At 59.7% G+C, this 115,343-nt stretch carries 84 protein-coding genes, 16 pseudogenes and 1 riboswitch (2 of these 101 running past the window's edge); of the genes and pseudogenes, 47 read left to right on the plus strand and 53 right to left on the minus strand.

Annotated elements, in window-relative coordinates; all coding sequences use genetic code 11:
• Positions 1-278: the start of an adenosylhomocysteinase gene (gene ahcY, locus JN403_RS06090; RefSeq protein WP_108121059.1), read on the minus strand. It extends 1,132 nt beyond the left edge of the window; only the first 278 of its 1,410 coding nucleotides appear in the window; it begins with the start codon at positions 276-278; the stop codon falls past the left edge of the window.
• Between the two features lie 21 nt (positions 279-299).
• Positions 300-408, minus strand: a riboswitch (S-adenosyl-L-homocysteine riboswitch).
• A 195-nt stretch (positions 409-603) separates the two neighbouring features.
• On the opposite strand from ahcY, the gene JN403_RS06095 reads away from it, so the two are divergent.
• Positions 604-1,008, plus strand: a complete 405-nt coding sequence (locus JN403_RS06095) for a hotdog domain-containing protein (RefSeq protein WP_133775566.1) — start codon at positions 604-606, stop codon at positions 1,006-1,008.
• 143 nt (positions 1,009-1,151) lie between these two features.
• Here JN403_RS06095 and otnI read toward each other — a convergent pair whose 3' ends face one another.
• From otnI to JN403_RS06125, 6 genes are all read right to left on the minus strand, one after another.
• Positions 1,152-1,943, minus strand: a complete 792-nt coding sequence (otnI, locus tag JN403_RS06100; RefSeq protein WP_205486158.1) for a 2-oxo-tetronate isomerase — start codon at positions 1,941-1,943, stop codon at positions 1,152-1,154.
• Between the two features lie 22 nt (positions 1,944-1,965).
• Entirely contained in the window at positions 1,966-3,423 is a 1,458-nt protein-coding gene (locus JN403_RS06105) for an SLC13 family permease (protein WP_205486167.1), read from the minus strand.
• Positions 3,424-3,506: 83 nt separating this feature from the next.
• Positions 3,507-4,169, minus strand: a complete 663-nt coding sequence (locus JN403_RS06110) for an aldolase (protein ID WP_205486174.1) — start codon at positions 4,167-4,169, stop codon at positions 3,507-3,509.
• The gene (gene otnK, locus JN403_RS06115) at positions 4,166-5,458 is read right to left on the minus strand and encodes a 3-oxo-tetronate kinase (protein WP_205486176.1); all 1,293 of its coding nucleotides are present in this window, start codon (positions 5,456-5,458) and stop codon (positions 4,166-4,168) included. The genes JN403_RS06110 and otnK overlap by 4 nt, the downstream gene beginning before the upstream one ends.
• A gap of 10 nt (positions 5,459-5,468) precedes the next feature.
• Entirely contained in the window at positions 5,469-6,491 is a 1,023-nt protein-coding gene (gene ltnD, locus JN403_RS06120) for an L-threonate dehydrogenase (protein WP_275900178.1), read from the minus strand.
• A gap of 227 nt (positions 6,492-6,718) precedes the next feature.
• Positions 6,719-7,552, minus strand: a complete 834-nt coding sequence (locus JN403_RS06125) for a DeoR/GlpR family DNA-binding transcription regulator (RefSeq protein WP_205486179.1) — start codon at positions 7,550-7,552, stop codon at positions 6,719-6,721.
• Between the two features lie 316 nt (positions 7,553-7,868).
• Between JN403_RS06125 and JN403_RS06130 the strand changes: the two genes are divergently transcribed.
• A complete protein-coding gene (locus JN403_RS06130) occupies positions 7,869-8,255 on the plus strand; it encodes an MAPEG family protein (protein ID WP_074886691.1) in 387 nt (128 codons plus the stop codon).
• Positions 8,256-8,408: 153 nt separating this feature from the next.
• Here JN403_RS06130 and JN403_RS06135 read toward each other — a convergent pair whose 3' ends face one another.
• Together JN403_RS06135 and ligB are read right to left on the minus strand one after the other, a co-directional pair.
• Positions 8,409-8,828: a DUF1090 domain-containing protein gene (locus JN403_RS06135; RefSeq protein WP_205486181.1), complete on the minus strand. Its 420-nt coding sequence runs from the start codon at positions 8,826-8,828 to the stop codon at positions 8,409-8,411.
• Positions 8,829-8,887: 59 nt separating this feature from the next.
• Positions 8,888-10,573 carry an NAD-dependent DNA ligase LigB gene (gene ligB / locus JN403_RS06140; RefSeq protein WP_205486183.1) on the minus strand — a complete coding sequence of 562 codons (1,686 nt, stop codon included), beginning with the start codon at positions 10,571-10,573 and terminating at the stop codon, positions 8,888-8,890.
• Positions 10,574-10,761: 188 nt separating this feature from the next.
• On the opposite strand from ligB, the gene JN403_RS06145 reads away from it, so the two are divergent.
• The gene (locus tag JN403_RS06145) at positions 10,762-11,382 is read left to right on the plus strand and encodes a LysE family translocator (RefSeq protein WP_205487241.1); all 621 of its coding nucleotides are present in this window, start codon (positions 10,762-10,764) and stop codon (positions 11,380-11,382) included.
• A gap of 89 nt (positions 11,383-11,471) precedes the next feature.
• On the opposite strand, the gene JN403_RS06150 is transcribed toward JN403_RS06145, so the two are convergent.
• From JN403_RS06150 to JN403_RS06170, 4 genes are all read right to left on the minus strand, one after another.
• Positions 11,472-19,292 carry a Tc toxin subunit A gene (locus tag JN403_RS06150; protein ID WP_205486184.1) on the minus strand — a complete coding sequence of 2,607 codons (7,821 nt, stop codon included), beginning with the start codon at positions 19,290-19,292 and terminating at the stop codon, positions 11,472-11,474.
• Positions 19,293-19,633: 341 nt separating this feature from the next.
• Positions 19,634-20,719, minus strand: a complete 1,086-nt coding sequence (locus JN403_RS06155; RefSeq protein ID WP_240356826.1) for a hypothetical protein — start codon at positions 20,717-20,719, stop codon at positions 19,634-19,636.
• Positions 20,720-21,190: 471 nt separating this feature from the next.
• Entirely contained in the window at positions 21,191-22,381 is a 1,191-nt protein-coding gene (gene metK, locus JN403_RS06165; RefSeq protein ID WP_122536450.1) for a methionine adenosyltransferase, read from the minus strand.
• Positions 22,382-22,398: 17 nt separating this feature from the next.
• Positions 22,399-23,397 (minus strand): metalloregulator ArsR/SmtB family transcription factor, encoded by a 999-nt coding sequence (locus tag JN403_RS06170; protein WP_122536451.1) that lies wholly within the window; start codon positions 23,395-23,397, stop codon positions 22,399-22,401.
• 258 nt (positions 23,398-23,655) lie between these two features.
• On the opposite strand from JN403_RS06170, the gene tkt reads away from it, so the two are divergent.
• The 6 genes from tkt (at position 23,656) to fba (ending at position 29,863) form a co-directional block, all read left to right on the plus strand.
• A complete protein-coding gene (tkt, locus tag JN403_RS06175) occupies positions 23,656-25,653 on the plus strand; it encodes a transketolase (protein ID WP_205486190.1) in 1,998 nt (665 codons plus the stop codon).
• Between the two features lie 127 nt (positions 25,654-25,780).
• Positions 25,781-26,827, plus strand: a complete 1,047-nt coding sequence (gene epd / locus JN403_RS06180; RefSeq protein WP_205486192.1) for an erythrose-4-phosphate dehydrogenase — start codon at positions 25,781-25,783, stop codon at positions 26,825-26,827.
• A 19-nt stretch (positions 26,828-26,846) separates the two neighbouring features.
• The gene (locus JN403_RS06185) at positions 26,847-28,010 is read left to right on the plus strand and encodes a phosphoglycerate kinase (RefSeq protein WP_172609980.1); all 1,164 of its coding nucleotides are present in this window, start codon (positions 26,847-26,849) and stop codon (positions 28,008-28,010) included.
• 24 nt (positions 28,011-28,034) lie between these two features.
• On the plus strand, positions 28,035-28,262 hold the full coding sequence (locus JN403_RS06190; protein WP_122536455.1) for a hypothetical protein: 228 nt from the start codon (positions 28,035-28,037) through the stop codon (positions 28,260-28,262).
• 91 nt (positions 28,263-28,353) lie between these two features.
• The gene (locus tag JN403_RS06195) at positions 28,354-28,677 is read left to right on the plus strand and encodes an MliC family protein (protein WP_205486194.1); all 324 of its coding nucleotides are present in this window, start codon (positions 28,354-28,356) and stop codon (positions 28,675-28,677) included.
• Positions 28,678-28,798: 121 nt separating this feature from the next.
• A complete protein-coding gene (gene fba, locus JN403_RS06200) occupies positions 28,799-29,863 on the plus strand; it encodes a class II fructose-bisphosphate aldolase (protein WP_037018967.1) in 1,065 nt (354 codons plus the stop codon).
• Positions 29,864-29,937: 74 nt separating this feature from the next.
• Here the strand turns inward: fba and JN403_RS06205 are convergent, their stop codons facing one another.
• From JN403_RS06205 to JN403_RS06215, 3 genes and pseudogenes are all read right to left on the minus strand, one after another.
• On the minus strand, positions 29,938-30,426 hold the full coding sequence (locus tag JN403_RS06205) for a thioesterase family protein (RefSeq protein ID WP_205486203.1): 489 nt from the start codon (positions 30,424-30,426) through the stop codon (positions 29,938-29,940).
• Between the two features lie 51 nt (positions 30,427-30,477).
• Positions 30,478-31,443 (minus strand): L-carnitine dehydrogenase, encoded by a 966-nt coding sequence (locus tag JN403_RS06210; protein ID WP_205486205.1) that lies wholly within the window; start codon positions 31,441-31,443, stop codon positions 30,478-30,480.
• Between the two features lie 138 nt (positions 31,444-31,581).
• Positions 31,582-32,468: pseudogene (locus JN403_RS06215) on the minus strand (3-keto-5-aminohexanoate cleavage protein).
• Between the two features lie 250 nt (positions 32,469-32,718).
• Between JN403_RS06215 and JN403_RS06220 the strand changes: the two are divergent.
• Positions 32,719-33,676 (plus strand): annotated as a pseudogene (locus JN403_RS06220) (GlxA family transcriptional regulator).
• A 241-nt stretch (positions 33,677-33,917) separates the two neighbouring features.
• Here the strand turns inward: JN403_RS06220 and JN403_RS06225 are convergent.
• Entirely contained in the window at positions 33,918-34,337 is a 420-nt protein-coding gene (locus JN403_RS06225; protein WP_205486207.1) for a DUF3010 family protein, read from the minus strand.
• A gap of 47 nt (positions 34,338-34,384) precedes the next feature.
• Positions 34,385-34,789, minus strand: a complete 405-nt coding sequence (locus tag JN403_RS06230; RefSeq protein WP_065991249.1) for a lysozyme inhibitor LprI family protein — start codon at positions 34,787-34,789, stop codon at positions 34,385-34,387.
• A 227-nt stretch (positions 34,790-35,016) separates the two neighbouring features.
• On the opposite strand from JN403_RS06230, the gene JN403_RS06235 reads away from it, so the two are divergent.
• The 6 genes and pseudogenes from JN403_RS06235 (at position 35,017) to JN403_RS06260 (ending at position 42,822) form a co-directional block, all read left to right on the plus strand.
• Positions 35,017-35,994, plus strand: a complete 978-nt coding sequence (locus tag JN403_RS06235) for a dipeptidase (RefSeq protein WP_205486217.1) — start codon at positions 35,017-35,019, stop codon at positions 35,992-35,994.
• An 87-nt stretch (positions 35,995-36,081) separates the two neighbouring features.
• Positions 36,082-36,612 (plus strand): 4-vinyl reductase, encoded by a 531-nt coding sequence (locus tag JN403_RS06240; RefSeq protein WP_065991251.1) that lies wholly within the window; start codon positions 36,082-36,084, stop codon positions 36,610-36,612.
• Positions 36,613-36,627: 15 nt separating this feature from the next.
• A complete protein-coding gene (gene dgcA / locus JN403_RS06245; RefSeq protein WP_205486227.1) occupies positions 36,628-38,688 on the plus strand; it encodes a dimethylglycine demethylation protein DgcA in 2,061 nt (686 codons plus the stop codon).
• 161 nt (positions 38,689-38,849) lie between these two features.
• Positions 38,850-40,811 carry a dimethylglycine demethylation protein DgcB gene (gene dgcB / locus JN403_RS06250; RefSeq protein ID WP_205486236.1) on the plus strand — a complete coding sequence of 654 codons (1,962 nt, stop codon included), beginning with the start codon at positions 38,850-38,852 and terminating at the stop codon, positions 40,809-40,811.
• Positions 40,811-42,030: pseudogene (locus JN403_RS06255) on the plus strand (electron transfer flavoprotein subunit alpha/FixB family protein). The gene dgcB and the pseudogene JN403_RS06255 overlap by 1 nt, the downstream one beginning before the upstream one ends.
• Positions 42,020-42,822, plus strand: a pseudogene (locus JN403_RS06260) (electron transfer flavoprotein subunit beta). The pseudogenes JN403_RS06255 and JN403_RS06260 overlap by 11 nt, the downstream one beginning before the upstream one ends.
• Positions 42,823-42,849: 27 nt before the next feature.
• Here JN403_RS06260 and JN403_RS06265 read toward each other — a convergent pair.
• From JN403_RS06265 to JN403_RS06285, 5 genes are all read right to left on the minus strand, one after another.
• Positions 42,850-43,401 carry a hypothetical protein gene (locus JN403_RS06265; protein ID WP_240356827.1) on the minus strand — a complete coding sequence of 184 codons (552 nt, stop codon included), beginning with the start codon at positions 43,399-43,401 and terminating at the stop codon, positions 42,850-42,852.
• A gap of 973 nt (positions 43,402-44,374) precedes the next feature.
• The gene (locus tag JN403_RS06270) at positions 44,375-45,484 is read right to left on the minus strand and encodes an ATP-binding cassette domain-containing protein (RefSeq protein WP_205486245.1); all 1,110 of its coding nucleotides are present in this window, start codon (positions 45,482-45,484) and stop codon (positions 44,375-44,377) included.
• Between the two features lie 11 nt (positions 45,485-45,495).
• A complete protein-coding gene (locus JN403_RS06275; RefSeq protein ID WP_205486247.1) occupies positions 45,496-45,918 on the minus strand; it encodes an ABC transporter ATP-binding protein in 423 nt (140 codons plus the stop codon).
• A 376-nt stretch (positions 45,919-46,294) separates the two neighbouring features.
• Positions 46,295-47,593: a glycine-betaine demethylase subunit GbcA gene (gene gbcA, locus JN403_RS06280; protein ID WP_205486256.1), complete on the minus strand. Its 1,299-nt coding sequence runs from the start codon at positions 47,591-47,593 to the stop codon at positions 46,295-46,297.
• Positions 47,594-47,596: 3 nt separating this feature from the next.
• On the minus strand, positions 47,597-47,773 hold the full coding sequence (locus tag JN403_RS06285) for a hypothetical protein (protein WP_163022121.1): 177 nt from the start codon (positions 47,771-47,773) through the stop codon (positions 47,597-47,599).
• A 147-nt stretch (positions 47,774-47,920) separates the two neighbouring features.
• Between JN403_RS06285 and gbcB the strand changes: the two genes are divergently transcribed.
• Positions 47,921-49,021 (plus strand): glycine-betaine demethylase subunit GbcB, encoded by a 1,101-nt coding sequence (gene gbcB / locus JN403_RS06290; RefSeq protein ID WP_122536474.1) that lies wholly within the window; start codon positions 47,921-47,923, stop codon positions 49,019-49,021.
• A 72-nt stretch (positions 49,022-49,093) separates the two neighbouring features.
• On the opposite strand, the gene JN403_RS06295 is transcribed toward gbcB, so the two are convergent.
• On the minus strand, positions 49,094-50,719 hold the full coding sequence (locus tag JN403_RS06295; RefSeq protein WP_205486258.1) for a methyl-accepting chemotaxis protein: 1,626 nt from the start codon (positions 50,717-50,719) through the stop codon (positions 49,094-49,096).
• 315 nt (positions 50,720-51,034) lie between these two features.
• Between JN403_RS06295 and JN403_RS06300 the strand changes: the two genes are divergently transcribed.
• Both JN403_RS06300 and JN403_RS06305 read left to right on the plus strand, forming a co-directional pair.
• Complete coding sequence (locus JN403_RS06300) at positions 51,035-51,268, plus strand: hypothetical protein (RefSeq protein ID WP_065991261.1); 234 nt, start codon at positions 51,035-51,037, stop codon at positions 51,266-51,268.
• The gene (locus JN403_RS06305) at positions 51,265-51,567 is read left to right on the plus strand and encodes a cell division protein ZapA (RefSeq protein WP_205486260.1); all 303 of its coding nucleotides are present in this window, start codon (positions 51,265-51,267) and stop codon (positions 51,565-51,567) included. The genes JN403_RS06300 and JN403_RS06305 overlap by 4 nt, the downstream gene beginning before the upstream one ends.
• A 67-nt stretch (positions 51,568-51,634) precedes the next feature.
• Here JN403_RS06305 and JN403_RS06310 read toward each other — a convergent pair.
• A pseudogene (locus tag JN403_RS06310) lies at positions 51,635-52,674 on the minus strand (low specificity L-threonine aldolase).
• Positions 52,675-52,773: 99 nt separating this feature from the next.
• Between JN403_RS06310 and JN403_RS06315 the strand changes: the two are divergent.
• Together JN403_RS06315 and alaC are read left to right on the plus strand one after the other, a co-directional pair.
• Positions 52,774-53,516 (plus strand): annotated as a pseudogene (locus JN403_RS06315) (TraX family protein).
• Positions 53,517-53,786: 270 nt separating this feature from the next.
• Positions 53,787-55,000, plus strand: a pseudogene (alaC, locus tag JN403_RS06320) (alanine transaminase).
• Between the two features lie 10 nt (positions 55,001-55,010).
• Here the strand turns inward: alaC and JN403_RS06325 are convergent.
• On the minus strand, positions 55,011-55,784 hold the full coding sequence (locus JN403_RS06325) for a hypothetical protein (RefSeq protein WP_205486263.1): 774 nt from the start codon (positions 55,782-55,784) through the stop codon (positions 55,011-55,013).
• A gap of 304 nt (positions 55,785-56,088) precedes the next feature.
• Here JN403_RS06325 and glyA point away from each other — a divergent pair, with 304 nt between their 5' ends.
• The 9 genes and pseudogenes from glyA to JN403_RS06370 all read left to right on the plus strand — a co-directional run bounded on the left by glyA (position 56,089) and on the right by JN403_RS06370 (position 66,549).
• Complete coding sequence (gene glyA / locus JN403_RS06330; RefSeq protein ID WP_205486265.1) at positions 56,089-57,342, plus strand: serine hydroxymethyltransferase; 1,254 nt, start codon at positions 56,089-56,091, stop codon at positions 57,340-57,342.
• Positions 57,343-57,357: 15 nt separating this feature from the next.
• Positions 57,358-58,608 (plus strand): sarcosine oxidase subunit beta family protein, encoded by a 1,251-nt coding sequence (locus JN403_RS06335; RefSeq protein WP_122536482.1) that lies wholly within the window; start codon positions 57,358-57,360, stop codon positions 58,606-58,608.
• Positions 58,609-58,623: 15 nt separating this feature from the next.
• Positions 58,624-58,938, plus strand: coding sequence for a sarcosine oxidase subunit delta (locus tag JN403_RS06340; protein ID WP_065991271.1), 315 nt, complete (start codon positions 58,624-58,626; stop codon positions 58,936-58,938).
• Positions 58,935-61,956: pseudogene (locus tag JN403_RS06345) on the plus strand (sarcosine oxidase subunit alpha). The gene JN403_RS06340 and the pseudogene JN403_RS06345 overlap by 4 nt, the downstream one beginning before the upstream one ends.
• Before the next feature lie 153 nt (positions 61,957-62,109).
• Positions 62,110-62,741 (plus strand): annotated as a pseudogene (soxG, locus tag JN403_RS06350) (sarcosine oxidase subunit gamma family protein).
• A gap of 156 nt (positions 62,742-62,897) precedes the next feature.
• Positions 62,898-63,755, plus strand: coding sequence for a formyltetrahydrofolate deformylase (gene purU, locus JN403_RS06355; protein WP_122536486.1), 858 nt, complete (start codon positions 62,898-62,900; stop codon positions 63,753-63,755).
• A 166-nt stretch (positions 63,756-63,921) separates the two neighbouring features.
• On the plus strand, positions 63,922-65,121 hold the full coding sequence (fdhA, locus tag JN403_RS06360) for a formaldehyde dehydrogenase, glutathione-independent (RefSeq protein WP_122536487.1): 1,200 nt from the start codon (positions 63,922-63,924) through the stop codon (positions 65,119-65,121).
• A 186-nt stretch (positions 65,122-65,307) separates the two neighbouring features.
• Entirely contained in the window at positions 65,308-65,892 is a 585-nt protein-coding gene (locus JN403_RS06365) for a DUF1190 domain-containing protein (RefSeq protein ID WP_205486267.1), read from the plus strand.
• Positions 65,893-65,985: 93 nt separating this feature from the next.
• Entirely contained in the window at positions 65,986-66,549 is a 564-nt protein-coding gene (locus JN403_RS06370) for a DUF2780 domain-containing protein (protein WP_205486269.1), read from the plus strand.
• A gap of 50 nt (positions 66,550-66,599) precedes the next feature.
• On the opposite strand, the pseudogene JN403_RS06375 reads toward JN403_RS06370, so the two are convergent.
• Positions 66,600-67,486 (minus strand): annotated as a pseudogene (locus tag JN403_RS06375) (acyltransferase).
• A 221-nt stretch (positions 67,487-67,707) separates the two neighbouring features.
• On the opposite strand from JN403_RS06375, the gene JN403_RS06380 reads away from it, so the two are divergent.
• The gene (locus JN403_RS06380) at positions 67,708-68,208 is read left to right on the plus strand and encodes an ATP-dependent zinc protease (protein WP_205486271.1); all 501 of its coding nucleotides are present in this window, start codon (positions 67,708-67,710) and stop codon (positions 68,206-68,208) included.
• 218 nt (positions 68,209-68,426) lie between these two features.
• Here the strand turns inward: JN403_RS06380 and JN403_RS06385 are convergent, their stop codons facing one another.
• The 9 genes and pseudogenes from JN403_RS06385 to JN403_RS06425 form a co-directional block, all read right to left on the minus strand.
• The gene (locus JN403_RS06385) at positions 68,427-69,056 is read right to left on the minus strand and encodes a glutathione S-transferase family protein (RefSeq protein WP_205487242.1); all 630 of its coding nucleotides are present in this window, start codon (positions 69,054-69,056) and stop codon (positions 68,427-68,429) included.
• Positions 69,057-69,233: 177 nt separating this feature from the next.
• A pseudogene (locus JN403_RS25865) lies at positions 69,234-70,474 on the minus strand (MFS transporter); the annotation flags it as partial.
• A 313-nt stretch (positions 70,475-70,787) separates the two neighbouring features.
• Entirely contained in the window at positions 70,788-70,979 is a 192-nt protein-coding gene (locus JN403_RS06395) for a hypothetical protein (protein WP_122536496.1), read from the minus strand.
• The gene (locus JN403_RS06400) at positions 70,976-72,115 is read right to left on the minus strand and encodes a PepSY-associated TM helix domain-containing protein (protein ID WP_122624485.1); all 1,140 of its coding nucleotides are present in this window, start codon (positions 72,113-72,115) and stop codon (positions 70,976-70,978) included. The genes JN403_RS06395 and JN403_RS06400 overlap by 4 nt, the downstream gene beginning before the upstream one ends.
• A gap of 81 nt (positions 72,116-72,196) precedes the next feature.
• Positions 72,197-74,632, minus strand: coding sequence for a TonB-dependent siderophore receptor (locus JN403_RS06405; protein ID WP_205486274.1), 2,436 nt, complete (start codon positions 74,630-74,632; stop codon positions 72,197-72,199).
• 120 nt (positions 74,633-74,752) lie between these two features.
• Complete coding sequence (locus JN403_RS06410; protein WP_205486276.1) at positions 74,753-75,745, minus strand: FecR family protein; 993 nt, start codon at positions 75,743-75,745, stop codon at positions 74,753-74,755.
• Positions 75,742-76,259: pseudogene (locus JN403_RS06415) on the minus strand (RNA polymerase sigma factor). Before JN403_RS06415 ends, JN403_RS06410 begins: the two are co-directional and overlap by 4 nt.
• Before the next feature lie 171 nt (positions 76,260-76,430).
• Entirely contained in the window at positions 76,431-77,150 is a 720-nt protein-coding gene (locus JN403_RS06420; RefSeq protein ID WP_205486278.1) for a 3'-5' exonuclease, read from the minus strand.
• Positions 77,151-77,160: 10 nt separating this feature from the next.
• Entirely contained in the window at positions 77,161-79,095 is a 1,935-nt protein-coding gene (locus tag JN403_RS06425; protein ID WP_172609942.1) for a putative nucleotidyltransferase substrate binding domain-containing protein, read from the minus strand.
• A 234-nt stretch (positions 79,096-79,329) separates the two neighbouring features.
• Between JN403_RS06425 and JN403_RS06430 the strand changes: the two genes are divergently transcribed.
• Positions 79,330-79,776 (plus strand): response regulator, encoded by a 447-nt coding sequence (locus JN403_RS06430; protein ID WP_163022123.1) that lies wholly within the window; start codon positions 79,330-79,332, stop codon positions 79,774-79,776.
• 97 nt (positions 79,777-79,873) lie between these two features.
• On the opposite strand, the gene JN403_RS06435 is transcribed toward JN403_RS06430, so the two are convergent.
• A complete protein-coding gene (locus JN403_RS06435; protein ID WP_205486280.1) occupies positions 79,874-82,051 on the minus strand; it encodes a malate synthase G in 2,178 nt (725 codons plus the stop codon).
• Between the two features lie 480 nt (positions 82,052-82,531).
• Between JN403_RS06435 and JN403_RS06440 the strand changes: the two genes are divergently transcribed.
• Positions 82,532-83,050, plus strand: a complete 519-nt coding sequence (locus tag JN403_RS06440) for an ACT domain-containing protein (RefSeq protein WP_172609940.1) — start codon at positions 82,532-82,534, stop codon at positions 83,048-83,050.
• 60 nt (positions 83,051-83,110) lie between these two features.
• On the opposite strand, the gene rarD is transcribed toward JN403_RS06440, so the two are convergent.
• The 5 genes from rarD to JN403_RS06465 all read right to left on the minus strand — a co-directional run bounded on the left by rarD (position 83,111) and on the right by JN403_RS06465 (position 88,797).
• Positions 83,111-84,004, minus strand: coding sequence for an EamA family transporter RarD (rarD, locus tag JN403_RS06445; RefSeq protein ID WP_205486282.1), 894 nt, complete (start codon positions 84,002-84,004; stop codon positions 83,111-83,113).
• 55 nt (positions 84,005-84,059) lie between these two features.
• On the minus strand, positions 84,060-85,034 hold the full coding sequence (locus JN403_RS06450) for a serine/threonine protein kinase (protein WP_205486293.1): 975 nt from the start codon (positions 85,032-85,034) through the stop codon (positions 84,060-84,062).
• 154 nt (positions 85,035-85,188) lie between these two features.
• Positions 85,189-87,102 carry a PhoX family phosphatase gene (locus JN403_RS06455; RefSeq protein ID WP_205486295.1) on the minus strand — a complete coding sequence of 638 codons (1,914 nt, stop codon included), beginning with the start codon at positions 87,100-87,102 and terminating at the stop codon, positions 85,189-85,191.
• A gap of 103 nt (positions 87,103-87,205) precedes the next feature.
• The gene (locus tag JN403_RS06460) at positions 87,206-87,970 is read right to left on the minus strand and encodes a TOBE domain-containing protein (RefSeq protein ID WP_205486298.1); all 765 of its coding nucleotides are present in this window, start codon (positions 87,968-87,970) and stop codon (positions 87,206-87,208) included.
• A 92-nt stretch (positions 87,971-88,062) separates the two neighbouring features.
• Positions 88,063-88,797, minus strand: a complete 735-nt coding sequence (locus JN403_RS06465; protein WP_205486300.1) for a ComF family protein — start codon at positions 88,795-88,797, stop codon at positions 88,063-88,065.
• Between the two features lie 110 nt (positions 88,798-88,907).
• On the opposite strand from JN403_RS06465, the gene bioB reads away from it, so the two are divergent.
• The 11 genes and pseudogenes from bioB (at position 88,908) to JN403_RS06520 (ending at position 101,047) form a co-directional block, all read left to right on the plus strand.
• A complete protein-coding gene (gene bioB / locus JN403_RS06470) occupies positions 88,908-89,963 on the plus strand; it encodes a biotin synthase BioB (protein ID WP_172609934.1) in 1,056 nt (351 codons plus the stop codon).
• A gap of 31 nt (positions 89,964-89,994) precedes the next feature.
• Positions 89,995-91,185, plus strand: coding sequence for an 8-amino-7-oxononanoate synthase (gene bioF, locus JN403_RS06475; protein WP_205486303.1), 1,191 nt, complete (start codon positions 89,995-89,997; stop codon positions 91,183-91,185).
• Positions 91,178-91,908: pseudogene (locus JN403_RS06480) on the plus strand (alpha/beta fold hydrolase). The gene bioF and the pseudogene JN403_RS06480 overlap by 8 nt, the downstream one beginning before the upstream one ends.
• Positions 91,901-92,749 carry a malonyl-ACP O-methyltransferase BioC gene (gene bioC / locus JN403_RS06485; protein ID WP_205486318.1) on the plus strand — a complete coding sequence of 283 codons (849 nt, stop codon included), beginning with the start codon at positions 91,901-91,903 and terminating at the stop codon, positions 92,747-92,749. Before JN403_RS06480 ends, bioC begins: the two are co-directional and overlap by 8 nt.
• A gap of 86 nt (positions 92,750-92,835) precedes the next feature.
• A complete protein-coding gene (gene bioD, locus JN403_RS06490) occupies positions 92,836-93,516 on the plus strand; it encodes a dethiobiotin synthase (RefSeq protein ID WP_122624555.1) in 681 nt (226 codons plus the stop codon).
• 124 nt (positions 93,517-93,640) lie between these two features.
• A complete protein-coding gene (locus JN403_RS06495) occupies positions 93,641-93,937 on the plus strand; it encodes a pyrroloquinoline quinone biosynthesis protein PqqE (protein ID WP_122536514.1) in 297 nt (98 codons plus the stop codon).
• Between the two features lie 345 nt (positions 93,938-94,282).
• Positions 94,283-96,088, plus strand: a complete 1,806-nt coding sequence (locus JN403_RS06500) for a phenylacyl-CoA dehydrogenase (RefSeq protein ID WP_205486320.1) — start codon at positions 94,283-94,285, stop codon at positions 96,086-96,088.
• A 174-nt stretch (positions 96,089-96,262) separates the two neighbouring features.
• Positions 96,263-97,558, plus strand: a complete 1,296-nt coding sequence (locus JN403_RS06505; RefSeq protein ID WP_122536516.1) for a GGDEF domain-containing protein — start codon at positions 96,263-96,265, stop codon at positions 97,556-97,558.
• Positions 97,559-97,779: 221 nt separating this feature from the next.
• Positions 97,780-99,558 (plus strand): acyl-CoA dehydrogenase C-terminal domain-containing protein, encoded by a 1,779-nt coding sequence (locus JN403_RS06510; RefSeq protein ID WP_205486323.1) that lies wholly within the window; start codon positions 97,780-97,782, stop codon positions 99,556-99,558.
• A 376-nt stretch (positions 99,559-99,934) separates the two neighbouring features.
• Positions 99,935-100,096 carry a YqaE/Pmp3 family membrane protein gene (locus JN403_RS06515; RefSeq protein ID WP_037019089.1) on the plus strand — a complete coding sequence of 54 codons (162 nt, stop codon included), beginning with the start codon at positions 99,935-99,937 and terminating at the stop codon, positions 100,094-100,096.
• An 85-nt stretch (positions 100,097-100,181) separates the two neighbouring features.
• A pseudogene (locus JN403_RS06520) lies at positions 100,182-101,047 on the plus strand (DMT family transporter).
• A 207-nt stretch (positions 101,048-101,254) separates the two neighbouring features.
• Here JN403_RS06520 and JN403_RS06525 read toward each other — a convergent pair.
• The 10 genes and pseudogenes from JN403_RS06525 to JN403_RS06570 form a co-directional block, all read right to left on the minus strand.
• Positions 101,255-103,081 (minus strand): S9 family peptidase, encoded by a 1,827-nt coding sequence (locus tag JN403_RS06525; RefSeq protein WP_205486324.1) that lies wholly within the window; start codon positions 103,079-103,081, stop codon positions 101,255-101,257.
• Positions 103,047-104,233: pseudogene (pqqE, locus tag JN403_RS06530) on the minus strand (pyrroloquinoline quinone biosynthesis protein PqqE). The gene JN403_RS06525 and the pseudogene pqqE overlap by 35 nt, the downstream one beginning before the upstream one ends.
• Positions 104,205-104,480: a pyrroloquinoline quinone biosynthesis peptide chaperone PqqD gene (gene pqqD / locus JN403_RS06535; RefSeq protein WP_122536521.1), complete on the minus strand. Its 276-nt coding sequence runs from the start codon at positions 104,478-104,480 to the stop codon at positions 104,205-104,207. The pseudogene pqqE and the gene pqqD overlap by 29 nt, the downstream one beginning before the upstream one ends.
• Positions 104,477-105,232, minus strand: coding sequence for a pyrroloquinoline-quinone synthase PqqC (gene pqqC / locus JN403_RS06540; protein ID WP_065991310.1), 756 nt, complete (start codon positions 105,230-105,232; stop codon positions 104,477-104,479). The genes pqqD and pqqC overlap by 4 nt, the downstream gene beginning before the upstream one ends.
• 140 nt (positions 105,233-105,372) lie before the next feature.
• Positions 105,373-106,284, minus strand: coding sequence for a pyrroloquinoline quinone biosynthesis protein PqqB (gene pqqB, locus JN403_RS06545; protein ID WP_205486326.1), 912 nt, complete (start codon positions 106,282-106,284; stop codon positions 105,373-105,375).
• A 93-nt stretch (positions 106,285-106,377) separates the two neighbouring features.
• A complete protein-coding gene (gene pqqA, locus JN403_RS06550) occupies positions 106,378-106,449 on the minus strand; it encodes a pyrroloquinoline quinone precursor peptide PqqA (protein ID WP_008365141.1) in 72 nt (23 codons plus the stop codon).
• A 187-nt stretch (positions 106,450-106,636) separates the two neighbouring features.
• Positions 106,637-109,000, minus strand: a complete 2,364-nt coding sequence (gene pqqF / locus JN403_RS06555; RefSeq protein ID WP_205486328.1) for a pyrroloquinoline quinone biosynthesis protein PqqF — start codon at positions 108,998-109,000, stop codon at positions 106,637-106,639.
• 94 nt (positions 109,001-109,094) lie between these two features.
• Complete coding sequence (locus JN403_RS06560) at positions 109,095-109,895, minus strand: carbon-nitrogen hydrolase family protein (RefSeq protein WP_205486330.1); 801 nt, start codon at positions 109,893-109,895, stop codon at positions 109,095-109,097.
• An 11-nt stretch (positions 109,896-109,906) separates the two neighbouring features.
• Positions 109,907-111,600 (minus strand): annotated as a pseudogene (locus JN403_RS06565) (FAD-dependent oxidoreductase).
• Positions 111,601-111,743: 143 nt separating this feature from the next.
• Positions 111,744-112,181 (minus strand): Lrp/AsnC family transcriptional regulator, encoded by a 438-nt coding sequence (locus JN403_RS06570; protein WP_205487243.1) that lies wholly within the window; start codon positions 112,179-112,181, stop codon positions 111,744-111,746.
• Between the two features lie 277 nt (positions 112,182-112,458).
• Here JN403_RS06570 and ppk2 point away from each other — a divergent pair, with 277 nt between their 5' ends.
• Positions 112,459-113,364: a polyphosphate kinase 2 gene (gene ppk2, locus JN403_RS06575; RefSeq protein ID WP_240356939.1), complete on the plus strand. Its 906-nt coding sequence runs from the start codon at positions 112,459-112,461 to the stop codon at positions 113,362-113,364.
• A gap of 36 nt (positions 113,365-113,400) precedes the next feature.
• Here the strand turns inward: ppk2 and JN403_RS06580 are convergent, their stop codons facing one another.
• Positions 113,401-114,447 (minus strand): FUSC family protein, encoded by a 1,047-nt coding sequence (locus JN403_RS06580; protein WP_205486332.1) that lies wholly within the window; start codon positions 114,445-114,447, stop codon positions 113,401-113,403.
• Positions 114,448-114,614: 167 nt separating this feature from the next.
• On the opposite strand from JN403_RS06580, the gene JN403_RS06585 reads away from it, so the two are divergent.
• Both JN403_RS06585 and JN403_RS06590 read left to right on the plus strand, forming a co-directional pair.
• Positions 114,615-115,235, plus strand: coding sequence for a YjfI family protein (locus tag JN403_RS06585; protein ID WP_205486334.1), 621 nt, complete (start codon positions 114,615-114,617; stop codon positions 115,233-115,235).
• Positions 115,236-115,267: 32 nt separating this feature from the next.
• On the plus strand, positions 115,268-115,343 hold the start of the coding sequence (locus tag JN403_RS06590) for a PspA/IM30 family protein (protein ID WP_205486336.1). It continues 614 nt past the right edge of the window; the window shows 76 of its 690 coding nt (coding positions 1-76); the start codon lies at positions 115,268-115,270; its stop codon lies beyond the right edge, outside the window.

A 115,343-nucleotide genomic window follows, 5' to 3' on the forward strand; every position in this document is an offset into this window, starting at 1 on the left:
TGATCCTGAGTCGAGAAGATGTTGCAGGACGACCAGCGTACTTCGGCACCCAGGGCAACCAGGGTTTCGATCAGCACGGCAGTCTGAATGGTCATGTGGATGCAGCCGAGAATCTTCGCGCCCTTGAGCGGTTGTTCGCCAGCGTACTTGCGACGCAGGCCCATCAGGGCTGGCATTTCGGATTCGGCGATGATGGTTTCGCGACGGCCCCAGGCAGCCAGGGACATGTCGGCGACTTTGTAGTCGTTGAAATCGTTGGGCGTCAGTACAGCACTCATAAAGAGTCTCCATTCGTAGGGTGCGAATGGGCGCCGTTGTGCGTTTAAAGCTTGATCGGCGGGAAGCCTGATCAAACAACGCCCTCTCCGAGCCTGACAGGTCTAACCTGCTGCAGCGCCCCTCGGACAGGTGGCGGGAAAACGGTCACAAGGTGTGATGACCGTTTTTGAAGCGGTGGCGATTATCTTTCTTTGAGCTGCAAGTGGCAAGCTGCAAGCGGCAAGCGGTAAACAACAGCGGACCTGCTTTTAACTTGCAGCTTCAGGCTTGAAGCTTGAAGCTGGGGCACATCCACCACCGTCTCCCAAACACCCCGGAGCCCCCATGAACTTTCACACCCGCAAATGGGTAAAACCCGAAGACCTCAACCCCAACGGCACGTTATTCGGCGGCAGCCTGTTGCGCTGGATCGACGAAGAAGCGGCCATCTACGCCATTGTCCAGTTGGGCAATCAGCGCGTCGTGACCAAGTACATTTCCGAGATCAACTTTGTCAGCGCCTCGCGTCAGGGGGACATCATCGAACTGGGGATTACCGCCACCGAATTTGGCCGCACCTCCATCACCCTGACCTGCCAGGTGCGCAACAAGATCACCCGCAAGAGCATTCTCACGGTCGAGAAAATGGTCTTCGTGAACCTGGGCGAAGACGGCCTGCCGGCACCCCACGGCAAGACCGAGATCACCTACGTGAAAGATCAGTTCAAGGAAGATGTCATCAACGAGTGATCGCGCAACGGAAGAGGATTCTTGATCAAGGCATAACCCGTAGGAGTGAGCTTGCTCGCGATTGCAGTGTGTCAGGCGAAGAATCTTCGCCTGTCTGACGCATCGCGAGCAAGCTCACTCCTACAGTAAAAAGAGGGTGCCGGTTATGCCGGATCACGCGCCTGCCAGTCCCGCAGCCACTGCAGGCCTTCGCTGGTATCGCCTTTCGGGCGGTACTCGCAGCCGACCCAGCCGGTGTAGCCCAGGCGGTCGATTTCTTCGAACAGCCACGGGTAATTCACTTCCCCCACGCTCGGCTCATGGCGGTCCGGCACACCCGCGATCTGGATGTGGCCGATGCCGGCGAAGTCGCGGCGCAGTTTGCTGGTGACGTCGCCCTCGACGATCTGGCAGTGATAGCAGTCGAACTGCACCCGCAGATTGTCGGCGCCGACTTCTTTAAGCACCGCCTGACCCTGATCCTGACGATTGAGGAAGAAGCCCGGAATGTCCCGGGTGTTGATCGGCTCGATCAACACCGTCAGCCCGACCTTTGCCGCCTGTTGTGCGGCGAAGCTCAGGTTTTCCAGGTACACCGCGTGATGCTTCTGGCGCAGGTCTTCACTGGGCAGCAGGCCGGCCATGACGTGAATCCGGTCATTGCCCAGCACCGCTGCGTAGTCCAGCGCTTTCTGGAAACCGTCGCGGAATTCACTCTCCCGGCCCGGCAACGAAGCAATGCCTCGCTCGCCCTTGGTGAAGTCGCCGGGCGGGGCGTTGAACAGCGCCTGGGTCAGGCCGAAGTCGTCCAGACGCAGCTTGATTTCCTCGGCCTTGAAGTCATACGGAAACAGGTACTCCACGCCCCTGAAACCGTCACTCGCCGCAGCCGAGAAACGCGCCAGAAAGTCGTGTTGCGGATACATCATGCTGAGGTTGGCAGCGAAGCGAGGCATGGTTATCTCCTAATTGAAGCCGTTAGACGAAGGGCCAGAGCAGCAGCGTCATCAAGAAACCGAGGGTGCCCAGAATGGTCACCAGAAAGGTCCAGGTGCGCAGGCCGTCGGCAACGTTGAGGCCCGCCAGTTTGGTGAACATCCAGTAACCGGCGTCGTTGATGTGCGACATCGCCAGACCGCCACCGCCCATGGCCAGACAGAGCAGGGCCATGTGGTTGGCGCTCAGGTTCAGCGTGGCGATCAGCGGGCTGAGAATGCCGGCCGTGGTCACCAGCGCCACTGTGGTCGAGCCCTGCACGGCACGCAACAGCAGCGTCAGCAGAAAGCCCAGTGCGAGAACCGGCAGGCCGGTGTTGCGCAGCGCTTCGGACACGACCGCGCCGATACCGGTATCCACCAGCACCTTGCCAAACACGCCGCCTGCGCCCGCAATCAAAATCACCATTGCCACGCCGGGCAATGCCGAACCCACGACGTCGGATACCTGATTGCGGCTCCAACCACGGCGCGAGCCCAGCAACCAGGCGCACAGCAGCGTGTCGATCAGCAGTGCCACCAGCGGCGCGCCGAGAACGGTCAGCACGTTGCGCAGCATTGTGTCGGCCGGCAACATCGTGGTCGCCAGCGTGCCCAGCAGAATCAAAATGATCGGCAGCAGAATCAGCGCGATGATGATGCCCGCCCCCGGCGCCGGCGCTTTTGGCAGGCGTGCCGCCAGGCTGCTGGCGTTTTCTTCCAGGCCCAGCTCTTTGGTGTGGGTCGCTTCAGACACTCGCGAGTAATCGTTATTGGCCCAAGCCACCAGGTCGTCGTTGGTGACGTGGGAGCCGTACACTTCGCTGCGGATATCGTCGGTCATCGGGTAGACCCTGCGGGTCATGCGCCCAGCGATCAGGTAACCGATCAGGCACAGAATCCCCACCATCGGCAGCCCGAACATCAACACGCGACCCAAGTCCGCGCCCAGCTGGCCGGCGGCTGCAACAGCACCCGGATGCGGTGGCAGGAAGGCGTGTACCGACAACAGCGCAGCGCACATCGGCAGCGCATAAACCAGCAATGGCTTACGAGCAGCGCGGGCGACGCCGTAGGCCAGTGGCATGAGGATGATCACGCCGACTTCGAAGAACACTGGAATACCGACCATGAAACCCGCCACGGTCAGGGCCAGCGGCGTGCGCCGGTTGCCGAAGCGGTTGATCAGGGTCTTGGCCAGCGCCTCGGCGCCGCCGGACAGTTCGATGATGCGGCCGATCATGGCGCCAAGGGCGATGATGATCGCGATGTGGCCGAGGGTTTTGCCCATGCCGCCTTCGATGGTCGCTACCAGATCGCCCGGTTTAACCCCGGCCACCAGCGCCACGATAATGCTGACCAGCATCAGCGCCACGAACGGTTGAAACTTGTATTTCAGGACCAGAAGCAGCAACAGCGCAATGCCGGCTCCGGCGATGATCATGAGCAATAGAGGAGTCATGTTGTGTCCCGTTGTTATTGTTTTCCGGCCAAGCCGGTCCGCCGAAACCGGCAGGCCGGTTTTCGATCAAAACGCCGCTGGGGTTACCAATTCACGCCGAACGTCTGGCGCAGTTCTTCCAGAGCCGCTGCGTCCAGCGGTTCAGGTTTGGGGTTGCTCATCAGCCAGAGGCGTGCGGTCTCCTCCAGCTCTTCCAGCGCATAAGAAGCCTTGGCGACCGAGCTTTCCCAGATCACCGGGCCGAGTCGTTCGAGCATCACGCCGCGCACGCTGTTCGCCAGTTTCGCCACTTGTTCAGCGACGTTCGGCGAGCCGGGGCGCTCGTAGGCAATCAAGGGAATGTGCCCGACCTTCATCACCTGATACGGGGTGATCGGCGGGAGGATGTCGTCGGGTTTCCAGACGCCGGCCAGTGTCAGCGCGACCAGATGCGTCGAGTGGGTGTGCACCACGCCGCCAACGCCGGGATTGCGGTCGTAGACCTGGCGATGCAGGGCCAATGTCTTCGACGGCTTATCGCCGGACACCCATTCGCCGGCCAGATTGACCTTGGCGATGGCATCAGGATCGAGGCGCCCCAGGCATGCGTCGGTTGGCGTAATCAGCCAGCCGTCGTCAAGGCGCGCGCTGATGTTGCCTGCGGTGCCGACGGTGTAGCCGCGTCCGAACAGCAGACGGCCGATGGTGCAGATTTCTTCACGCTGCTTGTTTTCGGCGCTCACTGAAGGGCCGGTTACGTTGCTCATTGGGCACCTCCTGCCAGCTGCTTGAGGGCCTTGTCGAAAAAGTCACGACCGCCGAAATTCCCTGACTTCAGCGCCAGGGCCAGAGGCTTCGCGCCGCTGCTGATGGTCGCTGGAACACCCGGGTCGATCTGCGCGCCGATCTTCAGCAGGCTCACACCCAAGGCCTGAACCACAGCTCCGGAGGTTTCGCCGCCGGCGACCACAAAGCGTTTCACGCCAGCGTCCAGCAGGCCGCGAGCGATCTGCCCGAGGGCGTCTTCGACCAACGCGCCAGCACGTTCAACGCCAAGTTTTTGCTGCACGGCTTTGACTTCTTCCGGGCTGCTGGTGGCGTAGATCAGCACGGTTTCCCCGGCATCGCGGGCGAACGCCAATGCGTCTGCCACCACCGGTTTGCCTTCAGCGAGTGCCAATGGATCGATGCGCAGAGCCGGCCGGTTAGCCTCAAGCCAGGCGGCAACCTGGCCGTTGGTAGCCACCGATGCGCTGCCCGCCAATACGACTTCGCCGCCGTCAACGTGCTCAAGCTTCGCGGCATCAATGTCACGCAGCTTGCCCGCTTTACGGAGATTGCCCGGCAGACCCAGCGCCAGACCCGAGCCACCGGTGAGCAGCGGCAGGTCGGCGCAAGCTTCGCCGAGGGTGTACAGGTCAGCGTCAGACAGCGCGTCGGCAATCGCCATGACCACGCCGTCTGCACGTAACTCTTTGATGCGCGCACGCACGCCGTCGACGCCTTTGGCGATGCTGTCATAACGCAGCAGGCCAACTTTCTGCGTGGTTTGCGATTGCAGCACGCGCACCAGATTGGCATCGGTCATCGGCGTAAGCGGGTGGTTTTGCATGCCACATTCGCTGAGCAGTTGGTCCTGCACAAACAGATGGCCACGGAAAATCGTGCGACCGTTCTCCGGGAACGCCGGGCAAGCCAGGGTGAAGTCGCTGTTCAGCGCCTTGAGCAGCGCTTCGCTGACCTGGCCGATGTTGCCTTTGGCGGTGGAATCGAACGTCGAGCAGTATTTGAAGAAGATCTGCTCGCAGCCCTGCTCACGCAGCCACTGCAGCGCGGCGAGGGATTCCTCAACCGCTTCTGCAGCCGGCGTGGTGCGCGATTTCAGCGCGATAACGATGGCGTCGGCGTCCAGTTCGGCCAGGCTTTCGGCGCTCGGGATGCCAATGCTTTGCACGGTGCGCATGCCGCCCCGCACCAGCATGTTGGCCAAATCGGTGGCGCCGGTGAAGTCATCGGCGATGCAGCCCAACAGAGGGCGCGGAGTCGTAGTGCTCATCAGCGTCATCTCAGTTGTTTTCAGGCTTGGCGGTCGGCAGTTCGATGCCCGGGAAAATCTTGATCACGGCAGAATCATCCTCGCGACCAAAGCCAGCGGTAGAGGCTTGCATGAACATCTGGTGGGCGGTGGACGACAGCGGCAGCGGGAATTTGCTGGCGCGGGCGGTATCGAGTACCAGACCCAAGTCTTTGACGAAGATGTCCACGGCCGACAACGGCGTGTAGTCCGCCTTGAGAATGTGCGGCACGCGGTTCTCGAACATCCACGAGTTACCGGCGCTGTTGGTGATCACTTCGTACAGCGCATCGGCATCGACGCCTTCGCGCAGGCCCAGTGCCATGGCTTCGGCGCTGGCGGCGATATGTACGCCCGCCAGCAACTGATTGATGATTTTGACTTTCGAGCCCAAGCCGTGGACGTCGCCCAGGCGATAGACCTTGCCCGCCATGCCGTTGAGGATCGCGTCGGCCTTGGCGTAAGAATCAGCCGGGCCGGAGGTCATCATCGTCATCTCGCCAGCAGCTGCCTTGGCCGCGCCGCCGGAGATCGGCGCGTCGAGGTAGAGCAGGCCTTTTTCGGTGAGGCGTTGACCCAGTTCGATAGCGAAGGTCGGTGCAACCGTGGCGCAACCGATGATCAGGCTGCCCGGACGCAGGGCGGCGACTGCTCCGCTGTCGCCGAACAATACGGTTTCGGTCTGCTCGGCGTTGACCACGACGGTGAGGATCACGTCGCAGGCAGCGGCCATGCTCGCAGGAGATTCACAGGCAACGCCGCCTTCGCTGGCAAATTGCTCGGTGACGGCCGCGCGCACGTCACAGGCATGAACGTTGAAGCCGCTGCGCAGCAGGGAGCGCGCAATGCCCAGGCCCATCGCACCCAGACCAATGACGCCGACATTCTTGTTATTCATGAATCTCTCCTCGGGTGAGCGCCGAAGTTCATCAGCACTCGAACGGTGTTTGTTCTGATCTGTTAAAGATAGTGAACCTGTGATCGGATAATGTGAAGTGCTTTTTTTAGTTAACAAAAATTAACATCAATGTGGTCGCACATAAAAAAGCCCTGGCTGGCTGCCAAGGCTTGGGTGCACGGTTTATGGGGTGGGATGTATCTGTCGGTACACAACTGTGGGAGCGAGCTTGCTCGCGAAGCAGCAGGCGCATCCACCGCATCCACCGCATCCACCGCATCCGCCGCATCTTCAGCGGCTGAAATACCGCTTTCGCGAGCAAGCTCACTCCCACAGCAGGGATGTCAGCGTCGGGAGAGCTCGGCCTTACCCACCGACGCCAACATCAACTCAACCCCCAGCCCGCGAATGCTGTCCGCTGCGCCGTGGGCGAGGCGGTCGTCGCTGATGATCGTGTCGAACTGCTCCAGGCCGGCGACTTTGTACATGCCGAACGTGCCGTATTTCGTACTGGTCGTCAGCAAAACCGTGCGCGACGCTGACTGCATCGCCGCCTGCTTGACCTCAACCTTTAGCGCGGACGGCGTCGTGGTACCCCGCTGCAGATCCCACGAACTGGTCGACATGAACGCCACGTCGGTTGCCAATTGCCGCAGCGTCGCCGCTGCCAGCCCGCCGACACAGGATCGGTTCGGGTGATCCAGCAGCCCGCCGGTGTGAATCACATCCACATGGGTCGCATCGGCGAGGGCGTTGACCACGCCAAAATCGTTGGTGACCACGGTCATGCCCGCCAGTGCGACGATGTACGGGACGATTTCCAGCGTGCTGGTGCCGGCGTCGAGGTACACGGTCATCTCAGGGTGCAGCAGGCTGGCGGCCAGTTTCGCCATCGCCTGCTTGTGGGGCAGCTCGACCACCGCCTTGGACTGGTGGCTGGGCTCGCTGTGCACCTGGCTGGCGATGCGCACCCCGCCGGTCACCGAATAGGCACGGCCACTTTGCTCAAGCAGCGCAATGTCGCGGCGAACGGTCATGTGCGAGCAGTCGAACATTTCCATGAGCTGATGCACGCTCAGCACCTGATGCTTGCGCAACTGACGCAGCATCAACTCCCGACGCTGATCGGGAATCATCGGCGCTGCGCCACTGAGGGTGGCGTCTTCTTCGCTGGACATGCAGGCTCCTGGGCAACGAGATACAGCCGAGGTCGGCCGCGTGGCTGGCATCTTAGCCAATCGGGATGGCGGTGGCAGTAACGGCGAACAAACTGCGCGCAGGTTGTTCTCTGTAGGACCCGCTTTAGCCGGGAAGGGGCCGGTGTGTGCGCTATCAAATTTGTGGTGTGGCGGGCGACGCCTTCCCGGCTGAAGCCGGTCCTACGATTGCATGCGTTACCTGTAAGAACCTTTCGGCGGGCCGTGGCTCTTAGCCTGTAGACAGTGTTGGCCGGGATGCTTCTGATGAAGCTCAAATTCTAAAAAGGATGCAGGTATGACCGTAGCGTTTTGGTGTGTGTTGATCGTGATTCTGTTGCCGATAGGGTGCGCTGGCATTGCCAAGTTCAGCAGCGGCAAATTCAGTGCACGGCACAATCATGATCCCCGGGACTTTCTCGACCGCCTCGAAGGCCTCCCGCGCCGCGCCCACAACGCGCAGCTCAATAGTTTTGAAGCGATTCCCGGGTTTGCCGCTGGCGTGATCATCGCCCACGTCGCCGGTGTGGCGCAGTTGGTGACGATCGACGTACTCGCCGTGCTGTTCGTGACGAGTCGCCTGCTCTACATCATCTTCTATCTGGCGGATCTTGCGGCGTTGCGTTCGCTGGCCTGGATCGTCGGGATGGGGTTGGTGATCGCGCTGTTTGGCGTCTCTGTCTGACCGCTCATTATTTCTAAGTTGACGCGATGTGGCAGCAAACACGCGACCTGTGGGAGTGAGCTTGCTCACGAAGAGGCCAGTACAGTCGCTGAATATTTGGGACTGAACGCCACTTCCCGGGCAGCTCGCTCCTCCAGAAAGCAGTAATTGCGCTTAATCGTCATCCTCGTCCGGCTTGACGTTTTCCAGCTTCTCCTGCTCTTCCTGCAACTCCTTGCGGGACTCGGCCAGCTTGTCTTTACGCTTGTCGATTTTCTCGGGATCGCCCTTGCTCATCGCCTTGTTCAAATCCGCCTGACGACGGCTGACTTCGCGCTTGGCATCCAGCACCTTCTGCTCCTGCTGCTTGAGCAAGTCGGCGTCGGTGCAGTTCGCGTTCACTTCACTCAACGCTTTTTCCAGCCCTGCCTGCCGATTGGTATTGCCAGCAGCCTTGGCGTTTTCGAGCTGAGTGGTGATGTCCTGGCGCTTGGCGGCGCATCCGGACGGCTCCGGCGCCTGCTCGGCTGCAAACACCGGCGCGGCCAGAAATCCGCACGCAGTGAATGCAAAAAGGGATAACAGGAATTTCATGAATACTCCTTGAATACAAATAGCCATACGCTCGACACAATCATGTGGCCCTAAAAAGACTAAAAACCTTTGATGCCTCCGTCCCGCAATTGCTTGCTCAAAGCCTGCACCTGCGGGTCTCGGAAAAATGCATGCAGTTGCTGCGCACGTCCCGAGCCAATACCAGGTTCGATTTGCCATTCCTCCACACTTCGTGAGGCCAGGGCCGCCCAGGACTCACCCAGATCAACGCCTGTAGCCGGCGGCAAACCGATGGCCTTGAGCCAGACGACAAACGGCTTTTCTCGTGCGCCCTGGAAACTTGTCAGCAGTTTAGCGCTGGTGCGTTCGCCCAGACCGGGAATGTTAGCAAGCTGCGCACTGTCGAGGGTCATCCAGTCCAGTAAACCGTTTAATTGTCCTGCCTGAATCAACTTATCCCACGTGCCCGGTCCTACGCCGTTGAGCGCCAACCCCTTCTTCCCACTCAACCATTTCAACCGTTCACGGAACTGACTTTCGCAGCCCTCAACGGGCTGCCAGCAACTCAGCGAATGAAAATCCTCCGCTCGCGGCACATCCAGCGGCGCACGATCAACGCTGCGTGATATCACCTCATCCAGACGCGGAATCGTCAGGCCGGCGAGGCTGATCGCGACCTGATCGCCAGGCCGAATGTCCATTTCCTGCCAGCGCTTAAGCGAGCCCACGCTGATGCGGGCGATCATCCGGTCATCCAGGCGCACCGGTTCGATGTCCAGCACGGGCGTGATCTTGCCACTGCGCCCGACGTTGAAATGAACCTTGCGCACCTCGGCCAGCGCCTGCGCAAACGGGTACTTCCAGGCCGCGACCCAGTAAGGCGCTTTCGCCTGCCAGCGCTCAGCTGATGGACGCTCGCCCTGGCGAATGACTACGCCATCGGTGGCAAACGGGAGCGGCGAACGGTACCAGTGCTCGCGCCAGTTCTTTGCCTGAGTGAAGCCCTCCAACGGCTCACTGAAGCGCACGCTGTCCTCGAAACCCATGGCTCTCAGCCCTGCCAGTCGCTCGGTCATGGCCGCCGGACCTTCCGGCCAGTCCCAGACGAACAAGCCAATCTGCGCACCTTCCTCCTCACTGATCGCGTGACGCGCCAGCAACCCGGCCACTTTGCTTCGAGCGTTCAGACTGCCGGCGGCCGCCTGAACGTGATCTGTCAGTTTCCAATACAGCTCACCCTGGAGGATCACCGTCTTTTCCCACGCGAGATGGCGAGGGATCGCTTCGATCTGGTGGGCATGCCCCGTCCAATCCTGGCCGAAAACCCCGTCGCCCCGGCTGATGGCGCTCACCAGTTTGCCGTCGACATACACCAGCGTGACCGCCACGCCGTCTACCTTCGGCTGAATCCATAGATCGCTTCGGCCTTCAAGCCACGCCTGAACGGCGGCCTCACCCGGTAATTTGGTCAGGCCGGTGTGAGGGATGGGATGGGCAACGGGACCGCGCGCGGTTTTCAGCGGGTTCAAGGGCGAGGCTGGCGTCGCGGCGAAACAACCGCGCAGATCGGCGAGCCGCTGCACGGATTGGTCGTACAGCTCATCGGCCACCAGCGAGACGCCCTGGCGGTGATAACTATCGTCCCATTGGGTGATCTGGCTTTGCAGCGCGAGGATTTCGCTTCGGGCTTTGGCCGGTGGCCAGTCGGGGCAAGAGGTGGCCTTGGCTGTGATGGAAACGAGGGCGATCAAAGCGCAGGTCATCGCGCGGAGGAGGGGCAGCATCGGAGCGTCCTTGCCGGGGAGGGACTGCAAGGCTAGGTTTTCTCGATGGGCGTTTCATCGCCCCTTGGTTACCGCGTTTGTCTCGCACCGGTACAGCCAGGCGCGGTTTCCCGGCCTAGCTGTGTCTTGAGCAGGCTGGTGACGAGTGCAAAATGATGTTTCACCTGGCTACTGGAAGAGACACCGCCATGGACCTGTCGACCCTCGCTCTGTTCATCCCCGCCTGTTTCGCCCTGAACATGGCGCCGGGCCCGAATAACCTGCTCTCGATCAGCAACGCGTCGCGTTATGGGTTTGGCCGCGCCTGCACCGGCGGGCTTGGTCGGTTGCTGGCATTCGCAATCATGATTGCGCTGGCCGCAGTCGGGCTTACAGCGGTGCTGCATACGTCCGAGTGGCTGTTTCATACGATCAAGATTGTGGGGGCGGCGTATCTGTTCTATCTGGCGTTACAACTGTGGCGAGCGCCATGCGAGGCGCACGATGTCGAAGCTGGCGAGCCGGCTGGCGTGACGAGGCTGGCACGTCAGGAGTTTCTGGTCGCCATCGGTAACCCCAAAGCCATTCTGTTGTTTACGGCGTTTCTGCCGCAATTCGTCGACCGCTCCGGCGTAGTCACTACTCAGTTCGCACAATTGGGGGCGATGTTTCTGGTGCTGGAATGTATCGCCATCGCGCTTTATTGCTGGATGGGGGTGCATGCGCGTCGGCTGTTTGCGCAGCCAAGTGGCAAGCGGCTGTTCAATCGTTTGTGCTCGGGATTGTTGGCGAGTGCGGCGTCGTTTTTGCTGGTGGCGCGGCGGGGTTAATACGTGTTCAGCCCACGGAGGTGGGCTGAATCCAGGTAATCGTCGAAGGCCATGAAATGATCATGACCCCGACGTGGCGCTTGTTGCGGTTACGGCTTGTCTCGCAGCGTTTTCACGGTGTCAGTGAATTCCTTGCCGCCGTCTACTGCGGTGTAGACCATATGAAGCTGGATGCTTTTGACGAGTGCTTTATCATCGTTGACCAATGACCTGACGAACTGTTCGTCAGGAAAGCTCAGCTGCCAGCGCGATATCGCACCCGTGCCTTCGAATGGCAAATACCGGCCATCGTGGAACATCAGTTCATACACCCAATCCCCGGGCCCGAAACCCAATCCGTCATCGGCAGTGCCTGACGATAGGGCAATTTGCTGTTGCGCTCGTAAATTACGTTTAACGCTGGCAGGTGGTTTGGTGGCTAGCCCGTAGAGATACTCAGCGCCATCTTTGACAGGCTCGATCAGCGTCGTGCTGTCGGTTTGGGTCAGAATCGCGCTGACCTCTTTCATGGTATCGCGAGCTTCGGTAGCCATTACGAACGAAACCGATACGTGCTTGAGCTGCCGCAGGTAATGGCCAGGATAGCTCCGATCGAAGTCGGCGGATTTAATGTCGCATGTCAGAGGGGTGCTCTTCAGCCCCTTAAGGATCTTGAGACCTGTATCAGTCTGCGCCTCCCAGATATTGATCGTTTTTCTGATCGTCAAGCGACGCTCATTGCTTTGCAGGTACGCATTTTCCATTTCCTGTAAATCGACCAGCAACGACTCGCCCGCCAGCATGCCTTTGTAGGAGTCGATCCATGCGCTGGTCTTGACAAACGCAGGTCGTTTGTAATCGCCGATCTCGTAACGCCAGGCGGCTTCGGCGCTCAGGCACAACGACAAAACGGCGTCATAGGCTGGTGCGTAGAGCAGTTCCTGACGGGCGACGAGCCAGTTGTAGATGGGGATGATGGTGAAGCCGGTTGTCATGGCCACGTGGGCTTCTTCGAGGTTTTTGCGATGGGTACGGGCCTCGTCCATAGATAAGGTGGCTGCGTTTAGTTCGATATTGGTCTCCTTCAGCTGCAGGTCGATGGATTTAATATCCAACGCTGCGAGGCCCTGTTCGAATGTCCATCCGTTAGCCCGGCGTTCGTAGCCCGCTTCAACAAGGAGTTTGTCTGCAAGATACTTGGAGGCTTTAGCACCGATTTCAGCCAACTCAGAGAACGTGTCAATGGTTTTTGAAGGTTCATTTCCGCCGACTGCCAAGCCATAGATGTTCGGCACCACGGCCTTGATTGCACTGGCAAGAAGCTTTGGCGGCATTGAAGTGTTTTCCAGTATTGCCGCCGTCCACTGCAGGCCTGTTGCCGCCTCCTCCCTTGCAGACCGCCCAACTTCAATCAGGTTGGTGTAGTGATTCTTCTTGAAAGTCGCTATCTGCTTGCTTATCAGTAACGTTTCCTTCTTGGCCTTGACCGAGCTGATTGCCTCCTGCTTAAGTCTTAATGTGAAATCAGAGATTCTGATCTCCTGCTGTTTTAGCAGCACGGAAAGGGAAGTGTTGAACTCATCCTCCATCAGCTTCATGTAATGCCGACCCATGTCCTGAAGTTGCTGCACCGCTGCACGGGCCATGGGGATCAACTGCCTGAACCGGTAGGCCGGTATTTGCATGCGGTCGCTGTTGTAGCTGCTGATGAGATGACCGATGCCTCGTTGGGCGAACCCGAAAGGGTCTGTGCCTTCTGTGCGCCAGTCCATGACCGGCAGCAGTTTTCCGTCCAGCGTCAGGCCGTGGCGTAGATTGAACAGGCGATGTTCGATTATTTTCCGCGTTTCTATAACCCGTTCATTGATCGGCGTACGGAATGCCGAGCCTTCCAGTTGGCTCAGTGCGGTAGGCACCCAACGCGACACCGCCGTGCGCTCTGGTAACGGCCCGATCAGCTTCAGCGCTTTTTGATAGCTTAGCCAAGCGTGATTGAGCGTGCTCGGGGTGAGTTGACGGTAAAAATGGTCGCCCTGCCGCTGCCAGTTTTCCACCATCGAAAGGAACACCGCTTGCCGGTTGTATCGCGACAGAATGAAAGCTCTGGTCGTGGGGCTCACCACCTTTTGCAACTCTGAGGTACCTGTCCCCACATCAGCGAGGGGACGGGTGTTCCAGAAGGGCGGACGTTGTTTTTCGTCCCGGAGCGTGCGGAACGGGTCGAACAAATAATCGGTGAACCAGCGTTCCGCTTCGTCGAACTGCTGTTGTTCACTCAGGCGCGTTGCAACAAGATTCGGCAAGTGGAGAAACAACTCCCGAAAATAGATGCCGTTGGCGCCGTGAAAATCAACCGACGGGTTGGGAATGGCGAGATCGATTGTGGGTTCTTTGATTAACTGCGCGTCCCACTCCAACGCCCGTTCCACACTGCGCGATGCACGGGCAACGAGTTGCTTACCGAACAGGGTGTTGAGCCGAATGGTGTTGGTAGGAAATGTTGGGGATTGATCGGCAACGGCGTTCAGATCGAGATATTGGGCCTGTTGCTCGTTCCGCTTGATTGAGATGTCCCATTTTTCGGAGGCTCTCATCTGTTCTAATGACCAAAAGAAGTGAGACTTGCTGACTTCTTGGTTACGTATCAGTGCACGAATCGCGAAGTCCCTCGGTCCCAGAGTTCCCAAATTGACGTCGCATGAAAGAATAACGTGCCCATTGGCATGGGCAGTCCTAGATTTAAGGTCTACCTCCAGCACCTCGGAATTAGATTTGGCGCGTTCCGTAAATACGAGATTTAGCGTTACGTCTGCATATGCCTCTGGATTAACAGTCAGCTGCAGGGGGGCTGAAATTGTTTGTTTGGCAAAGGCGCAGACTATTTTAAAACTGTCGTCAATTAAATTCTCGGCGTTGTCTATTTTAAGCGAATATGTCCATAGACCAGTCTTGCTGCTTTTTTGAGCTGCCTCTAGAAGCGAAATCTTTTCAACTCCATCGACGAGCAAGGAATATCCCAGCTTGGGAGGGGCTGTCTCACTAGAAACAATGGTCAGTGACACTACATGTGACGGCTTTGAAAAAGGCGAAATGTTGGACTCTTGATAATTGATTGAGGCGCGGGCGCCGCTCATAATCCCCTGCCAGGCTACGTTGCAGGAAAGTAATGTAGGGGTAATTTTTTTATCGAATATTTTTTTCCGATATTCGCTCGTGATCGTCATGCGGTCAGCGGTTTTTTTGTTGAAGCTCACCGTCATCGTGTTGGGAGGGGATGCTTGAAACCAATAATCATTTATTATCGCGCTCAACGGTCCTTCAAGCTTTGTAGTGTAATCGTATTGTCCCTCAAAAATATCCGGTAATTTGGCTGCGTGGTGGTCAGCAGTGTTCCAATGCGCATTTGCTATATAGTCTATCTCACTTGTTCTTGTGGATTTTATGATGATGCGCTCAATGCCGTAGGGATACTGAATCGCCCTGATGTCGCGATTACAGGAATAAATATCAAGGCTGACTCTCTCTAGGTCTGCTGTGAGGAAGGTTTTTTTATCTATGAGTAACAGGTCTCGCGACTGAATGAAGTAGTCGCTATCAAGCTTTCCGGGACTCATCGCCGTTTCAGAGGGCCTCGCGCAGTCGTACAGCATCACTGTTAACCACGGATCTTTAGCCCGCTCTCCTTCCACGTTAACCAGCGCAATCAGCCCTGGCTCGTATGTGTCATCTTTGAGGTATGGGTTTGGGATTTTTGGTTTGTTTTTCGCTGAGCTCGATTCGTCGTCCACCATGTCATCAAGCCGCTTGCCATCTTTTGTTCCATCTAGGCTCATCAACTCATTAGGCGGTGACCAAAAACCATCGCTTTGTTTGTAAATGTACTGAACAGTCAGCTTCTTGAACTTGGTAGGCGTCTGGTTTTTCTCATCGGCGCTGGGAAGGCCTACCGTCCCGCGCTCGACCCAAAACACATAAGGCCGCCCCTCGATCATCACCGGGCGGATCGTGTCACAAGTGTGTTTGATGGTCTTCTTGTCGCTTGTTGTCTCTCTGTAGCTGCTTTGTGTGATTTGGCCACCAGGTGCGACGCTAATCTTTTCCCACTCCGTCCAGGCCAGCGGGCTCAAGCGTTCTTTGTCATCACGCAGGCCCATGTCTACCGAACGCCAGTAGTACTCAGGGGGCGACGTGTTGGTTTTGCCAATAAAATGATAAGTGTCGTTTTTAGGATCTACACCGTCCAGATACCCGCTAACAACCTGCAGGTTGCTGGTCTGTTCAAACTTAGTCAGGTAGCTGGTAATGGCAGTTTGCAGTAGTGCAGGATCAAGCTTGCCTTGGTTGAGCTCGACTTCCAGGGATTGGAATGCGGCGGTTTTATTTGGCCGGTTTGCGTAATAAATCAAATTTTCCGGGTGGTTGATCTGAGTTTTCCAGATTTTCCATAGTCCATATTCACTCATGTACTCTCGCCACACCGTCGAGGCGGCTTCCGGAATAGCGCCATTCACATAGCCGGGTTCCAGACGGGCAAACAGCCTGTGCAAATAATGCTGCAGACTGGCAATATGCTTAATGGCAACGCGGGTAGTGGCAGCTGAGCTGACCAAGATATCTGTCAGAAAATAGTTGGACAGGTCATCGAACGAATTAATGCGCTTTTTAGTAGCCTCAGTGGAGGGCGCCCAATGTCCTAGCAGGTAACCCGCCAATGCATCACGCCACTTTTCCTGCAAAAGTGACTGGACCGACGCTGACTCCTTCTCGCTACATGCACCCAGTAACAGTTGTGCGGTATTTCGATACGCATCAAATGCCGAGCTCCTGTCAAGCCTGTACATGTTCAGAACTGAACGGAACGGCAGTTTCGTCAAATTGCAAAGGCGCTGTGATCTCAGCACGTAATCAATGTCGCTTAAGGTGCTTTTCAGACCTGATGCCACTTGAGGCTCAAGCTTTCCTAACCCAGGCTCCAAACTTTCCGGGTCATATTTCTTCAAGGTCAGCGGAGATTTATTTCTTTGATATAGCTCCATTTCTTTCCACAGGGTAGGATTCGTTTCTGGCAGATATTGGCTCGCAAACACTCGCAGAGGCGCCGGGTTATCGCTCATGAATGTTTTGAATTTGTCGTACATTCCGCGTTCAATGTCAGCCTCTGTGCCTCCGCTCGATGTTCTGTTTTCCAACATGTACAAATTAAGCAATTCGGCCATTGCGCCTCTGGGCCTTTGCTCCCAGCGATCGTAGAGCGCTTTCTCAGCAGGTTTGAGCAATTTCAGGAAGTCATCAAATGTGGCGACGGCCTTCACTGGCTGTTCTGACGATAGACTTGCTTCCAACGGATGTTCTTTCACTTTTTGCAACGAAGACATCAGCGACAAGGCTTCTCTCTGGGACCAGCCCGTCAATTTTCCTAATCGCTGGGACGAAGCGACGATTGCCTCGGTATCGTCGGCGGCTGGAATGTTGCCGAAGAAGGCCAGCGCATCTTTCTCTTCAAAACCATTTTCTTCACATTTGGACACCCAGTCGTGGTAATGCCCGATCTGGTAGCACAGATCGAGATTCAACACAGGCAGCACTGTTGATGGCGCCGTGTTATCCCGCGTGGTTTGTTCAAGCGAAAACCATTCGGGTTTATTCAGCAGCGCGCTCAAGCCTGCGGCGCTCAACTTGAAATGCTTGATCACCTGCGCATGGCGAGCGAGATTGCTCCATAGCGCGACATCAAGGCCATTTGCTGTCGCACCGGATTGCTCTGGTGGACCGGGTTCTGCTTTGAGGATTCCAGCGAGGAGCTCAAGGCGCGAGACGCTCACCCACTGCAACAATGGCAGAGCATGTTCAGGCTTCAGGGCCAGGACATCGTTCGATTTACCAAACGCTGTGCCAATGATGTGCTTTACCGCATCTTCTTGGGCGATCACTGCGTTTTGTATAAGCGACCCAAGACTATCAGCTATCTCCACCAAATTGGCTTTGGCTATGAGCAGGCCGGAAGTACTAGCAACTTTGCCTACCATCGCCTCGGTCAACTGACTGGCAAGGGCCGCGGAGGTCTCCAGGGCAAACGATTTAATAAGGCCGCTGCTGTCAATGTACGCGGACAGCGTGTCCAGCCATGAACCCGATATGAGCATTACGCCCGCCCCAGCGGTCTGAGCGAGGCCCGACTCGGTGACCAGTGACGATTTGATTCGCGGGACAGCGTCAAGAACGGTGCGTTGGATGCGCGCATCCAAACCGAAATACGATTTAAGGCTGGCGGGTATGTTGGTGGGGTAGGGGGTGAGCCAACTCAAAAGCGCGGTCGGCTTGATGCTGTGGTCGCGCAGCCAGTTATCGAGATTCGCAAGGCCAATCAATACATCGAGGACGTCGGTCGTCTTTTCATCGCTGGCAATCACCGGTTTGCCAGCCAGTTGTGCCATGACCTGAGGGTTAGCGGCGTCGAGCAGCGCGATCAGGCTGGCGCCTTCGTTCATGCCCAGGCGCAGAAGTCGCGGCAATCGAGTAAGACGGTATAACGAAGAAAAGACCCCAAGCGTCAGGGCATGCTGTTTCACGCCCAACGTCCGTTTGATCTGATTCAGATATAGAATTGCCACGTTCTCTTCAAGCGCCAACGCTCTGCAGAGTTCAGCGATCACCGGATTTGGCGCAGCATTCTCGGCGCCCGTGGTCGTGGGTAGTTCAAACACCCGTGCATCGAGGACCAGCGGCGTATCGATTTCTGCCAGCGTGCCTGCCCCTGGGCCATCAAGAACTCTATTGAGAAACGGCTCGGTTTCACCTACGGCATAAGGCGTCACCTCATCTATCAGCGCCGCGAATTGCTCGGCAGTAATCTGATATTCATTTCGCAGGTGTTTGAATACGCCCAATGCCCTGAGGGTGTTTTCCGTAATGGTGAAGTCTTTGGTCTGACCTTCCGCGCGCAGCGCGGCCATGACCAAAAGATCTACTTCCGAGTAGGGCAACTGCAGGGCGTGTTGCAGGTGAATGATTTTGTGGATGCGGCCGAGGTGGTCCGCATTGGCGCCTTTGACTCGCAGTGAGATACCTGCTCCGCTTAACGTGTCTTGCAGCGTAAGGGCGGGGGCAGTGGCGTTATTGATAAACGCTGCGCCGAAAATGTGTCCCGCGATCGGCGCCGTGTTCTTACCGGCTGGCAAGTAGGCGCGTGACTTTTTAACAGCGGTAAATGCCTCCTGGCCCTCGTCTGCTACGCCGGACACAGCGAGCAAATCAACAATGTCTTCCGGCTTCAACCCTGTTTGCCGCGCAAGAAATTCGACATCACTCAATCGTTCCAGCGCGTGCTCCCCAGTGCCTGTCACGCCGTAGCGCTTTAGCAAAAAGTCGGCAACCGTGCTGTCGTTTTTTTCCAGCAATAACGCTTGCAGTGAGGGACTGAATCCGGTGGCTTTGCGCATGATATTACGCAGTTGATCGGTTCGTAGGTTTCCGTAAACGAAGTTGGGGTAGGCGTAATCAGTCTGCTGTAACAGATTGAACAGGGAGGACTGTCTAACGCTAAGTACGGCGTTGATTTGATCAAGGGGATAATGAAAGGGTAACTGCACAGGGTACTGTGCGTTGGCGATTCTCTCTGACAGGACGGTTTTGTCCCCTACGTGGAGTTTTGCCTCACGTGTCATCGCCTCAATGACCAGGGTCAGCTCGGGTATGTGGGTTTCAAGACTGCCTTCATCAAGTACCCGCTCGCCTATATCCGGGCGCCGTGTGGCGAGCCTGATCTGAGTAGCGGCGTCGCCAAGCTTTTCAAGCTCTAGTGCCTGGTGGTAAAGCGCGTGAAGATAGGCAAGCGGGCTGTTATTGGCCTCTAATGCATCGGAGGAGCATTTATCGGCGACTTGTTCGGGAAAGAGCTCTCTGAACACGGCTGTAGTGGTTGTGTCGTCCATGATCGTATTCCTGTACACGCGGGATTGGATTGCGGGATCGCAACTAATACTCAGGGTAGACGCGGGTGACGCGATCTGTAGAAATGCCAGACGAAGTGCTATTTGCTAAAGGCTATATAAAGCAGTGGATTAGCTACGGCTATCGCCTGTCGCTATAACAGTAATCGCGAATGTGTCTAACTATAGAACTTTCTTGACTCCCAGGTTGCTGGAGTGGAGGGCAGCTTCACTCCGCTATAAAGTTATAAATTTCCTGTGATAGAAATCCCCCAGCAAGTTTCGTTTGGGGGATTTCATAGGTCTTCCAGCTAACAGCTGCTTTAAGTCGCTGATGCCAACTGTCAGGTTGGCATAATGGCTTTCACTTTTTCAGTGAATTCCTTGCCTCCATCTACAGCTGTATAAACAAGGTGAATCTGGATGTTTTTTACGAGAGCGGTTTTCTTGTCGGCGCTGATGAGTGACCTCGCAAATTCAGCGTCCGGAAAACTCAGTTCCCAGCGGGAAATGGCACCCGTACCTTCAAATGGTAAGTAACGGCCGTCATGGAACACCAGCTCATACATCCAGCCATCCTTGCCTAGTCCCAATCCATCATCAGCGACTTGAGACGACAATGCGATTTGCTGGTTAGCGCGCAAATCGCGCTTGATTTCCGGCGGCGCTTTTGTCGCGTTGTAGAGATAACCCAGCCCCTCTTCAGTGGGTTCGACCAGCGTTGTGCTGTGTACTTGAGTCAGAATGGCACTGATGTTTTCCACGTCCATGCCACTACTCGACGTCATGACGAAAGAGATAGAAACGTGCTTGAGTTGACGCTGATAATGACCTGGGTAGTTTTTGTCGAAATCGACAGCCTTGAGCTCCAGGGTAATAGGCGTGGCGGCCAAGCCGCTTATCGTGGCGAGCCATGCAGCATCCGTTTGCTTGCCTTTCATGTCGATGGTCTTTTTGATCGTCAGGCGGCGCTCCCGACTATGCAGATAGGCATTCTCCATTTCCACTGGAGCTCGATCATTGTTGGAGGTGCTCATCACATGATCGACGTTGCGCTGGGTGATGCTGAGACCATCTGTGCCTTCGGTTTGCCAGTCGATGGCGGGTAATATCCTGCCGTCAATGGTCAGCCCGTGGCGAAGATTGAACAGTCTTTGCTCCACCGTTTTTCGTGCATTAATAATCCGCTCGTTACTGCGCGTCCGAAATGACCAGCTTTGTATATTCTTGAGCGCGTCAGCAACCCATCGCGATACTGAAACCCGCTCTGGCAGCGAACCGATTAGCTTGAGTGCTTTTTGATAACTCAGCCATGCGTGATTGAGACTGCTGGGCGTAAGCCGCCGATAAAAGGCTGCCTTGATCAAGCACTCGCTCACCGATATCCGGCCTCCTCCCGGCGAGAGTAATCCTGCTTTGGGGATCGCCATTCGCTTCAACACCTAACGCCATCTGATACAGCGCGTGCAGGTAGGCAATGGGACCGTTATTGGCCTCAAGTGCATCGGAGGAGCATCTGTCGGAGACTTGGTCAGGAAATAGCTTTCCGTAAACCGCTGAAGTAGTGGTGTCTTCCATGATCGAATTCCTTCTTACGCTGAATGAGATTGCGGGGTAACGCAGTCAGTAATCAGCGTAGAGACAAATGCAGGGGTCGACCGAAATTGCAGATAAGGTGTCCTTGGATAAATAACAGGTTAATCAGAGGGTTGAAGATCTTTATCGCCAGTTGCGATAACACTGATCGCCAATCGGTTTAGGCCAGTGCCCGTTAATCAGCTTGCCAGTTACACCGGCTGGCCCTGGTTGATTGGGCAAGAAGCAAAAAGCCCCTGACGACTCACATCGCCAGGGGCTTTTCTCTTACCGGGTGCCGCTAAGCGCAATGCACCCGTCGGGTATTACAAACCGGCAGCGGCGCGCAAGGCGTCGGCGCGGTCGGTTTTTTCCCAGGTGAACGTGGTGAAGGTGTCGTCGCCCACGGTCTTGGTCTGCGGCGTGCGGCCGAAGTGGCCGTAGGCTGCGGTTTCCTGATACATCGGGTGCAGCAGGTCGAGCATGGTGGTGATCGCGTACGGACGCAGGTCGAAGTGCTCGCGGACCAGTTGGACGATCTTGTCGTCGCTGATCTTGCCGGTGCCGAAGGTATTCAGCGAGATGGACGTCGGCTGTGCAACGCCAATCGCGTAGGAAACCTGAATTTCGCAGCGCTCGGCCAGGCCGGCGGCGACGATGTTCTTGGCAACGTAACGGCCAGCGTACGCAGCCGAACGGTCAACCTTGGATGGATCTTTACCGGAGAACGCGCCGCCTCCGTGACGGGCCATGCCGCCGTAGCTGTCGACGATGATCTTGCGACCGGTCAGGCCGCAGTCGCCCACGGGGCCGCCGATGATGAACTGGCCAGTCGGGTTGATGTGGAACTGGGTGTCTTTGTGCAGCAGGTCGGCCGGCAGCACGTGCTTGACGATCAGTTCCATTACGCCTTCGCGCAGATCTTTGTACGACACTTCCGGGTTGTGCTGGGTCGACAGAACAACGGCGTCGATGCCAACCACGATGCCGTTTTCATAGCGGCAAGTGACTTGGGATTTCGCGTCCGGGCGCAACCACGGCAGCAGGCCGGATTTACGAGCTTCGGCCTGGCGGTGCACCAGCTGGTGGGAGAATGCGATCGGCGCAGGCATCAGCTCGGCGGTTTCGTTGCTGGCGTAGCCGAACATCAGGCCCTGATCGCCAGCGCCTTGATCTTCAGGTTTCGCGCGGTCGACGCCCTGATTGATGTCAGGGGACTGCTTGCCGATGATGTTCATCACGCTGCAGGTGGCACCGTCGAAACCGACGTTGGAGCTGGTGTAGCCGATCTCGCAGATCACGTCACGAACGATCTGCTCCAGGTCGACCCACGCGGTCGTGGTGACTTCGCCGGCAACAATGGCCACACCGGTCTTGACCAGGGTTTCCACGGCGACGCGCGCCTGCTTGTCCTGGGCAATGATGGCGTCCAGCACCGCATCGGAGATCTGGTCGGCGATTTTGTCCGGATGTCCTTCAGACACGGACTCGGAGGTGAAAAGGGAGTATTCGCTCATCTCGACGGATTTCCTGATTAGTACCGATGGTGAGTGTCGCCAGCCGGTCGCTGAAAATGGCGGACCTGGATCTGGAAACCATTACGTAAGCCTATGTACAGGCTTTCCCCGGGGACCAGCCCCGCAGCGATGGCCCAACGGGCCAGATCTTCCTGTTCGAAGCCTAACCAGAGATCGCCACAGGCCTCCTTGGCCCAGCTCTGGTCATGGCTGCACAACTCTGTCACCAGCAGGCTACCGCCCGGTTGCAACAGGTTGGCCAATTGTTTGAGCGCTTCGGCGGGCGCGGCGAAATGGTGCAACACCATATTCAACACCACGCAGTTGCCGGAGATATTAGCGTTGGTCAGTGCATCGGCCAGTTTCAGCTCAACGTTACCCAACGCCCTTTGCGTGCAGATCTTGCGCGCCAGATCGAGCATTTCCGGGCTGTTGTCCAGCCCCGTAACGTGCCGAAAACGCCGCGCCAGATCCGGCAGAAAACCACCATCCCCGGGCCCGACTTCTATTGCCGTGGCATCGGCGGGAAAGCTCAGTTTGTCCAGCAACGACAGCAGGCTGTCGCGGTATTGCGGCAGTCCTGCGATCAGGTCCTGCTGGGCCCGAAATTTCTCCGCAGTGCGTGCGAAGAAATCCTGACTGGCATTGGCCCGCTGCCGATGCACCAGCCCGATCCGGGTCTGTACGTCATCAGGCAGGCGCAGGTTGTCGGCTTCTTCAAGCATCGCCGCGTGCAGCTTGCCGCCAGTGTGTTCGGTGTGGGGCAGGGCGCGTCGATAGAAAATCGCGTTGCCTTCACGCCGCGTCGCCACCAGATCGGCTTGGGCCAGGACCTTGAGGTGATGGCTCATGCCGGACTGACCGATGGCGAAAATCTGCGCCAGCTCCAGCACGCCAAAGGAATCATTCGACAGCGCGCGCAGGACATTCAGCCGCAGCGGATCGCCGCCGGCTTTGCACAGGGCAGCCAGCTCGTCGCATTCATCATGGCTAATGGCAGGCACGCGAAGATTCATAAGGCAGGCAGTCTAGTTATCGACCAAGCCGGTCGCAAGGCCAATATCAAAAAGTTTTGATATTGGTCGATCAGTGGCGACCTCCCGGCGCCGTGATTCTGCCGTTTGCCGTCAGGCGTTGGGTGTGGCGTACGAAAACACGTCAGCGGCAGAGGAAAACACCGATGGCGTGTGATCTGTCATTGCCCCCGGAGGGTGCCTGAGGGAAAATGGCCGCCTTTTTCCGGTCCCACTTTTATCTGCCCCAGGAGATCAGCGATGCCAAGCCGTCGTGAGCGAGCCAATGCCATTCGTGCCCTCAGCATGGATGCCGTGCAAAAGGCCAATAGCGGCCACCCGGGTGCCCCGATGGGCATGGCGGATATCGCTGAAGTGCTTTGGCGCGATTATCTGAAGCACAACCCAGCCAATCCGATGTTTGCTGACCGCGACCGGTTCATCCTGTCCAACGGTCACGGCTCGATGCTGATCTACTCGCTGCTGCACCTGACCGGTTACGACCTGTCCATCGAAGACCTGAAAAACTTCCGCCAGCTGCACAGCCGCACCCCGGGTCACCCGGAATATGGCTACACCCCGGGCGTTGAAACCACCACCGGCCCACTGGGTCAGGGTTTCGCCAACGCCGTCGGTTTCGCGGTCGCGGAGAAAACCCTCGCTGCCCAGTTCAACCGTCCAGGCCACAACATCGTTGACCACCACACCTACGTGTTCATGGGTGATGGCTGCATGATGGAAGGCATCTCCCACGAAGTCGCTTCGCTGGCCGGCACGCTGCGCCTGAACAAGCTGGTCGCGTTCTACGACGACAACGGAATTTCCATCGACGGCGAAGTCGAGGGCTGGTTCACCGACGACACCCCGAAGCGCTTTGAATCTTACGGCTGGCTGGTCATCCGCAATGTCGACGGCCATGACGCCGACGAGATCAAAACCGCCATCGATACCGCTCACAAGAGCAACAAGCCGACGCTGATCTGCTGCAAGACCACCATCGGTTTCGGTTCGCCGAACAAGCAGGGTAAGGAAGACTGCCACGGCGCTCCGCTGGGCACTGAAGAAATCGCCCTGACCCGCGCTGCGCTGAAGTGGACTCACGGTCCGTTCGAGATCCCGGCCGACATCTACAGCGAGTGGAATGGCAAGGAAAAAGGCCTGGCCGTTGAAGCCGAGTGGGACCAGCGTTTCGCTGCCTATTCCGCTGCCTTCCCAACCGAAGCCAACGAGCTGATCCGCCGCATGAGCGGTGAGTTGCCTGCTGACTTCGCCGAGAAATCCGTCGCGTACGTGGCAGAAGTCAACGCTAAGGGCGAAACCATCGCCAGCCGCAAGGCCAGCCAGAACGCCTTGAGCGCCTTCGGTCCGCTGCTGCCTGAATTCCTCGGCGGCTCCGCTGACCTGGCAGGTTCCAACCTGACCATCTGGAAAGGCTGCCGCAGCATCACCGGCGAAGACGCCACCGGCAACTACCTGCACTACGGCGTGCGTGAGTTCGGCATGGGCGCAATCATGAACGGTATCGCCCTGCACGGCGGTTTCGTGCCATACGGCGCGACGTTCCTGATCTTCATGGAATACGCCCGCAATGCCGTGCGCATGTCCTCGTTGATGAAGAAACGCATCATCTACGTATTTACCCACGACTCCATCGGTCTGGGCGAAGACGGCCCGACCCACCAGCCTATCGAGCAGCTGACCAGCCTGCGCACCACGCCGAACCTGGACTGCTGGCGCCCGGCTGATGCCGTTGAGTCCGCCATCGCCTGGAAACACGCTATCGAACGTGATGACGGCCCATCGGCGCTGATTTTCTCTCGTCAAAACCTTCAGCATCAGGCGCGTGATGCCGAGCAGCTGGAAAACATCAACCGCGGTGGCTACGTGCTGCGCGACTGCAACGGCGAGCCGGATCTGATCCTGATCGCCACCGGGTCCGAAGTCGGCCTTGCTGTTCAGGCTTACGACAAGCTGAGCGCGGACGGCAAAAACGTGCGTGTGGTTTCCATGCCGTGCACCAGCGTTTTCGAAACTCAGAGCGCCGAGTACAAGCAGTCGGTTCTGCCGCTGGAAGTCAGCGCGCGCATCGCCATCGAAGCGGCTCACGCCGACTATTGGTACAAATACGTGGGCCTGGAAGGCCGCGTGATCGGCATGACCACGTTCGGCGAGTCGGCACCTGCCAACCTGCTGTTCGAAGAGTTCGGCTTCACGCTGGAGAACGTTCTCTCCACAGCTGAAGAGCTGCTGGAAGACTAAGCACCATTGCGTTGCCCTTGTCGGCGCGTGCCTTGTCCTGCGATCTGCTGCCTGTATCTGGCAACAGATCGCGAGGCGAGCCACGCGCCTGCAGGTTCTCTGTACCACTCAAGATTTTGAGAACCCCATGCCTCAGCCACGCCCTTATAAAGTCGCCCTCAATGGTTACGGTCGTATCGGCCGCTGCGTGCTGCGCGCGCTGTGCGAACGAGGTGCGAAGGCTGGCTTCGAAGTGGTGGCAATCAACGACCTGGCCGACATGGCCAGTCTCGAATACCTCACGCGCTTTGACTCCACCCATGGCCGGTTTCCCGGCGATGTGCGGGTCGAAGGCGATTTTCTGCACATCAACGATCACGTCATCAAAGTGTTTCGCAGCGCGACGCCGGAAGGCATCGACTGGGGCTCGCTCGACGTGGATCTGGTGCTCGAATGCTCCGGCGTCTACAACACGCGTGCCGACGGAGAGCGCTTTCTTGCGGCCCGCGCGCCGCGGGTGTTGTTCTCCCAGCCCATGGCCAGCGAAGCCGATGTCGACGCCACCATCGTCTACGGCATCAATCAGGAAACCCTGACGGGCGATGAGCGGCTGGTGTCTGCCGCGTCGTGCACCACCAATTGCAGCGTGCCGTTGCTCGACCTGCTGAACCGCGAGCTGGGTCTCGAATACGTGACCATCACCACGATTCACTCGGCAATGAATGATCAGCCGGTGATCGACGCCTATCACCATGAGGACCTGCGCCGTACACGCTCGGCCTTTCAGTCGATTATCCCGGTGTCCACTGGTCTGGCGCGCGGCATCGAGCGCCTGCTTCCGGAACTTGCCGGCCGAATTCAGGCCAAAGCAGTTCGTGTGCCGACGGTGAACGTCTCGTGCCTGGACATCACGCTGCAGGTTGCCCATGACACCGATGCCGTCGAGGTCAACCGTATCCTGCGCGAGGCCGCTACCCGCGGCCCGCTGAAGGGGCTGCTGGCGTACACCGAATTGCCGCATGCCAGTTGCGATTTCAACCACGACCCGCACTCGGCCATCATCGATGCCAGCCAGACGCGGGTTTCGGGCCCTCGGCTGGTGAACCTCCTGGCCTGGTTCGACAACGAGTGGGGCTTTGCCAATCGTATGCTGGATGTCGCCGATCACTACCTGCACACCATTCATAAACAATAGTAAAAACAGGGAATGCCTCATGACCGTGTTGAAGATGACCGACCTCGATCTGCAAGGTAAGCGTGTACTGATCCGCGAAGACCTCAACGTTCCGGTCAAAGATGGCGTGGTGACCAGCGATGCACGCATTCTCGCGTCGTTGCCCACCATCAAACTGGCGCTGGAGAAAGGCGCAGCGGTCATGGTCTGCTCACACCTTGGTCGTCCAACCGAAGGTGAGTTTTCCGCCGAGAACAGCCTGAAGCCGGTCGCGGACTACCTGAGCAAGGCGCTCGGCCGCGAAGTGCCGCTGGTCGCGGAATACCTGGACGGTGTCGACGTCAAAGCGGGCGATATCGTGCTGTTCGAGAACGTGCGCTTCAACAAGGGCGAAAAGAAGAACGCTGACGAGCTGGCGCAGAAGTACGCCGCTCTGTGTGATGTGTTCGTGATGGACGCTTTCGGCACCGCTCACCGTGCAGAAGGCTCGACCCACGGCGTGGCCAAGTTCGCCAAAGTCGCTGCGGCTGGTCCGCTGCTTGCCGCTGAACTTGACGCGTTGGGCAAGGCCCTCGGCAATCCGGCCCAGCCAATGGCGGCCATCGTGGCCGGCTCCAAGGTTTCCACCAAGCTGGACGTGCTTAACAGCCTCAGCGAGAAGTGCAACCAGCTGATTGTCGGCGGTGGCATCGCCAATACCTTCCTGGCGGCGGCCGGTCATCCGGTTGGCAAATCGTTGTACGAGCCGGACCTTCTTGATACCGCTAAAGCAATCGCCGCCAAGGTCAGCGTGCCGTTGCCGGTCGACGTGGTGGTTGCCAAGCAGTTCGCCGCGGATGCCGAAGCCACCGTCAAGCTAATCGCCGATGTGGCCGATGACGACATGATCCTCGACATCGGTCCTCAAACAGCTGCTCACTTCGCCGAATTGCTGAAATCTTCCAAGACTATTCTCTGGAACGGCCCGGTTGGCGTCTTTGAGTTCGATCAGTTCGGCGAAGGCACCAAGACGCTGGCTCACGCCATCGCCGAGAGCTCTGCTTTCTCCATCGCCGGTGGCGGCGATACCTTGGCCGCCATCGATAAATACGGTGTAGGCGACAAGATCTCCTATATCTCTACAGGCGGCGGTGCGTTCCTCGAGTTTGTCGAGGGTAAGGTTCTGCCTGCCGTGGAAGTTCTGGAACAACGCGCCAAGGCCTGACCGGCCAAGGTGAAGGGGAGTGAAATGGTCAAGCCATTACCGCTGTTGATCATGGCGGGTTTGCTGGTCGGCTGCGCAAGCAAGCCTGAAGCGGAGACGGCATCGACCGCGGCGCCGGGTTTGCTTCAGGTCAGTTGCTACCAGGCGGGCTGGCAGGCGGAAACCGTACCGATCGTTTACAAGCGTGGCGGGCCTGAAGTCTGGGAAAAATACGAATTCATGCCTGCCGTGGGACCAGTCCCCTGTCATTGATTCTTGGTTGACGGTGTGCCGGAATACAGGAACAGCATTGCCCCTGCCGTGATCGACATCTGTCACGCGATGCAGGGATTCGGGAGTAGTAATGAAAGGCTTGTTAGCCCTTGGGACAGTGATGCTGCTGAGCGGTTGCGCCAGCATGAAGGCTTCGGAACCGGCAGCCCCGTGGACCCATTGGGTCTGCGACAGCAAAGCCGAGATTTTCTGGAAGTACGCCGATGCCGCGAAGAAGGAGGTGGATGTACGCCTCAATCAGAGCGAGCAGGTATTCCGTCTGCAAGCGTCGCCCGGAGCTTCCGGGTCGCTTTACAGTAACGGTGTGCTGGCGTTCGACAACAAAGGCAGCGAAGGCCTGGTCTACTGGGACGCTACCAACGATTTGATCGGTCGTGGCTGCAAGGCGCCGTAAAGGGCCGAGCAGTTCGAGCGAGGCTGCACCGGGGCGATGACTAAGCATTCGACCCCTATAATTTGAATAGCCGCCAATACGGCACGCACGATTAACGACCCCACCGGGAGAGAGACAGACAATGGCACTTATCAGCATGCGCCAGATGTTGGACCACGCAGCCGAATTCGGTTACGGCGTCCCTGCATTCAACGTGAATAACCTGGAACAAATGCGCGCCATTATGGAAGCGGCCGACAAGACTGACTCTCCGGTGATCGTTCAGGCTTCGGCCGGTGCGCGCAAATACGCAGGCGCCCCGTTCCTGCGCCATCTGATCCTGGCGGCAATCGAAGAATTCCCGCACATTCCGGTGGTCATGCACCAGGACCACGGCACCAGCCCGGCCATCTGCCAACGTTCCATCCAGCTGGGCTTCAGCTCGGTCATGATGGACGGTTCGCTGCGCGAAGACGGCAAAAGCCCGGCTGACTATGAGTACAACGTTCGCGTGACGCAGGAAACGGTCGCCATGGCGCACGCCTGCGGCGTTTCGGTTGAGGGTGAGCTGGGTGTTCTGGGCTCGCTGGAAACCGGCATGGCCGGTGAAGAAGACGGCGTTGGCGCAGAGGGCATGCTGGATCACAGCCAGATGCTGACTGATCCGGAAGAAGCGGCCGATTTCGTCAAGAAAACTCAGGTGGATGCCTTGGCCATCGCCATCGGCACCAGCCACGGCGCGTACAAGTTCACCAAGCCGCCTACCGGCGACATCCTGGCGATCGAGCGGATCAAAGAGATCCACAAGCGCATCCCGAACACTCACCTGGTGATGCACGGTTCTTCTTCCGTTCCACAGGAATGGCTGAAAATCATCAACGAGTTCGGCGGCGACATCAAAGAAACCTACGGCGTGCCGGTCGAAGAAATTGTTGAAGGCATCAAGCACGGCGTGCGCAAGGTCAACATCGACACCGACCTGCGTCTGGCGTCCACCGGTGCCATCCGCGAGTTCATGGCGAAGAACCCGAGCGAGTTCGACCCGCGTAAATACTTGGCGAAAACCGTATCGGCCATGCGCGACGTGTGCATCGCCCGGTACGAAGCATTCGGCACCGCTGGCAACGCCTCCAAGATCAAGCCGATCTCCCTGGAGAAGATGTTCGAGCGTTATGCCAAAGGCGAGTTGAACGCCAAAGTGAATTGATCGCTTTCTGATCGATTTGCTGAAATGAAGAGGCCCGCAGCGATGCGGGCTTTTTGTGGCTGTGATTCGCTTCTCTACGGGGTGTTTCGCCGGCCGGGCAGGGCGATGATCCGCCCGACATACTTTGGCTCCGGCTGATCAAGTTGAGCTTCCGAGAGCAGGCGCAACGCCTGCAGCGACACTGCGCTGAACGGTACCGACTTCGGCCCATCCGCGAGATCCACATGCAGCAGCATCTGCTCGCTCGCTGCCAGCTCGACATCCCCGTCTGCCTTGTACAGACCGTGGTAAAGCTGCACCCGCTTGCCATCGTGTCCGACGATTTGCGTACGCACCTCCACGGCTTCACCGAGTTTCACCTCGTGCAGGAAGTTGATGTGCGCTTCGAGCGTAAACAGCGAGTGGCCACTGGCATCCCGATCGTCATTGGCAAGGCCGATGCGGTCCATGAAGGCGTCTGTGGCGAAGCTGAAAATCAGCAAATAAAAGGCATCCCGCAGGTGGCCGTTGTAGTCGACCCACTCGGCGAGAACAGGGGTTTTGTAGGTAATGAGCGCGGGCATGGGATCAGTCCAAAGTTATTCGTGGTCAACCGGCGACGTGGCTCTCGCGTATCAATCCTCAAACGCCATTCCATGTTTGGCCTTGGTGGTTTTCACCGCTTCAAGCACCGCCAGCAGGCAGTCGTCGCGATACCGCTCCAGCGCTGCAATGCTGTGGCTACCGAGCTGATTCGAGGTGCCGTCGACCACATCGTCAATCAGCTTGTCGGTCAGCTCGGGCGCCGGAAGGTAGGTCCACGGCAACTGCAGCGCGGGGCCAAATTGCGCCATGAAGTGACGCATCCCCGCATCGCCGCCGGCCAGGGTGTAAGTCAAAAATGTGCCCATGAATGACCAGCGCAGGCCGGCACCGAAACGGATCGCGTCGTCGATTTCGCCGGTGGTCGCCACCCCATCGTTCACCAGGTGCAGGGCTTCACGCCACAGCGCTTCCAGCAAACGATCGGCAATAAAACCGGGGACCTCTTTGCGCACATGAAGCGGGCGCATGCCGAGTGATTCGTAGACCTGAATCGCTGCCTGCACCGCTTCCGGCACGGTGTTCTTGCCGCCGACCACTTCCACCAGCGGCAGCAGATAAACCGGGTTGAACGGATGGCCCACCACGCAGCGCTCCGGGTGCGTGGCGCTCTCGTAAAACTCCGACGGCAGCAGGCCGGAGGTGCTGGAACCAATGATCGCGTCAGGCTTGGCCGCCGCGCTGATCTTGCTGTGCAGATCCAGCTTGAGGTCAAGGCGCTCCGGGGCGCTTTCCTGGATGAAGTCGGCGTCGCGAACGCACTCTTCGATGGTGTCGACGAAGCGCAGACGTTCTTGGGAGGCGCCCGACGCCAGACCCTTTTGCTCAAGCGCCGGCCAGGCGTTGGCGACGCGTTTGCGCAGTGCTGCTTCGGCTCCGGGCGCCGGGTCCCAGGCCACGACATCCAGGCCATGAGCCAGCGCGCGCGCCACCCAACCGCTGCCGATGACACCGCTGCCCAAGGCTGCGAAGGTTTTAATGGTGGTGATAAAGGTCATATCGGAAACTCGAAAAAGTGTCGGGGACCTTGTGGGAGTGAGCTTGCTCGCGATAGCTGGTTATCCGTGCCAGATCTGTGAATGACACACCGTTATCGCGAGCAAGCTCACTCCTACACGGGAGGATTTGCGTGGGGATCAAAACCGCTTCTTCAGCCCCATCTTTATGCGGCCTTCAGCGGGGGTCAGAACCCGTGCGCCCAGGCGGCTGAGAATTTCGCTGGCGCGCTCGACCAGTGCGCCGTTGCTCGCAAGCACGCCTTTGTCGAGCCAGATGTTGTCCTCCAGACCGACCCGCACGTTGCCGCCGAGCAATACCGCCTGCGCGGCCATCGGCATTTGCATGCGGCCGATACCGAAGGCAGCCCACACCGCGTCGGCGGGCAAGTTGTCGACCATGGCTTTCATCGTGGTGGTGTCCGCCGGCGCCCCCACGGAATGCCCATGCACAGCTGGAAAAGCGGGTTATCGAGCAAGCCTTCGTTCATCATCTGCTTGGCAAACCAAAGATGGCCGGTGTCGAAAATCTCCAGCTCGGCTTTCACCCCCAGCTCTTGAATTCGCCTGGCCCCGGCCCGTAGTTGCGCGGGCGTGGACACGTAAATCGTGTTGCCATCGCCGAAGTTGAGGGTGCCGCAATCCAGCGTGCAGATTTCCGGCAGCAGCGCTTCGACATGCGCGAGCCGGGTCAGCGGACCGACCAGATCGGTGCCGGGGCCGAAGTCGGTTGGACGTTCGCCCGGGCCGATTTCCAAGTCGCCGCCCATCCCGGCGGTCAGGTTGACGATGATGTCGATATCGGCTTCACGAATGCGGTCCATGGTTTCGCGGTACAGCTCGACGTCACGGCTGAACTTGCCGGTCTTGGGATCGCGCACATGGCAGTGCACGACGGTTGCGCCGGCCTTGGCGGCCTCGACTGCGGCAGCGGCAATCTGCTTGGGCGTGATCGGGACCAGGTGGCTTTTCCCGGTCGTGTCGCCAGCACCGGTCAGTGCGCAGGTGATGATGACGTCATGATTCATGGGGGAGGTTCCTTGCAGGCCAGACAGTGACGCGGACATTGCGGCCCGCTTTTGAGGTGCAAAACTACGCAGCGGCGAGCCTCTCAAAACGCACAGCGGCGACACGGTCTTGCACAGCAGCGACCTGTGCTGTTGCTGCCCATCGGCAAGAGGTGTATTTGATGATCGGGCCCAAGAGGCACGATCATTTCTGAACTCACCTCTCCACCCCAATCGCCCATCTGCTCCGATCCCAAGGAACGCACCAACGATGTCCCAGGATTTCTACTTTCTGCTCATGCCCGGCTTTTCGATGATGGGCTTCGTGTCGGCGCTGGAGCCGCTGCGCGTCGCTAATCGTTTTGGAGGCGAGCTGTTCCGCTGGCACATCCTGAGCGTCGACGGTGGTCCTGTGATTGCCAGCAACGGCATGTCGGTAAACGCCGACGCCGCGCTTGAGCCGCTGAAAAAGGGTGCGACGCTGTGGGTGATGGGCAGCGTTGATCCATTGAAGTTTTACACCGGAACACTGGAACACTGGCTGCGCCGGCTGGACCTGGAAGGCGTGGTTCTCGGGGCGATCGACACCGGCAGTTTCGTCCTCGCCCAAGCCGGTCTGTTGGAGGGGTATCGCCTGACCCTGCACTGGGAAGCGCTGGACGCCTTCAAGGAAACCTATCCCCGGCTGCAAGCGACGCAGGAGCTGTTCGAGATCGACCGGCGCCGCATCACCTCCGCCGGAGGCACTGGCCTCCATCGACATGATGCTTGACCTGATTGGGCACGCCCATGGCGCGGATATGGCGATCAAGGTGTCCGAGCAGTTCGTCCTCGGGCGCATACGCCAGCGCAAAGACCACCAGCGCATGCAGATCGCCACGCGCTACGGCATCAATAACAAGAAACTGGTACAGGTCATCGGCGTCATGGAGCAGCACACCGAGCCGCCGTTGAGCACGCTGGAACTGGCGGAAGGGATTCAGGTGACGCGGCGTCAGCTGGAGCGGTTGTTTCGTCTGCACCTGAACGACACGCCGAGCAACTTCTACCTCGGCCTGCGGCTGGAAAAAGCCAGGCAACTGCTGCGTCAGAGCGACATGAGCGTGCTGGAGGTCAGCATTGCGTGCGGCTTTGAATCGCCATCCTATTTCACCCGCAGTTACAGGGCGAGATTTGTGGTGTGCCCTAGGGAGGACCGAGGGCGCACGCGCGAGGTGAAGGCTGTTTGATGCTCAATTATGGTGAATTATAGTCGCGACTATAATTCGGTATAAATGACCCGGCGGGCGGCTTTCGTCTTCTTCTTAAGGCTCCGGCTCGTTCAGTAGGACCGGCTTCAGCCGGGAACAGGCCCGGTTGAGCACCCTCAGTTTAAGGTGGTGGCGCCTGACGCCTTCCCGGCTAAAGCCGGTCCTACAGTCGGATTTAACCCCGGCCCACCACCGAGCAAGCGATCGGGTGCAGACCTTTCTACTTGGTCTTCATCAACGCCGAACACGCCGCTTTGTACGCCTCATGCTGATACTTGTTCAGTGCTGCGGGCAATTCAAAGCTGTGCTTCTTCATCTGAGCATTAATGGTCTGGGGCGACAGCAGGATGACGTCGCAGTCTTCCAGCAACTGAAAGATGGTCTCGATCTTGAAAGTCGTCGGCCCGCCGGCGAACTCACCTTTCTTGCTGCGCTTTTTGATCGCGATGTGACCAATGCCGTTATCGCGCACGAAGGCCTCGATCTGGCGGGCGAACGCTTTCACGTTGCCGGCTTCATCGTCGTCTTCGAGTGCGATCTTTTTGGTCGGCAGTGGAAGGTGTTCGAGCGCGCCAGATGCGCGAGTGGCGACAGCGAAGATGGCCTCGCTGCCTTTGATTTCTACGCCGCAGATGTTCATGTGCCTACCTTGAGCTCGGGAAGGGCGTCAGGGTAGCGCATTCGGGATCACTCGGACTGCGCGACGGTGTCCAGATATTCCGATCGCTCGTCGCTGGCGCGGGTCAGGCAATCGTTCTGGTCGATGTTGAATTCTTTGGTACCGGGCTTGGCCGGGAACACTTCAACGGCGCAATCCGCGTCACGCAGTTTTTTCCAGGCTTCCTGAGCGGCCTTGAGTTTGGTGGCGAATTCCTCGGCCTGGGCCTTGTTCGCACCGAACTGCGTCTGCACACGCTCAAGCACGTTCTGCACATTCTCCGTCAGCAGCTTCTCCGCCGTGTCGCGGCTGTACACCGAGCACTCAAGCGTCTGCTGATCTTCTTCAACGCCGTCACAAGGGTTGGCGGCCGGATTGGATGCAGCGTGTGCGCCTGTCGCGAATAGAGCCAGAGCCAGAAACATGGTTTTCATTGGGGCTTTCCGAGTCAGAGATGGATTGGATTCTCGCCCAAGCGCGAGGCAATGAACAGGTATCAAATGCGGGCTGCAAAAGGCCATGTCGTCCCTTTGTCGTTTCTTGACGCTTTCGGCAATTCCCCTGTCGTTTTTGCACCCGGCTCCTCCGACCCTCAGGCATATGCTGACCCCAAAGCGCCGGCGGACCTTCCGGCCATTAAAGAACCCCAGGGGACCGCCTGATGAGCCCAGCCGAATTACACGCCGACAGCATCGTCATTGACGGGTTGATCATTGCCAAATGGAACCGTGAGCTGTTCGAAGACATGCGCAAAGGCGGCCTGACCATGGCCAACTGCACAGTTTCGGTGTGGGAAGGTTTTCAGCAGACCGTTAACAGCATCGCCTCCAGCCAGAAACTGATTCGTGAAAACAGCGACCTGGTGATCCAGGTGCGCAACACGGCCGACATACGCAAAGCCAAGGAACTGGGCAAGACCGGCATCCTGTTCGGCTTCCAGAATGCCCATGCTTACGAGGACCAGATCGGCTACGTCGAGATCTTCAAACAGCTGGGCGTTGGCATCGTGCAGATGTGCTACAACACCCAGAATCTGGTGGGCACCGGCTGCTACGAGCGCGACGGCGGCCTGTCAGGTTTCGGTCGTGAAATCGTCGCTGAGATGAACCGCGTCGGCGTCATGTGCGACCTCTCCCATGTTGGCTCAAAGACCTCCGAGGAAGTCATCCTCGAATCGAAGAAGCCAGTGACCTACTCCCACTGCCTGCCTTCGGGCCTCAAAGAACACCCGCGCAACAAATCCGACGCGGAGCTTAAGTTCATCGCCGATCACGGCGGCTTTGTCGGCGTGACCATGTTCGCGCCGTTCCTGGCCAAGGGCATTGATTCGACCATCGACGATTACGCCGAAGCCATCGAGTACGTGATGAACATCGTCGGCGAAGACGCCATCGGCATCGGCACTGATTTCACCCAGGGCCACGGCCAGGAATTCTTCGAATACCTGACCCATGACAAAGGCTACGCCCGCCGCCTGACCAACTTCGGCAAGATCATCAACCCACTGGGCATCCGCACCGTCGGCGAATTTCCGAACCTCACCGAAACCCTGCTCAAACGCGGCCACGCCGAGCGCGTGGTGCGCAAGATCATGGGCGAAAACTGGGTTCGCATTCTGGGCGACGTCTGGGGCGAATAAGCCTCCGGCCCCACGCGCCGAGCACTGAATTTTCCCTCTCCCCTTGCGGAGAGGGCATCCACTCGAATTTTCCGGAGTTAAGTTTCCATGGCCAAGATCGCCCCGCAATTGCCAATCGAAGTCGACAGCGAGACCGGTGTCTGGACCTCCGACGCCCTGCCGATGCTGTACGTGCCGCGCCATTTCTTCGTCAACAACCACATGGGCATCGAAGAAGTACTGGGCGCCGAGGCGTACGCCGAAATCCTTTACAAGGCCGGCTACAAGTCCGCCTGGCACTGGTGCGAGAAAGAAGCCGAATGCCATGGCATCGAAGGCGTTGCGGTGTTCGAGCACTACATGAATCGTCTGTCCCAGCGCGGTTGGGGCCTGTTCAAGATTCAGGACATCGATCTGGAAAAAGGCACCGCCAGCGTCAAGCTTGAGCACTCGGCCTTCGTTTACGTCTACGGCAAAGTGGGGCGCAAGGTCGATTACATGTTCACCGGCTGGTTTGCCGGCGCCATGGACCAAGTCCTGGAAGCCAGCGGCAGCAAAATCCGCACCGTGGCCGAGCAGGTTTACGGCGGATCCGAAGAAGGCCACGACGACGGCCTGTTTGTCGTCAAGCCGTTGTAAGTCGAGGTTTCCGTCATGGCTTTCGAAGCGATGTTTCAACCGATTCAGATCGGTAAATTGACCATACGCAACCGCGTATTGAGTACCGCGCACGCCGAGGTCTACGCCACCGACGGCGGTATGACCACCGACCGTTACGTGAAGTACTACGAGGAGAAAGCCAAGGGCGGCATCGGTCTGGCCATTTGCGGCGGTTCGTCCAGCGTGGCCATCGACAGCCCACAAGGCTGGTGGAAATCGGTCAACCTGGCGACTGACAAGATCATTCCGCACTTCCAGAACCTCGCTGACGCCATGCACAAGCATGGCGCCAAGATCATGATCCAGATTACCCACATGGGCCGTCGCTCCCGTTGGGACGGTGATCATTGGCCGACGCTGATGTCGCCCTCGGGCATCCGCGAGCCGGTACACCGTGCGACCTGCAAGACCATCGAGCCGGAAGAAATCTGGCGCGTGATCGGCAACTACGCCAGCGCGGCGGCCCGTGCCAAGGCCGGCGGTCTGGACGGCGTTGAGTTGTCGGCCGTGCACCAGCACATGATCGACCAGTTCTGGAGCCCACGGGTCAACAAGCGTACTGACGAGTGGGGCGGCAGCTTTGAAAACCGCATGCGTTTCGGCCTGGAAGTGATCAAGGCCGTGCGCAAGGAAGTCGGTCCGGACTTTTGCGTGGGCCTGCGCCTGTGCGGCGACGAGTTCCACCCGGACGGCCTCAGCCACGAAGACATGAAGGAAATCGCTAGGTACTACGACCAGACCGGCATGATCGACTTCATCGGGGTGGTGGGATCGGGCTGCGACACGCACAACACCCTCGCCAACGTTATCCCGAACATGAGTTATCCACCGGAGCCATTTCTGCATCTGGCGGCCGGGATCAAGGAAGTGGTCAAGGCGCCGGTCCTGCACGCGCAGAACATCAAGGACCCGAATCAGGCGACGCGCATCCTCGAAGGCGGCTACGTCGACATGGTCGGCATGACCCGCGCGCACATCGCCGACCCGCACCTGATCACCAAGATCAAAATGGGTCAGGTCGATCAGATCCGTCAGTGCGTCGGTGCCAACTACTGCATCGACCGTCAGTACCAGGGCCTGGACGTGCTGTGCATCCAGAACGCCGCGACGTCCCGTGAATACATGGGCGTGCCGCACATCATCGAAAAGACCACCGGTGTGAAGCGCAAGGTGGTGATCGTCGGGGCAGGGCCTGCGGGGATGGAAGCGGCGCGCGTCTCGGCCGAGCGGGGCCACGACGTCACTTTGTTCGAGAAGAAAGACGCCATCGGCGGCCAGATCACCACGGCATCGAAAGCGCCGCAGCGCGATCAGATCGCCGGCATCACGCGCTGGTATCAGCTGGAGCTGGCTCGCCTGAAAGTGGATTTGCGCCTTGGCACGGCGGCAGACATTGCGACCATCATGGACCTGCGCCCGGACGTGGTGGTGCTGGCGGTCGGCGGTCATCCATTCGTGGAGCAGAACGAGCACTGGGGCGCGGCCGAAGGGTTGGTCGTCAGCAGTTGGGATGTGCTTGACGGCAAAGTCGCGCCGGGCAAGAACGTGCTGGTCTACGACACCATCTGCGAATTCACCGGCATGTCCGTGGCAGATTTTCTCGCCGACAAGGGTAGCCAGGTCGAGATCGTCACCGACGACATCAAGCCGGGTGTGGCCATCGGCGGCACGTCGTTCCCGACCTACTACCGCAGCATGTACCCGAAGGAAGTGATCATGACCGGCGACCTTATGCTGGAAAAGGTTTACCGCGAAGGCGACAAGTTGGTGGCCGTGCTGGAGAACGAATACACCGGCGCCAAAGAGGAGCGGGTGATCGATCAGGTGGTGATCGAGAACGGCGTGCGTCCTGACGAGGAGCTTTATTACGGGATGAAGGAAGGGTCGCGCAACAAGGGTCAGATCGACATCGACGCGCTGTTCGCGATTCAGCCGCAGCCTTCATTGAGTCAGTCAGGTGACGGGTATCTGCTGTTTCGCATCGGCGATTGCGTGGCTCAACGCAATACCCATGCGGCGATCTATGACGCACTCAGGCTGTGTAAGGATTTCTAGCGGCCGGCACACAACCCTGTAGGAGTGAGCTTGCTCGCGAAAGCGGCCGGTATGTCGACATCCATGTTGAATGTCAGTACGGCTTCGCGAGCAAGCTCACTCCTACAGGAATCGAGTAAGGCATCCCGACCTGCAAGACCCTGAGTCTTTGGGAGCTCCACATGTTAAACACCCTTCTTCCCATCCTGCTTTTCGCTGCCCTGGCCCTCGCGGTCCTCGGCGCGCTGCGGCGGGTAAGTCTGTGGCGCAACGGGCGTGCCGCCAAGGTCGACCTGCTCGGCGGATTGCTGGCGATGCCCAAGCGGTACATGGTCGATCTGCACCACGTCGTCGCGCGGGACAAATACATCGCCAACACCCACGTGGCCACGGCTGGCGGTGCGGTGGCGTCGATCGTCCTGGCGATTCTGGTTCATGGATTCGGCCTGCATAACCGCGTCCTTGGTTACGCGCTGTTGCTGATGTCGGCGGTGATGTTTGTGGGCGCAATCTTTATGTACCTGCGTCGACGCAATCCGCCGAGTAGGCTGTCGAAAGGCCCGTGGATGCGCCTGCCGAAAAGCCTGCTGGCGTTCTCGGGTTCGTTCTTTATCGTCACGTTGCCCGTTGCGGGCGTGCTGCCGGCGAACTTCGGCGGTTGGTTGCTGGCGATCATTCTGGGCATCGGTGTGCTGTGGGGTGTGTGCGAATTGTTCCTCGGGATGACCTGGGGCGGCCCAATGAAACACGCCTTCGCTGGCGCGTTGCACCTGGCGTGGCACCGCCGTCCGGAGCGCTTCGGCGGTGGCCGCTCTACGGGGCTGAAACCCCTCGATCTCACCGACAAAACCGCGCCGCTGGGCGTGGAGAAACCCAAGGACTTCACCTGGAATCAGCTGCTCGGTTTTGACGCCTGCGTGCAGTGTGGCAAATGCGAAGGTGCCTGCCCGGCCTTCGCTGCCGGCCAGCCGCTGAACCCGAAAAAGCTGATACAGGACATGGTCGTCGGCCTGGCGGGCGGCACCGATGCCCACTTCGCCGGCAGCCCTTATCCGTCCCTCGACGGCCAGGGCAAACCCATTGGCGAGCATGGCGGCAACCCCCATCAACCCATCGTCAACGGGCTGGTCAACGCCGACACCCTGTGGTCGTGCACGACCTGCCGGGCCTGCGTGGAAGAGTGCCCGATGATGATCGAGCACGTGGACACGATCGTCGACATGCGCCGGCATCTGACGCTCGAAAAAGGCGCCACCCCCAATAAGGGCGCCGAGGTTCTGGAAAACCTGATCGCGACCGACAACCCGGGTGGCTTCGCCCCGGGCGGACGCATGAACTGGGCGGCCGACCTGAACCTTGACCTCATGAGCCACAAGAAAACCGTGGACGTGCTGTTCTGGGTCGGTGACGGCGCGTTCGACATGCGCAATCAGCGGACCTTGCGCGCCTTCGTCAAAGTACTGAAAGCCGCCAAGGTCGACTTCGCCGTGCTGGGGCTGGAAGAACGCGACAGCGGCGATGTGGCCCGTCGTCTGGGCGATGAGGCGACGTTCCAGATGCTCGCCAGACGCAACATCCAGACGCTGGCGCAGTACGAGTTCAAGCGCATCGTCACCTGCGACCCACACAGCTTTCACGTGCTGAAAAACGAATACGGCGCGTTCGAAGGCCACTACGTCGTACAGCACCACAGCACGTATCTGGCGGAGCTGATCGGCGACGGCGCGTTGAAGCTGGGCCAGCACAAAGGCACCAGCGTTACCTATCACGATCCGTGCTACCTCGGCCGTTACAACGGCGAATACCAGGCGCCGCGCGATGTGCTGCGTGCGCTGGGCATCGAGGTCAAGGAAATGGTCCGATCCGGGTTCCGCTCACGTTGCTGCGGCGGCGGTGGCGGCGCGCCGATCACTGACATTCCCGGCAAGCAACGCATCCCGGACATGCGCATGGATGACATCCGCGAGACCGGCGCCGAGCTGGTCGCCGTGGGTTGTCCGCAGTGCACCGCGATGCTCGAAGGTGTTGTGGAGCCACGGCCCATGATCAAGGACATCGCCGAGCTGGTGGCTGACGCACTGCTGGAAGATACCGCGCCGGTAAAACCGGCGGCGGCCCGACGTGAACCTGCGGAGGCGCATTAATGAGCGACATTATCCGCCGCGACCCACGTGCTGAATGGATCGCACGAAACCGGCTGCATCCGCTGCACGCTGCCATGCAACCGGCGCAAGCCAGCTGGATGGGCCCGAACGGTGTCCTGCGTAAAAACGTACATGGCGCCGGTTTTATCGGTCCCAACGGCCTTAAGCGCATTGATCGCAGCGGTGCGCAACAGGGCGGCACGGTCAAACGCTCCGTGTCTGTGGAAGTGCAGTTGCCGCTGCATCGGATTGCGACGCCTGCTTTCTATGTCGCTGTCGTCCCCGACATGGTCGGCGGCCGGTTGAGCAACCACGACCGTGACCTGCTCGGCCTGGCCCATGCGCTGGCCGGCAACGAGGGCGCTGTTCTGGCGGTGATATTTGGCGAGCACAAAGAGACGACGTTCGATACTGCTGGCGTTGATCGTCTGTTGATACTGGAAGGCAGCGTGTTCAGTGGTTATTCGCCCGAGCAGCGGGTACAGGGTCTGCGGGCTGTGGATAACCAGTTCGACCCGCATCACTGGTTGCTGCCCGACAGCCGAAACGGCGGGGAGAGTTGGGACGCCGTTTTGCGGCGAGCCTGGGAGAGCGACCGTCGACGCGAGTCTGGCAAGTGGCTGGCGAACAGTGCATCGGGCGCGCCGGTGCGGGAGCGCAAGACCTGTTGCGCCCCGTGTCACGCTTGATCCTCGCCCAGGCGGAATGCGCCGAACCGGTTAGTGAGACCCGGCACGAAGTACTGCCCGTCCAGTTATCCACAGCAGTTGTACGCAGCTTGCCGCGCATTGAGGACCTTGGCGCGGTGGCGGTCGATCCGGCACTTATCCCCATGTCTGAAGCTGAATTTATCTTTTCGGGTGGTAACGGGGTCAAGGACTGGGCGCTGTTTCACCGCACCGCCGTCGCATTGGGCGCCACTGAGGGCGCATCCCGGGTGGCGGTGGACGATGGCTTCATGATGCGCGATCGCCAGGTGGGTGCGTCCGGCACTTGGGTCACTGCCCGGGTTTACGTGGCGGTCGGAATTTCCGGCGCGATCCAGCATTTACAGGGCATTGGCGCCTGCGACAAGGTGGTGGCCATCAACCTTGACCCGACCTGCGACATGATCAAGCGTGCTGATCTGTCGGTGATCGGAGAGAGTTCGGCCATTCTCGAAGCGCTGATAGAGGCGGTGGACACTTATCGAAATGGGGCGAAGCGCAATGCAGCCTGAAATGGAGGGGCCTGTGGATAAAGATGCGCTGCACGTCATCAGCCTCGTCTCCGTCGGCGCGCACCCGACGTCAGGACGTCCCCGTCGCGCCGAGCAGGATGCCCGCGCGGTTGAACTGGGTTTGCAGCTGGCTGGGGATAACTTGCACGTGTTGCATGCGGGTAATGCCGAAGAACCCGCCTTGCGTGGCTACCTGGGTATGGGCGTGGACGAGCTCCATGTGCTTGCCCAGCCGCCAGGCGCGGACGCAGTGCCTGGACTGACGGATTACATTCGTGAGTCGGGCGTGCAACTGGTGCTGACCGGCAGTCAGGCCGAGACTGGCGAAGGGTCCGGCATGCTTCCCTATTTGTTGGCCGAATCGCTCGGCTGGCCGCTCGTGGTGGGCCTTGCCGAGGTTGAGTCCATGAGCAATGGCAGCGCCCAAGTGCTGCAGGCGCTCCCCGAGGTCAGCGTCGCCGACTCAAAGTACGACTGCCGTTTCTGGCGACTGTGGATAACGCAGCACCGAAACCCCGTCAAAGCGCATACGGCCCGGCCCAGCGCGGTTTGCTGGATGTGGAAGAGGTCGAGGTGGTCATCGATGAAGTGTTCACCGGCGCAGACCTGACGCCCGCGAAACCACGGCCAAAACGCTTGAAGGTCATCAAAGCCAAAAGCGGCGCTGATCGTATGAAGGCCGCAACGGCGAAAGCGAGCGGAGGCGGTGGGCAGGTGCTCAAAGGGGTGACTGCTCAGGAGGGGGCTGCGGCGATTTTGAAATTGTTGGTGGAGGAGGGGGTGGTTCGCTGAGTGGGTTTCAGCATTGAGGAAGGCGTCCTAAGTGGCGCCTTTTTCATTTGGAGGTGATTTCTCGGGCAACCGGCTTTCAACGGCTTGCTCCGCTAATGGGACATCAATAATCGCCACATCGAAAACGTGTTCAATGACCTGCCGAGGTCCTTGTTTGAGGCTCCAGGTAAAGAACACCAAGCACCCAACCAGCAGGACGAAACAGCCTGAGCCAACGACGCTTTGAGACACACCTGACCAGAATCCGGGTCTGAATGATCGGATCTCGTTATTCGCCTTGGCTGAGTACAGCTCCTCAAGCTCTTTTGCTTCATTCGCGAATGATGTTTCCAGAAAACTCACTGCCAACTGGGCCGCCTGGTTTCTGTAAACATCCAGCTGCGAAGCGTTGTTGCTGATGTCATGGAAAGCCGTTAGATCGGAGTCTTTCGGATCCTCTCCGTGCTTCGCGATGAAAGCCTGGATGTACTCGATTTTCTGCCGCTTGTAGCTCGAATAAGCAAGCTTGCCCAGAATGTCGCTCTCATCCGCGACGAGTGCCTTATAGATGTAGTTGTAGCCTCCTCTCGCCATGGTCATCAGGTTCGCTGCATTTTTGCGTAGGCGGAGGCGAATGCGCTTTTAATCTCCTGAAGCGTTCGGGGTCTGTAGGTCACGATACCCAGCAGCTCCCGCGGAAGGCGGGTGGGCCGTCCGCGTTGTTCTATGAGCTGAGCGTTTGCCCGTACGACAACCTGCTCAGAAAACCGGACTCTTGATGTCATTCTTGGCCACTCCAAATCGATGATGGGCGGCAGTCTAACGCTCAAAAAAGATATGAATGTCAGACGCGTCTGATTCGGTTTGTAAGTTTCGGTATTACCCACAATCGCTGTTGATCCGCCTGTGGATAAACTGTTCGGCCATTGCTACAGACCATGTTGACTGTGGCTTTCAAGCAGGTGGTCAATTTTTAATCGCTCTATCCCGCGGATTCTTATAGGTTTTTTCCACAAGCCAGGCCTCGCGGTCCGTGTTCTTACCCACATTCTCTGTGTGCGGGCGTGTGGATAAGATGTTTGTGATCCGCTGTAGCCCCTGTATTCCGTGGTCTGTGGAATGGTGGTCAAATTTTGACCAATAACAGCTCTAGCGCGTCCGTTTGCGTCTCTGACCGTCATTATCACGCCCATTGCACGCTTTTCCACAGCGATGGGGAGACTTACGCACATAGGCTGTTGGTGCTTCTGTGGATAACATGTTCGCGGTCAGGGTTGGGCCCCTGAATCCGGCGCGTTGAGCGATATGCTCAAAAAATGATCAACGATTTGCGCTGAATAATGACGAAGCGGCATTGAATCGCGCTAATACCTCCAAATCTTCAAACCTGATGGCGTTGTAAATCTCCTCAATCGGCACGGAGGTGAGGAGCCTCGCCGTTTGGTTCAATAGCCTCGTATCTACGCCAGCGCCTGCGCAACGACCCCGTCGTTTTGCAATTCGCTCCAGGGGCCGTCTGCAATGACCTCGCCGTTTTTCAACACAATCACACGATCGAAACGGGACAGCGCAGTCATGTCGTGGGTAGCGCACACCAGCCCCTTTTATGGAAGTGCTCGAACAGAGTGCTCCACACACCCAGGGCAGTTTCCTGATCCAGAGCCGATGTTGGCTCGTCGAACAAGTTGAAATCTCCAGGGCGATTGATTAGCCGGAGCAGTGAAAGTCGCTTTGCTTCGCCTCCGGAAATGTTTACTGCGCCTTCAGCTATTGATCGGTAGGCGGCCAGGTGTGCCACGCCAAGATCGTCAAGGATTCGGGGGCGGTGGTCTGACATGGGTTGATCAAAGAGCACAGAGTGTTTGAATGTGCCTTCAAGAAACACTGGGTCTTGAGGACAGTAGCGAACCCGATCCAGATACGTCTGAATGTCGCACCCTCGTAATGTCCTGCCATTTATGGAAAGGGCGTGCCGGAGTGTTTTCAGCGTTCCGGCCATCGTGTCTAAAAGCGTGCTTTTGCCGGCACCACTGGGCCCGATGATCGCAACGGATTGGTCAGGCGTGAAATGCAGCTTACAGTTCGTTACCTGAGCAACTGCGACCAATTCCAGTCTTGATAAAGGTTCAGGTAAAGGTTCTTGCGGTACCTCTACAAGATCCTCCAGTGACAAGATTTGCAGAAGCCTCTGTCTGTCTACCGAAAACTGATCCAGTGCTCGATAGGCCTCTGCCAAAGCGCTGCAATTACTGAGAAACATGCCCGCCAGCGAAAATACCGCGACCAGTTCCCCAACAGACAAACGTGGGGATAGGGAAGCCTGGTCACTGACGCCCCAGGCAAGCAGCCCGGCCGTGGACAGCCCGATGTACAACACTTTGATCGAACTGAGAACAGCACCGGTACTTGCCACTCGTGTTGCCGCGTGTGCGTACTCCGTGTAACTCTGACGAAGCGGCTTCATGGCGAGGCCGCAAGCCTTTTCGAGCTTCAGGATTTTGCCGGCTTGCAGGGTTTCGAATAGCCTGGACGACACCCTGTCTTCTTCATCATTAACGGCAATCAGATAAGGACGCCGCCAGCAGATCAGCTGGTGGTATAGCAGTATGTAGCCGACAGAAACACCCAGCAGGGTGGTGAACATCAGTGCGCCGCCCAAGTAGGCAAAGATGATCGCGATCAAAGCCAGTTCAATCAGCAGCGGGAACCCTGATGTGATGAAAAAATCAGAAACTTCTCGTGGGCAGTTATTCCTCGCTCCACGGATTTGATGAGGCCGCCAATCCGTAGGGACGAAAATTGCTCAAAGTCTTTGCCCAGTATTTTTTCAGACCATTCGGTGGAGAGGTCTGCCAGGGTTGTCTGCACGAGCTTCACCAGTTGATAAGTCTGAAGTGGGTGCAACACGGACTGCAGCAGCACAGCGCCACAAAGAACAATCAGTAAATCGCTAAGTATGAGTGAAGCGACATCTTCTGCGACAGAGAGGTTATCAATAATCTTCCCCAGCAACAGGGCTGGCGCTAGGGTGGACAGCTTCAATAGAACGGTAAGTGCGGTGGCGCTTATGAACAGTCTTTTCCTGGAGCTTAGTGTTTCACTGATAAATTCCATCATCCGCATATTTACCTCAGGAAGCACACGTCGTGATGAGCGTTTTCAAACGGCCCGTTATTCGTTGCGAGTGCGGTACTGATAGCAGGCGTTGATCGTCATTCACATAGATTGCTGAGGTGAAACTTCTGATCGTTCTGTAGGCTGCTTCGGCTGTGTTGTAGGCTGACCTGCATAAGTCTCTGAATTGATTAACGCTTCGGTGTAGGAAATTCGGACTGACCAGACACAGCTGCTGCGAGCACCCTGCTGAGCCCTTACTCAAAACTCGCGCCCGCTCACCAAAACGCACCGCGGGCAAGCGCGCTCCTACAGCTCGAATGTCTGTAGAAACGCGGTTGCCCGCGAAGGTGTCAGTCCAAATCCGACAGGTAAAACCCTACTCGTGGTTAACCGCCACGCCCTTCAAATACGAAGCCGGTTCCGCGCCCATGTTTTCCAGCAATTTGGCGCTGTACCAGTCGATGAAATTCACCACGCCGAACTCGTAGGTCTTCGAATACGGCCCCGGCTGGTAAGCAACGGAGTTGATGCCGCGCTGATTTTCTTCAGCCAGCCTACGGTCCTGGTCGTTGGTGGCGTCCCAGACCTCACGCAGGCGCGCGACGTCGTAGTCCACGCCTTCGACAGCATCCTTGTGCACCAGCCATTTAGTGGTAACGAGGGTTTCTTGTGCGCTGACCGGCCACACGGTGAATACGATGACGTGGTCGCCCATGCAGTGGTTCCACGAGTGGGGCAGGTGCAGGATGCGCATCGAGCCCAGGTCCGGGTTCTGGATGCGGCCCATCAGTTTTTTGCTGCCTTGCTTGCCATCCATCGTCATCGAGACGGTGCCTTTGAGCAGCGGCATGCGCACGATGCGGTTGCGCAGGCCAAAGCTGGCGTGGGCGAAGGGAATCTTTTCCGCTTCCCAGGCGGCGGCGGAGGCAGCGACGTGGTCCTTGAAAGCCTGGTCGGCGCGCGGGTCGGTGACGTCGTCCCACTCCAGCAAGGTGTTCAGCAGTTCGGGGTGCGAGGCATTGCAGTGGTAGCACTCGCGATTGTTCTCCAGCACCAACTTCCAGTTGGCTTTTTCGACCAGGGTGGTTTGCACCGCCACCTTGGTGTTCTCCATGTCGTACGGTTCCATGTAGTGATTCAGCGTCTGCAGGAACGCGTCGATGGCGGGAGGGTTGCTGGCCATGCTGATGAAAATGTACCCGCCCGCCACTTTGCAATGCACCGGCTTGAGGCCGAACTGCTTCATGTCGAAGTCCGCACCCATTTCGGTACCGGCATACAGCAGGCGACCATCGAGTTCGTAGGTCCACTGGTGGTAAGGACAGACCAGCTTGGCAACCTTGCCTTTTTCCTTGGTGCACAGGCGCGAACCGCGGTGGCGGCAGACGTTGTGGCACGCATTGATCGAGCCGTCCGGTCCGCGCACGACCAGGATCGGGTTCTTGCCGATCTGGAGGGTGAGGAAGTTGCCTTTGGCCGGCACTTCACAGCTCATCCCCGCGATCAGCCATTCTTTCTGAAAGATTTCCTGCATGTCGATTTCAAACAGCCGCTCATCGCTGTAGAAAGGCTGCGGCAGCGAGTAAGTGCGCTCGCGGGTGTGCAGCATCTCGGCAGTCGCCTTGCGCGCAGGTTCCAGCGGATCGCCCAAGCTCAGAGTTGCGGTGACGTCCATCTTTCAAGTCCTCAGGCCGCGCTTGGCGCAGCCTACGAATGTGGCTGATACGGTGGGTGTGTAGCGAATCAGGTGAGGCGGCAGGGTTTCTGACGCGCCGGCCGACAGATAAAAATGCTGTAACGAATTGATGGCGAGTGTGGAGCCGGGCGCGACCCGAACCTTATCCATGGGCGACATGGCCGAATCCGTTTCCGACGGCCCGACCCCTATAGACCGGGGCTGGTCGCCATAAGTATGTGAATGTCGCTGATAGGTAAATAGACGGGTCGCCCGTTACGCAGAATCGCACCATAAGAGGCCGACCGTCGGCCGTGGAGAGTGAGTATGTCCCAGAGTTTCCTCAGCCCGGTCAACACCCAGACGTGGTCCAACGGCCGCCACCTGGTACGGGTCGTCAAAGTGATCCAGGAAACCTGGGACGTGCGCACCTTCTGCTTTATGGCGGATCAGCCGATTCTGTTCTTCTTCAAGCCCGGGCAGTTCGTCACCCTGGAGCTTGAAATCGACGGCGTGCCGATCATGCGCTCCTACACCATCTCCAGTTCGCCTTCGGTGCCGTACAGCTTTTCGATCACCATCAAGCGTGTGCCCGGCGGCAAGGTTTCAAACTGGCTGCACGACACGCTTCACGAAGGCCAGGAGCTGGCGGTGCACGGGCCGGTGGGCCTGTTCAACGCGATCGATTTCCCGAATCCGAAGATTCTCTACCTCAGCGGCGGCGTCGGCATCACGCCGGTCATGTCCATGGCGCGCTGGTACTACGACACCAACGCCAACGTCGACATGGTGTTCGTCCACAGTTCGCGCTCGCCCAAAGACATCATTTACCACCGCGAGCTGGAACAGATGGCGTCGCGAATCAACAATTTCGCTCTGCACATCGTCTGTGAGAAACATGGGTTGGGTGAGCCTTGGGCAGGCTATCGCGGTTATCTGAACCAGAAGATGCTCGAACTGATGGCCCCGGATTTCATGGAGAGAGAGGTGTTCTGCTGCGGGCCGACGCCGTACATGAGTGCGGTCAAGCGGTTGCTTGAGGCCAACGGTTTCAACATGGCGCAGTACCATGAAGAGTCCTTTGGCGCGACGCCGCCGGAAGCCCGCGCCGACGCCGTGGAACAGGCCGAACAGGCCGCCGACGCGCCCGACCTGGATGTCGCTGACTTGCATCAGGTGGAATTCACCGACACCGGCAAGAGCATTCGCGTCGCACCGGGCGAAACCGTACACGCGGCGGCTGCCAAGCTTGGGCTGATGATTCCCAAGGCCTGTGGCATGGGTATCTGCGGGACCTGCAAGGTGATGAAACTGAGCGGGGAGGTGGAGATGGAGCACAACGGCGGCATCACCGATGACGATGTAGACGAAGGCTACATCCTGGCCTGCTGCAGCGTGCCGAAGGGGGATGTGCGGATCGAGTATTGAGGCCTGACGCCGGCCTCAACCTCTCACCCTACTGGAAGAGCCGACTCGGTCTCGAGCGGCGCTTCAACGTGGTTAAACCTTGAAGCGCGCCACCATCCCGTTCAAATCCACAGCCAGACGTGACAGCTCGTTGCTGGCGGCACTGGTCTGATTCGCCCCGGTCGCCGACTGAGTCGACAGGTCACGGATGTTCACCAGGTTGCGGTCCACTTCCCGAGCGACTTGGGCTTGCTCTTCCGCAGCGCTGGCGATGACCAGGTTGCGTTCGTTGATTTCCACCACCGCGCTATTAATGGTATCCAGCGCAAGACCGGCGCCCTTGGCGATGTTAAGGGTGGACTCGGCGCGTTCGGTGCTGCTGCGCATGGAGTTAACAGCCTGCTCGGTACCGCCCTGGATGCTGCCGATCATGCGCTCGATTTCGCTGGTCGACTGCTGGGTACGGTGGGCGAGGGCGCGGACTTCATCGGCAACCACAGCAAACCCGCGACCCGCTTCACCCGCACGAGCCGCTTCGATGGCGGCGTTAAGGGCCAGCAGGTTGGTCTGGTCCGCCAGACCGCGAATCACATCCAGCACCTTGCCGATGTCACGTGACTCGCCCGCCAGATTGCCGATCAAGGTGGAGGTGCTCTGCACATCGGCGCTCATGCGCTCGATGGCGCCGACGGTTTCCTGCACCAGATCGCGGCCATCGCTGGCGGACGTGGTGGCATTCTTCGACGCTTCCGAGGTGCTCACAGCATTGCGTGCGACTTCTTCCACGGCACTGGTCATCTGGTTGACCGCGGTGGCGGCCTGTTCGATTTCGTTGTTCTGCTGGGACAGGCCACGGGCGCTCTCATCGGTGACAGCGTTCAGCTCTTCGGCTGCCGAAGCAAGCTGTGTGGCTGAGCCGGAAATGCGCTGCAAGGTGTCGCGCAGCTTGGATTGCATCTTCAGCATCGCGGCCAGTAAGCGGCCCGCTTCGTCAGTACCGTCCACTGTGATGGTGCGCGTCAGGTCACCTTCGGCAATGTCCTCGGCAGCGTGCAGTGCCGATGCGATAGGTCGGGTAATGCTGTTGGTCAGCAACCAGGCGAACAGCAAGGTCAGCGCAGTGGCAATGATCAGCAGCGTGACGACCATCGTGAACGCGGTCGAGTACTGCTGAGTCGCGTTGGCGCTGGCCTGGTTGAGCTGTTGCGTGTTCATCTCCACCAGCTTGCCGAGCACTACGTTCATCTGATCCGAGTTGGTCTGCAGGTCGGCGCTGAGCAGGCGGGTCAGTTCGGTCATGTCATTGGCCTGACTCAGCGACTTCATGCGGCTCTCAAGCTGGCGATAGTCGTTGAGCAGCTGCACGTACTGGTCGTAGGCCGACTGTTCCTCTGGTGCGGAAATCAGTTTGACGTAGACGGCGCGGGCATCGTCGATCTGCTTGTTGCGCATGGCCAACAAGTCGGTGGTTTTCTGCAGCGTGTCGGGGTCGCGATTGAGCATGAGCCGGTACGACAATACGCGCAGGCGAATGCTGCCCTCGGTCAACTTATCCAGCGCCTTGATGCTCGGCATGCTGTTGGTCGCCATGACCACATTGGCGTTGTTGATCTTGTTCATCTGCGACAAAGCGAAGATGCCCAGAATCAGCATCAGCAGGCCAATGACGGAGAATCCAAGAAAGGCGCGTGGGGCGATATTCAAATTACGTAGGGACATTACGGTTCCAGGAAGGCCGCGATCCATGCGAGGCGAAAGATAAAAGCGTCAGAGATGCACGGGGTATCGGTCGGCTATATGGGGACTTGATGCCGCTGGTCTGCGCTGTGCGGTTATGTCGCACCCGCTAATCTGACGAACAGCAGGAACAAGATCGCAGAAACGTAGTCAATCAGGGCCGTTATGCGTTTGCGGAATAGAGTTGTAGAGATGCTTGTTGGTCGGTGTAGTGGCTTGGATGCCCTGATTTCACTGGTAGCTAAAGTGACTTTTCTTTATCGTACGCGCCCTTTGAAATTTGCCTGAGATATCAAAATGTTGGAAGCATCCCTAAGCCAGTTGGAAAAGCTCGTCAGTGACCTGGTACAGCACAATCAGGAGCTGCAGAACACGAACGCGCAACTCGCCGAAGAGTTGAAACAAGCCCGGGATGACAACGACAGTCTGCAGCTGAGTCTGATGGAGCAGGAAGAGAAGCAAGGCGCGACGGCTGCGCGCATCCAGGCGTTGGTTGATCGTGCCACCAGCGTCAGCGCGGTTGACGCATGATCACTGATCAGGACGGCGCCAAGGTTATTTCGATTCTGGGCAACGACTACACGATCAAGGCACCTGCCGGGCAAGAGCAGACCTTGATGGATGCGGTCTCGATGCTGAAATCGGCGCTGTTCGAAACCAAGCGCAGCTACCCGACGCTGATCGGCGATCGTCTGCTGGTGCTGGCGGCGCTGAACCTGTGCTCCAAGCAGATCGAACTCAAGCAACAACATGCCGAAGCGCTGAGCCGTTACGAAGACAAGATCAGCGCAACGGTTGAGGTGATCGAAAAGGTGATTGCTCAGAACTGAGCCACTGGTTCAGTCCATCCGCAGGCTGCTGAGGTCATGCAGCCTGCCAGTGACGAGCGAGCTATTTTCAGCTCCCCATCACCAAGCGGATGTCCGCAGCCAGCTCCCGCACGCGTGCTTCTTCGGTGTCCCACGAGCACATGAAGCGGGCGCCGCCGTTGCCGATGAACGTGTAGAAGCGCCAGCCCCTGGCGGTCAGCGCGGCAATGGCCGCTTCCGACAGTTGCAGGAACACGCCGTTGGCCTGCACGGGGAACATCAATTCCACCCCGGAATATCCCTCACCAGATCCGCCAGCAACTGCGCGCAGCGGTTGGCGTGGCGCGCGTGTTTGAGCCAGGCGTCGTTTTCCAGCAAGCCGACCCAAGGCGCCGACAGAAAGCGCATCTTCGAGGCGAGTTGACCGGCCTGCTTGCAGCGGTAGTCGAAGTCTTCGGCGAGCTTGTGGTTGAAGAACAGGATCGCCTCGCCCACCGCCATGCCGTTCTTGGTGCCACCGAAGCACAGCACATCAACTCCTGCTTTCCAGGTCAGCTCAGCAGGCGAGCAACCGAGGAAGGCGCAGGCGTTGGCAAAGCGAGCGCCGTCCATGTGCAGGTTCAGGCCCAGCTCTTTGCAGGTCTCGCTGATGGCTTTGAGCTCTTCGGGCTGATAGACGCTGCCGACTTCCGTGGCCTGGGTCAGCGTGACTACGCGGGGTTTCGGATAGTGGATGTCGGCGCGTTTGAGCGCGACTTCACGAATGGAATCAGGCGTCAGCTTGCCGTTCTCGCTGCGTGCGGTCAGCAGTTTAGAGCCGTTGGAGAAAAATTCCGGCGCGCCACATTCATCCGTTTCGACGTGGGCGGTTTCCGAGCAGATGACGCTGTGGTAGCTCTGGCAGAGCGATGACAGCGCCAGGGAGTTGGCCGCGGTGCCGTTGAAGGCGAAAAACACCTCGCAGTCTGTTTCGAACAACTGACGGAATTGATCGGCCGCGCGCGCTGTCCACTGGTCGTCGCCGTAGGCACGCTGGTGCCCGTGGTTGGCTTGTTCCATGGCCGCCCACGCTTCCGGGCAGATTCCCGAATAGTTGTCGCTGGCAAACTGCTGGCTTTGGTCTGACATGGCCGGTTCCCTGTGATCGAAGGCTGCGACTGTAACCAAAGTTGATCGGTTTGGTCATGCATTCTTGCGTCAGAAAATTCAGCCAGACAGCGAAGCAATATGACCGAGACGAAATCAATGACCGCACCCGCGCGTGATCGCGCGCTGGACCTGCTCAAGTGGCTGGCGATGCTGAGCATGGTGATGGATCACCTGCGCTACGTCGGCTGGCACGCCAATTGGCTGTACGTGCCGGGCCGTCTGGCTTTCCCTTGGTTTTGCCTGGCGATCGCGGTCAACGTCGTACGCACTGGCCGGCACGATGTGGATGCTTCGATCAAGTGGAAATACCTGACGTGGCTGGCGGTGTTTTCCGTGGTCGCCGAGCTGCCGTATCGGATTTACATGGCTGGTGAGGTCACCACGCTCAATGTGCTGCCTACGCTGGCGTTGGGTTTGCTGGTCGCGCAGGGCGGATTGAGTCGCTCGTGGCCGGTGAGGATCTTGGGTATCGCTGCCTTGGCGATGGGCGTTTTTTTGGGCCGCAGTTGATGTTCGGCATGTATGGGGCTTTGCTGCCGCTGGCGTATGTGCTCGTGCTGCGCACCTCTTTATGGCTGGCGATTGTGCCGGGGATCGTCTGTTTATTGAGCAACGAGTGGCCGAAGATTATCGACGGCATGCTGTGGGGCGACCCGATTTCCATCGGTGCGCTGGTGGCCTGTCTGCTGGCGCCGCTGCTGGGGTTGGCGATTCTGCGCTGGCGCCCGGCATTCGGTGTGTGGCCGATGCGGCGGTGGGCGTACCTGATTTATCCAGTGCATTTTTTGCTGCTGTTCGGGGTACGGCAGATCGTCGAATGACGGTGGTGTGGCGGACCTGTACTCAGCATGTGCGCCCTTGGTTTTGCGCCGTGACCTCCGACGCCTTCCCGGATGAAGCCGGTCCTGCTGTCGAAACTCGGTGTGTTAGCGGGACCGGTCTCAGCCGGGAAGAAGTCGGTGTGAGCACCCTCAATTTCTCGGTGTCGCTGTAGACAAACCTCCATCCCCGCCCGTATCTTCCGCGTCAGGCCACCGCAGTGGCCAGCGTCGCTCGGACGGTTCCGGGCGCTTACGTCTTCAGAGGTTTCCATGGCAGACCAAGGTTCGCCGCGCCGCTTCGCGCGCATCGATCGACTCCCCCTTACGTGTTCAACATCACCGCCGAGCTGAAAATGGCTGCGCGTCGTCGTGGTGAGGACATCATCGACCTGAGCATGGGCAACCCCGATGGGGCAACGCCGCCGCACATTGTCGAGAAACTGGTCACCGTCGCCCAACGTGAAGACACTCACGGCTACTCGACTTCGCGTGGCATCCCGCGTCTGCGTCGGGCGATTTCCAGTTGGTACAAGAAACGCTACGACGTCGACATCGACCCTGAAGATGAGGCCATCGTCACCATCGGCTCCAAGGAAGGCCTGGCGCACCTGATGCTCGCCACGCTGGATCAGGGCGACACTGTTTTGGTGCCGAACCCCAGTTACCCGATCCACATCTATGGCGCAGTGATCGCCGGCGCCCAGGTGCGCTCCGTGCCGCTGGTGCCGGGCGTGGACTTCTTCGCCGAACTGGAGAAAGCCATTCGCGGCTCGATCCCCAAGCCGAAGATGATGATTCTGGGTTTCCCGTCCAATCCGACCGCTCAATGCGTCGAGCTGGATTTCTTCGAGCGCGTCGTTGCCCTCGCCAAACAGTATGACGTGCTGGTGGTTCACGACCTGGCCTACGCCGACATCGTCTACGACGGCTGGAAAGCACCGTCGATCATGCAGGTGCCCGGCGCCAAGGACATTGCGGTGGAATTTTTCACCCTGTCCAAGAGTTACAACATGGCGGGCTGGCGGATCGGCTTCATGGTCGGCAACCCGGAACTGGTCAACGCCCTGGCGCGGATCAAGAGCTACCACGACTACGGCACGTTCACGCCGCTGCAAGTAGCGGCCATCGCGGCGCTGGAAGGTGACCAACAGTGCGTGCTCGACATCGCCGAGCAGTATCGTCAGCGCCGCAACGTACTGGTCAAAGGTCTGCATGAGCTGGGCTGGATGGTCGAGAACCCGAAAGCGTCGATGTACGTCTGGGCGAAGATTCCCGAGGCTTACGCGCACCTGGGGTCGCTGGAGTTCGCGAAGAAACTGCTGGCCGAAGCCAAAGTCTGCGTGTCGCCTGGCGTCGGTTTTGGTGAATACGGCGACGATCACGTGCGCTTTGCGCTTATCGAGAATCAGGACCGCATCCGTCAGGCCGTGCGGGGTATTCGCAGCATGTTCCGGGCGGATGGGTTGATTACGCAAAAAGCCTGAGTGTCGTCACTCACTTGCCGAGGTCATGGCGGGACCTCGGCATATCGGGCAGCGGCATATGCTTAAGGATCGGTGATGACGGTAATTCGGGATGAGTTGTTATGCCATATACGACCGACAGCTTATTGGAACTGTTCTCTACATAGTAATCACCGGGCGCGGCACATCGGATTGCTTCAGCTTCCGTAACAGTTTTTGAGTAGCTGCGCCCTTCAACGGTACGGATGTTCACTGACACTTGGCGGTCTTCGGACACTCTGAAAGTTCTGTCCATCACAATGTCTTCTTCAGAGGGACTCACGTAAAAAGTCGAGCCTTTTGGAAAATACAGCGCAAGGTCGGATTCGACGGACTGCGGTGCCGCGATGGGTGGGAGTTCCCATAAATAAATATCGGCGACTACTTCTGCGTCCGGATAGGAAATGATCTTGAGAATGACCGAATAGTACCCGCCGTCCTGATGAACGATGTCTTGGGGAGTCGCATAAAGCCTGGCATCGCCCACTGCAACTGTGGCCGAAAGAACTACATCCGAATCTTCGACGTAGACGGCAATCAGCGCCTCAAACTCGTTCAGTTCCCGAATAATCCTCAGCTTGACCGAGCCTTCTATATCTACCGTGTGAAACACGCCCTGAGTCAGAAAGAGCAGCGGCTCCGTAGCGGGTCCCTGCCGACTGACGTTTTTCCCCTCAGGGTTTTCCACAACTGGGGAGTTAGCGTATGCGACCTTGCGATTGTGCTCATGATCATTCCCTTGAGTGAGTGAGTGAGTGGCTGGCACTTAATCCGTTGGCTCAAAAGTAAGGCCGCTGTCGCTATTTGAATACTGTCAGTTTTGACAGTCCCGTGCCCATTGGTCTGAGGTGTTGTGGCGTGCCGAGGATTCGCGGGAGGCTCAGGGCCGACAGTCTGCTGCGCGCAGAGCCGCGCAAATCCCGCTCCCCGTTGTCCCATGTCGTAAACGCGCCTTTGTGTGGCGCGCGCAGGCATCTGGGCTGTCGGCGTCAGCCATACCATCGTGGCCAAAGGGCAGTTCACGGCCCTGTCGATCATTCAGGCGCCGCGCCGCCGCTGGGAGAACCGCGATGTTCAGCAAGCAAGACCAGATCCAGGGTTATGACGATGCACTGTTGGCGGCGATCAGTGCCGAAGAGCAGCGTCAGGAAGACCATATCGAGCTGATCGCCTCGGAGAACTACACCAGCAAGCGCGTGATGCAGGCCCAGGGCAGCGGCCTGACCAACAAATACGCCGAGGGTTACCCCGGCAAGCGTTACTACGGCGGTTGCGAGCATGTCGACAAGGTCGAGCAACTGGCGATCGATCGCGCCAAGCTGCTGTTTGGCGCCGACTACGCCAACGTCCAGCCGCATTCCGGTTCTTCGGCCAACAGCGCGGTTTACCTGGCGCTGCTGCAAGCGGGCGACACCTTGCTGGGCATGAGCCTGGCCCATGGCGGTCACCTGACCCACGGTGCCAAAGTGTCTTCATCGGGCAAGCTGTACAACGCCGTTCAATACGGCATTGACGTTGCCACTGGCCTGATCGATTACGACGAAGTCGAGCGACTGGCCGTCGAGCACAAACCGAAGATGATCGTTGCCGGTTTCTCGGCCTACTCCAAAACCCTGGATTTCCCGCGCTTTCGTGAGATCGCCGACAAAGTGGGCGCGCTGCTGTTCGTTGACATGGCCCATGTGGCCGGTCTGGTCGCCGCCGGTTTGTACCCGAACCCGCTGCCGTACGCCGATGTGGTCACCACCACCACCCATAAGACCCTGCGCGGTCCGCGTGGCGGGTTGATCCTGGCCAAGGCCAACGAAGAAATCGAGAAAAAGCTTAATTCCGCCGTGTTCCCGGGTGCCCAGGGCGGCCCGCTGATGCACGTGATTGCCGGCAAGGCCGTGTGCTTCAAAGAAGCCATGGAACCCGGTTTCAAAGCCTACCAACAGCAAGTGATCGACAACGCCCAGGCCATGGCGCAAGTGTTCATTGATCGTGGTTACGACGTAGTTTCCGGCGGGACGGACAACCACCTGTTCCTCGTCAGCCTGATCCGTCAGGGCCTGACCGGGAAAGACGCCGACGCGGCGCTCGGTCGAGCGCACATTACCGTCAACAAGAACGCCGTGCCGAATGATCCGCAATCGCCGTTCGTGACGTCGGGCCTGCGCATCGGCACACCCGCCGTGACCACGCGCGGTTTCAAAGTTACCCAGTGCATCACGCTGGCAGGCTGGATCTGCGACATCCTCGACAACCTCGGCGACGCCGATGTCGAGGCCAATGTTGCCGACCAGGTCGCCGCGCTGTGCGCCGATTTCCCGGTTTACCGCTGAGTCAGGAGTCGCACCATGCAGCATTACTCGGGCTTCGGCCTCTTCAAACACTCCCTCAGCCACCACGAAAACTGGCAGCGCATGTGGCGCACGCCCACCCCGAAAAAGGTCTACGACGTCGTGATTGTCGGCGGCGGCGGGCACGGTCTGGCGACGGCGTACTACCTGGCCAAAGAGCACGGCATCACCAATGTGGCCGTGGTCGAAAAAGGCTGGTTGGGCGGCGGCAATACCGCGCGTAATACCACCATCGTGCGCTCCAACTATCTATGGGACGAGTCCGCGCACTTATACGAACACGCGATGAAACTGTGGGAAGGCCTGTCTCAGGACATCAACTACAACGTCATGTTTTCCCAGCGGGGCGTTTACAACCTGTGCCACACCCTGCAGGACATGCGTGATTCCGAGCGCCGCGTCAGCGCCAACCGACTCAACGGCGTCGACGGCGAGTTGCTTAACGGCAAGCAAGTGGCCGACGAGATTCCGTACCTCGATTGCTCGAAGAACACCCGTTACCCAATCATCGGCGCCACCGTGCAACGTCGCGGCGGTGTGGCGCGTCATGACGCCGTGGCCTGGGGCTATGCCCGCGCCGCCGATGCGTTGGGCGTGGACTTGATTCAGCAGACCGAAGTGACCGGTTTCCGCAAGGAAAACGGGGTGTGCATCGGCGTCGAAACCAACAAGGGCTTCATCGGCGCCAAGCGCGTCGGTGTGGTGACTGCCGGCAACTCCGGCCACATGGCCAAGCTCGCCGGTTTCCGTCTGCCGGTTGAATCCCATCCGCTGCAAGCGCTGGTGTCTGAGCCGATCAAGCCGATTATCGACAGCGTGATCATGTCCAACGCCGTACACGGCTACATCAGCCAGTCCGACAAGGGCGACCTGGTGATCGGGGCCGGGATCGACAGCTGGATCGGCTATGGCCAGCGCGGCTCGTACCCGGTGATCGAACACACCATTCAGGCCATCGTCGAGATGTTCCCGGTGCTGTCGCGGGTACGCATGAACCGCCAGTGGGGCGGCATCGTCGACACCACGCCGGACGCCTGCCCGATCATTTCCAAGACGCCGGTGCCGAACATGTTCTTCAACTGCGGTTGGGGTACCGGTGGCTTCAAGGCCACGCCCGGCTCGGGCAACGTGTTTGCCGCCAGTCTGGCGAAAGGCGAAATGCACCCGCTGGCCAAGCCCTTCTCAATCGACCGGTTCCACAACGGCGCATTGATCGATGAACACGGCGCTGCAGCCGTAGCCCACTAACAGAGGACTTTTCCCATGTTGCATATCTTCTGTCCTCACTGTGGCGAACTGCGCTCCGAAGAGGAATTCCACGTCTCCGGTCAGGCCCACATCCCGCGTCCACTCGACCCGGCTGCCTGCACCGACGAAGAGTGGGGCGACTACATGTTCTTCCGCGACAACCCGCGCGGTCTGCATCACGAGTTGTGGATTCACGCGGCGGGCTGCCGTCAGTACTTCAACACCACCCGTGACACCGTGACCTACGAGATTCTCGAAACCTATCCGATCGGCACGCAGCCGCAGTTCGTCAATCCAGCGCCCGCGATCAGAAAGGGAGAACAGGTATGAGCCAGTCCAATCGCCTGCCCAATGGCGGCCGCATTGATCGCAGCAAGGTCCTGAATTTCAACTTCAACGGCCAGACCTATCAAGGCTTTGCAGGCGACACCCTGGCCGCAGCCTTGCTCGCCAACGGCGTCGACATCATTGGCCGCAGCTTCAAGTATTCCCGCCCTCGCGGCATCTTTGCGGCAGGTTCCGAAGAGCCGAATGCCGTGCTGCAGATCGGTGCCACCGAAGCCACGCAGATTCCCAACGTGCGCGCCACGCAACAGGCGCTTTATTCGGGCCTCGTCGCGACCAGCACCAACGGCTGGCCGAGCGTGAACACCGACATGATGGGCATTCTCGGCAAGGTCGGTGGCAAACTGATGCCGCCGGGCTTCTACTACAAAACCTTCATGTACCCGCAATCGTTCTGGATGACCTACGAGAAGTACATCCGCAAGGCAGCGGGCCTCGGGCGTTCGCCGACCGAGCTGGATCCGGATACCTACGACAACATGAACCAGCACTGCGACGTGCTGATCGTCGGCGCCGGCCCGTCAGGTCTGGCTGCTGCACTGGCGTCGGCTCGCAGCGGGGCTCGCGTGATCATCGCTGACGAGCAGGAAGAATTCGGCGGCAGCCTGCTGGACAGCCGCGAAAGTCTGGACGGCAAGCCAGCGGTGGAATGGGTGGCGACGGTGGTGGCCGAACTCAAAAGCCTGCCCAACGTCACCTTGCTGCCGCGCGCCACGGTGAACGGTTACCACGACCACAATTTCCTGACCATTCATGAACGCCTGACCGATCACCTCGGCGACCGTGCACCGATTGGTCAGGTGCGGCAGCGCATGCACCGCGTTCGCGCCAAGCGCGTGGTGCTGGCGAGCGGTACCCACGAGCGCCCGCTGGTTTACGGCAACAACGATGTGCCGGGCAACATGCTGGCCGGCGCGGTCTCCACTTACGTGCGCCGTTATGGCGTGGCGCCGGGCAAGAAACTGGTGCTGTCGACCAACAACGATTACGCCTACCGCGTAGCGCTGGACTGGCTCGACGCTGGCCTGCACGTGGTGGCCGTCGCCGATGCGCGTCACAACCCGCGCGGCGCACTGGTGGAAGAAGCCCGCGCCAAAGGCATTCGCATCCTGACCGGCAGCGCCGTCACCGAAGCCCGTGGCACCAAGCGCGTGACCGCAGCCCGCGTTTGCGCCATCGACGTCAGAGCCCACAAGGTCACCAGTCCTGGCGAATGGCTGGAGTGCGATCTGGTCGCCAGCTCCGGTGGTTACAGCCCGATCGTTCACCTGGCTTCGCACCTCGGCGGCAAGCCGGTCTGGCGCGAAGACATCCTCGGTTTCGTGCCGGGCGAAGCGCCGCAGAAACGCGTCTGCGTCGGCGGTGTGAACGGCGTCTACGCCCTCGGCGACTCACTGGCCGATGGCTTTGAAGGCGGTGTGCGCGCCGCCAGTGAAGCCGGTTTCAAACCGGTCGAAGGCGTACTGCCCAAAGCGTTGAGCCGCGTAGAAGAACCGACACTCGCGCTGTTTCAAGTCCCGCACGAAAAAGGCACTGCGCGGGCGCCGAAGCAATTCGTCGACCTGCAGAACGACGTCACCGCGGCGGCCATTGAGTTGGCGACTCGCGAGGGTTTCGAGTCCGTCGAGCACGTCAAACGCTACACCGCGCTGGGTTTCGGTACCGACCAGGGCAAGCTCGGCAACGTCAATGGGCTGGCGATTGCCGCCCGCTCGCTGAACGTATCGATCCCGGAAATGGGTACCACCATGTTCCGCCCGAACTACACGCCGGTGACCTTTGGCGCCATTGCCGGGCGTCACTGTGGTCACGTGTTCGAGCCGGTGCGCTTCACCGCGCTGCACGCCTGGCACGTGAAGAACGGCGCTGAATTCGAAGACGTCGGTCAGTGGAAACGTCCATGGTATTTCCCCAAAGCCGGTGAAGACATCCATGCCGCCGTGCGCCGCGAGTGCAAGGCCGTGCGCGACAGCGTGGGTCTGCTGGACGCATCGACGCTGGGCAAGATCGACATTCAAGGCCCGGATGCGCGGGAGTTTCTGAACCGAATCTACACCAACGCTTGGACCAAGCTCGATGTGGGCAAAGCGCGTTACGGCCTGATGTGCAAGGAAGACGGCATGGTCTTCGACGACGGCGTGACCGCCTGCATCGCCGACAACCACTTCATCATGACCACCACGACCGGCGGCGCTGCCCGCGTGCTGCAGTGGCTGGAAATTTATCAACAGACCGAATGGCCGGACCTGAAGGTGTACTTCACCTCCGTCACCGACCACTACGCGACCCTGACGCTGTCGGGCCCGAACAGCCGCAAGCTGCTCAGCGAAGTGACCGATATCGATCTGGGCCGTGAAGCGTTCCCCTTCATGACCTGGAAAGAAGGGGCTGGTGGGCGGTGTGCCGGCGCGGGTGTTCCGGATTTCGTTTACCGGCGAGCTTTCCTACGAAGTGAACATCCAGGCCGACTACGCCATGGGCGTTCTGGAAAAAATCGCCGAAGCCGGCAAACAGTACAACCTGACCCCGTATGGCACTGAAACCATGCACGTCCTGCGGGCGGAGAAGGGCTTCATCATTGTCGGCCAGGACACTGACGGCTCGATGACCCCGGACGATTTGAACATGGGCTGGTGTGTCGGCCGCACCAAGCCGTTCTCGTGGATCGGCCAGCGCGGCATGAACCGTGAGGACTGCGTGCGGGAAGATCGCAAGCAGCTTGTAGGCCTGAAGCCGGTTGACCCGAATAAATGGCTGCCGGAAGGCGCGCAACTGGTGTTCGATCCGAAGCAGTCGATCCCGATGAAGATGGTGGGCCACGTGACCTCGAGTTACGCCGCGAACTCGCTGGGCTATTCGTTCGCGATGGGTGTGGTCAAGGGCGGGCTAAAGCGCATGGGCGAGCGGGTGTTTGCGCCCTTGGCGGATGGGTCGGTGATCGAGGCGGAGATTGTGTCCTCGGTGTTCTTCGATCCGAAGGGTGATCAGCAGAACGTGGAGTAAGTCTCGGCTTGCCCACATCCCTGTGGGAGTGAGCTTGCTCGCGATGGCGTGAGATCAGGCATACATCTGGTGACTGATACACCGCGATCGCGAGCAAGCTCACTCCTACGGGAACGTGTTCACTGAAACAACAGAATTCAACACAGGTGCTCTATGACCACAGCCAACGTTTACCAACAGCGGCCAGCGACCGACGCCAAAGCCGAGTCGCCGCTGTTTCACGCTGACCTTCAGAGCCTGATCGGCAAAGGCCGCAGCAATCCGGGCGTCGTGCTGCGGGAGAAAAACTGCTTGGCCACCTGACCATCCGTGGCAATGGCCACGATCCGGCGTTCGCGGCGGGCGTGCACAAGGCGCTGGGCATGGAATTGCCGGGCGCGCTGGCGCTGATCTCAAGCGGCGATAGCTCGATCCAGTGGCTCGGCCCGGATGAGTGGTTGCTGATCGTGCCGACCGGTGAAGAGTTCGCCGTCGAGCAGAAGCTGCGCGAGGCGCTAGCCGGTTTGCACATCGCCATCGTCAACGTCAGCGGCGGGCAATCGCTGCTGGAGCTGACCGGCCCGAAGGTCCGCGAAGTGCTGATGAAGTCCACCAGCTACGACGTGCACCCGAGCAACTTCCCGGTGGGCAAGGCCATCGGCACGGTGTTCGCCAAATCGCAGTTGGTGATCCGCCGTACCGGCGAAGACACCTGGGAACTGGTGATCCGCCGCAGCTTCGCCGATTACTGGTGGATGTGGTTGCAGGACGCGAGTGCGGAGTATGGTTTGAGCATTGCTGCTTGATTTGATCGTTCCCACGCTCCGCGTGGTAACGCCTGCCGCGACGCTCCGCACCACTCGCCGATGGACGCGGAGCGTCCTGAATTGCGTTCCCACGCAGAGCGTGGGAACGATCAGCCACGATCCGAACGCCGAATTTTGTGATCAAAAGGACTAACCATGAGCCGCGCCCCCGATACCTGGATTCTGACTGCCGACTGCCCCAGCGTGCTGGGCACGGTGGACGCGGTGACGCGTTACCTCTTCGAGCAGGGCTGCTACGTCACCGAGCACCACTCGTTCGATGACCGGCTGTCCAGCCGCTTCTTCATTCGCGTCGAGTTTCGCCAGCCGGAGGGGTTTGACGAGTCGTCCTTCCGTGCAGGCCTCGCCGAGCGTGGCGAATCGTTTGGCATGATCTTCGAGCTCACCGCGCCGAATTACCGCCCTAAAGTGGTGATCATGGTGTCCAAGGCCGACCACTGCCTCAACGATCTGCTCTACCGTCAGCGCATCAATCAGCTGTCGATGGACGTGGTCGCCGTGGTTTCCAATCACCCGGACCTCGAACCGTTGGCGCGCTGGCACGACATTCCCTACTACCACTTCCCCCTCGACCCCAACGACAAACCGGCCCAGGAAGCCAGGGTGATGAAGGTGATCGAAGACACCGGCGCCGAACTGGTGGTGCTTGCCCGCTACATGCAAGTGCTGTCGCCGGAGCTGTGCCGCAAGCTGGATGGCAAGGCGATCAACATTCATCACTCGCTGCTGCCGGGCTTCAAGGGCGCCAAGCCGTATCATCAGGCCTACAACAAGGGCGTGAAACTGGTCGGCGCGACGGCCCATTACATCAACAACGACCTCGACGAAGGGCCGATCATCGCCCAGGGCGTCGAAGTGGTCGACCACAGTCACTACCCCGAAGACCTCATCGCCAAGGGCCGCGACATCGAAGGCCTGACCCTGGCGCGCGCGGTGGGATACCACATCGAGCGACGCGTGTTTCTCAATGCCAACAGAACCGTGGTGCTGTAGGGGGTAGTTACAAGCTTCAAGCTTCAAGCCGCAAGAGGAAAAGCGGCGTACTCGCAACACGTTTCGGGCCCATGAAGTGGCAGCAGCGCTTTTGCTTGCTGCTTGAAGCTTGCGGCTTGAAGCTCACTGACTCACCCAATCAATAACAAATAGAGAGGTGACATGTATGTCTGGTAATCGTGGTGTGGTGTATCTCGGCGCAGGCAAGGTCGAAGTACAGAAAATCGACTATCCCAAGATGCAGGACCCGCGCGGCAAGAAGATCGAGCACGGGGTGATCTTGCGCGTGGTTTCCACCAACATTTGTGGCTCCGATCAACACATGGTGCGTGGGCGAACGACAGCCCAGGTCGGCCTTGTACTGGGGCACGAAATCACCGGTGAAGTGATCGAGAAGGGCAGCGATGTCGAGAACCTCAAAATCGGCGATCTGGTGTCCGTGCCGTTCAACGTTGCCTGCGGCCGTTGCCGCTCCTGCAAAGAGCAACACACCGGCGTCTGCCTGACCGTCAACCCGGCCCGAGCCGGCGGTGCCTACGGCTACGTCGACATGGGCGACTGGACCGGCGGCCAGGCCGAATATGTGCTTGTGCCGTACGCCGACTTCAACCTGCTCAAACTCCCTGATCGTGACAAGGCGATGTCGAAGATCCGCGACCTGACCTGCCTCTCTGACATCCTGCCCACCGGCTACCACGGCGCAGTGACTGCCGGCGTTGGCCCGGGCAGCTCGGTGTACATCGCTGGCGCCGGTCCCGTGGGGCTCGCCGCCGCCGCTTCAGCACGCTTGCTCGGCGCAGCGGTCGTGATTGTCGGTGACGTCAATCCGGTGCGTCTGGCCCACGCCAAAGCCCAGGGTTTCGAGATCGCCGACCTGTCCAAAGACACCCCGCTGCACGAGCAGATCGCCGATCTGCTGGGTGAGCCTGAAGTGGATTGTGCCGTTGATGCGGTGGGCTTCGAAGCACGCGGCCACGGCCACTCCGGCGCCAAGGCCGAGGCACCGGCCACCGTACTCAACTCGCTGATGGGCGTGGTGCGCGTCGCCGGCAAGATCGGCATTCCTGGCTTGTACGTGACGGAAGACCCGGGCGCCGTGGACGCTGCCGCCAAGGTCGGCGCGCTGAGCATTCGTTTCGGCCTGGGCTGGGCAAAATCCCACAGCTTCCACACCGGCCAGACACCGGTCATGAAGTACAACCGTCAACTGATGCAGGCGATCATGTGGGACCGCATCAACATCGCCGATGTGGTGGGCGTGGAAGTCATCAGCCTCGACGACGCCCCGCGCGGTTACGGCGAGTTTGACGCTGGCGTGCCGAAGAAATTCGTCATCGATCCACACAAACTGTTCAGCGCCGCATGATTCTCTGAGCTTTACAAAAGGCGACCTTCGGGTCGCTTTTTTTATACCTGACGTAGGCTTCTGGCCCGGCATTTGTAGGGCGTTTCTGAAAATACTTGAGGCGCGTTTGAATTCCGTTCCCGCTGGTTTCAGCTGTCTTTTCTCCGTGCTATTTGTCCGGCCCGTTTTTCAGCTGGCGAGTCATGCATGTTTGTCTGGTGGGTCAGAACCTCGATTTATTTCCTCGTCACAATGCCGCTCTTTGTCCTGCCAGCCACGCTGGCCAGCGCTCACCTGGAGCCCTTTCCGCCAGGCTGGGCCTCGTCGGAGTTGTTCTTTGAAAACCCCAACGACTGCATCTGGGCCGGAATCGCGCCGCCAGTCTGTAAGGCCGGATATCGCGCCGCTTACCGCCAACATCTGCGAGTGGCGCCGACCTACCGTGAGCTGGCGGACTGCGAGGCTGACTTCACGCCGGGTGAGTGTTTCGCTGCCGACGTCTCCCGGCTCTGGTCGCCCTGGTTGTCCGGTTTCGCGATCATCACGCAGGTTCAGCTGACATCCATGGGAGCCAGCCCCGACCCTCAGGTACGCCTCTTCAGTGAGCCGCTTTATCGAGGCGCCGATCATCAGGGTGGCACGCGCTTGATCAGCCTGCGCGAGAAGCTCCGCAACGGTGAGCATTTCGATAAGGCGTTCATTCGTCATCGGCTCCTGGAGGCGGGCTCGACGGCTGCGGATCAACGGCTGGCGCGGACCTTCGAGCCGCAGCGGCTGTTTTACGTCCGCTAACCCTGACGGCCTGCGTGGAACTTCCCTTCGAGGGGCGGTCCAACGCGTGTTTACCCGGCTACGGCCGGTCCCCCGGCAAACGAGGTTGTTGCGATGAAAGTTTCACTGAAAAACGTACGCGGTGCTGCGCTGGCGAGCCTGATGGCGCTGGCCGCCACGCCGGTCTTCGCCTTCAATCTGAATGACGCCGCCAACGCGGTTGCCAATGCTACCGGCGGCCAGCAAAAGGCAACGGCCGCGCCTGAGGCCGCCGGGCTGCTGAACACGCTGGGCACGCAATTGAAGGTCACGCCGGAGCAAGCGGTGGGCGGCACCGGGGCCTTGTTGGGGCTGGCCAAGAACAAACTCGCTGGCAACGACTATTCGCAACTGAGCAAATCAGTGCCCGGCCTGGATCAATTGGCCGGCAACTCGGCCCTGGGCAGCCTGAGTGGTCTGGGCGGACTGTTGGGTAATTCCGGGAGCAGCAACTCTGCCTTGGACAGCGCGCTGGGCAATGTGCAGAGCATGGGCGACGTGAACAAGGCGTTCAGCGCCCTGGGCATGAACAGCAGCATGGTCAGCCAGTTCGTGCCGGTGATCCTGCAATACCTCGGTCAGCAAGGCGCTGGTGGTTCAGCGTTGCAGGCGTTGAGTGGCGTCTGGGGCGCCAAGTAATTGAGTTGCCGCGCCCCTGCAAAAGGGGCGCTTGTTGCTGAGAAGGGGTGCTAGGAAATCAGGCCGCGCAACTCGGCAATCCGCGCATCCTTTTCTTCCCACAGCCCGTTGACCCACTTTTGCACGTACACGCGAAACACCGGGTCATTCTCGTAATCGCCCTGCCACAGCGCAGGGTCGAGTTCGCGGGTCTTGATGTCGACGATCACCCGCGGCACCCGTCCTGATATCAAGTCCCAGAACCCGGGAATTCGTGCACTCGGATAGACCACCGTCACATCGAGCACCGCGTCCAGCTGCTCACCCATCGCCGCCAGCACGAATGCGACGCCGCCTGCCTTGGGCTTGAGCAGATGGCGGTACGGCGAAGCCTGTTGGGCTTTTTGGCCTGCGTGAAGCGTGTGCCTTCCAGATAATTCACGATCGTCACCGGCTGACGTTTGAAGAGCTCGCACGCTTCCCGGGTGATCTCCAGATCCTTGCCCTTGAGCTCGGGATGCCTGGCGAGAAACGCTTTGGTGTAGCGCTTCATGAACGGGTAGTCGAGCGCCCACCATGCCAAGCCTAGAAACGGCACCCAGATCAGTTCTTTCTTGAGGAAGAATTTGAAGAACGGCGTACGTCGATTCAGCGCCTGCACCAACGCCGGAATATCCACCCAGGACTGATGGTTGCCGATGACCAAGTAAGAGGTATCGCCACGCAGGCCTTCATCGCCGCGGATTTCCCACTGGGTTGGCAGGCAAATTTTGAAGATCAGCTTGTTGATTTCACACCAGGTCTCGGCGATCCACATCACTGCTGCCGAGCAGTTGTCGCGCATCTCGCTCTGGAACACCAACTTGAGCAGCGCAAAGACCATCAGCGGGCCGATCAACACCAGTGTGTTGAGCAGAAGCAGCAGCGTAACGGCAATTCCGGTAAGCAGGTGACGCATAAGGCACTCGCGGTCGACAGGGTGGCGCGCAATGATAAGCAGGCCGGGCGGTTGGCGCAAAATCCCTGGCGATACCGACGAATGTTTCACGCCGCTTTCAGTACGCTCGGCATTGCCTGCACCGCGACTGCCCGGTGCTCCAGTCCCGGCGCGAACCATCGGCAAAGTGACGGTCTAAACCGGGCACACGCTCCGCCCATTCATCACGAGGAATCAAATCCGTGAAATCCCTTCTGGCGCTTCTGTCTTTGCTGGCGTTGCCTGTCATGGCTGCCGAGCCGACGTTGTACGGCCGTTACGAATACATCCAGGTCTCGGAGATCGGCGAGACGTTCAAAGCCAAGATGGACACCGGCGCGTTGACCGCATCGCTGTCGGCCAAGGACATCGAACTGTTCAAGCGCGATGGCGATGACTGGGTGCGTTTCCGTCTGGCGACCAAAGATGCCGACAGCAAAGTGTATGAGCACAAGGTTTCGCGCATCAGCCGGATCAAGGGCCGTTCCGAAGGCGACGATGACGAAGAGCCGGCGGATCCCACCAAGCGCCCGGTTGTCGATCTTGAGCTGTGCCTGGGCAACGTGAAACGCACCGTGGAGGTCAACCTCGTCGACCGCAGCCACTTCAACTACCCGTTGCTAATCGGCGCCAAGGCCCTGCGCGAATTCGGCGCGGCGGTTAACCCGGCGCGTCGTTATACGGCGGACAAGCCTGAGTGCTGATGGGAGGTCTCTCGTCGTCCAGGCGACGCGCTGTCTTGCAGCAAACACACCCCCTATGGGCGTGAGCTTGCTCACGAAACGGCGATTCAGGCGCCAAAGAAAGCAGCGGCTGTCGCCCCTTTCGCGAGGAAGCTCGCTCCCTCAGGATCAAGGCGGACTCGAGATTTCGGCCGCGCGGCTGGGCTTATGGGCGTGACCGGGGTGGCGCGCCACATGGCTCACGCAGGCGGCTGAGTCTTCAGCATCGACGGCCGCTGACTGACTTCGCCATACCAGTTTGCCAATCGCGGGTAGCTGCTGCGCCAGCCCAGATTCGGCTGGCGGAAATCCAGATAGCCCACCGCACAGGCCACGCTGATCGATGCGACGTCGAAATGCGTACTCAATTCAGTGACGGCTTCGGCCTCGAAATAGGCCAGGGTGCGTGCGATCTTTTCTTGTTGGGCGTCGAGCCATTCCGACCAATGTTTCTCCTCTGGCCGCAGGAAGGTCTCGTAGCGGATGAGCAATGCAGCGTCCAACAGGGCATCCGCCAACGACGCGAGCGTCAATCGCCGCCAGCGCGCCGAGCCTTCCTTGGGGATAAGGGGGTTGCCGACATGTTGTTGGTCCAGGCAGTCGAGAATCACCCGGCTGTCATGGATCACGTTACCGTCGGCCAGGCACAGCGCCGGAATTTTCCCGCACGGATTGTCGCGACAGACTTCCGCGTCGGGGCTGACGGGGGTGAGCGCAACCGCCTTGAGACTCACCCGGCTTGCCTGTCCGGTTTCATGAAGCAAGATCAGCACTTTGCGCGCGAATGGCGAAGCGGCGTTGTAATACAGCGTCATGCTGGGCGCAGACATGGGCATTCCTCTGATCGGGCTGAGCCTGCAGACTAGTGAGGGCCGGGACGCTGCGCAATATCCTGAGTCAATGCCGGGCCGATTTGCGAAGGCCCGTACATAAATGTCAGACCGTCGGGACCCCTCTACCGAATCAGTCGATGCGCTGCCGGACTGCGCCGAAGGTGTGCCGGTCAACAGCGGCTTGGCAACAAACCAGATGATCGTGGCGGCGATGAGATCGAAAGCGGCCAGCGCCACGAACAGTGGGCTGTAGCCTACTTTGGTCACCATGATCCCGAGCACCAGCGTGAACAGTGCCGCGCCGAGAAACCCGAACATGCCACCCAGACCAGTTGCCGTGCCCACTTCGTTCTTGCCGAAGGAGTCCGACGTGATGGCGTACAAGGCGCCCGACAGCGTCTGGTGCGCAAAACCGCCCGCGCACAGCAGCGCGATGGCGACATAGGGGCTGTCCACCAGACCGATGCAGCCAGGTCCGATCATGCACAGCGAGCCCAATACCATCACCATCTTGCGCGACGTCAGCAGCGACACGTTGAAGTGCTTGTAGAAAAACGGACTCAAGTAACCGCCCAACACGCAGCCGATGTCGGCGGCGAGAAACGGCAGCCAGGCAAACATCGCGATTTCCTTGATGTTCATGTGGCGCTCGGTCATCAGGTACAGCGGAATCCAGGCGTTGAAGGTCTGCCATGCCGGCTCCGACAGCATGCGGGCCGAGGCGATTGCGTAGAAATTGCGGGTGCCGACGATCTTCTTCCAGCTGGCGTGCTTAGTGGGCGCGTCCTTCAGGTGGGACTCCTGACCCGCAAGAATGTAATCGCGCTCCTCATCGCCCAGCAGACGCTGATTGCGCGGATGCTTGTAGAAGAACAGCCAGCCAGCACTCCACAGCAGGCCCAGCCCGCCGACGATGATGAACGCGATCTGCCAGCCGCTATGCAGAATCGCCCAGACCACGAGGGAGGGGCCAGCAACGCACCGATCGACGAACCGATGTTGAACCAGCCGATGGCGACCGAGCGTTCTTTGGCCGGAAACCACTCAGTGGTCGCCTTGATCGCTGCAGGAAACCCCGCCGCTTCAGTGATGCCCAGCAAGCTGCGCAGGAACGCCAGACTCTGCCAACCGGTGGCCATGGCCGCCGATGCGCACGCCACCGACCAGGCGATGGCAAAAACCGCGAAGCCGATTTTGGTCCCGATGGCATCGATCACGTAGCCGGCCACTGGCTGCATGAAGGCATAGCCCATCTGCCACGCGATGACGACGTGCGAGTACTGTTCGGTGGAAATGTTCAGCTCGCTCATCATGGTGGGAGCGGCGACGGAGAGGGTGTTGCGTGCGAGATAGTTGACGATCAGGCCGCCGGTTATCAGCGCGACCATCCACCAACGGATGCCTTTGATTTTCATCGAGTCCACTCAGGGTATTGTTTTTATTTAGCGGCGATCGTTATACGTCGTCGTATGACTCGATTTAGTCAAAGGCACGTTTTGTTGTCAATTGAAATACTGCTGAGCGCTGATTATATTTCCGAATGTAACGGGCATGTCACGGCTCGGGTTCGTCAGCGACCGGGCCTGAGCTAAATTGGGGCGTTTGGGTGGGGTGGACTTGACTCGGCGCATGAACAACCAGAGTACGGCTATTCATGTGTCATATGACGACATCAAACATCGGCGGGGGAGATCCCGCCGATGTTGTGCAGTAGAGGAATAGCTGTGATTAAACCCGCTTGCGCGCCATCAGCCCCTTGCAACTAAGCCAGGCCGGGATCGCCATGCCGATCCACGACAGCACGTCCCACGCGCCGTCGCCCAGCAGCGCCGCAAACAGACCAATCGCTGTCAGCAGTGCAATCCAGCCCGGTTTGGCGAATGTCTTCCAGAATGCAGAGTGTTTTTTGTGTCGGGTCATGCGACTTCCGCCTCTACGGCCACTGCCTTCGCGACGGCGACAGCGGCGCGGCGGCGGACCCACCACAGGTACAAGCCACTGCCGAGGACGAGGATCGTCAGCACATCGAGCGCGGCCCAGAGGATTTTCATCGGCATGCCGCCGTAGTCACCGAAGTGCAGCGGTTGCGACAACAGAAGTGCGTCCATGTACCACGGGCGTCCCAGCGTAGCGGTCACGTGCAGATCCTGAGCGTCGATCAGGACAGGGGTCAGCAGGTGGGAGGTCAGGTGCGTGTCGCCTTTCATGAACACCGCGTAATGATGCTCGCTGGAAAAGCGCGATCCGGGAAAGGCTATGAAGCTCGGCTCGGCGCCGGGGACGGTGGCCTTCGATATCTCGATCAGCCGGGTGGCTGGTCCGCGCTCGGCCAGAGGCGGGGCGTCTTTGTATGGCGCGATCATGGTCATCAGCGCGTCGGTACGCCATTGCGCGATCACCAGGTCGGCGCAGGCATTAAGCACGCCGGTCAGGCCGACGACAATGGCCCAGGTCAGGGTGACGACGCCGATCAGGTTGTGTAGATCAAGCCAGCGCACCCGCGTGGATTTATTCGGCCGTACCGTGGCGAAATCCAGACGGCGCATGAAGGGGGCGTACAGCACGACGCCGGAAACGATCGCCATGACAAACAGCAGGCCCATGAACGCCAGCAACAGTTTGCCCGGCAGCCCCGCGTACATGTCCACATGCAGGCGCAGCATGATCATCATGAAACCGCCATTGGCATTTGGTGTTTCCATCGCTTCGCCGGTGCGCGCGTCGATCATGAAACTGTGGGATTCGTTCGGGTCGCCGCCGGCAGTTTTGCCCATGATGGCGTAGACGCCGTTGGGGTCATCGTCGTCCCAGCCGAAGTACTGCATCACGTCGCCGGGGCGGTGGGCTTCGGCTGAGCGGACGAGTTGTTCGAGGTCGAGATGCGGAGTGCCGGCGGGCATTTCCTTGAATTCCGGCGCATCGCCCGTCAGGTGAGCGATCTCGTGACTGAAGATCAGGGGTAAGCCGGTGATTGCCAGCATCAGCAGGAATGCCGTGCAGATCAGGCTGGTCCACGTGTGGATGAAAGACCAGCGGCGGATGGTTTGGCTTTTCATGTGGAAATCCGGAGTAGGCGAAAGCAACAAAGGCCGCTGTATGGGAGCGGCCCTTGTTTCAGGTAATGAGAGTTTAAACGATTACCATTTGTAGTCTACGCTCGCGAGCACTGTACGGCGGTCGCCGTAATAGCAGTAGAAGCCGTCGCAGGTGGAAATGTATTCCTTGTCGAAGACGTTGTTGGCGTTGACCGACATGCTCACGCCCTTGAACGACGGGTTCATGCGGCCGAGGTCGTAATGCACGGCGGCGTCGTAGACGGTGTAGGCATTGCTGTGGCCGTAGTTGGAGTCGGCGACAAAACCGTAACTTCCTATTGCAATGTTGTCGGTCTCGCCTATGTATCGCGCGCCAAAGCCCAGGCCAAACCCGTCGAGCACACCGTTGTGCCAGGTGTAATCACCCCAGATCGCCGCCTGATTTTCAGGCGTGAGTGGCAGCGGACGATTCTTGTCCAGCGGGTCGGTGACTTTGGTCATCTTGCTGTTGGCGTAGGTGTAGGACGCCGTCACTTTCAGGTTCTCAGTGACATCTCCCACCGCTTCCAGCTCGAAGCCACGCACTTTTGCTTCGCCCAGAGGACGCTGCACGCCAAGGGTATCGCTGAGCACGATGTCGCGACGGGTCAGGTCGTACGCGGCCGCAGTGAAGATGATGTTGCTGCCCGGCGGCTGGTATTTGAGGCCCACTTCGTACTGCTTGCCCGTCCCTGGCTGAAACGCTACGCCATTGGCGCCGCCTTGCTCGGCCTGGAATGACTCGGCGTATGAAATGTACGGCGTGAAGCCGGAATCGAAGACGTAGCTGAGGGCGGCGTTGCCGGTGAACGCGCTGTCGGTGCGGTCATCGGATTGATCGGTGTTGTAGAACTTCGATTCGGTCTTGAGCAGATCCTGGCGGCCGCCCAGGGTCAGACGCCAGTTATCCAGGGCCAGTTGGTCTTGAATGTAGACGCCGACGTCCTGGGTTTTCTGGTTGTAATCCTGAAATGCGCTGTAGGCGACGCTGCTGAAGTCCTGCCCGTAAATCGGGTTGGCGATGTTGCTGGTCGGTGCGGCGCCGTACTGCCATTTGTAGTTGTGATTCAGACGCTGATAGTCGAGCCCCAGCAGCACAGTGTGTTTGAGAGCGCCCGTGTCGAAGTCGGCTTGCAGGTTGTTGTCCAGCGCGAACTGGGAGATGTCTTCGTTCACGACGTTGGCGCCGCGTTGGACGGTGCCATCCCCGCTGACCGAACCGAAGAAGCCACCGGCCGTTATCCCCTGAAAGGACAGGTCGCTCTTGGTGTAGCGAACGTTCTGCTTGAACTGCCAGACGTCGTTCAGGCGATGCTCGAAGGCATAGCCCAGCGCGTAATAGGTTTTGTCGTAGAACTCCCAGTCCGGATCGCCGAGGTTTTCGTGGTACTTCACGCGGCCCACGGCCGACGGGTATTTGGTGCCCTGGATCGGCAAAAACTGGCTGGTGATACCGGTATCGTCACGATTGAACTGGCTGAGGAAAGTCAGCTTGGTGTCCGGGTCGATGTTCCAGGTCAGGCTCGGCGCGATGTTGTAACGCTTGTCATCGATGTGATCCACCGAGGTGCCGCTGTCACGCACGACGCCGCTGACGCGGTACTCGAAATTGTCGGCGTCGTCGATCTTGCCGGTGCTGTCGAAGCTGATCTGCTTGCGATTGTAAGTGCCGACCTGAACCTGCACTTCGTGGCTGGCTTCGGCTTCGGGGCGACGACTGACCATGTCGAGCATGCCGCCCGGCGGGGTCTGACCGTAAACCGAAGACGCCGGCCCACGCAGGAGGGCGATGCGCTCCAGGTCCCAGGTTTCCATCTTCGGCATCACGTAGGCGCCTTTGGGCAGCGGCAAGCCGTCGAGGAGTTGGGTGGGTTCGAAACCGCGGACCTTCAGCCATTCGGCCCGGCTGTCGCTGCCGTAACTGCTGGCGACCACGCCCGGCATGTAGCGAACGGCGTCGTCGATGTTCTGTACTGCGCGATCCTGCATCTGCTGCCGGGTCGCGACCGAGATCGAGCGCGGTGCTTCAACCAGCGCGGTGTCTGTCTTGGTGCCTGCTGCGGTGCGACTCGCGGCATAGCCCTGCGCCGGGCCCCACGCGCTTTCGAAACTTTCCTGACTGCCTTGAATGCTGGTGGCCGGCAATGCCATCGCACCTTCGGGCGCAGCCACGAGGGTGAAGGTGCCCGCCGTGGTCAGGTTCAATTGCAAGCCGGTGCCACGCAGCGCCTGCCCCATCGCGCCTGATGCGTCGAATTGACCCTGAACCGGCGCCGACGTGCGGCCCGCTGCCAGTGCCGGATCCAGCGACAGCGCCAGGCCCGCCTGACTGGCAATCTGCGTCAGCGTCGTCGACAACGGCGCGGCCGGCAGATTGTAGGCGCGCACGCTGGACGCCTGTGAGGCGGCCATCAGCGGCGCACTGAGCATCGGTGCGGCAATGGCGACGGCGATAGCCAGGAGACTCGGTCGCAGAAGGGTTTGAAGCGTGCGGGACATGAACGGCACCTCGAAGGAAATGGTTCTCAATGCCTATGTGCCGAACGAGATCTGAAAAGTGATAGGGCCGGGAGAAAATAAGTCGCACACGCTCGCGGGCCTTTATTTAGAGGGCAGTATTTACAGCTCAGTCGTCGGCTTTTTCTCGCTGCGGACCACCGTCACCCACCACGGCGTACGCGCTTCGATCTGCACGGGTAGCGTGGGCGTCAATGCCTTGAGCGCCAGATCCGTGTTGGTCAGTGGAAAGCTGCCGGTGATGCGAAGGTCCGCAACGTCTTTCTCTACGCCGAGATGGCCCTGGCGATAACGGGCAAGCTCCGCGACCACGTCCCCCAAACGGGCGTTATCGACCACCAGCATGCCGCGCATCCAGGCGCCGGTACCGGGTGCGAGGGCCAGCATGGGACCGAGGCTGTTGCGATGAATCAACATCTGCTGGCCTTCGTGCAGCACCAGTTCGTGGGTGGAAGCCTGCGGATGAGCGGCGACGGCTGATTGCAGCACGCTCAACAGCGTGCCATCAGCCTGCCGTTTGACGAGAAACTGCGTGCCCAGGGCGCGCATCTGCCCTTCCGGGGTTTCGACGATGAACGGACGCGCGTCGCTGTGGCTCCCGGTCTCCACGAAGATTTCGCCTTCCTGAAGCACGATCCGTCGCTGTGTGTCATCGAACCGCACGTCCAGCGCGGTGTGGGTGTTGAGCCGGATAAGGGTGTTATCCGACAGGCGAATGGTGCGTTGCTCACCGGTGGCGGTGCGCAGATCCGCCAGCCAGTAATCCACCGGCAGCAGGCGATCCCCCAAAAACACCGTCAAGCCCAGCGCCAGCGCGAAGCCTGCAACCCCGCGGCCCAGCTTGCGCAACCGCACACCGATGCCATCACGGGACCGCAGAAGCGCCGAACGTGCCGGGCCGGTGGTGCCGGCGAAACGTTGATCGACCATGCCCAGCTGCATCCAGGCGCGGGCATGCTCGTCGCTGGCGGCGTACCACTTGGCGAACTCTTCGCGCTCGACCTCACTGCCTCGACCGCAATCCAGGCACAGCTGCCAGGCAATGGCGGCGTCCAGCACGGGGGATGAAACAGGTCGGGTGGAAATACGGCTCATGTTGGCTCGCCATACAGCGCGATGTAGCACTGGCGCAAACCCTGCGCCAGATACTGACGCACGCGGGGTACGGAAACGCCGAGCTTTGTGGCGATCTCCGCGTGGGGCATCCCGTCCAGGCGGTTGTACAAAAGGCGGCGCGCGCTTTGCTGGAGAGCTTGCCCAGCAGGCGATCAATGGCTTTGAGGTCATCAAGAATCAGTTGCTGCTCTTCCAGCGAAGGTTGTTCGCCCTCGGGGATCAGCATCAGCTCGTCCAGATACGCCTGTTCCAGCGCGGCCCGGCGGAAGTGGTCGAACAACAAGCCTTTCGCGATCGAGACCAGAAAGGCCCGGGGCTCGCGGGGTTCTAGCAATTGCTCGCGGCCCAGCAGGCGAATGAACGTGTCCTGGCTCAGGTCTTCGGCGCGATGGGGGCAGGCCACGTTGCGTCGGAGCCAACCCAGCAGCCAGCCGCGGTGGTCGCGATAGAGCGTTCCGACGAGCTGCTGCTGGGGACTTTGAAGTGACGACACGAACGCACCGAGGAGAACAAAGTGGCTAACGAGAATTGTTCGCGATTGTGTCAGAGCCGCCCAATACTGGCAATTGGTCCTTGTAGGAACAAGCCGAACGGTTGATGTACGAATCGACCATTCGGTTTGTAAGGCGAGACGGGATGCGGAGGCTGGCGCAGAGGATGGATGCTAAAACGAGTGCGACTGCTGCTGCCGTCGCCATTTCGCCACACCTTGCTCAAGCTGTGCGGGGGTTTCTATCCCTTGTCGCCTGGCGTGGCTGAACAGGATCATCGCGAGCTCGGCGGTCACCAGGGCATCGGCGCTGGCGTGATGACGATCTTCGGCGTGAAGCCCGAAGAATCGCGTCCAGTCGTCCAGGCCTGCCTGACGCAAATTCGCGTTCGGGCAAATGAAGGGCGCGATGTGAGCGACATCGATGAAGGGGTGCAGCAGGCGATAGCTCAGGCTTTCTTTTAATGCACGCCCCAGCATGTGTTCGTCGAACGCCGCGTGAAACGCCAGCAGCGGGCTGTCACCCACGAACGCCATGAAATCCAGCAGTGCTTCGACTGGCTCGCTGCCTGCGGCAATTGCCGTGGGCCCTAGGCCGTGAAGCAACACGCTGGGGCTGAGTTTGTGATCGGTGCGCATCAGCGTGCGCTCGAACTGCTGCCCCAGATCGATCGCGCCGTCTTCGATGACAACCGCGCCGATCGACAGAACTTCGTCCCGCTGCAGATTCAGCCCGCTGGTTTCAAGATCGACCACGACCCAGCGTTGCTGGCGCAATGTCTTCCGATCCAATGCGGTCGGGCCGGGCAGGGCGCGCAGGCGTCGTAGCTGTTCAGGCGTGAGTTCAGGGGCGACGGCGCGTCTGTGTGGCTTGAGCCAGCGGAACAAATTCATGATCAGTCGCTTACAGTTGGTAGCGCACGGTGAGGCTGGTCTGCAGCCGCTGCGCCTGGCGGAACGACTCACGCAGAATGCGTCGGTCCAGATGATTGAGCACATCCGGGTCGATGCGGTTGGAGTACGGCAGATTTTGCCGGTTTTGCTGCTGATGTTGCTGCATGCGGGTTTGCTGGATGAAGTGGTAGGCCTCTTCATACGCCGCACCGTCCAGCGGGTCGATAACCTCTTTGGCGACCAGTTGGCGCAGCCTTTCCAGCGTATTGCTGGCCTCGACGCCGTTGGCCAGCGCCAGCAACCGCGCGCCGTCGACAAATGGCGTCAGGCCTTGGGTTTTCAGATCCAGCGTGTCTTTTTCGCTGCCTTTGCGGGCGACCACGAAATCCTTGAAACGGCCCACCGGCGGGCGTTGACGCAGGGCGTTGTCGGCCATCATGCGCTGGAACAACGCGTTGTCTGCCACCTGGGCAAGAATGCTCTGACGCAATTGATCGCCGCCGCTTTCATCGCCCCAGACCACGCGCAGATCGAAATAGATGGAAGACGACAGCAGGTTCTCCGGCGTGGCTTCGCGAATGAAAGAGCCGAATCGCCGCGCCCATTCGATACGCGACAGGCACAGCTGCGGATTGCTCGCCATGATCCCGCCCTTGCACAGGGCAAATCCGCACACCGCCAGGCTTTGATTGATCCGCTCGGCGATGGGCAGCAGCCGGCCGCGTATTTCGGCGGCCTCGGCGGCATCCCCGGCCTCGAACAGAATGCCGTTGTCCTGATCGGTGTACAGCGTCTGCTCGCGCCGGCCCTCGCTGCCGAAACACAGCCAGCTGAACGCGATGCCGGGATCGCCTTTTTCTTCAAGCGTGAGCTCGATGACGCGGCAGACCATGTGGTCGTTGAGCAGCGTGATGATCTGGGTGATCTGCGTGGACGAGGCGCCGTGGGCGAGCATTCGGTCCACCAGCTGGACGATGTCGCCGCGCAGGTTGGCAAGCGAGTCGATGCGCGGCGCGCTGCGGATGGTGCGCGCAAGATGCACCAGATCCACGCGCTGCAGCGAGAACAGGTCGCGCTCGGACACCACGCCACACAGGCGCTGATCCTTGACCAGGCACACGTGGGCGATATGCCGCTGAGTCATGGCAATGGCTGCGTCAAACGCGCTGGCGTCCGGGCTCAGATAAAACGGCGCCTGAATCATGCTGCGCTCAATGGGTTGGCCGAAGTCGGCGTTGACGTCCGCAACGACCTGACGCAGATCGCGCAGCGTGAAGATGCCCAGCGGTGCCTTGGCCTCATCCACGATCACAATGCTGCCGACCTGTTGCTCGTCCATCTGCCGCACGGCCTCGCGCAGCGGCGTATCGGGGGAGCACGTCACCGGATGACGCATCGCCAGTTCACCCAGCCGCGTGTTCAGCGAATATTGGGTGCCGAGTGTTTCCACCGCCTTCTGCTTTACTTGCTGATTCACCTGATCGAGCAGGCTGCTGACACCGCGCAGAGCGAAGTCGCGGAATTCATTGGAGAGCGCGAACAACTTGATGAAGGCTTGCTTGTTCAGCTGCAGGCAGAAGGTGTCTTCGGCCGCCAGATGTTCGGTCCGCGTGGCGCGTTCGCCGAGCAGCGCGGCAAGGGGAAAGCACTCGCCCGTGGTGATTTCGAACGTGGTCTCGGTGCCGCCTTTTGCCGAGTGAGGACGCTCGCCCACCACGCGGCCTTGTTTGACGATGTAAAAATGTTCTACTGGCCCATCGCTAGGCTTGATGATGCTCTCGTCTGTAGCGTAGAAACGCAGGTGACACTGCTCGACAAGGTAGGCCAGATGGGCGTTTTCCATCTGGTTGAACGGCGGGAATTTTTGCAGAAACTGCATCGTGCCGTGGATGTTCTGCAGAACGGCTGTTTTGCCTGCCTGGGTAAAAGCGTCCGCTTTGCTCATGACCGATACCGCTTGTTTTTATTGACCCCATGGTCGACCGCTTATCGGGCAGTGCCCATTGGACGTAAGTCTTAGGTGACTGCAAAGGCGTTGAATCGCATCGAACCAAGGTGTAATACCGCAGCGATGCAGTGAGCACGAGGCTTTAAGGGCCCGGCATGAAGCCGACAGGATGTGCAGCGTATCAATCGTTTGCGCTGTCAGAATTGAAGTCGACAGGAAGATGAGACGGGTATGTTCGATCACAGTATTTTGAGTGATGAAGAGCGCGAAGCCCTCAATGAGGTAATGCTCGCGCCTGCATCCCAATCGCCACAACGGGTGTTGATCGTCGATGACGACAAGGATGCTCGGGAAGTTCTGGCCGAAATTCTCAGTCTCAATGACATCAGCTGCATCACCGCCGCCGGCGGCACCAGCGCCATGCATTTGCTGCAGACCCGGCCGTCCATTGCGCTGTTGATCACCGATCTGCGCATGGCGCCGTGCGACGGGCTGGACCTGATCCGTCGCGTGCGTGAATCGGACCGTGCGGAGTTGCCGATCATTATCGTGTCCGGCGACGCCAATGTGCGCGACGCCATCGACGCCATGCACCTGAGCGTGGTGGATTTTCTGCTCAAGCCGATCAACACCAAGCAGCTGTTGCGCCTGGTGAAGCGAGAACTGGAAATGGCCTGATAACGCCGCCTTCGAGCTGCGTTTTGCCATAAAAAGTTGTGCAATAAAAAAGGCGGTGTCCACTTAACTGGACACCGCCTTTTTGTTTGGGCGCTGATTACGCGCCGTGTTTCGCCTTGAACTCCCGACGGCGACGGTGCAGGACCGGCTCGGTGTAGCCATTGGGCTGCAGCGTGCCTTCGATCACCAGCTCGACCGCTGCCTGAAACGCGATGTTGCTGTCGAAGTCCGGCGCCAGCGGGCGATACAGCCCATCGCCTGCGTTCTGACGGTCCACCACCGGCGCCATGCGCTTCAGACTTTCCATCACCTGCTGCTCGCTGACGACACCATGGCGCAGCCAGTTGGCGATGTGCTGGCTGGAAATCCGCAGCGTGGCACGGTCCTCCATCAGGCCGATGTCGTTGATGTCCGGCACCTTCGAGCAGCCTACGCCCTGATCGATCCAGCGCACCACATAACCGAGGATGCCCTGTGAGTTGTTGTCCAGCTCGTTTTGAATCTCTTCGGCTGTCCAGTCGGTGTTCGGCGCCAGCGGAATGGTCAGGATGTCGTCGACCGAGGCCGGCGCGCGCTGGGCCAGTTCAGCCTGACGCGCGAACACATCGACCTTGTGGTAATGAAGTGCATGCAGCGCCGCGGCGGTAGGCGACGGAACCCAAGCGGTATTGGCGCCGGCCAGTGGGTGGGCGATTTTCTGTTCGAGCATCGCGGCCATCAAGTCAGGCATCGCCCACATGCCTTTGCCGATTTGCGCGCGCCCTTGCAGACCGCATTTCAAGCCGATATCGACATTTGAATTTTCATACGCGCCGATCCACTTTTCAGCCTTCATCTGCGCCTTGCGCACGACAGGCCCCGCTTCCATGGATGTGTGAATCTCGTCGCCCGTGCGGTCCAGGAAGCCCGTGTTGATGAACACCACACGCTCGCTTGCCGCCTGAATGCACGCCTTGAGGTTGATCGTGGTGCGACGCTCTTCGTCCATGATCCCGACTTTCAGCGTGTTTCGCGGCAGGTTCAGCACAGCCTCAATGCGCCCGAACAACTCGTTGGTGAATGCCACTTCTTCCGGGCCGTGCATCTTCGGTTTGACGATGTACACCGAGCCCGTGCGGCTGTTGGCACGGGAGGTATTGCCCTTGAGGTTGTGGATGGCCGCGAGGCTGGTCAGCAGGCCGTCAAGAATGCCCTCCGGCACTTCGTTGCCCTGATTGTCGAGGATTGCATCGATGGTCATCAGGTGACCGACGTTGCGCACGAACAACAGCGAGCGGCCATGCAGCGTGACGGGCTCACCGGTGGGTGAGGTGTAGACGCGGTCGGCGTTCATCGTACGGGTAAAACTCGTACCGCCTTTGGAGACTTCTTCGGACAGATCACCCTTCATCAGCCCGAGCCAGTTGCGGTACACGACCACCTTGTCGTCAGCGTCGACGGCGGCGATGGAGTCTTCACAATCCATGATGGTGGTCAGCGCCGCTTCCATCAGCACGTCTTTGACGCCGGCCGGATCGGTCTGGCCGACCGGGCTCGCGGCGTCGATCTGGAGTTCAAAGTGCAGGCCGTTGTGCTTGAACAGCAGCGCAGTCGGCGTCGACGCGTCGCCCTGGAAGCCGATCAGTTGAGCATCATCGCGCAGGCCGGTATTGCTGCCGCCCTTGAGGCTGACGATCAACATGCCATCGACCAGTTTGTAGCCGGTCGAGTCAACATGGGAGCCCGCCGACAGCGGGGCGGCTTCGTCCAGAAACCTGCGGGCGAAGGCAATGACTTTGTCGCCGCGTACCCGGTTGTAGCCCTGGCCCTTTTCCGCGCCGCCCGCTTCGCTGATGGCGTCGGTACCGTACAGCGCGTCATACAGCGAGCCCCAGCGGGCATTCGAAGCATTGAGCGCAAAGCGTGCGTTCATCACCGGCACCACCAATTGCGGGCCGGCCATGCGAGCGATTTCTTCATCGACGTGTTGTGTGGTGATCTGGAATTCCGACGGTTCCGGCAGCAGATAGCCTATTTCCAGCAGGAACGCCTTGTAGGCAGCTGCGTCGTGGGCGTTGCCAACATTGGACTGATGCCAAGCGTCGATACGCGCCTGGAATTCATCTCGTTTGGCGAGCAGGGCTTTGTTCTTGGGCGCGAGCTCGTGGATGAGCGCATCGGCACCGGCCCAGAATGCAGCGGCGTCGAGGCCGGTTCCAGGAATGGCTTCGTTGTTCACGAAATCCAGCAGGACGTTGGCGACCCGCAGGCCACCGACTTGAACGTGTTCAGTCATTGCTTGCCTCACTCTGCTCAGCTATCTGCGCTTCAATCATGAGCGCTTTCTTGTTAAAGCCATCGACGTCACTGCGAGCCCTTCCAGAACATGCCGGTACGGGCGGCTGGGCGGGGCGGCGGGCACCTGAGGTGAAGCGCGGAAACAGGTTTTGGCCTTGCAGGAACATCGGATCAGGCCTGGATTCGACATCTATGTAGTGAACGCGAAGCGATACTACATGATGAGTTGCGGCATGAAAATCAGACTGAAAGTGCACCGAGCGACCAAACTTAGGCATTCGGTCACGCAACGGTGTTGGATGTTCTCAAAGAACGTGCAGATTGTTCCAGATAATTATTAGGATCGTACACAAAAAATCCTGCAGCATTGACGCCACTGCACGCCGGGTAGACGTGCCTATACTCCCTGCAACCACCCGCAACCCACGAGGCGTGGTATTAAACAGGCCTCAGTCGCTGCACATAAAAGGAGTCGTTTGTGGATCATCTTATCGTCACGGTGTCTGCGCCAGACAAGCCAGGCGTGGTCGAGCAGCTCGCGGCATGCATTGCCGATCACGGTGGCAATTGGCTGGAAAGCCGTATGTCACACATGGCGGGGCAGTTCGCCGGGATCCTGCGGGTCAGCGCGCCGGTCGACGCGCATCCGCCCCTGCGCAGCGCGCTGGAAGGGCTATCGGCAAAAGGCATCCGCGTCCTGTTCGCCGAAGTCCTTCCAGAATCCTTGCCGGAGTGGCGGCCCATCACCATGGAGCTGGTGGGCAATGATCGATCCGGGATCGTGCGCGACGTCACTCGCGTGCTGACCGAGCAAGGCGTCAACCTGGAGCATCTGGTGACCAGCGTGGAGCCAGCACCCATGAGCAGCGAAACGCTGTTTCGCGCCCATGCCGAGTTGGGATTGCCGATGGATCTTTCACTGGATGTGCTGCAACAGCGGCTGGAAACCCTGGCGGATGACCTGATGGTGGAACTGCATTTGCCGACGGACGAGTAAACAATGTCGCCGCTGTAGGCTCTGCTCGTTAGAAGGCCTACAGCGAATTACCCTATTCCATCAGGCTTGGGCGCGTCTGCGCAGGGAGCGCCAGGCGTCGATGCTGTAGATGATCAACCCGGACCAGATGAAGGCGAAGGTTACCAAGGTGGCCGAGGGCATGTGTTCGTCGTACAGCACAACCGCCAGGGCCAGCACGAGCGTCGGTGCGATGTACTGCAAAAAGCCCAGCGTCGCGTAGGGCAAATGCCTTGCTGCAGCGTTGAAGCACACCAGCGGCACGAGGGTCACCGGTCCGGCCGCCGCCAGCCATAGTGCCTGCGATGTGGTCCAGAATTCCGGCCGTGCGCTGTGGGCGAGCGGGTTGAAAATCAACCAGCCCACGGCCAGCGGCACCAGAATCCAGGTCTCCACCACCAGCCCGGGCAATGCAGCCACCGGTGCTTTTTTGCGAATCAGGCCGTAGAAGCCGAAGGTGAACGCCAGCGCGAGCGACACCCACGGCAGGCTCCCCACCTGCCAGACCTGCTGAAGCACACCGATCAACGCCAGCATCACTGCGACCCATTGCAAGGGGCGCAGTCTTTCACGCAGCAGCACCATGCCGAGCATCACGTTGATCAGTGGGTTGATGAAGTAGCCAAGGCTGGCTTCGACCATGTGGTTGTTGTTCACGGCCCAGACGTAAATCAGCCAGTTAGCGGCGATCAGCGTGCCGCTGCAGGCGAGAATGGCAAGTCGTTTGGGATTGTCCCGCAGCTCTTGCCACCAGCCGGGATGCTTCCAGACCAGCAGCAGAAGCGAACCGAAGATGGCCGACCAGATCGCCCGATTGACGATGATTTCCAGCGAAGGAACGCTCGCCAGCACCTTGAAGTAAATCGGAAACAGCCCCCAGATGATGTAGGCGCTCAGGCCCAGAATGTACCCGCGACGCGGGTTGGCAGCTTGCATGGGTGGTCCTTCGGCAAGTTTTTTGTTGTGGTGACCTGCAGGGTATTCAGCGTTTTCAGAACAGCTTCAGCGGTTCCTCGTTCAGCGCGGTCAACTGCTCGCGCAGCGCCAGTACCTGGTCGCCCCAATAGCGTTCGGTGCCGAACCAGGAAAAGCTGTGGGGGAACGCCGGATCGTCCCAACGACGGGCCAACCAGGCGCTGTAATGCAACAGGCGCAGTGCGCGCAGCGGTTCGATGAGCGCCAGTTCACGGGGATCGAAATCGTGAAACTCGTTGTAGCCGTCCATCAATTCCGACAGCTGACTCAGACAGTCCTGACGATCACCCGCGAGCATCATCCAGACATCCTGCACCGCCGGGCCCATGCGGCAGTCGTCGAGGTCGACGATGTGGAAGATGTCGTCGCGGGTCATCATGTTGCCGGGGTGGCAATCGCCGTGCATGCGAATGTTCTGATGGGGCGTGGCGGCGTAGACGTCTTCGACGCGCTTGAGCAGGTCTTTGGCAACGGATTCATAGGCTGGCAGCAGGCTGCGCGGAATCACGTTGTTGTCCAGCAGGTAGTTCAGCGAGTTGTGGCCGAAGTTCTGCACGCCGAGGGCTTCGCGGTGCTGGAACGGGCGCGTGGCGCCGACGGCATGGATGCGCCCCAGCAACTGGCCGAGACGGTAAAGCTGCTCGAGATTGCCGGGCTCTGGCGCGCGGCCGCCACGACGGGGGAAGAGGGTGAAACGAAAACCGGCGTGCTCGAACAGAGTCTCGCCGTTGTGCACGAGGGGCGCGACGACCGGGATTTCGACGTCGGCGAGTTCGGCGGTGAAGCTGTGCTCTTCGAGAATGGCTTCGTTGGTCCAGCGATCGGGCCGGTAGAACTTGGCAATCAGCGGCTGCTGTTCATCGATGCCGACCTGATAGACGCGGTTCTCATAGCTGTTGAGCGCGAGAATACGGGCGTCGGTGACAAAGCCGATGCTCTCGACGGCGTCCAGCACCAGGTCAGGTGTAAGTGTTGCGAACGGGTGGGCCATGCTAACTCCTGCGCGCAGCAGGCTGCCGCGTCGGGCCAGTCATGGTAACTCAGGCGTGTTACACCTGACACAGCGCGTTACACCCGCTGCCGTTGATTCAGTGGAATCCCCATCCCGCCGATTGCCTCTTTTGCGGGATGGGGAAGCGCGCTCGTTATGCGCCGATCACGCCGCCATCCTCCCGCGTGATCACCATCACCGATGACCTCGGCTTGCCATTCGGCAAGTGCTCGGGGAAGGTTGAACCGCCGTTTTCACCAGGGTGCTGAATGCCGACGAACAGCGCTTTCTGGTCGGGCGCGAAGCTGATGCCGGTGACTTCACAACCTACCGGCCCGACCATGAACCGGCGGATCTCTCCGCTTGCAGGGTCGGCGCACAGCATCTGGTTATTGCCCATGCCTGCGAAGTCGCCGGCATTGGTGGAGTCGCCATCCGTCAGAATCCACAGCCGCCCGGCCACGTCGAAACCCAGGCCATCCGGGCTGTTGAACATGTTCTGCGGATTGATGTTGTTTGATCCACCCTGGGGCGTACCGGCATGCACACCCGGGTTGCCGGCGACCACAAACAAGTCCCACGCGAAGTCCATGGCGGCGGCATCTGACCCGGTTTCCTGCCAGCGCAGAATCTGCCCGTACTGGTTTTTCGCCCGGGGATTCGGACCGCCGACCGGCTGGCCTTCATCGCCGCGCTTGATGTTGTTGGTCAGTGTGCAATAGACCTGGCCGTCCTTGGGGCTGACGACGATCCACTCGGGCCGGTCCATGCGAGTCGCTTTCACCTGGCTCGCCGCCAGACGCGCATGAATGAGCACTTCAGCCTGATTGGCGAAACCACTGGCCGCGTCGATGCCGTTCTTGCCGTAGCTCAGTTCAATCCACATGCCCTGGCCTTTCGGGTGATCAAGGTTGCTGTCGCCAGCGTCGAACTGCGCCACGTACAGCGTGCCGTGGTCGAGGATGTCGCGGTTGGCCTTCGGGTTCTTGTGATCGACCTTGTCGCGGCTGATGAATTTGTAGATGAACTCGCCGCGCTCATCGTCGCCCATGTACACCACGACCCGGCCGTCCTTTGTCTCCGTCAGCGCAGCGTTTTCGTGTTTGAAGCGGCCCAGGGCGGTGCGTTTGACCGGCGTGGATTTCGGATCGAACGGGTCGATCTCCACCACCCAGCCATGGCGATTGGGTTCGTTGGGGTTTTTCGCGACGTCAAAGCGCGGGTCGTGCAAGTGCCAATTCACTTCCTTGCTGGCGGCCGTCACACCATAGCGTTTGGTCGCGGCGTCGAAGGTCTGTGCCGGATCGCTGCTGCCGAAGCAGTCGGTGAAGTTCTCTTCGCAGGTCAGATAGGTGCCCCACGGCGTCTTGCCGTTGGCGCAGTTCTGGAAGGTCCCGAGGACGCTCTTGCCGGCTTTGTCCGCGGCCGTCTTCAGCCATTCATGGCCGGCAGCCGGGCCGCTCAGGTGAATCGGCGTATTGGCGTGAATGCGCCGGTTGTATTTGGAGCCTTGCACGAACGTCCACTGCTGCCCCTCGCGCTTGACCTCAATCACCGACACACCTTCGCTGGCCTGGGCCTTGTGCACGTCTTCGGCGGATTGCGGGTCTTTGCCGTGATCGAAGAGGTAGCGGTAATTGGTGTATTCGTTGTTGATCGCCATCAGTGCGCGGCCGGCGGTCTCCGGCTTGTCGCCGGGGAAGGTAAACAAGCTCATGCCGTCATTGTTGTCGCCGAATTGCAGCTCCTGCATCTTTGCAGTGCCTTTGCCGCTGGGGTCAAATGCCGGGCCGTTGACGTGCAGCGGCTGGCCCCAACTGATCAGGACCGAGGAGCGATAGCCGGGCGGCAGACTGATGCTGTCGGCGGTGGAAGAGGGGATGCTGTCGAAGCCAAGCAGCGTGCTGTTGGCGGCGCTGACACTGTCGGCCATCACGCTGCGGCTGAGCAGGTTGCCCCCGAGAAACATCGCCGCGCCGCACAGGGCGCCCGCGCTGATGAATCCGCGTCGGGTCAGGCCAACCATGTTTTCGAGGTCGGTGGATTGGTTATCTTTTAATAGCGTCATCACGGGCTCCCTGCGGTTTAGGGCAAAACCCTATGCAGTTCGGATGACGTTATTGTGTCGGTCAGATGACGAGTCGGGCGTCGGGCTTACGTGCAAGCGGCTCTTAAAGCGGTGTGCCGAGCAGAATATTCGAGGGTGCAAATTGAACCTTGATCTCGCCGCCGACCTTGAGCTGCAAGGCGTGCAGCAAGTCCGCATCGACCACCGCACAGAGAATCTGGTGGCTGGGAAGGACAATTCTGACTTCACTCGGGCCGTCATCGGCGTTGAGAATTTCCTCGATTTGACCGGTGAGGCAATTGTGTCCGGTTGTTTCAGCCTGGTCAGGCGCTATTAATTCCAGCCAGCCGGCCTTGATCAGGGCGAACACATCCGTGCCGATCTCAAGCCCCAGTCGCAAGCTGCTGTCGTGGGTGATCTGCGCCTTGATCGACAAGCCGCCCGCAAGCTGCAACGTGATCATGTCGTTGCGGCCCTGAGAACGAACGGCGCTGACCTGACCATGCAGCTGATTGCGCGCGCTGGTACGCAGCATCAAGCGGCTGAGCAAGGCGAGGTCATCGGATTCCTCCGAGGTTTCCAGCAGTTGGGTCTGCAACGCCTGCAAGCGCTGATAAAGCCGCAGCACCCGCTCGCCTTCGGCCGACAATTTCGCGCCGCCGCCCCCTCGACCGCCGACGCTGCGCTCGACCAGCGGTTGCTGCGCCAGGTTGTTCAGCTCATCAATGGCGTCCCATGTCGCCTTGTAGCTCAGCCCTGCGCTCTTTGCTGCACGGGTGATCGAACCCTGCTCGGCAATGTGCTGCAACAGCGCAATGCGATGGGGGCGACGAACCATGTGCTGGGTGAGGGACGGCGGTAGTGACATAGGGGGTCGGATGCGCTGAGAGTGATGAAGCCGGAGTGTAAGGCAAAACGGCTTATGCCCAAATCCCGCGGGTTTCTTAACCTCCCGGCTTTTTAATCCCCTGGCTTCGGCGTCCTCGCCAGACAATACACGTCCACCGATTGGGCGCCGGCCTTGAGCAACAGTTCTGCCAGTGCGTTGGCCGTAGAGCCGGTGGTGAGGACGTCATCAATCAGTGCGAGGTGCTTGCCGATGATCGGCGTCGCGTCCTTCAGCGCAAAGGCGGACGCCAGGTTGCGCTTTCTGGCTTTCGCATCCAGGCCCTGCTGCGAGGGTGTTTCCTTTACACGGCCAATCACGCGCTCATCGACGGGTAAGTCCAATCGCGCACCGAGCCAGTTCGCCAGCATCGCCGCTTGATTGAAGCCCCTCTGACGCAACCGCTTTTTGGCCAGTGGCACCGGGATAAGAACGTCGGGTCGCCGCAGGCCTTCATTAAAGCGGTGCTGCAGGGTTTCGCTCAACAGCTCCGCCAGTAGTCGGCCGAGCGGCCATTTGCCCTGATGCTTGAAGCGTGTGACCAGCGCGTCGATCGGGAAGTCGTAAAGCCACGGAGCGACAACTTCATTGAAGGCCGGAGGCTGGCGATTACAGGCGCCGCAGGTCAAACCGGACATCGGCATGGGCAATGCGCATCGGTCGCACTGGTCAATCAACCAAGGCAGTTCGCGTTCACAGGGCACGCAGATCGGCGTGGTGGAATCAGTCGCCTCATCGCACAGCAGACATGTCTGTGCGTTTTTTAACCAGATGTAAACCTCACGCCCGTTATATGGTTGACAGCGCATGTCGCTTCCTTAAATATGCCGAACATCCGTGTTGCGCCTATGGGCTTTCCGGTTTTGCCGCTGGGCAAAGCCGCCCGGGTCATCGTCCAGAAAACATCAAGGAGCCGCCCATGAGCGCCAGCATCAATGCCAACCTGCGTCACGACTGGAATCTAGCCGAGGTCAAGGCGCTGTTCACACAGCCATTCAATGACCTGCTGTTTCAGGCGCAAACCGTGCACCGCGCTCACTTCGACGCCAACCGCGTGCAGGTCTCGACCCTGCTGTCGATCAAAACCGGCGCCTGCCCGGAAGACTGCAAGTACTGCCCGCAATCGGGCCACTACAACACAGGTCTGGAAAAAGAAAAGCTGATGCAGGTCCAGCAAGTGCTGGAAGAAGCCGCACGCGCCAAGGCCATTGGTTCGACCCGTTTCTGCATGGGTGCGGCATGGAAACACCCGTCGGCCAAAGACATGCCCTACGTGCTGGAGATGGTCAAAGGCGTCAAGGCCATGGGCCTGGAAACCTGCATGACCCTTGGCAAGCTGGATCAGGACCAGACCCAGGCGCTGGCCGCCGCAGGCCTTGATTACTACAACCACAACCTCGACACCTCGCCGGATTTCTACACCAGCATCATCACCACCCGCACCTACAGCGATCGCCTGCAGACCCTGGCGTACGTACGTGATTCGGGGATGAAGATCTGCTCCGGCGGCATTCTGGGCATGGGGGAATCCCTGGACGACCGCGCCAATCTGCTGATCCAGCTGGCCAACCTGCCAGAGCACCCGGAATCCGTACCGATCAACATGCTGGTGAAAGTGGCCGGCACGCCGCTGGAAAACGCCGAGGATATCGATCCGTTCGATTTCATCCGCATGCTGGCCGTCGCGCGCATCCTGATGCCGCAATCCCACGTGCGTCTGTCCGCCGGCCGCGAAGCCATGAATGACCAGATGCAGGCCTTGGCGTTCTTCGCCGGCGCCAACTCGATCTTCTACGGCGACAAACTGCTGACCACCGCCAACCCGCAGTCCGACAAGGACATGCAGCTGTTCTCGCGTCTGGGCATTCAGCCAGAAGCCCGGGAAGAGCACTCGGACGAGGTGCATCAGGCCGCCATCGAACAAGCGCTGATCGAGCAGAAAAGCAGCGAGCTGTTTTACGACGCGGCTGTTTGAATCTTCATCAGTGGCTTGACTCGAGGCCTGCATGTCCTTTGATCTGAACGCACGTCTCGCTGCCCGTCGTGCCGAGCACCTTTACCGTCAGCGGCCCTTGCTGCAAAGCCCGCAGGGCCCTGAAGTCATTGTCGACGGCAAGAAGCTGCTGGCGTTCTGCAACAACGATTACATGGGGCTGGCCAATCACCCCGAAGTCATCGCGGCCTGGCAAGCCGGCGCCGAGCGCTGGGGCGTCGGCGGTGGTGCTTCGCATTTGGTGATCGGCCACAGCACGCCCCATCACGCCCTCGAAGAAGCCCTCGCCGAGTTCACCGGGCGGCCCCGCACGCTGTTGTTCTCCAATGGCTACATGGCCAACCTCGGCACGGTCACCGCGTTGGTCGGGCAGGGCGATACGGTGCTGGAAGATCGCCTCAATCATGCTTCGTTGCTTGATGCCGGCCTGCTCAGCGGCGCGCGTTTTTCCCGCTATCTGCACAACGACTGCGACAGCCTAGCCAGCCGGTTGGACAAAGCCGTCGGCGACACGCTGGTGGTTACCGACGGCGTGTTCAGCATGGACGGCGACGTCGCTGACCTGCCCGCGCTGGCCAAGGCGGCCAAAGCCAAAAATGCGTGGCTGATGGTCGACGATGCCCACGGCTTCGGCCCGCTGGGCGCGAACGGTGCAGGCATAGTCGAACACTTCGGCTTGGGCATCGATGACATTCCGGTGCTGATCGGCACGCTGGGTAAGTCCTTCGGCACGGCCGGCGCGTTCGTCGCGGGGAGCGAAGAGTTGATCGAAACGCTGATCCAGTTCGCCCGCCCCTATATCTACACCACCAGTCAGCCGCCAGCGCTGGCGTGCGCGACCCTTAAAAGCCTCGAACTGCTGCGCTCCGAACACTGGCGGCGTGAGCACCTGGCGGCACTCATCAAGCAGTTTCGCGCTGGCGCTCAAGCCCTTGGCCTGGCGCTGATGGACAGTTTCACGCCCATCCAGCCAATCTTGATTGGCGACAGCGGGCGCGCGTTGCGGCTGTCGCAGTTGCTGCGAGAGCGCGGCGTGATGGTCACCGCCATTCGGCCGCCGACGGTGCCTGCGGGCAGCGCGCGTTTACGCGTGACATTGTCCGCCGCCCACAGCGAAGCGCAGGTGCAGCTATTGTTGAATGCACTGGAGCAGTGTTTTCCGCTGCTGGGCGTAGACGAATCTTCGGAGCTGAACCATGCGTGATCAGTTGATCCTGTTGCCCGGTTGGGGCCTTGGCGTTTCTCCTCTGGAACCGCTGGCGGCGGCGCTGCGCGGGCTCGACGAACATTTGCGGGTCGTGATCGAGCCTTTGCCTGACATGGACACTGACAACCTCGACGAATGGCTCGATGAGCTGGATTCGACATTGCCCGACAACGTCTGGCTGGGCGGTTGGTCCCTGGGTGGCATGCTCGCCGCCGAACTCGCTGCGCGCAGGGGCGAGCGCTGCTGTGGGCTGGCGACGTTTGCAAGCAACGTCTGCTTCGTGGCCCGCAGCGAGTGGCCCAACGCGATGCCACAAACGGATTTCGACGCGTTCATTGCCGGTTGCAAGGCCGACCTGGACGCAACGCTCAAGCGCTTCACCCTGTTATGCGTGCAAGGTGCCGAAGAACCCCGAGCGCTGTCGAGACAACTGAAAGCCTGCGCCCCCACGGCACCAGTGCCGGTTTGATCGAAGGCCTGAAGCTGCTCGAGCAAATGGACACGCGCAAAGCGCTGCAAGGGTTTCGCGGTCCTCAATTGCATCTGTTCGGCGGTCTAGACGCGTTGGTGCCCGCTGAAGCATCGGCTGACTTGCTTTGCCTCCAGCCTGACATCGAAGTCGGCGTGATCGAGCAGGCCAGTCACGCTTTTATTCTGGAAAACCCGCACGGCGTCGCCGCTGCAGTTCATGCGTTTTTACACGAGTCCGGTGATGACTGATCTCTCCCATTGCGCGGTGCTGAAGGCCGTGAAACAGCAACAGGCATCCGGGCAACAGACCCTGCCTGACAAGCGTCAGGTGGCGGCGTCCTTCTCGAAGGCCGCGGCGAGTTACGACAGCGTGGCCGACTTGCAGCGCGCCGTCGGCACCGAGCTGATGACGCGACTGCCAGCCTTGGCACCCTCCCGCTGGCTGGACCTGGGCAGCGGCACCGGTTGCTTCAGCCGCGCGCTGGCGCAGACGTTTCCTGAGAGCGAAGGCGTTGCGCTCGACATCGCCGAAGGCATGCTGCGTTATGCACGCCCGTTAGGGGGCGCCACTCATTACGTGTCAGGCGACGCGGAGCATCTTCCGCTGCGCGACGCGAGCGTCGATCTAATGTTCTCCAGCCTGGCGGTGCAATGGTGCCCGGATTTTTCCGCGGTGCTGAGCGAAGCGCGTCGTGTGCTGAAACCGGGCGGCGTGTTCGCTTTTGCCAGCCTCTGCGTCGGGACGCTGGTTGAACTGCGCGACAGCTGGCAGGCGGTGGACGGCATGGTCCACGTCAACCGCTTCCGCGAGCGCGAGGCGTATCAACGCCTCTGCGCGGACAGTGGTCTGAGCGTGCGCAGCCTCGAAGTCTTGCCCCACGTGCTGCACTATCCCGACGTGCGCAGCCTGACCCACGAGCTCAAGGCATTGGGTGCGCACAACATCAATCCAGGTCGCCCGGGAGGCCTGACCGGCCGCGCGCGAATTCAGGCTTTGATGGAGGCGTACGAAAGGCTTCGTCAGGAAAAAGGCCTGCCCGCCACGTATCAGGTGGTGTACGCCGTCTTGGCGAAGCCTGATATTGATTAAAAAATGATCTATTGGTCAGCGTCCGTCAAACGGGCGCTATAGTAAGCAGGCAATAGTTTGAAATATCTGAACGGATGGTCGCCACGATGAGCGCTGCGTATTTCATCACGGGAACCGACACCGACGTTGGCAAGACCACCATCGCCACAGGGCTTCTGTACGCGGCGCGGCAGTCGGGGTTGAGCACGGCGGCGGGCAAGCCCGTGGCTTCAGGGTGCGACGTCAAACCCAAAGGTCTGCGCAACTCGGACGCCGTCGCCCTGCGTGCCGAATGTTCGATCCAACTGACCTACAACGAAGTCAATCCGGTAGCCTTCGAGCCAGCCATCGCGCCCCATCTGGCCGCACGGGAGGCGGGTGTCGCCCTGACCGTGCAATCCTTGCTCGGCCCGATGCAGCATATCCTCGACAAGCAGGCCGACTTCACGCTGATCGAAGGGGCTGGCGGCTGGCGCGTTCCACTGGCCGATCAGGCCAATCTGTCTGACTTGGCCATCGCGCTGAAGCTGCCGGTGATTCTCGTGGTAGGCGTGCGGCTGGGCTGCATCAGTCATGCATTGCTGTCCGCTGAAGCGATCGCCAACGACGGTCTGCAACTGGCGGGCTGGGTGGCGAATATCATCGATCCCAAAACGTCACGGCTTGAGGAAAACCTCGCCACGCTCGCGGAGCGTTTGCCAGCGCCGTGCCTCGGTCGCGTGCCGTTCATGAAGAAGGCGACTTCGGAAATGATCGCCGAGCACCTGCATCTGGAGCTGTTGGACTAGCGAGTAATGAGTCGCTGAGTGTGAGGCGCGTCACAAGGCTCAATGCCACTAGTCGCTTCGCAGCGTAATCCAGTCGCTTTGCTGCTTTAATCGCTATGTTCGCTCCGAACAGAGGATCGTGCTCATGCAAATCTCACTGAACAACACACTGTACCCAGGCCTCAGCGCAATGCAGGTCGGGCAGGGCCGTGTCGATCAGGCTGCAACCCAGTTGGCCAGTCCCGCCACCGAAGTGTCCGGGCGCAGTCAGTCTTCGGATTTCCAGCTGGAGCGTCTGCGCTCTGTGGACCGTCCGCAACGCTCCGACATGGCCACCAATGTTGTCGAGCTGACCCAAGGCCGTATTCAAGTCCAGGCTGGCGTGAGAGTCGAAAAAGCCAGCGACGAAATGCTTGGCACGCTGATCGATACCTTCGCCTGATTTGCCTTCTATCGTGCGCTGCGGCGCACGTCGCTGCATGCCACTCTCCTGAATAACGCCTCATTCACGTGCCCATCCTGCGCGCGCTTCAGCCTTTTCTACCCCGACGTTTTCTAGACTCAACGCCCCGGCCTTAACCGCGTGGCGTCGTCTACGCACGCCTGCGAGTTGCCCGCATCAGGTGATGAAAGGCGCTGGGCGTCGCTTGACAAGGTATAGGCGTAAACGTATGTTTCAAACACCTGTTTGATCGTCGCGTGAACCCAAGCGTCGGCGCCGGGGCAATGCCCCACAGTGACCACACGGTCATCCAATTCCAGGATTCACCAGCAGAGGTTTATCGCTATGCCTGACTACAAGGCCCCCTTGCGTGATATTCGCTTCGTCCGTGACGAGCTGCTCGGCTACGAAGCGCACTATCAGAGTCTGCCAGCATGCCAGGACGCCACGCCTGACATGGTTGACGCCATTCTCGAGGAAGGCGCCAAGTTTTGTGAGCAGGTCCTGGCCCCGCTGAACCGTGTGGGTGACATCGAAGGCTGCACCTGGAGCGAGTCCGGCGTAAAAACGCCGACCGGTTTCAAGGAAGCCTACAAGCAGTTCGTTGAAGGTGGCTGGCCGAGCCTGGCTCACGATGTCGCTCACGGCGGTCAGGGTCTGCCTGAGTCGCTGGGTCTGGCGGTCAGTGAAATGGTCGGTGAAGCCAACTGGTCGTGGGGCATGTACCCAGGCCTGTCCCATGGCGCGATGAACACCATCTCCGAGCACGGCACCCCTGAGCAGCAGGACGCCTACCTGACCAAGCTGGTCTCGGGCGAGTGGACCGGCACCATGTGCCTGACCGAACCTCACTGCGGTACCGACCTGGGCATGCTGCGCACCAAGGCCGAGCCTCAGGCTGACGGTTCGTACAAAGTGTCCGGCACCAAGATATTCATTTCCGCTGGCGAACACGACATGGCCGACAACATCGTCCACATCGTGCTGGCCCGCCTGCCCGACGCACCTGCTGGCACCAAGGGCATTTCCCTGTTCATCGTGCCGAAATTCGTGCCGGCCGCTGACGGCAGCGTCGGCGAGCGCAACGCTGTGACCTGTGGTTCGCTGGAACACAAGATGGGCATTCACGGCAACGCCACCTGCGTGATGAACTTCGACGGCGCCACCGGTTACCTGATCGGCCCGCCGAACAAAGGCCTGAACTGCATGTTCACCTTCATGAACACCGCGCGTCTGGGCACGGCGCTGCAAGGTCTGGCTCACGCCGAGATCGGTTTCCAGGGCGGCCTGAAATACGCCCGTGAGCGTCTGCAGATGCGCTCGCTGACTGGCCCGAAGGCGCCGGAGAAAGCCGCTGACCCGATCATCGTTCACCCCGACGTACGTCGCATGCTGCTGACCATGAAGGCCTTCGCCGAGGGGACTCGCGCGATGGTGTACTTCACCGCCAAGCAGGTCGACATCGCCAAGTACAGCGACGACGCCGAAGCCAAGAAGCAAGCTGACGGCCTGTTGGCGTTCATGACCCCGATCGCCAAAGCGTTCATGACCGAAGTCGGTTTCGAAGCCGCCAACCACGGCGTCCAGGTCTACGGCGGCCACGGCTTTATTGCCGAGTGGGGCATGGAGCAGAACGTTCGCGACGCGCGTATTGCCATGCTGTACGAAGGCACCACCGGTATTCAGGCGCTCGACCTGCTGGGTCGTAAAGTGCTGATGACTCAGGGCGAGGCGCTTAAGGGCTTCACCAAGATCGTCCACAAGTTCTGTCAGTCGCAGGAAGGCAATGAAGCGATCAGCGAATTCGTGACACCGCTCGCTGCGTTGAACAAAGAATGGGGCGAACTGACCATGAAGGTCGGCATGGCCGCCATGAAAGACCGTGAAGAAGTTGGTGCCGCTTCGGTGGATTACCTGATGTATTCCGGTTACGCCTGCCTGGCGTACTTCTGGGCTGACATGGCTCGTGTGGCAGCCGAGAAACTGGCGGCCGGCACCAGCGAAGAAGCCTTCTACACCGCCAAGCTGCAGACGGCGCGCTTCTACTTCCAGCGCATCCTGCCGCGCACCCGTACCCACGTGGCAACTATGCTGTCGGGCGCCAGCAACCTGATGGACATGAACGAAGAACACTTCGGCCTGGCTTACTAAGTCACCGGAAGCGTTTCCTCAAGCCGCTTGTCCTCAGGGACAAGCGGCTTTTTTGTGCCTGCCGATCTTTGCCCATAGCCATGCACATTCTTCCTCATCCTATGCATGACGCGGCCGATACAGGCACAATGCCATTTAATCAGCGCTCGCATCTTCGGTGAGGAGATAGTCCTTTTGCTGCGCCCCTCTGCCGCACGGCTCAGTCATTTTTTACCCTCTCTGGCCTTGCTGATTGCCGGACTGGCGGCCGCGTACGTGAAAGACCTCAACGTCTTCTTCACCTCACTCTTCAACGTGCTGCCCACTCTGGTGCTGTTGCTGGGTGGTGCGTATTGCGGCGTTTACAAGCGGCAGCGTGAACTGTTCCTGATGATCACGGTGTACATCGCCTATTTCCTGCTCGACACGCAGACCGATTACTACCGCGATAACGGAAAAGTCCGAGAGGACGCTGCCGTGGTGTTTCATCTGTGCTGCCTATTGCTTCCGGTCATGTTTGGCCTGTTTGCCGCGTGGGAAGAGCGGACCCATCTGTTTCAAGACCTTGTCGCTCGACTGGCGGTACTGGTCGCCGTCGGCAGCGTCGCGCTGGGACTCGAACAGAGCTTCCCCGCCGGGCTGCTGGCCTGGCTCGCCGACATCCGCTGGCCGGCACTGCACGGAGACTGGATGAGCCTGATCCAGTTGTCTTACGTGACGTTTTTCATCGCGTTCGCCGTGTTGATCACGCAATACCTCTATAAGCCGCGCCCGCTGCATGCCGCACAACTGGTGGGGTTGCTCGGCATGTTCTGGGCGTTGCCGAAAACCTTCATCCTGCCGTTCACCCTGAACATCATGTGCAGCCAGGTGATGCTGATGATTGCGGCGGCGGTCGCGCACGAGGCCTACCAAATGGCGTTCCGCGACGAGCTGACCGGGCTGCCCGGCCGACGCGCGCTCAATGAGCGGATGCAGCGACTGGGCCGCAATTATGTGCTGGCGATGAGCGACGTCGATCATTTCAAGAAATTCAACGACACCCACGGCCACGACGTCGGCGACCAGGTGCTGCGTCTGGTGGCGAGCAAATTGTCGAAGATCACCAACGGTGGCGGGCGCGCCTATCGCTATGGCGGTGAAGAATTCGCCATCGTGTTTGCCGGCAAAACCCTGGAAGAGTGCATGCCGCATCTCGAAGTCATCCGGGAAACCATCGCCAGCTATCAGATTCAGCTGCGTAATCAGGACAATCGGCCGAATGACGACCTGCAAGGGCGCCAGCGTCGGTCAGGCTCCCAGGCTTCAGCGGTATCGGTGACGGTCAGCATTGGTGTGGCCGAGCGTCTTCCCGAGCATCGCAATCCGGAAGAAGTCCTCAAATCTGCCGATCAGGCACTGTATGCCGCCAAAGGCGCCGGCCGTAACTGCGTCATCAGTCATGCACAGACGAGCAAGCGCGGCGCTGTTCGCATGGCAGCCGCTGGCTAAATCAACGTTTTTTAATCACTAGACAAACCCACTCGCGGTCGCAAGCGGGCATGGGCCTGACCGTCATTCGGTCGTGACCGAAAAGCAGTTAATAGTCACGCGTTGACCCTATGTGTCGCAAATGGTGTTCAGGTACACTCGTCCCACTGACACACCGGCGCCGCAATATCCCTGCGGCGCCGCTCCTCCCCGAGTTCTTTGCCGCTGAAACGAGGTTTGCCATGGCTGACTACAAAGCGCCCTTGCGCGATATGCGCTTCGTCCTCAATGAAGTGTTCGACGTCTCCCGACTTTGGGCCACGCTGCCCGAACTGTCTGAAACCGTGGACGCCGAGACCGTCGAGGCGATTCTCGAAGAGGCGGGCAAAGTCACTGGCAGATCCGTTGCACCCCTGAGTCGCGCAGCCGATGAAGAAGGCTGTCACTGGAACGATACCGTCGTCACCACACCGGCAGGCTTCGTTCAGGCGTACAAGACGTACGCTGAAGGGGGCTGGGTCGGCGTCGGTGGCAATCCTGAGTTCGGCGGCATGGGCATGCCCAAGGCAGTCTCTGCTCAAGTCGAAGAGATGGTCAACTCCGCGAGCCTCGCGTTCGGGCTGTACCCGATGCTGACGTCCGGTGCTTGCGTCTCGATCGCCACCCACGCCAGCGAAGCTTTGAAAACCAAGTACCTGCCGAACATGTACGCCGGGGTATGGGCCGGTTCAATGTGCCTGACCGAAGCCCACGCCGGCACCGACCTCGGGATCATCCGCACGAAAGCGGAGCCGCAGACCGACGGGTCCTACAAGATCAGCGGGACTAAAATCTTCATCACCGGCGGCGAGCACGACCTCACCGAGAACATCATCCATCTGGTCTTGGCCAAGCTGCCGGACGCACCGGCAGGGCCGAAGGGCATTTCGCTGTTCCTCGTGCCGAAGATCATGGTCAACGACGACGGCAGCCTGGGTGAGCGCAACACGGTGTTCTGCGGGTCCATCGAGCACAAGATGGGCATTCAGGCGTCGGCCACCTGTGTGATGAACTTCGATCAGGCCGAGGGCTATCTGATCGGCGAGCCGAATAAAGGCCTCGCGGCGATGTTCACCATGATGAACTACGAGCGACTGGGCGTCGGCATTCAAGGCCTGGCGTCCGGCGAGCGTTCGTATCAGAACGCGATCGAGTACGCCCGTGACCGTCTGCAAAGCCGGGCCCCGACAGGCGCGCAGTCCAAAGAAACCATGGCCGATCCGATCATCGTTCACCCCGATGTGCGTCGCATGCTGTTGACGATGAAGGCGCTGAACGAAGGCGGTCGCGCGTTCTCCACGTACGTAGCCATGCAACTGGACACTGCCAAGTACAGCGAAGACGCCGACGTGCGTCAGCGCGCCGATGCGTTGGTCGCGCTGCTGACCCCGGTCGCCAAAGCCTTCCTTACCGACATGGGCCTGGACACCACTGTGCACGGTCAGCAGGTGTTCGGCGGCCACGGCTACATTCGCGAGTGGGGTCAGGAGCAACTGGTGCGTGATGTGCGCATCACTCAGATCTACGAAGGCACCAACGGTATTCAGGCACTGGACCTGATGGGACGGAAGATCGTTGCCAGCGGCGGTGCGTACTACAAGCTGTTTTCCGACGAGGTCCGTCAATTCATCGCGTCATCTGACAGTTCGCAGGCCGAGTTCACCAAGCCGTTGGCCGCAGCACTGACCACACTGGACGAATTGACCGGCTGGGTGTTGGACCGGGCCCGCAGCAACCCGAATGAAATCGGTGCCGCGTCCGTTGAGTATCTGCATGCGTTCGGATACACGGCCTACGCCTACATGTGGGCGATGATGGCAAAAGCCGCGTGGGGCAAAGAGGCTCAGGAGGATTTCTACGCCAGCAAGCTGGGCACTGCACGGTTTTATTTTGCTCGGCTGCTGCCGCGAATTCAGTCACTTTCGGCGTCGGTCACGGCAGGCAGCGAGTCGCTGTATCTGTTAGAGGCGTCACAGTTCTGACACTGCATAAACCGTGTAAGCATTTGCTTACATGACGTGATGGCAATCGGCTCTATCGCTTTAGTGGATCCAAGTTTAATCTACACACATGGACGTCGCGCAGGATGCGCAAACAGATAACAGGGACACGTAAGGGATTGCCTGCCAGGACGGCGGGAAGAAATGGAAGTCATGGGAAACAGTCTGGAAAACCTCGCTTAGGCGGGGTTTTCTTTTTCTGCGTTTTGAAAAGTGCGATGCCATCGGCCGCCTCGCTTGGGGCGCCTGCGGGCAGGTAATGGCTTGAGGACGTGCGCTGCGGAACCCCTGTAGTGGCTCAAGGTCGATTAGCTGTGCGGCCCTCTTCTATTGGGCCACTTAATCAGGAGCTCCACCCATGGACATCATTCGCATCATCATCGCCATCCTGCTGCCACCCCTGGGCGTGTTCCTGCAAGTCGGCTTCGCCGGCGCTTTCTGGCTGAACATCCTGCTGACCCTGCTGGGCTATATCCCGGGGATCATCCATGCGATCTACATCATTGTCAGTCGCAAGTAACTCAATCCGCTAAACACCGCGCTTCCTGTCTCAGGTCAGCTGACATAAAGTCCGACGTCGGACTTTATGATCAGGAAGGTCAGGGATGGACGTTGTTTTGGGATTACTCGCCGCTCTGTTCTGGGGCGGCACAGATTTTCTGGTAGGGCTCAATGCCCGTGCCGTTGGGGTCAAGCGAGCGGTTTACTTCGGTCAGGCGCTTGGCTTCCTGATCATGTGCATTCTGTTGCTGTGCTTCCCGGCCTTCATCTCCAAATCATTCTCTGCGCCTTGGCACACGTGGCTTCTAGGTGTGCTGGCCTCGGTTTTCACGGTCAGCGGCGCGCTGGCCCTATCCAAAGCGTTCGCGCTCGGCAAAGCTTCAATTGTGGCTCCTCTGGTGACGTCGTACGGCGTCTTCACCACGCTGTTGTCGTGGGCGAGCGGCGAGCAGATATCAATGACACAGCTGCTGTTGATCGCGCTGTGTGTGCTGGGAGTCGTTCTGTCGAGCATCACGGCAGGCGATGATTCCACGGCGAAAAAGCACAACCGGGAAGCGATTGTTTACGCATTGGGCGCTGCCTTGCTGTACGGATCGAGCTTCTGGATGCAGGGTCGCTTCACACTGCCTGCATTGGGGCCCGTCACGATGCTCTGGCTGGGATACTTGGTCGGCCTCACCGTTTTGTCGCCGATGATTTTGCGAATGAAAGACCCCCTTAAGCTCCCGCCTGCACGCGCCGGGGTAACCCTTGTGGCGGCAAGCCTGCTCAACCTGGGTGGGTTTTCTGCGTTCTCGTATGGCGCGATGGTGGGATCGATTTCCGTGGTCACCGTCATCAGTACCCTGTCAGGGGGATCGCCGCCGTGCTTGGCTTCCTGTTCTTCAAAGAGCGGCTCAGCGCCATTCAGGTCTGCGGGGTAGGGCTGGTATTGATCGGCGCCGTGGCGCTGCACGTTTATGGATGAGCCAATCACGGGTTCGCGCGGTTACACATGGCGATGTCGCGGGTTTGACAGTTTACGCACAACCTGTGGGAGCGAGCTTGCTCGCGAAGGGCCGGTACAACCGCTAAAATTCCAGCGGTTGAAATGCCTTCTTCGTGAGCAAGCTCACTCCCACATGATCGTGTTGGCCAGGTGCTTCAGTGGCTGACGCGCAAAACGTCTGACACATCAACCATCAATCACTTTCCGGTAAAACGCCCACTCGGTCTCCAGTGCATGGGCGAGATTGGCCGCTTTGCGGAAGCCGTGGCGTTCGTCGGGGTAGAAGTGGCCTTCGGCCGGGATGCCGTTTTCCAGTAATGCATTGAGCATGTCTCGGGTTTGGGCGGGGACGACCACGGCGTCGAGTTCACCCTGGAAGAAAATCACAGGGACCTTGATCTGATCGGCATGCAGCAGCGGCGTGCGCTCCCGATAGCGCGCCATGTCGACATCGGGGTCGCCGATCAGCCAGTCCAGATAATCCGCTTCGAACTTGTGCGTGGCTTCCGCCAGTGCCAGCGGATCGCTCACCCCATACAGGCTCGCGCCCGCGCGGAACACGTTCTTGAAGGCCAATGCGCACAGCGTTGTATAGCCACCTGCGCTGCCGCCGCGGATGAATGCGTTTTCCGGATCGATCAAACCCTGATTGCCCAGGTATTCCACCACTGCGCAGGCGTCTTCGACGTCGACAACGCCCCATTCCAGAAACAGCGCCTGACGATACGCTCGGCCGTAACCGGTGCTGCCGCGATAGTTGAGGTCAGCGACGGCGAAGCCCCGTTGGGTCCAGAACTGAATGCGCGGGTCCAGTGCGGGATAGCAGGCGGAGGTCGGGCCGCCGTGGATGAACACTACCAGCGGCGGCTTGTCGTCGCCATTCATGGCCGGATAGAAATACCCGTGCGCTTCGCTCGAGCCGCTCGGATAACGCAGGGTTCGCGGCTGGCTGATGCGCTCGACGGGCAGCGGGCTCACGCCGCCGGCCAACACCTGAACGCGCTTGTCAGCACGACCGATGGCAATGACAGCAGAAGGGCTGACGGGCGACGCCGCGATGCAATAGAGGTAGTCCGCGTCCACCGCGAGGCTTCTGAAACGGGTGTAATCTCCGCTGAAATCTTCAACTGAACCCTGCGCCGAACGCACGCCGAGCAGACCTTTGCCGTCCTCGAACCAGGCGGCGAGGTAAGCGCCATCACTCTGCGGCGCCCAGGTCGACGCGCCCAGTTGCCACGGCGCCGAAGCGTGATCGGCAGCGGCGGCAGGCAGCGCTTCAAAACCATCCAGCGTCTCAACCCACGGCTGCCAGAAGCCGGCGCGGTCGGTCAGGCAATACAGGCGGCCAGCTTCATCAAAGCGGGGTTGCTGCAGCGATTCCAGCCCCAGCCCGCCCGCGAGGCAGTGCGGCCGGCCCCACGCGAGATCGGCCTGGCGTTCGACACTCATCAGTCGCGTAGACGTCCACGGCTGATGGGGCCGCCACCACTCGATCCATACCAGGCGATTGCCATCCGGACTGACGGTGGGCGATGCGTAAAAATCGGCGCCTTCGGCCAGTACGTGGCGGCGGCCGTCGGCGACGTCGAAGGCGACCAGCCGGTGAGTGTCCTTATCCTCCTCAACCGCCAGAATCTGCCCACGCGCGTAGCGGACATCTCCGAAGAGCTTGTCGCCCTGGGTCAGGGATTGAGGTGTTTGGGAATCGAAGGGCTGGAGGTAAATCTGCTGGTCCGCTTCGTTGACGAACACCACAGCCTCGTCAGTCAGGCAGAACGACCCGCCGCCGTATTCATACACCCGGCTGCGCACGCTGAAACCCTCGGGTGTCAGGCAAACGGTCGCGCCGTCGTGCCAGCGCCAGATGCGTGTGGCGGCATCCTGCGGGCGGAATTCACTCCAGAAAAGCCCCGCAGGGCTGACGCTGAGTTCGGCGAAATCGGTGCCTGCCGCCACAGCCTGGGCGGCAGAAAGAAGGTCAGGACTTGGCGATGAGGCGTGAGTTTCGTTCATTGCGGAAGGCCAGTTGCTCAATGGTCTGGCTAGCATACTCGGCTTCATCACGGGCTTGGGTGATCAAGTGATGCTGCGGCGACTTGCTGCACACCGGGTCCGTATTGCTTGCATCGCCGGTGAGCATGAACGCCTGACAGCGGCAGCCACCGAAGTCTTTTTCCTTCTCGTCGCAGGAGCGGCAAGGCTCTGGCATCCACTCGTAACCGCGAAAGCGATTGAAACCGAACGACTCGTACCAGATGTGCTGCATGGTGTGATCGCGCACGTTGGGAAACTGGATCGGCATCTGCCGCGCGCCATGGCACGGCAGCGCAGTACCATCCGGCGTCACGGTGAGGAACAGATTGCCCCAGCCATTCATGCAGGCTTTCGGACGCTCTTCGTAATAATCCGGGGTGACGAAGATCAACTTCACCGGGTGATTTTCAGCGGCGAGCTTGACCCGGTATTCGTTAGTAATGCGTTCGGCGCGCACGAGCTGGTCTTTGGTCGGCAGCAAGCCCACACGATTCAGGTGTGCCCAGCCGTAGAACTGACAGGTCGCCAGCTCCACGAAGTCCGCTTCCAGCGCCACACACAGCTCGATGATCTTGTCGATCTTGTCGATGTTGTGCCGATGGGTCACGAAGTTGAGGACCATCGGGTAGCCATGCTTTTTCACAGCGCGGGCCATTTCCAGCTTCTGCGCGAAGGCTTTTTCGAGCCGGCGAGCATGTTGTTCACTTGCTCGTCGCTGGCCTGGAAACTGATCTGGATGTGGTCCAGCCCGGCTTCCTTGAAGTCGATGATCTTCTGCTCGGTCAGGCCGATGCCGGAAGTGATCAGGTTGGTGTAGAAGCCCAGCCGCCGCGCTTCGGCAATCAGCTCCGCCAAGTCCTGGCGCACCAGCGGCTCGCCGCCCGAGAAGCCGATCTGCGCCGCGCCCATCTGCCGGGCTTCGGCCATGACTTTGAACCACTGCTCCGTAGTCAGCTCCTGCCCCTGCTTGGCAAAATCCAGCGGGTTTGAGCAATACGGGCATTGCAGCGGGCAGCGATAGGTCAGCTCGGCGAGCAGCCACAGCGGCAGCCCGACCGGGGGCGTGGGCGGAATGTAGACGTCGGACCGCGTGTTCACTAAGTCAGGCAAATTCGATCCAGAGCTCTGCACGGGCGACCTCCATGAATTGCTCGACGTCAGTGCCGAGCTCGGGAACGCCGGGAAATTTTTCGTCGAGCAGCGCAATGATCGCGCCGACGCTGCGCTGACCATCGATCAAACCGCCAATCGCGCTCGCGCTGTCGTTGAGCTTGATCATGCCTTCAGGGTAAAGCAGCACGTGACCGTTTTGCGCGGGCTCGAACTGGAAACGATAACCGCGGCGCCAGTTGGGCACCTGTTCGCGATTGAAGCTCATAGGGCGATTCCTTTGTGCCAGACGCGTTGGTCGGTCACGCTGTGATAGGGCGGTCGGTTCAGCTCGTAGGCCATGCTCATGGCATCGAGCATGCTCCACAAAATGTCGAGTTTGAACTGCAGAATTTCCAGCATGCGCTCTTGGCCTTCCCGCGTGGTGTAGTGCTGCAGCGTGATGGCCAGACCATGCTCGACGTCGCGGCGGGCCTGGCCCAGGCGGGTGCGGAAGTATTCGTAGCCGGTCGGGTCGATCCATGGATAGTGCTGCGGCCAGCTGTCCAGACGCGACTGATGGATCTGCGGCGCAAACAGCTCGGTCAGCGAACTGCTCGCCGCTTCCTGCCAATTGGCGCGACGGGCGAAGTTGACGTAGGCATCGACCGCAAATCGTACGCCGGGCAGGACCAGTTCCTGCGAGCGCAGCTGGTCAGGATCCAGACCCACGGCCTGACCCAGACGCAGCCAGGCTTCGATACCGCCGTCTTCGCCGGGTGCGCCGTCATGGTCGAGCAAGCGCTGAATCCACTCGCGGCGGATTTCCCGGTCCGGGCAGTTGGCCAGGATCGCGGCGTCTTTCAGCGGGATATTCACCTGATAGTAGAACCGATTGGCGACCCAGCCCTGAATCTGCTCGCGGGTCGCGCGCCCTTCGTACATCGCCACATGAAAGGGGTGATAGATGTGGTAATACGCGCCCTTTGCACGCAGGGCCTGTTCGAATTCAGCGGGAGACAGCGGCGTTGCATCGTTCATGTCGGCAGTTCTCGTCAAGAATTTCCGCAGATCTCGTGGGAGTGGGCTAGCTCACAAAGACGATCTACCTGTGCCGCATCGGCTGGCTGACCTGACACCTTCATGAGCAAACCTGGCCCCACAGTCGGTAATTAGCGTTCTTAAAGCTCGATGCTCATCCCGTCGAATGCCACTTCGACGTTCCGCCGCGCCAGTTCAGCGCGCTCGGACGAGTCTTCGTCGAGGATAGGGTTGGTGTTGTTGATATGGATAAGCACCTTGCGCTGTTGCGGCAACTTTTCCAGCACTTCGAGCATGCCGCCGGGGCCGTTTTGCGCCAGATGACCCATCTCCGTCCCGGTGCGGGTGCCGACGCCACGACGCTGCATTTCATCGTCGTCCCACATTGTGCCGTCGACCAACAGGCAGTCGGCGCCGCTCATCTTCTCCATGAGGGCATCATCGACTTTGCCCAGGCCCGGCGCGTAGAACAGTTTGCCGCCGGTGCTCAGGTCCTCGACCATCAAGCCGATGTTATCGCCCGGGTGTGGGTCGAATCGGTGAGGCGAGTACGGCGGTGCCGCGCTGCGCAGTGGAAATGGGGTAAAGCGCAGGTTCGGACAGGCTGGAATGACAAAGCTGCCTTCCAGCTCAATACGATTCCAGGCCAGGCCGCCATTCCAGTGTTTGAGCATGTTGAACAGCGGGAAACCGGTGCTCAGGTCCTCGTGGACCATGTCTGTGCACCAGACTTGATGCGGGCAGCCTTCACGCAGGCTCAGCAGCCCGGTGGTGTGGTCGATCTGGCTGTCCATCAGAATGATCGCGCTGATCCCGGTGTCGCGAAGACCGCGATTGGGCTGCATCGGGGCAAAACCCTGGAGCTGGGCGCGGATGTCGGGAGAGGCATTGCACAAGATCCAGTTCACACCGTCGTCCGACAGCGCGATGGACGACTGGGTGCGCGCGTGCGCCCGCAAGCTGCCGTCGCGAAAATCTGCGCAATTGGCGCAGTTGCAGTTCCACTGAGGGAAACCACCGCCGGCGGCGGAACCGAGAATCTGGATGTGCATGTGAACCCCGTAGCGACGGCCGATCGGCCCTTGAAATCAGAATCGCGTTAATAAAAAAGCCCCGGCGAACCGAGGCTTCTCACCGCGCAACAATCAACGGCTTGCGAAGTACATGGTGACTTCAAAGCCGATACGCAGATCAGTGTAAGCAGGTTTAGTCCACATAATTGACTCCTTCTGGGTTAGTGCAGCGGTGGGTGACTACATTCGTTAGTGCTCCGGCGAGCGGAGACGTTCAAATGCTTAGGGGCTATGTTACTAAAATTATAGGCAGCCCAATGATGAAATATCCGATAAAGATCCTTGCACAACGGGCAATGATCGGCTGTTTGCGGGCCATGACCTGCGCGGGCTAGAGCGCACTGGCACGGTTTGACAGGCACAGGCGGGCGCTGTCCGGATGTGCCAGCCGATGGGCGGCTTCGAGCAAAGCGTCCTGCCGAAGATGTGCAAGGGAATGTTGCAGGAGGGCGCTGTAATCATTGCCGTGGCCTGTCAGGTGCGCTTGCCAGAGGAGTTCGGCTGCTTGCAGGTGCTCCATGTCAGCCGTTTCGAGTTGGTCCCGCAGCATTTTTACCTCTGCGGGTAGATCTGCGGCGTTGATCAATGCCGGCAGACCCTCGATGAAGGTCTCGATGTGCGCGACGAGCTGTTCCGCGCTCGCGCTAGGGGATTGCACGCCAAACAGGAGACCTCCATGCCCGGCGATCTGTCGGAAACCACTGAAAACGGCGTAACCCAACTGAAGCTCGACGCGTAGGCGCTGGTAGAACGGAGCCTGCATCAGTTGCCCGAAGAGTCGCCATGTGGCTTCGTCATGGAGAGAGTGGGAGGGCGTTGGGTAGAAGATGAGCAGCGCATTTTCAGAAGATTCTGACGGCTCGATTTCCCACCGTGTGCCTGTGGCCCGAGGTGCCGTGAGAGGTAAATGCTCCGGGAGACCGAGGATGCGCCGAGCGGCGTGACTCAAGGCATCTCGCGCTGAGGGTGTGAAGCCCATGGCAAACCCTGTCCAGCTCGCCCCAGCCCACGCGCGCCGCAGGTCGACGGTTTGTGGGGTGACTGGGTTGTTCAAATAATGATCAGGCAGCGTCTTTAACAGCTGACGGATCGGGATAACGGCTGGTTCATCAGCCGGCGCACCGTAGCGCGCCAGGGTTTGCGCATCCGGCTGGACGAGCAGACTCAGCGCCTGTTCCACTACGGCGGGCAACGGTTCCGCCAGGCCTGAGACTTTCAGCTGCCAGAACCTGCCGTAGGCACTGAGTGCCAGCGTGATTCCCGCTTGACTCGCCTGGGCCGCCAGTGGTCGCAGGCTTTCTTCCAGCATTCGCGCAAGCTTGGGCTGCGCAGTAACGAGCGTCCATCGTAGGTACAGCGCAGCCTCGCCGTCTGCTGGCAGCGCATTGCTGAACGTCAGCTTGGTCAAGGGCAAGGTCGGCGTAGTGGATGCCGTTGCGGGTTTCAGAAATGGATTGGGCTCAGGCAGCCGCCACTCAACGCTGGATGAGCCACACGCCAAGGGCTCGACTTGCGTGCGTAACAGCGCTGCGGGTGTGAGCTGGCTGAGCAGCGCATCAACCGCCTCTGTCGACAGACCCGCCGCATCAGGTTCAGCGCTGTAATACCGCCCCAGCGACAGCGCACCGCTGACGGCCAGACGCCGCTGTTCCAGCCGTGCGTATTCTTCGATCAACTGACGGTAATGGGATTTGAAGAAGGCGAGCCAGCTGAAAACCAATGCTGGTACGTGCGATGACGCGTCGGGAGGCGTTGCAGCCAACACGAACGCGACGTCGACTAATGCCTGACCGGCAAATTCATACATGACCTCGGCCTTCAGAGACTCAATCAACCCTCGTTCGCGCAGCACCGCCACCAGCCCACCTGCTTGCCCGTCATTCATCCAGGTACAAAGAAAGGCAGCAGCCTGCTCCTGTCCGACCGGTAACCCTTCGCACGCAAACGTCAGATGCATCCGACGCTGATCAACCTCACCGATCGGCTTCGGTTCAGCAGTGAGCAGCGCAGGCGGTGGCTGTTGCTCAACCCGGCTGCCCTGCGCGAAATACTCGCCAAACTGGGTGGCCAACTTCTCCAGTTCATCAAGCGATTGAGGCCCCGCGAGGCTCAGCGTCATCTGCCCGGCCTGATAAAACCGTCGATAGAACGCCTGCAGCGCATCCTGAAACCCCTGACGCGGAACCGGAAGACTGAAGCGATTCCCTGCATGAAACCAACGCAACGGATGCAAGGCCGACAAAGGCTGCAGGCGTTTCAGCAGATCACGAGAGGCATGGTCCCGCGACCAGGCGATGAATTCCGCGTGCAGCACCTCCCGTTCTCGCAGCTGATCGGGAATCGTCATGCGCGGATGGGTGAGCATTTCGCACAGCCGCTCAAGACCGTCGGCGAACACGGCGCGCGGCAGTTCGAAGAAAAAGTCGGTGGTGCGCTCGCGGGTGCTTGCGTTCACTTGCCCGCTGTGGCGCTGCACGAACGCCATCAGCTTTTCGTCAGCCGCAAAGCGCTCGGTGCCGAGAAAGAACAGATGCTCAAGGAAATGCGCCAGCCCTGGCCAGCGGGGCGAAACATCATGACTGCCTGCCGCGACCCGCAACGCCGCAGCGCAACGCTTCAAACGTGGGGCCGAAACCAGCACCACGTTCAAGCCGTTGGGCAGGGTCAGGGATCGTTGGCTGATGGGGTTGGGCATGGCGCTTGTGATGTTGGATGGCTGAGCCGCCATGCTAGCGGATAACGGGCTTGCAGGTGTGGGACGTGCGCAGTGGCGACGTCGGATGATGACCTTACGGCTTACCCAGTCCCGAATAAAACCCTGGCCGGCGATCCTTGAAATAGGTATTGATCGTTTGGGATTCGCTCATCGCGTCACGGTCCAGCTCTGCTATCACCAAGGTCTCATCCTGACCGGCAAGGCCGATTTGTCGACCGTCCGGCGCGCAGACACTGCTCAAGCCGCAGTAATGGATATCGCCCTCGCTGCCGCAGTAATTGGCATAAACCAGGTAGCACTGGTTCTCGAAGGCGCGGGCCCGCACGGTGACTTCCGCGACGAAGTCGTAGGGCGCCATGTTTGCGGTCGGTACCAGAATCAGGTCTGCGCCGGCCAAGGCCAGACGCCGCGTGTTCTCGGGAAACTCGACGTCGTAGCAGATCAGAAATCCGAGCTTCCAGTCCCCAAAGGCCACCACCGGAAAATGCTCATCGCCTGCGCTGAACATAGCGTTGTCCAGCTCGCCGTACAGATGGGTCTTACGGTAATTGCAGAGCCGAACACCTTGCGCGTCGATCAACTGCACCGCGTTGTAAACCTGACCGTCGCCACTCAGCTCCGGGTAGCCGTACATAATCGCGATACCCGTGGCTTGAGCGATCTCGGCAATCCTCAACGCAGCCGGGCCGTCGCATGCCTGCGCCAGATCCCGCGCCGCTTGGGGGCCGATGTTGTAGCCGCTGAGAAACATCTCCGGAAGGACCAGCAGCTTCGCCCCCTGCGCCGATGCCTCGATCGCCTGAGCTTCCAGGCGCCGAAGATTGGCGCTGACATCAAGGGGCAACGGCGGGCATTGGTAGAGGGCGACGCGCATTGGAGGCTTCCTTATTCCGGCAAAACGATCGGGCCGATTTCGTGGAACACGTCACCCGGGCCCGGGTTTTCGGCGTGAGTCTTGCCGCCGAAGTGGGTCATGATGCCCCACACCGCGTTCAGCGAGGTCTGCACGGCGCCTTCGACCCAGGCGGGTGTCCAGGACACGTCGTCACCGGCGATGAAAATGCCCCGTTGCTCGTCAGGCATTTCCTTCTGCATGAAGTGCGCGTACATCCGCTGGTTGTAGCGGTAATGACCCGGCAGCGCGCCTTTGAAAGCACCGAGGAAGTGCGGGTCGGATTCCCACGACACGGTGATCGGGTCTCCGATGATGCGCGCGGCGATATCGACCTTCGGGTAGATCTTTTTCAGCGACCCGAGCGCCAGGCTGACGCGTTTTTCCACGGGATGCGGCAGCATTTTCAGCGCGTCGCTCATCCACGAGTACGACAGGCAAATCACCCCCGGCTTCTCGACGCCGTTGGAATAGGTGCCGTTATCGAACAGATAAGTGCCACGGGTCAGGCGATCGGTCAGGGTCATGCTCATCAGGTCGCGGCCGGTCTCCGGGTCTTTATCCTTCCAGAACGGCCGGTCGACCATGACGAAGGTTTTCGACGACTGCATATAGCGCGTGCGGTCCAGTGCCATCCACATCTTCTGCGAGAACAGCGACTCTTCGCACTCGATCTGCGTGGTCAGCAACCAGCTCTGGCACGTCGCCAGAACCGCATCGTAATGGCGAACATCGCCCAGATTGTCGGTGACCGCGAACTGGCCGTTGGCGGCGCGGCTGATGCCTTTGACGCCCGTGCGCGGGGCGCCACGGTGCAGCGTTGACAGGCTGGTGCCCTCGGGCCAATGCACGCAACGCTCGGGGGCGTGGCGCCAGATGCCGATAGGCACTTGCCCGACGCCGCCGACGATCAGGTGCTGGTGATCGTCGCAGTTGGTCATGACCACGCGGAAGATCTCCAGCATCGAGTTCGGGAAGTCCGAGTCCCAGCCACCGGTGCCGAAGCCGACCTGACCAAACACTTCGCGGTGATAGAACGACAGTTTGGCGAAGGCTTCCGACGTGGCGACGAAGTCATAGAACGTGCGGTCGTCCCACAGCGGCACCAGCTTGTTCCACAACGCTTTGAGCCGAGGCACATCGCGGTCGCGGATGGCTTGCTGAATGTCGGCAAACTGCGAGCCGGCTTCCAGCGCGTCGGCCCAGGCGTCGGCGACTTCCTGAAACAGCGCAGGCAAGTCCGACAGTTTCTGTGCGTAGTGGGTGCTGCCTTCCAGGTCAATCACTGTGCTGCCGGAGGCAGCCGTCAGCGGGTTGGGGAAGGGCTTGGATTCCAGGCCGAGCTTGTCGACGTAGTGATAAAAGGCGGTGGAGGAGACCGGGAAGCGCATGCCGCCCAGTTCGGCGATGATGCCTTCAGCGCCTTCGAACTGTTGCGAGCGCAAACGGCCGCCCATTTTCGAGGCTTCGTAAACGACGGGTTTAAGGCCCAGCTTCATGAGCTCATAAGCCGCCACCAGCCCCGCTATACCTGCGCCGACGATCGCCACTTCTTTACCGAGGTTTTCCGTCGGAATGCTGCCGAGGCCCGCCGGGTGTTCGATCCAGTCATCGAAGGCGAACGGGAAGTCCGGGCCGAAAATCGTGATCGGTTTTTTCCGTTGGCGGGGTGGCGATTGTTCTTCATGACTGACCTTGTTCGACTGCGGCGCGAAAGTGGACAAGTCTAAATAACAGTTGGGACGTTATTAAGACGCAGAGTGTTGTCGATGTGTCGAGAATGCCGGCAAAGTGACGAAGCACTTCGTCATATTGTCAGAAGCGGTCAGTTCAGGACGGCTGCCCGCGGTCGATTTTGCTGCTCAGGATGATCGACGTGGTGGTCTTCTCGACGCCATCGACACTGCCGATCAAATCAAGCATCTGATCCAGCTGCTCCGGCGAATCCGTGCGCAGCCACGCCACGTAATCGAATTCGCCGCTCACGGCACACAACTGTTGCACCTGCGCCAGCGCGCTCAGCCGCCGCAGCACTTCCTTGCCCGAGCGAGGTTGCACGGTGATCCCGACATAGGCCTGCAGCCCGCCATCCACCAGCCGCTGACCGAGACGCACGCCATAGCCGGTGATGACCTTGGCTTTTTCCAGTCGCGCCAGTCGCGAGGTCACGGTGGTGCGCGCAATGCCCAATTGCCGAGCCAGATTGGCGACCGGTTCCCGAGCATTGATTTGCAGCGCGGCGATCAGTTTGCGGTCGATGTCGTCGATTGCTGGGGGCGGGTGTCAGGCAAGGGTGTATCTCCTTCGGCAAGCGGGGCATGTTAGGAGATTCCGTGGGGATTTGGGTGATATTCGAATGGCAAGGCGACGCGAAAGCTCAGGCATTCTGCGTCGCTCATCCAGCAGGGATGGGCGCCAGAAAACTTGCGTCGGTCATGTAGGACTTTTCTCCCCTGTAAGGCTTTTGTCATTCTTCTGTCACCCCCGGCGTGCCTAAATTCTCTCCCCATCCCTTTGAATCCACGCCGGGAGCCTCGTCATGACTCTGGATTTCTCTGAAACCGCCCGCTACATCCAGGCCGATATCCTCGACAGCTTCGACGAAGAACTGGAAATGGAGTACGACGACGCGCGCCTGGATGGCTTGCTGGCCGATCTGGGCGAGGAGGTGCCCAAAGGGATTGATCGCCGCCTGTACTTCCGTGAGCTGCTGCGCCTGCAAGGCGAACTGGTGAAACTGCAGGACTGGGTGGTGAGCCAGAAGCTCAAGGTGGTCGTGCTGTTCGAAGGCCGGGATGCGGCAGGCAAGGGTGGTGCGATCAAGCGCATCACTCAGCGGCTCAATCCGCGGGTGTGCCGTGTGGCTGCACTGACCGCGCCGAGTGAACGCGAGCGCACGCAGTGGTACTTCCAGCGCTATGTCGCGCATCTTCCAGCCGCCGGCGAAATGGTGCTGTTCGACCGCAGCTGGTACAACCGGGCCGGGGTCGAGCGGGTCATGGGCTTCTGCAATGACGAGGAGTACGAAGAGTTTTTCCGCACCGTCCCCGAGTTCGAAAAAATGCTGGTGCGCTCGGGCATCATCCTGATCAAGTACTGGTTCTCCATCACCGATGACGAGCAATACCGGCGCTTTCTGATGCGCATCCATGACCCGCTGAAACAGTGGAAGCTTTCGCCCATGGACCTCGAATCCCGCCGTCGCTGGGAGGACTACACCAACGCGAAAGAAGAAATGCTTACCCGCTCCCACACCGATGTCGCGCCATGGTGGATCGTCGAGGCCGACGACAAGAAGCGGGCGCGCCTGAACTGCATTCATCACCTGCTGGAGCAGATCCCGCGCGGCGATACCGAGACACCACAGGTGGTGTTGCCGGAGCGCGAGTACAACGCCAATTATCTGCGTGCCCCGGTGCCGCGTGAGATGGTCGTTCCGTCGGTTTATTGATCCTCCGCCGGTGTTTGGTCAGAGCGCTGGCGTGGTTCAGATCTTCCACGCCGGCGCTGTTTTCGCCAGACGCTGCTGCAGGCTTTCGAGATTCTGCGTGAACTGGCGGGTCATCAACTGATAACCCAGCACCTCGGTCGACGCGGTCGGAACGTCAGGCCCGACGGTCAAGCTCTCGGTTGGCCGCTGCAAACGTTCAGTTGCACCGGTCTGCAGCGCGCGCGCCATACCGATCAGCATGCGACGGATTCGCCGTTGCTCCGCCGTCACCCCTGTACTGCCAGTGTCTGCCGGACGCAGGTTCGAAAGAATCTCGAGGATGCTCAGGCACATGCGGTAGTGGCGCTGAATGGCGTCCAGCTCAACGATCGATATCTTTACTTCCTTGGACACCGACGGCATCAGCGAGCGCAGCTGCAACAGCGTCGCGCCCATTCGCGCGGTCAACTTCACGTGCTCGTCTGCGGTGATCGACTGCCCGCTGGCGATGCGGTCGTAAGCCAGCGCACAGTCCCGCAGGCCACTGGCCAGGTTGTAGCGCCACGAATACACGGCATACAACGGCAGCGCGAAGGAAAACGCCAGGGCGAGGGCGATGCCGATCAGGATGTCCACCGTCCGCCACAACCCGTCCGTGATCGGGTTATCACCGTGGCCCGCCACGATAAACAGGGTGATGGCCGACAGCAGCGCCGTGTAACCGCCCTTGCCAATGGCGTGATACGCAAAGAAACCGCAGATCAGCGACATGACCACGTACGTCAGCAATGGCATGCCCAAGTAGCTTTCCTGCGCCACGACTGCCAGGCCCAGTGCCGCGCCTATCAAAGTCCCGTAAGCGCGCTCCACCGACTTCTTGCCGATATTGCCGTGGTGCTGCAACCCGCCAATCACGATCAGCATCGTTACCGACGCCCATTCCCCGTGGGGGAGATGAAAACCGGTCGTCAGCAGTATCGACACCAGCAGTCCGACCACGATTCGGCCGGCGTGGATGTAACGGGCATGGCGATAGCGGCGGTAGGGGTCCAGAAGCGGACGCAGCACGCGGCGAAGCCAGGAGGGAAGGGAGGCTGTGTTCATGGGGTTACAGACCATGGGGAAGATGAATATATCCGAAGGCTCTCGAACGCGGCGCGTCACCACCCGCTTCACTTCATTCAGAAATCATCACATGTGAGATGTTGCGTATATCAATGCTTGCGCGTAGGGTGCGTTGCTATCACATGTGATGTTCAGGAAAGACTGCAATGGCTCGGAAAACTTCAACCGACTACATGCGCGAAATGCGCGCTCGGCTGACGGCTGCCGGGTACGTGAAACGAGAGCTGTACGTACTTCCGGAAAACGCGGAGGTATTGAGAGATATCGAAAAGGTACTACGCCAGCCCTACTTGGGTAACCGGATCAAACTGGAGGGATTCATGACTGAGAATACCAATTGGACGATCAACACACTTCACTCGGCGTTCGCCGAGCTGGACGTGGTGAAAGACAAAGATATCGAGCTGACCCTCATTCAAGGCGCCGAGCCGAGTCTGAGCTTGGTGATGAACCAGTTCGGCGGCTTGCCCATCATCATTGCCATTGCGGGCGACCAGATCCTGGTTGATTCCGTGCTGGTGTACGCCTCCGAGGTCAAAGACCCGGACGCTTTCAACGACGCCGTGTTGCGCAGCCGGGAGCTGTTCCCGCTGTCGTCGATCGGCATTGAGACCCTGCCAAACGGCGAAACCTTCTACAACATGTTTGGCGCACTGAGCGCCGCCTCTTCGCTGACGGTCATCGTCCACGAGGTGCTCACGCTGGCAGACAACGTGATTCATGCGGCCGACGCCTACGAAGATTTTCTTAAAGTTGATTCACAGTAATCGGGAGACACATCAATGAGCCTTTGGAAAAAATGGTCACAGCGTTGCGTGGTGGGGCTTCCGAGGTGGGTGAAGCCATCGTCGATGCTCAGGCACTGCGAATCCTCG

Source organism: Pseudomonas sp. 15A4 (genome assembly GCF_016925575.1).
Taxonomy (GTDB): Bacteria; Pseudomonadota; Gammaproteobacteria; order Pseudomonadales; family Pseudomonadaceae; genus Aquipseudomonas.

Coding starts and splice junctions, on each gene's coding strand:
- JN403_RS06095 (WP_133775566.1), top strand. CDS start 604: ATGAACTTTCACACCCGCAAATGGGTAAAACCCGAAGACCTCAACCCC.
- otnI (WP_205486158.1), bottom strand. CDS start 1,943: ATGCCTCGCTTCGCTGCCAACCTCAGCATGATGTATCCGCAACACGAC.
- JN403_RS06105 (WP_205486167.1), bottom strand. CDS start 3,423: ATGACTCCTCTATTGCTCATGATCATCGCCGGAGCCGGCATTGCGCTG.
- JN403_RS06110 (WP_205486174.1), bottom strand. CDS start 4,169: ATGAGCAACGTAACCGGCCCTTCAGTGAGCGCCGAAAACAAGCAGCGT.
- otnK (WP_205486176.1), bottom strand. CDS start 5,458: ATGAGCACTACGACTCCGCGCCCTCTGTTGGGCTGCATCGCCGATGAC.
- JN403_RS06125 (WP_205486179.1), bottom strand. CDS start 7,552: ATGTCCAGCGAAGAAGACGCCACCCTCAGTGGCGCAGCGCCGATGATT.
- JN403_RS06130 (WP_074886691.1), top strand. CDS start 7,869: ATGACCGTAGCGTTTTGGTGTGTGTTGATCGTGATTCTGTTGCCGATA.
- JN403_RS06135 (WP_205486181.1), bottom strand. CDS start 8,828: ATGAAATTCCTGTTATCCCTTTTTGCATTCACTGCGTGCGGATTTCTG.
- ligB (WP_205486183.1), bottom strand. CDS start 10,573: ATGCTGCCCCTCCTCCGCGCGATGACCTGCGCTTTGATCGCCCTCGTT.
- JN403_RS06145 (WP_205487241.1), top strand. CDS start 10,762: ATGGACCTGTCGACCCTCGCTCTGTTCATCCCCGCCTGTTTCGCCCTG.
- JN403_RS06150 (WP_205486184.1), bottom strand. CDS start 19,292: ATGGACGACACAACCACTACAGCCGTGTTCAGAGAGCTCTTTCCCGAA.
- JN403_RS06155 (WP_240356826.1), bottom strand. CDS start 20,719: ATGGCGATCCCCAAAGCAGGATTACTCTCGCCGGGAGGAGGCCGGATA.
- metK (WP_122536450.1), bottom strand. CDS start 22,381: ATGAGCGAATACTCCCTTTTCACCTCCGAGTCCGTGTCTGAAGGACAT.
- JN403_RS06170 (WP_122536451.1), bottom strand. CDS start 23,397: ATGAATCTTCGCGTGCCTGCCATTAGCCATGATGAATGCGACGAGCTG.
- tkt (WP_205486190.1), top strand. CDS start 23,656: ATGCCAAGCCGTCGTGAGCGAGCCAATGCCATTCGTGCCCTCAGCATG.
- epd (WP_205486192.1), top strand. CDS start 25,781: ATGCCTCAGCCACGCCCTTATAAAGTCGCCCTCAATGGTTACGGTCGT.
- JN403_RS06185 (WP_172609980.1), top strand. CDS start 26,847: ATGACCGTGTTGAAGATGACCGACCTCGATCTGCAAGGTAAGCGTGTA.
- JN403_RS06190 (WP_122536455.1), top strand. CDS start 28,035: ATGGTCAAGCCATTACCGCTGTTGATCATGGCGGGTTTGCTGGTCGGC.
- JN403_RS06195 (WP_205486194.1), top strand. CDS start 28,354: ATGAAAGGCTTGTTAGCCCTTGGGACAGTGATGCTGCTGAGCGGTTGC.
- fba (WP_037018967.1), top strand. CDS start 28,799: ATGGCACTTATCAGCATGCGCCAGATGTTGGACCACGCAGCCGAATTC.
- JN403_RS06205 (WP_205486203.1), bottom strand. CDS start 30,426: ATGCCCGCGCTCATTACCTACAAAACCCCTGTTCTCGCCGAGTGGGTC.
- JN403_RS06210 (WP_205486205.1), bottom strand. CDS start 31,443: ATGACCTTTATCACCACCATTAAAACCTTCGCAGCCTTGGGCAGCGGT.
- JN403_RS06225 (WP_205486207.1), bottom strand. CDS start 34,337: ATGAACATCTGCGGCGTAGAAATCAAAGGCAGCGAGGCCATCTTCGCT.
- JN403_RS06230 (WP_065991249.1), bottom strand. CDS start 34,789: ATGAAAACCATGTTTCTGGCTCTGGCTCTATTCGCGACAGGCGCACAC.
- JN403_RS06235 (WP_205486217.1), top strand. CDS start 35,017: ATGAGCCCAGCCGAATTACACGCCGACAGCATCGTCATTGACGGGTTG.
- JN403_RS06240 (WP_065991251.1), top strand. CDS start 36,082: ATGGCCAAGATCGCCCCGCAATTGCCAATCGAAGTCGACAGCGAGACC.
- dgcA (WP_205486227.1), top strand. CDS start 36,628: ATGGCTTTCGAAGCGATGTTTCAACCGATTCAGATCGGTAAATTGACC.
- dgcB (WP_205486236.1), top strand. CDS start 38,850: ATGTTAAACACCCTTCTTCCCATCCTGCTTTTCGCTGCCCTGGCCCTC.
- JN403_RS06265 (WP_240356827.1), bottom strand. CDS start 43,401: ATGACCATGGCGAGAGGAGGCTACAACTACATCTATAAGGCACTCGTC.
- JN403_RS06275 (WP_205486247.1), bottom strand. CDS start 45,918: ATGATGGAATTTATCAGTGAAACACTAAGCTCCAGGAAAAGACTGTTC.
- gbcA (WP_205486256.1), bottom strand. CDS start 47,593: ATGGACGTCACCGCAACTCTGAGCTTGGGCGATCCGCTGGAACCTGCG.
- JN403_RS06285 (WP_163022121.1), bottom strand. CDS start 47,773: ATGTCGCCCATGGATAAGGTTCGGGTCGCGCCCGGCTCCACACTCGCC.
- gbcB (WP_122536474.1), top strand. CDS start 47,921: ATGTCCCAGAGTTTCCTCAGCCCGGTCAACACCCAGACGTGGTCCAAC.
- JN403_RS06295 (WP_205486258.1), bottom strand. CDS start 50,719: ATGTCCCTACGTAATTTGAATATCGCCCCACGCGCCTTTCTTGGATTC.
- JN403_RS06300 (WP_065991261.1), top strand. CDS start 51,035: ATGTTGGAAGCATCCCTAAGCCAGTTGGAAAAGCTCGTCAGTGACCTG.
- JN403_RS06305 (WP_205486260.1), top strand. CDS start 51,265: ATGATCACTGATCAGGACGGCGCCAAGGTTATTTCGATTCTGGGCAAC.
- glyA (WP_205486265.1), top strand. CDS start 56,089: ATGTTCAGCAAGCAAGACCAGATCCAGGGTTATGACGATGCACTGTTG.
- JN403_RS06335 (WP_122536482.1), top strand. CDS start 57,358: ATGCAGCATTACTCGGGCTTCGGCCTCTTCAAACACTCCCTCAGCCAC.
- JN403_RS06340 (WP_065991271.1), top strand. CDS start 58,624: ATGTTGCATATCTTCTGTCCTCACTGTGGCGAACTGCGCTCCGAAGAG.
- purU (WP_122536486.1), top strand. CDS start 62,898: ATGAGCCGCGCCCCCGATACCTGGATTCTGACTGCCGACTGCCCCAGC.
- fdhA (WP_122536487.1), top strand. CDS start 63,922: ATGTCTGGTAATCGTGGTGTGGTGTATCTCGGCGCAGGCAAGGTCGAA.
- JN403_RS06365 (WP_205486267.1), top strand. CDS start 65,308: ATGTTTGTCTGGTGGGTCAGAACCTCGATTTATTTCCTCGTCACAATG.
- JN403_RS06370 (WP_205486269.1), top strand. CDS start 65,986: ATGAAAGTTTCACTGAAAAACGTACGCGGTGCTGCGCTGGCGAGCCTG.
- JN403_RS06385 (WP_205487242.1), bottom strand. CDS start 69,056: ATGTCTGCGCCCAGCATGACGCTGTATTACAACGCCGCTTCGCCATTC.
- JN403_RS06395 (WP_122536496.1), bottom strand. CDS start 70,979: ATGACCCGACACAAAAAACACTCTGCATTCTGGAAGACATTCGCCAAA.
- JN403_RS06400 (WP_122624485.1), bottom strand. CDS start 72,115: ATGAAAAGCCAAACCATCCGCCGCTGGTCTTTCATCCACACGTGGACC.
- JN403_RS06405 (WP_205486274.1), bottom strand. CDS start 74,632: ATGTCCCGCACGCTTCAAACCCTTCTGCGACCGAGTCTCCTGGCTATC.
- JN403_RS06410 (WP_205486276.1), bottom strand. CDS start 75,745: ATGAGCCGTATTTCCACCCGACCTGTTTCATCCCCCGTGCTGGACGCC.
- JN403_RS06420 (WP_205486278.1), bottom strand. CDS start 77,150: ATGAATTTGTTCCGCTGGCTCAAGCCACACAGACGCGCCGTCGCCCCT.
- JN403_RS06425 (WP_172609942.1), bottom strand. CDS start 79,095: ATGAGCAAAGCGGACGCTTTTACCCAGGCAGGCAAAACAGCCGTTCTG.
- JN403_RS06430 (WP_163022123.1), top strand. CDS start 79,330: ATGTTCGATCACAGTATTTTGAGTGATGAAGAGCGCGAAGCCCTCAAT.
- JN403_RS06435 (WP_205486280.1), bottom strand. CDS start 82,051: ATGACTGAACACGTTCAAGTCGGTGGCCTGCGGGTCGCCAACGTCCTG.
- rarD (WP_205486282.1), bottom strand. CDS start 84,004: ATGCAAGCTGCCAACCCGCGTCGCGGGTACATTCTGGGCCTGAGCGCC.
- JN403_RS06450 (WP_205486293.1), bottom strand. CDS start 85,034: ATGGCCCACCCGTTCGCAACACTTACACCTGACCTGGTGCTGGACGCC.
- JN403_RS06455 (WP_205486295.1), bottom strand. CDS start 87,102: ATGACGCTATTAAAAGATAACCAATCCACCGACCTCGAAAACATGGTT.
- JN403_RS06460 (WP_205486298.1), bottom strand. CDS start 87,970: ATGTCACTACCGCCGTCCCTCACCCAGCACATGGTTCGTCGCCCCCAT.
- JN403_RS06465 (WP_205486300.1), bottom strand. CDS start 88,797: ATGCGCTGTCAACCATATAACGGGCGTGAGGTTTACATCTGGTTAAAA.
- bioB (WP_172609934.1), top strand. CDS start 88,908: ATGAGCGCCAGCATCAATGCCAACCTGCGTCACGACTGGAATCTAGCC.
- bioF (WP_205486303.1), top strand. CDS start 89,995: ATGTCCTTTGATCTGAACGCACGTCTCGCTGCCCGTCGTGCCGAGCAC.
- bioC (WP_205486318.1), top strand. CDS start 91,901: ATGACTGATCTCTCCCATTGCGCGGTGCTGAAGGCCGTGAAACAGCAA.
- bioD (WP_122624555.1), top strand. CDS start 92,836: ATGAGCGCTGCGTATTTCATCACGGGAACCGACACCGACGTTGGCAAG.
- JN403_RS06495 (WP_122536514.1), top strand. CDS start 93,641: ATGCAAATCTCACTGAACAACACACTGTACCCAGGCCTCAGCGCAATG.
- JN403_RS06500 (WP_205486320.1), top strand. CDS start 94,283: ATGCCTGACTACAAGGCCCCCTTGCGTGATATTCGCTTCGTCCGTGAC.
- JN403_RS06510 (WP_205486323.1), top strand. CDS start 97,780: ATGGCTGACTACAAAGCGCCCTTGCGCGATATGCGCTTCGTCCTCAAT.
- JN403_RS06515 (WP_037019089.1), top strand. CDS start 99,935: ATGGACATCATTCGCATCATCATCGCCATCCTGCTGCCACCCCTGGGC.
- JN403_RS06525 (WP_205486324.1), bottom strand. CDS start 103,081: ATGAACGAAACTCACGCCTCATCGCCAAGTCCTGACCTTCTTTCTGCC.
- pqqD (WP_122536521.1), bottom strand. CDS start 104,480: ATGAGCTTCAATCGCGAACAGGTGCCCAACTGGCGCCGCGGTTATCGT.
- pqqC (WP_065991310.1), bottom strand. CDS start 105,232: ATGAACGATGCAACGCCGCTGTCTCCCGCTGAATTCGAACAGGCCCTG.
- pqqB (WP_205486326.1), bottom strand. CDS start 106,284: ATGCACATCCAGATTCTCGGTTCCGCCGCCGGCGGTGGTTTCCCTCAG.
- pqqF (WP_205486328.1), bottom strand. CDS start 109,000: ATGCCCAACCCCATCAGCCAACGATCCCTGACCCTGCCCAACGGCTTG.
- JN403_RS06560 (WP_205486330.1), bottom strand. CDS start 109,895: ATGCGCGTCGCCCTCTACCAATGCCCGCCGTTGCCCCTTGATGTCAGC.
- JN403_RS06580 (WP_205486332.1), bottom strand. CDS start 114,447: ATGAACACAGCCTCCCTTCCCTCCTGGCTTCGCCGCGTGCTGCGTCCG.
- JN403_RS06585 (WP_205486334.1), top strand. CDS start 114,615: ATGGCTCGGAAAACTTCAACCGACTACATGCGCGAAATGCGCGCTCGG.